The organism is Agrobacterium sp. SUL3 (genome assembly GCF_001263295.1).
GTDB classification, from domain to species: Bacteria; Pseudomonadota; Alphaproteobacteria; order Rhizobiales; family Rhizobiaceae; genus Agrobacterium; species Agrobacterium tomkonis.
Window position 1 is genome coordinate 293,483 of sequence record NZ_KQ414501.1, and the last position, 91,996, is coordinate 385,478.

The 91,996-nt window shown below is 58.7% G+C and carries 76 protein-coding genes and 1 riboswitch (1 of these 77 only partly in view); of the genes, 35 read left to right on the plus strand and 41 right to left on the minus strand.

Annotated elements, in window-relative coordinates:
- The 8 genes from AKG12_RS10740 to fdhD all read left to right on the plus strand — a co-directional run.
- Positions 1–694, plus strand: partial view of a primosomal protein N' gene (locus AKG12_RS10740; RefSeq protein ID WP_052818842.1) — the 3' end only. 1,523 nt of this gene lie to the left of the window's left edge; 694 of the gene's 2,217 nt are visible here — the last part of the coding sequence; the start codon falls outside the window, past its left edge; it ends in the stop codon at positions 692–694.
- 80 nt (positions 695–774) lie between these two features.
- A complete protein-coding gene (locus AKG12_RS10745) occupies positions 775–1,161 on the plus strand; it encodes an AGROH133_08824 family phage infection protein (RefSeq protein WP_046799530.1) in 387 nt (128 codons plus the stop codon).
- Positions 1,162–1,422: 261 nt separating this feature from the next.
- Positions 1,423–1,989: a F0F1 ATP synthase subunit delta gene (locus AKG12_RS10750; protein WP_170979849.1), complete on the plus strand. Its 567-nt coding sequence runs from the start codon at positions 1,423–1,425 to the stop codon at positions 1,987–1,989.
- Positions 1,989–3,518, plus strand: coding sequence for a F0F1 ATP synthase subunit alpha (atpA, locus tag AKG12_RS10755; RefSeq protein ID WP_046799528.1), 1,530 nt, complete (start codon positions 1,989–1,991; stop codon positions 3,516–3,518). Before AKG12_RS10750 ends, atpA begins: the two co-directional genes overlap by 1 nt.
- 30 nt (positions 3,519–3,548) lie before the next feature.
- Positions 3,549–4,427, plus strand: a complete 879-nt coding sequence (locus tag AKG12_RS10760) for a F0F1 ATP synthase subunit gamma (RefSeq protein WP_046799527.1) — start codon at positions 3,549–3,551, stop codon at positions 4,425–4,427.
- A 23-nt stretch (positions 4,428–4,450) separates the two neighbouring features.
- Positions 4,451–5,905 carry a F0F1 ATP synthase subunit beta gene (atpD, locus tag AKG12_RS10765; protein ID WP_046799526.1) on the plus strand — a complete coding sequence of 485 codons (1,455 nt, stop codon included), beginning with the start codon at positions 4,451–4,453 and terminating at the stop codon, positions 5,903–5,905.
- Between the two features lie 129 nt (positions 5,906–6,034).
- Entirely contained in the window at positions 6,035–6,445 is a 411-nt protein-coding gene (locus AKG12_RS10770) for a F0F1 ATP synthase subunit epsilon (RefSeq protein ID WP_003492358.1), read from the plus strand.
- A gap of 351 nt (positions 6,446–6,796) precedes the next feature.
- Positions 6,797–7,612, plus strand: coding sequence for a formate dehydrogenase accessory sulfurtransferase FdhD (fdhD, locus tag AKG12_RS10775; protein WP_082178794.1), 816 nt, complete (start codon positions 6,797–6,799; stop codon positions 7,610–7,612).
- A gap of 45 nt (positions 7,613–7,657) precedes the next feature.
- On the opposite strand, the gene AKG12_RS10780 is transcribed toward fdhD, so the two are convergent.
- The 5 genes from AKG12_RS10780 to AKG12_RS10800 all read right to left on the minus strand — a co-directional run bounded on the left by AKG12_RS10780 (position 7,658) and on the right by AKG12_RS10800 (position 17,108).
- Positions 7,658–9,433, minus strand: a complete 1,776-nt coding sequence (locus AKG12_RS10780; protein WP_082178808.1) for a methyl-accepting chemotaxis protein — start codon at positions 9,431–9,433, stop codon at positions 7,658–7,660.
- Between the two features lie 374 nt (positions 9,434–9,807).
- Positions 9,808–10,284 carry a chemotaxis protein CheW gene (locus AKG12_RS10785; RefSeq protein WP_003504949.1) on the minus strand — a complete coding sequence of 159 codons (477 nt, stop codon included), beginning with the start codon at positions 10,282–10,284 and terminating at the stop codon, positions 9,808–9,810.
- 265 nt (positions 10,285–10,549) lie between these two features.
- Entirely contained in the window at positions 10,550–14,710 is a 4,161-nt protein-coding gene (locus AKG12_RS10790; protein WP_052818762.1) for a translocation/assembly module TamB domain-containing protein, read from the minus strand.
- A 45-nt stretch (positions 14,711–14,755) separates the two neighbouring features.
- Positions 14,756–16,681, minus strand: a complete 1,926-nt coding sequence (locus AKG12_RS10795; RefSeq protein WP_052818763.1) for an autotransporter assembly complex protein TamA — start codon at positions 16,679–16,681, stop codon at positions 14,756–14,758.
- Positions 16,682–16,856: 175 nt separating this feature from the next.
- Positions 16,857–17,108: a YMGG-like glycine zipper-containing protein gene (locus AKG12_RS10800; protein WP_003492347.1), complete on the minus strand. Its 252-nt coding sequence runs from the start codon at positions 17,106–17,108 to the stop codon at positions 16,857–16,859.
- 371 nt (positions 17,109–17,479) lie between these two features.
- Here AKG12_RS10800 and hemA point away from each other — a divergent pair, with 371 nt between their 5' ends.
- Positions 17,480–18,697 carry a 5-aminolevulinate synthase gene (gene hemA, locus AKG12_RS10805; RefSeq protein ID WP_052818764.1) on the plus strand — a complete coding sequence of 406 codons (1,218 nt, stop codon included), beginning with the start codon at positions 17,480–17,482 and terminating at the stop codon, positions 18,695–18,697.
- A 35-nt stretch (positions 18,698–18,732) separates the two neighbouring features.
- Here hemA and AKG12_RS10810 read toward each other — a convergent pair whose 3' ends face one another.
- Complete coding sequence (locus tag AKG12_RS10810) at positions 18,733–19,926, minus strand: 1-deoxy-D-xylulose-5-phosphate reductoisomerase (RefSeq protein WP_052818765.1); 1,194 nt, start codon at positions 19,924–19,926, stop codon at positions 18,733–18,735.
- 186 nt (positions 19,927–20,112) lie between these two features.
- Here AKG12_RS10810 and AKG12_RS10815 point away from each other — a divergent pair, with 186 nt between their 5' ends.
- Together AKG12_RS10815 and AKG12_RS10820 are read left to right on the plus strand one after the other, a co-directional pair.
- Complete coding sequence (locus AKG12_RS10815; RefSeq protein ID WP_046799520.1) at positions 20,113–20,814, plus strand: phosphatase PAP2 family protein; 702 nt, start codon at positions 20,113–20,115, stop codon at positions 20,812–20,814.
- A gap of 33 nt (positions 20,815–20,847) precedes the next feature.
- Entirely contained in the window at positions 20,848–22,101 is a 1,254-nt protein-coding gene (locus AKG12_RS10820) for an FAD-dependent oxidoreductase (protein WP_052818766.1), read from the plus strand.
- 6 nt (positions 22,102–22,107) lie between these two features.
- Here the strand turns inward: AKG12_RS10820 and AKG12_RS10825 are convergent, their stop codons facing one another.
- The 4 genes from AKG12_RS10825 to AKG12_RS10840 are packed head-to-tail and all read right to left on the minus strand — an operon-like array spanning position 22,108 to position 26,005.
- Complete coding sequence (locus tag AKG12_RS10825) at positions 22,108–23,034, minus strand: ROK family protein (RefSeq protein WP_052818767.1); 927 nt, start codon at positions 23,032–23,034, stop codon at positions 22,108–22,110.
- A gap of 3 nt (positions 23,035–23,037) precedes the next feature.
- On the minus strand, positions 23,038–24,204 hold the full coding sequence (gene nagA, locus AKG12_RS10830; RefSeq protein WP_052818768.1) for an N-acetylglucosamine-6-phosphate deacetylase: 1,167 nt from the start codon (positions 24,202–24,204) through the stop codon (positions 23,038–23,040).
- Positions 24,201–25,223: an SIS domain-containing protein gene (locus AKG12_RS10835; protein ID WP_052818769.1), complete on the minus strand. Its 1,023-nt coding sequence runs from the start codon at positions 25,221–25,223 to the stop codon at positions 24,201–24,203. The genes nagA and AKG12_RS10835 overlap by 4 nt, the downstream gene beginning before the upstream one ends.
- Positions 25,224–25,249: 26 nt before the next feature.
- The gene (locus AKG12_RS10840) at positions 25,250–26,005 is read right to left on the minus strand and encodes a GntR family transcriptional regulator (RefSeq protein ID WP_046799515.1); all 756 of its coding nucleotides are present in this window, start codon (positions 26,003–26,005) and stop codon (positions 25,250–25,252) included.
- 439 nt (positions 26,006–26,444) lie between these two features.
- Between AKG12_RS10840 and AKG12_RS10845 the strand changes: the two genes are divergently transcribed.
- The 5 genes from AKG12_RS10845 to AKG12_RS10865 all read left to right on the plus strand — a co-directional run bounded on the left by AKG12_RS10845 (position 26,445) and on the right by AKG12_RS10865 (position 31,949).
- Positions 26,445–27,626, plus strand: coding sequence for a Gfo/Idh/MocA family protein (locus AKG12_RS10845; protein ID WP_052818770.1), 1,182 nt, complete (start codon positions 26,445–26,447; stop codon positions 27,624–27,626).
- A 12-nt stretch (positions 27,627–27,638) separates the two neighbouring features.
- Complete coding sequence (locus AKG12_RS10850; RefSeq protein ID WP_052818771.1) at positions 27,639–28,523, plus strand: carbohydrate ABC transporter permease; 885 nt, start codon at positions 27,639–27,641, stop codon at positions 28,521–28,523.
- Complete coding sequence (locus AKG12_RS10855) at positions 28,520–29,377, plus strand: carbohydrate ABC transporter permease (protein ID WP_052818772.1); 858 nt, start codon at positions 28,520–28,522, stop codon at positions 29,375–29,377. The genes AKG12_RS10850 and AKG12_RS10855 overlap by 4 nt, the downstream gene beginning before the upstream one ends.
- 38 nt (positions 29,378–29,415) lie before the next feature.
- On the plus strand, positions 29,416–30,648 hold the full coding sequence (locus AKG12_RS10860) for an ABC transporter substrate-binding protein (protein WP_046799511.1): 1,233 nt from the start codon (positions 29,416–29,418) through the stop codon (positions 30,646–30,648).
- Positions 30,649–30,836: 188 nt separating this feature from the next.
- A complete protein-coding gene (locus AKG12_RS10865; protein ID WP_052818773.1) occupies positions 30,837–31,949 on the plus strand; it encodes an ABC transporter ATP-binding protein in 1,113 nt (370 codons plus the stop codon).
- Between the two features lie 152 nt (positions 31,950–32,101).
- On the opposite strand, the gene AKG12_RS10870 is transcribed toward AKG12_RS10865, so the two are convergent.
- Positions 32,102–32,587 (minus strand): hypothetical protein, encoded by a 486-nt coding sequence (locus AKG12_RS10870; protein ID WP_052818774.1) that lies wholly within the window; start codon positions 32,585–32,587, stop codon positions 32,102–32,104.
- Positions 32,588–32,830: 243 nt separating this feature from the next.
- Here AKG12_RS10870 and AKG12_RS10875 point away from each other — a divergent pair, with 243 nt between their 5' ends.
- From AKG12_RS10875 to AKG12_RS10900, 6 genes are all read left to right on the plus strand, one after another.
- Entirely contained in the window at positions 32,831–33,694 is an 864-nt protein-coding gene (locus AKG12_RS10875) for a MurR/RpiR family transcriptional regulator (protein ID WP_046799507.1), read from the plus strand.
- 84 nt (positions 33,695–33,778) lie between these two features.
- Positions 33,779–34,561 (plus strand): SDR family oxidoreductase, encoded by a 783-nt coding sequence (locus AKG12_RS10880; protein ID WP_052818775.1) that lies wholly within the window; start codon positions 33,779–33,781, stop codon positions 34,559–34,561.
- Positions 34,562–34,605: 44 nt separating this feature from the next.
- Positions 34,606–36,525: a beta-N-acetylhexosaminidase gene (locus AKG12_RS10885; protein WP_052818844.1), complete on the plus strand. Its 1,920-nt coding sequence runs from the start codon at positions 34,606–34,608 to the stop codon at positions 36,523–36,525.
- 13 nt (positions 36,526–36,538) lie between these two features.
- Complete coding sequence (locus AKG12_RS10890) at positions 36,539–37,972, plus strand: M81 family metallopeptidase (protein WP_052818776.1); 1,434 nt, start codon at positions 36,539–36,541, stop codon at positions 37,970–37,972.
- A 62-nt stretch (positions 37,973–38,034) separates the two neighbouring features.
- Entirely contained in the window at positions 38,035–39,240 is a 1,206-nt protein-coding gene (locus tag AKG12_RS10895; protein WP_052818777.1) for an MFS transporter, read from the plus strand.
- A gap of 79 nt (positions 39,241–39,319) precedes the next feature.
- Positions 39,320–40,060, plus strand: coding sequence for a copper homeostasis protein CutC (locus AKG12_RS10900; RefSeq protein WP_046799503.1), 741 nt, complete (start codon positions 39,320–39,322; stop codon positions 40,058–40,060).
- Here AKG12_RS10900 and AKG12_RS10905 read toward each other — a convergent pair.
- The 7 genes from AKG12_RS10905 to AKG12_RS10935 form a co-directional block, all read right to left on the minus strand.
- Positions 40,026–41,177, minus strand: coding sequence for a glycosyltransferase family protein (locus AKG12_RS10905; RefSeq protein ID WP_052818778.1), 1,152 nt, complete (start codon positions 41,175–41,177; stop codon positions 40,026–40,028). The genes AKG12_RS10900 and AKG12_RS10905 overlap by 35 nt on opposite strands.
- Positions 41,174–42,421, minus strand: a complete 1,248-nt coding sequence (locus tag AKG12_RS10910) for a glycosyltransferase (RefSeq protein WP_046799501.1) — start codon at positions 42,419–42,421, stop codon at positions 41,174–41,176. Before AKG12_RS10910 ends, AKG12_RS10905 begins: the two co-directional genes overlap by 4 nt.
- A 43-nt stretch (positions 42,422–42,464) precedes the next feature.
- The gene (locus AKG12_RS10915) at positions 42,465–43,673 is read right to left on the minus strand and encodes a glycosyltransferase family protein (RefSeq protein ID WP_046799500.1); all 1,209 of its coding nucleotides are present in this window, start codon (positions 43,671–43,673) and stop codon (positions 42,465–42,467) included.
- Positions 43,674–43,745: 72 nt separating this feature from the next.
- On the minus strand, positions 43,746–44,921 hold the full coding sequence (locus tag AKG12_RS10920) for an ABC transporter permease (protein WP_052818779.1): 1,176 nt from the start codon (positions 44,919–44,921) through the stop codon (positions 43,746–43,748).
- A complete protein-coding gene (locus AKG12_RS10925; protein ID WP_046799498.1) occupies positions 44,918–45,916 on the minus strand; it encodes an ABC transporter permease in 999 nt (332 codons plus the stop codon). Before AKG12_RS10925 ends, AKG12_RS10920 begins: the two co-directional genes overlap by 4 nt.
- 1 nt (position 45,917) lies before the next feature.
- Entirely contained in the window at positions 45,918–47,819 is a 1,902-nt protein-coding gene (locus AKG12_RS10930; RefSeq protein ID WP_046799497.1) for an ABC transporter substrate-binding protein, read from the minus strand.
- Complete coding sequence (locus AKG12_RS10935; RefSeq protein WP_046799496.1) at positions 47,816–49,708, minus strand: ABC transporter ATP-binding protein; 1,893 nt, start codon at positions 49,706–49,708, stop codon at positions 47,816–47,818. Before AKG12_RS10935 ends, AKG12_RS10930 begins: the two co-directional genes overlap by 4 nt.
- Positions 49,709–49,919: 211 nt before the next feature.
- On the opposite strand from AKG12_RS10935, the gene AKG12_RS10940 reads away from it, so the two are divergent.
- Entirely contained in the window at positions 49,920–50,879 is a 960-nt protein-coding gene (locus tag AKG12_RS10940; protein WP_052818780.1) for a glycosyltransferase family 32 protein, read from the plus strand.
- On the opposite strand, the gene AKG12_RS10945 is transcribed toward AKG12_RS10940, so the two are convergent.
- Positions 50,871–51,614: a polysaccharide deacetylase family protein gene (locus AKG12_RS10945; RefSeq protein WP_052818781.1), complete on the minus strand. Its 744-nt coding sequence runs from the start codon at positions 51,612–51,614 to the stop codon at positions 50,871–50,873. The two genes, AKG12_RS10940 and AKG12_RS10945, sit on opposite strands and share 9 nt — an antisense overlap.
- Complete coding sequence (locus AKG12_RS10950) at positions 51,611–52,708, minus strand: glycosyltransferase family 4 protein (protein ID WP_052818782.1); 1,098 nt, start codon at positions 52,706–52,708, stop codon at positions 51,611–51,613. Before AKG12_RS10950 ends, AKG12_RS10945 begins: the two co-directional genes overlap by 4 nt.
- Positions 52,709–52,835: 127 nt before the next feature.
- Here AKG12_RS10950 and AKG12_RS10955 point away from each other — a divergent pair, with 127 nt between their 5' ends.
- Both AKG12_RS10955 and AKG12_RS10960 read left to right on the plus strand, forming a co-directional pair.
- Complete coding sequence (locus AKG12_RS10955; protein WP_052818783.1) at positions 52,836–54,176, plus strand: nucleotide sugar dehydrogenase; 1,341 nt, start codon at positions 52,836–52,838, stop codon at positions 54,174–54,176.
- A gap of 12 nt (positions 54,177–54,188) precedes the next feature.
- Positions 54,189–54,671, plus strand: a complete 483-nt coding sequence (locus AKG12_RS10960; RefSeq protein ID WP_046799491.1) for a class I SAM-dependent methyltransferase — start codon at positions 54,189–54,191, stop codon at positions 54,669–54,671.
- Positions 54,672–54,708: 37 nt separating this feature from the next.
- Here AKG12_RS10960 and AKG12_RS10965 read toward each other — a convergent pair whose 3' ends face one another.
- From AKG12_RS10965 to AKG12_RS10980, 4 genes are all read right to left on the minus strand, one after another.
- Positions 54,709–56,403 carry an adenylate/guanylate cyclase domain-containing protein gene (locus AKG12_RS10965; protein ID WP_052818784.1) on the minus strand — a complete coding sequence of 565 codons (1,695 nt, stop codon included), beginning with the start codon at positions 56,401–56,403 and terminating at the stop codon, positions 54,709–54,711.
- 325 nt (positions 56,404–56,728) lie between these two features.
- On the minus strand, positions 56,729–57,589 hold the full coding sequence (locus tag AKG12_RS10970; RefSeq protein WP_080841843.1) for an MBL fold metallo-hydrolase: 861 nt from the start codon (positions 57,587–57,589) through the stop codon (positions 56,729–56,731).
- Positions 57,590–57,777: 188 nt separating this feature from the next.
- Entirely contained in the window at positions 57,778–58,233 is a 456-nt protein-coding gene (locus AKG12_RS10975; RefSeq protein WP_046799488.1) for a cyclic nucleotide-binding domain-containing protein, read from the minus strand.
- A gap of 43 nt (positions 58,234–58,276) precedes the next feature.
- On the minus strand, positions 58,277–60,994 hold the full coding sequence (locus AKG12_RS10980; protein ID WP_052818785.1) for an ABC transporter ATP-binding protein: 2,718 nt from the start codon (positions 60,992–60,994) through the stop codon (positions 58,277–58,279).
- A gap of 346 nt (positions 60,995–61,340) precedes the next feature.
- On the opposite strand from AKG12_RS10980, the gene AKG12_RS10985 reads away from it, so the two are divergent.
- Positions 61,341–63,161: a serine aminopeptidase domain-containing protein gene (locus tag AKG12_RS10985; RefSeq protein ID WP_197283315.1), complete on the plus strand. Its 1,821-nt coding sequence runs from the start codon at positions 61,341–61,343 to the stop codon at positions 63,159–63,161.
- Here the strand turns inward: AKG12_RS10985 and AKG12_RS10990 are convergent.
- From AKG12_RS10990 to AKG12_RS11010, 5 genes are read right to left on the minus strand one after another with little or no spacing between them, the layout of a single operon-like run.
- A complete protein-coding gene (locus AKG12_RS10990) occupies positions 63,129–65,585 on the minus strand; it encodes a glycosyl hydrolase 2 galactose-binding domain-containing protein (protein WP_052818787.1) in 2,457 nt (818 codons plus the stop codon). The two genes, AKG12_RS10985 and AKG12_RS10990, sit on opposite strands and share 33 nt — an antisense overlap.
- Positions 65,582–66,565, minus strand: a complete 984-nt coding sequence (locus tag AKG12_RS10995) for a DUF1839 family protein (protein ID WP_052818788.1) — start codon at positions 66,563–66,565, stop codon at positions 65,582–65,584. The genes AKG12_RS10990 and AKG12_RS10995 overlap by 4 nt, the downstream gene beginning before the upstream one ends.
- A gap of 6 nt (positions 66,566–66,571) precedes the next feature.
- Positions 66,572–67,480 carry an amino acid--[acyl-carrier-protein] ligase gene (locus tag AKG12_RS11000; protein WP_052818789.1) on the minus strand — a complete coding sequence of 303 codons (909 nt, stop codon included), beginning with the start codon at positions 67,478–67,480 and terminating at the stop codon, positions 66,572–66,574.
- 4 nt (positions 67,481–67,484) lie between these two features.
- Positions 67,485–68,666 carry an acyl-CoA dehydrogenase family protein gene (locus tag AKG12_RS11005; RefSeq protein ID WP_052818790.1) on the minus strand — a complete coding sequence of 394 codons (1,182 nt, stop codon included), beginning with the start codon at positions 68,664–68,666 and terminating at the stop codon, positions 67,485–67,487.
- Positions 68,666–68,917 carry an acyl carrier protein gene (locus AKG12_RS11010; RefSeq protein ID WP_003504852.1) on the minus strand — a complete coding sequence of 84 codons (252 nt, stop codon included), beginning with the start codon at positions 68,915–68,917 and terminating at the stop codon, positions 68,666–68,668. The genes AKG12_RS11005 and AKG12_RS11010 overlap by 1 nt, the downstream gene beginning before the upstream one ends.
- A 182-nt stretch (positions 68,918–69,099) precedes the next feature.
- A riboswitch (TPP riboswitch) is annotated at positions 69,100–69,211 on the plus strand.
- Between the two features lie 95 nt (positions 69,212–69,306).
- Between AKG12_RS11010 and thiC the strand changes: the two genes are divergently transcribed.
- The 6 genes from thiC to AKG12_RS11045 all read left to right on the plus strand — a co-directional run bounded on the left by thiC (position 69,307) and on the right by AKG12_RS11045 (position 74,572).
- Positions 69,307–71,130 (plus strand): phosphomethylpyrimidine synthase ThiC, encoded by a 1,824-nt coding sequence (gene thiC, locus AKG12_RS11020; protein ID WP_052818793.1) that lies wholly within the window; start codon positions 69,307–69,309, stop codon positions 71,128–71,130.
- Position 71,131: 1 nt separating this feature from the next.
- The gene (gene thiO / locus AKG12_RS11025) at positions 71,132–72,091 is read left to right on the plus strand and encodes a glycine oxidase ThiO (protein ID WP_052818794.1); all 960 of its coding nucleotides are present in this window, start codon (positions 71,132–71,134) and stop codon (positions 72,089–72,091) included.
- 13 nt (positions 72,092–72,104) lie between these two features.
- The gene (thiS, locus tag AKG12_RS11030; protein WP_052818796.1) at positions 72,105–72,302 is read left to right on the plus strand and encodes a sulfur carrier protein ThiS; all 198 of its coding nucleotides are present in this window, start codon (positions 72,105–72,107) and stop codon (positions 72,300–72,302) included.
- A gap of 4 nt (positions 72,303–72,306) precedes the next feature.
- Positions 72,307–73,080 carry a thiazole synthase gene (locus AKG12_RS11035; protein WP_052818798.1) on the plus strand — a complete coding sequence of 258 codons (774 nt, stop codon included), beginning with the start codon at positions 72,307–72,309 and terminating at the stop codon, positions 73,078–73,080.
- An 88-nt stretch (positions 73,081–73,168) separates the two neighbouring features.
- Positions 73,169–74,173 (plus strand): P1 family peptidase, encoded by a 1,005-nt coding sequence (locus AKG12_RS11040; protein ID WP_052818800.1) that lies wholly within the window; start codon positions 73,169–73,171, stop codon positions 74,171–74,173.
- Positions 74,174–74,176: 3 nt separating this feature from the next.
- Positions 74,177–74,572: a winged helix-turn-helix domain-containing protein gene (locus AKG12_RS11045; RefSeq protein WP_046799477.1), complete on the plus strand. Its 396-nt coding sequence runs from the start codon at positions 74,177–74,179 to the stop codon at positions 74,570–74,572.
- On the opposite strand, the gene modC is transcribed toward AKG12_RS11045, so the two are convergent.
- From modC to AKG12_RS11065, 4 genes are all read right to left on the minus strand, one after another.
- Positions 74,541–75,617, minus strand: a complete 1,077-nt coding sequence (modC, locus tag AKG12_RS11050; RefSeq protein WP_052818802.1) for a molybdenum ABC transporter ATP-binding protein — start codon at positions 75,615–75,617, stop codon at positions 74,541–74,543. The genes AKG12_RS11045 and modC overlap by 32 nt on opposite strands.
- On the minus strand, positions 75,614–76,321 hold the full coding sequence (modB, locus tag AKG12_RS11055; RefSeq protein ID WP_046799475.1) for a molybdate ABC transporter permease subunit: 708 nt from the start codon (positions 76,319–76,321) through the stop codon (positions 75,614–75,616). The genes modC and modB overlap by 4 nt, the downstream gene beginning before the upstream one ends.
- 53 nt (positions 76,322–76,374) lie before the next feature.
- Positions 76,375–77,166, minus strand: coding sequence for a molybdate ABC transporter substrate-binding protein (modA, locus tag AKG12_RS11060; protein ID WP_052818804.1), 792 nt, complete (start codon positions 77,164–77,166; stop codon positions 76,375–76,377).
- A 206-nt stretch (positions 77,167–77,372) separates the two neighbouring features.
- The gene (locus AKG12_RS11065; protein ID WP_052818806.1) at positions 77,373–78,656 is read right to left on the minus strand and encodes an NAD(P)/FAD-dependent oxidoreductase; all 1,284 of its coding nucleotides are present in this window, start codon (positions 78,654–78,656) and stop codon (positions 77,373–77,375) included.
- A gap of 130 nt (positions 78,657–78,786) precedes the next feature.
- On the opposite strand from AKG12_RS11065, the gene AKG12_RS11070 reads away from it, so the two are divergent.
- Complete coding sequence (locus tag AKG12_RS11070) at positions 78,787–79,701, plus strand: LysR family transcriptional regulator (RefSeq protein WP_052818807.1); 915 nt, start codon at positions 78,787–78,789, stop codon at positions 79,699–79,701.
- 103 nt (positions 79,702–79,804) lie between these two features.
- Positions 79,805–80,041 carry an Lrp/AsnC ligand binding domain-containing protein gene (locus tag AKG12_RS11075; protein WP_003521320.1) on the plus strand — a complete coding sequence of 79 codons (237 nt, stop codon included), beginning with the start codon at positions 79,805–79,807 and terminating at the stop codon, positions 80,039–80,041.
- A gap of 295 nt (positions 80,042–80,336) precedes the next feature.
- On the opposite strand, the gene AKG12_RS11080 is transcribed toward AKG12_RS11075, so the two are convergent.
- The 3 genes from AKG12_RS11080 to epmA form a co-directional block, all read right to left on the minus strand.
- A complete protein-coding gene (locus AKG12_RS11080) occupies positions 80,337–80,525 on the minus strand; it encodes a hypothetical protein (RefSeq protein WP_045019798.1) in 189 nt (62 codons plus the stop codon).
- 377 nt (positions 80,526–80,902) lie between these two features.
- On the minus strand, positions 80,903–81,967 hold the full coding sequence (locus tag AKG12_RS11085) for a lysine-2,3-aminomutase-like protein (RefSeq protein WP_052818809.1): 1,065 nt from the start codon (positions 81,965–81,967) through the stop codon (positions 80,903–80,905).
- The gene (gene epmA, locus AKG12_RS11090) at positions 81,964–83,028 is read right to left on the minus strand and encodes an EF-P lysine aminoacylase EpmA (protein WP_052818810.1); all 1,065 of its coding nucleotides are present in this window, start codon (positions 83,026–83,028) and stop codon (positions 81,964–81,966) included. The genes AKG12_RS11085 and epmA overlap by 4 nt, the downstream gene beginning before the upstream one ends.
- A gap of 251 nt (positions 83,029–83,279) precedes the next feature.
- On the opposite strand from epmA, the gene efp reads away from it, so the two are divergent.
- A complete protein-coding gene (gene efp / locus AKG12_RS11095) occupies positions 83,280–83,849 on the plus strand; it encodes an elongation factor P (RefSeq protein WP_046799469.1) in 570 nt (189 codons plus the stop codon).
- 114 nt (positions 83,850–83,963) lie between these two features.
- Here the strand turns inward: efp and AKG12_RS11100 are convergent, their stop codons facing one another.
- The 5 genes from AKG12_RS11100 to AKG12_RS11120 all read right to left on the minus strand — a co-directional run bounded on the left by AKG12_RS11100 (position 83,964) and on the right by AKG12_RS11120 (position 91,716).
- Positions 83,964–85,406, minus strand: coding sequence for an efflux transporter outer membrane subunit (locus tag AKG12_RS11100; protein WP_052818812.1), 1,443 nt, complete (start codon positions 85,404–85,406; stop codon positions 83,964–83,966).
- Between the two features lie 149 nt (positions 85,407–85,555).
- Positions 85,556–88,645, minus strand: coding sequence for an efflux RND transporter permease subunit (locus tag AKG12_RS11105; RefSeq protein WP_052818814.1), 3,090 nt, complete (start codon positions 88,643–88,645; stop codon positions 85,556–85,558).
- Between the two features lie 53 nt (positions 88,646–88,698).
- Positions 88,699–89,901 carry an efflux RND transporter periplasmic adaptor subunit gene (locus AKG12_RS11110; RefSeq protein ID WP_052818816.1) on the minus strand — a complete coding sequence of 401 codons (1,203 nt, stop codon included), beginning with the start codon at positions 89,899–89,901 and terminating at the stop codon, positions 88,699–88,701.
- A 202-nt stretch (positions 89,902–90,103) separates the two neighbouring features.
- Positions 90,104–90,763, minus strand: coding sequence for a TetR/AcrR family transcriptional regulator (locus AKG12_RS11115; protein WP_046799465.1), 660 nt, complete (start codon positions 90,761–90,763; stop codon positions 90,104–90,106).
- 2 nt (positions 90,764–90,765) lie between these two features.
- Positions 90,766–91,716, minus strand: a complete 951-nt coding sequence (locus AKG12_RS11120) for a phosphoribosylaminoimidazolesuccinocarboxamide synthase (protein ID WP_052818817.1) — start codon at positions 91,714–91,716, stop codon at positions 90,766–90,768.
- Positions 91,717–91,996: the final 280 nt, after the last annotated feature.

Below are 91,996 nucleotides of genomic sequence, written 5' to 3' on the forward strand. Positions count from 1 at the left end.
AGAGGTGGAGAAACATTTCCCCGAAGCCCGCACCATCGTGCTCTCCTCCGATCTCATGGGCGTCAAGCGCCTGCGGCTGGAGCTGGAGGCGATCGTCAAGGGTGAGGCGGATATCGTCATCGGCACGCAGCTCGTTGCCAAGGGGCATAACTTTCCCCTGATGACGCTTGTCGGCATCGTTGATGCCGATCTCGGCCTTGCCAATGGCGATCCGCGTGCGGCGGAGCGAACGTTCCAGCTGCTCTCGCAGGTGACGGGCCGCGCCGGGCGCACAGGCTTGAAGAGCCATGGTCTCCTGCAAACCTACCAGCCGCAGCATCCGGTCATGCAGGCAATCGTTTCGGGCGATGCCTCGGCGTTTTACGAAAGAGAGATCGTCGAGCGGGAAAAGGCCGTTCTGCCGCCCTTCGGTCGCCTTGCCTCGATCATCGTTTCCGCCGATACGCGCGCGGAAGCGGAAACCCATGCGCGAGGTTTAAGGGCCGCCGCCCCGCAGGTTACGGGCATCATGCTGCTCGGCCCGGCGGAAGCGCCGCTTGCCCTGATCCGCGGCCGCCATCGTTTCCGTCTCCTGGTGCATGGGCGACGCAATTCCGACATGCAGTCTTTTCTCCGGACGCTGCTGGCCAACGGACCCAAAGAACGGGGCAGCGTGCATGTGCAGCTCGACATCGATCCGCAAAGTTTCCTTTGAACTTTGCCAATCAAGGCGTTTTCCCGCTGTCATGACCGTGTCATAACGCAGCAGGCGAAAAGAATGATTTGGGGAACGAGATGGAGTTTTATTTTCCTGCCGAATTCGGCGAGCAGCTGGCCTTCGGTGCGGCAGCGGTGTCGGCCGTGATCGGCCTTTTTTTTATGTTCGCGCCCGGTATTACGCTGCGCGCTTTCGGTCTGCAGCCGGCTGGTGAGCGCAGGGACGGCTACGCGCTCGTGCGTTCATCGCTTGCCGGGTTCTATCTTGGTCTTGGCGCCGCCGCCCTGCTTCTGGCGCAGCCCATGGTCTATCTCGCTTTCGGCGCGGCTTTCGGTCTCAGCGTGTTCGGCGGCATTCTCTCCATTCTCTCGGATGGAGGCGCAACCATGCGGAATTTCATACTCCTGGTTGTGCACTTTCTGCTGTCCGCACTGTCGTTGAGCTACGTCTTCGGGCTGGTCTGAGGCGGGCTTTTGGGCTTTTGTGCCGCACCAAACCCGCATCCTGGGCGAAAACGGAAAATTTAAACGCATTCCCCCTTGCCCAAACGGCGCTTTCCGCTATTACGCGTGTTGCGAGTCCCGGCGTCCTATGCTAGACGGACCGCGAAATTGGGAAAAGGCAGGGGGGAATTCCGGTCTTTTTCGGGGAAATTGAAACGATTTCAAGAATTTGATGCGGTGGAGCCCCATCGCTGACAATCTTGGATGATTAGCAGGGAAAAAGTGCCCGTGGCAGACACCTCCCAGGGAACATCCGGTGTAGCGGAAAGGTATGCGTCGTCGCTTTTCGAGCTTGCTTTGGAAGCGGGTGCGGTTGAAGCGGTTGGAGCCGATCTGGACAAGTTCGGCGCACTTCTCGACGAAAGCGACGATTTGAAGCGTCTGGTTGCGAGCCCGGTGTTTTCCGCCGAGGATCAGTTCAAGGCAATCACCGCGATCTGCGAGAAGGCCGGCATTGCCGGTCTTGCTGTTAATTTCCTCAAGGTCGTTGCCAATAACCGCCGTCTCTTTGCCGTTCCCGGCATGATCCGCGCCTACCGCACCATTGCCGCCGCCCACCGCGGCGAAATCACCGCCGAGGTCACCTCGGCACATGCGCTCGACGAGGCGCAGGAAACTGAACTGAAAGCGGCGCTGAAGAGCGTTACCGGCAAGGATGTGACGATTTCCGTTACCGTCGATCCGTCGATCCTCGGTGGTCTGATCGTCAAGGTCGGTTCCCGCCAGATCGATACGTCTCTTCGCACCAAACTTTCCACCCTTAAGCTTGCACTGAAAGAGGTTGGCTGATGGATATCCGCGCCGCGGAAATTTCCGCAATTCTGAAAGATCAAATCAAAAATTTCGGCAACGAGGCTGAAGTCTCGGAAGTCGGGCAGGTGCTTTCCGTCGGTGACGGTATCGCCCGCGTTTATGGCCTCGACAATGTTCAGGCCGGCGAAATGGTCGAGTTCCCCGGCGGCATCCGCGGCATGGCGCTCAACCTTGAAGCCGACAATGTCGGTGTGGTTATCTTCGGTTCGGACCGTGACATCAAGGAAGGCGACACCGTAAAGCGGACTGGCGCTATCGTTGACGTTCCCGTCGGCCCGGAACTGCTCGGCCGCGTCGTTGACGCGCTCGGCAACCCGATCGACGGCAAGGGCCCGATCAATGCCGCCAAGCGTTCGCGCGTTGACGTCAAGGCTCCCGGCATCATTCCGCGCAAGTCGGTTCATGAGCCGATGTCGACCGGCCTCAAGGCCATCGACGCCCTCATCCCGGTTGGCCGCGGCCAGCGCGAGCTCGTCATCGGCGACCGCCAGACCGGCAAGACCGCTATCATTCTCGACACGATCCTGAACCAGAAGGCCATTCACGACAATGGTCCTGACGGCGACAAGCTTTATTGCGTCTACGTCGCTATCGGTCAGAAGCGTTCGACCGTTGCCCAGTTCGTAAAGGTTCTGGAAGAGCGCGGCGCGCTGCAGTATTCGATCATCGTTGCTGCAACGGCTTCCGATCCGGCTCCGATGCAGTACCTCGCACCGTTTGCCGGTTGCGCCATGGGCGAATATTTCCGTGACAACGGCAAGCACGCTCTCATCGGCTACGACGACCTTTCCAAGCAGGCTGTTGCCTATCGTCAGATGTCGCTTCTGCTGCGCCGTCCTCCGGGCCGCGAAGCTTATCCGGGCGACGTTTTCTACCTTCACTCCCGTCTTCTCGAGCGCGCTGCAAAGCTCTCCGACGAAATGGGCGCTGGTTCGCTGACGGCTCTGCCCGTTATCGAAACCCAGGGTAACGACGTTTCTGCCTTCATTCCGACCAACGTGATCTCGATCACCGACGGCCAGATCTTCCTTGAAACCGACCTGTTCTATCAGGGTATCCGCCCGGCTGTTAACGTCGGTCTGTCGGTTTCGCGCGTTGGCTCCGCCGCTCAGATCAAGGCGATGAAGCAGGTTGCCGGTTCGATCAAGGGTGAGCTTGCCCAGTATCGCGAAATGGCTGCCTTTGCGCAGTTCGGTTCGGATCTCGATGCTTCCACGCAGCGCCTGCTTAACCGCGGCGCCCGCCTGACAGAGCTTCTGAAGCAGCCGCAGTTCTCGCCGCTCAAGACGGAAGAACAGGTTGCGGTGATCTTCGCCGGTGTCAACGGCTACCTCGACAAGATTCCGGTCGCACAGGTCGGCAAGTTCGAGCAGGGTTTCCTCTCCTACCTCCGCTCGGAAGGCAAGGCGATCCTCGACACCATCCGCACGGAAAAGGCTATCAGCGACGATACCAAGGGCAAGCTCAAGGGCGCTCTTGATAACTTCGCCAAGTCTTTCTCGTAATCAGGGCTCTTTTACTCGGACGGATAACGGATGCCTTCACTAAAGGATCTGAAAAACCGCATTGCCTCCGTGAAGGCGACGCAGAAGATTACCAAGGCGATGAAAATGGTCGCCGCGGCGAAGCTTCGGCGCGCCCAGGAAGCTGCGGAGGCCGCCCGGCCTTACTCTCAGCGCATGAGCGCCGTTCTCGCCAACATCGCCAATGCGGTCGAGGCGGACGTTGCTCCGGCACTGATGACCGGCACCGGCAAGGACGACGTGCATCTGCTCGTCGTCTGCACGGCCGAACGTGGTCTTTGCGGCGGTTTCAACTCGCAAATTTCCCGTTTTGCCCGCGATCAGGCCCGCAAGCTGATTTCGGAAGGCAAGACGGTCAAGATCATCACGGTCGGCAAGAAGGGTTATGACAGCCTTCGCCGCGAATTTGCAGCGAACATCATCGAGCGCATCGAACTGCGCGAAGTGAAGAAGGTCGGTTTTGAAAATGCTGACCAGATCGCCAAGAAGGTGATCTCGCTCTTCAACGCCGGTGAGTTTGATGTCTGCACGCTGATCTATTCGGAATTCAAGTCCGTCATCAGCCAGATCCCTACCGGCCTGCAGCTCATTCCGGCCGCAACGCCTGTTGTGGAAGAGGATGCCGCGACGCAGAACGCCGTCTACGAATATGAGCCGGATGCGGCTTCTATTCTGGAAGACCTTATTCCGCGCAACATTTCGGTTCAGGTTTTCCGGGCTCTGCTCGAAAACGTTGCCGGTGAAATGGGCGCCAAGATGAGCGCGATGGATAATGCAACGCGCAATGCCGGTGAGATGATCAACAAGCTGACGCTTTCCTACAACCGTCAGCGTCAGGCTCAGATCACCAAGGAACTCATTGAAATCATTTCGGGCGCGGAAGCGCTCTGAGGTAAGGAAAGAGGGTAAGGATAATGGCTAAGGCAGCTACCCCCAAGAAAACCGCAGCGGTGAACGGCGCGGGCAAGGTTACCCAGGTTATCGGCGCTGTTGTCGACGTGGCGTTCGAAGGCGAACTGCCTCCGATCCTGAACGCGCTCGAAACCGAGAACAACGGCAACCGCCTCGTTCTGGAAGTCGCGCAGCATCTCGGCGAAAACGTCGTCCGCACGATCGCCATGGACTCGACCGAAGGTCTGGTTCGTGGTCAGGCCGTCGCCAACACCGGCGCGCCGATCGAAGTTCCGGTTGGTCCGGAAACGCTCGGCCGCATCATGAACGTCATCGGCGAGCCGGTTGACGAAGCAGGCCCGATCGTTACGGCCAAGAAGCGCGCCATCCACCAGGATGCACCGTCTTACGTCGAGCAGTCGACCGAAGCGCAGATCCTCGTCACCGGCATCAAGGTCGTCGACCTTCTGGCTCCTTATGCCAAGGGCGGCAAGATCGGCCTGTTCGGCGGCGCCGGCGTTGGCAAGACGGTTCTCATCATGGAACTGATCAACAACGTCGCCAAGGCGCACGGTGGTTACTCGGTATTCGCCGGCGTGGGTGAACGTACCCGCGAAGGCAATGACCTTTACCACGAAATGATCGAATCCAACGTCAACAAGCTCGGCGGCGGCGAAGGCTCCAAGGCTGCGCTCGTCTATGGCCAGATGAACGAACCGCCGGGTGCGCGCGCCCGCGTCGCTCTGACCGGTCTGACGATCGCTGAAAACTTCCGTGATGAAGGCCAGGACGTTCTGTTCTTCGTGGACAACATCTTCCGCTTCACGCAGGCTGGTTCGGAAGTGTCGGCTCTGCTCGGCCGTATTCCTTCGGCCGTGGGCTACCAGCCGACGCTGGCAACCGACATGGGCCAGATGCAGGAACGCATCACCACCACGACCAAGGGTTCCATCACCTCGGTTCAGGCAATTTACGTTCCCGCCGACGACTTGACCGACCCGGCGCCGGCTACTTCGTTCGCGCACCTTGACGCAACGACGGTTCTGTCGCGTTCGATCGCCGAAAAGGGTATTTACCCGGCTGTTGACCCGCTCGACTCCACCTCGCGCATGCTCGACCCGATGATCGTTGGCGAAGAGCATTACGAAGTTGCCCGTAAGGTTCAGTCGACCCTGCAGCGTTACAAGTCGCTTCAGGACATCATCGCCATCCTGGGCATGGACGAACTGTCGGAAGAAGACAAGCTGACGGTTGCCCGCGCCCGCAAGATCGAGCGCTTCCTGTCGCAGCCGTTCTTCGTTGCTGAAGTCTTCACCGGTTCTCCGGGCAAGCTCGTCGCGCTCGAAGACACGATCAAGGGCTTCAAGGGCCTGGTCAATGGCGAATACGACAACCTGCCGGAAGCTGCTTTCTACATGGTCGGTTCGATGGAAGAAGCCATCGAAAAGGCAAAGAAGCTGGCTGGCGAAGCTGCCTGATTATGAATTGGCGGGCGCGTGGTTCAACCGCGCGCCTTGCCGGCAATGACGGCGAAACCGAAATGGTGAGGCCGGCGTTGTAAAAGACAAGTCCGTGACGCCCGCGTAATTGAAAAGAAGTGAATAGCCATGGCTGACAGTTTCAAATTCGATCTCGTTTCCCCGGAACGTCTGCTCGTTTCCGAAACGGTTACGGAAGTCGTCATCCCGGCAACGCTGGGTGAGATGACGGTTCTGGCCAATCATGCTCCGACGATGACGACGATCAAGCCGGGTCTGGTGACGGTGAAGTTCGCCTCCGGTGAGACGCATAAATACGTCGTTTTCGGCGGTTTTGCCGATATTCTCCCGACTGGTTGCACGCTTCTGGCGGAATCTGCGGTTTCGGCCGATGATATGTCCCCCGACACGCTGCAGAAGCGCATCGATGCGGCCAAGGCCGAAATCGAAGAGGGTAATCACCACCACGAGCATCTGACCAAGCTTGAAAAGCACCTTTACGAACTGACGAACCTGCATGAGGTTCTCGTCGCTGCTTGAAAGCACCGGGCGGGTTCGAAAGAATGACTGCCCACAAAAAAACTAAAACAGAAAGCGGCCACTTCGGTCGCTTTTTTTGTTTTGGGCTGTCGCCTCCCCATGTCAGGCGAAACATGGCTGCTTTCGCATAAAAGCCGCCCAGTTGGCCTGGTCTAAGCTTCTGACCGGCGTTGGCGGGATTGCATTAGCGATTGCCTGCGGAGAATGGGTAAGGCGAGGAGCGCCTTCAACGGTTCCGTTTCAACGGGTAAACCGATTCCGATTTTCAGGACTTTCGGCTAGATGTATTACCGGGAAGAAATGCTGTTTTGGGATCGTGAGCGAGACGAGGCAGATTTTCGTCATGGAGGAGTGATCGGCGTGTCGGCAAAGGCAAGTTACCGAAGGGTCGCAAGAACCGCTTTGCGCGAAGGGGCCATAACCGAGGGTGAGCGGGCGGTGCCCGAGGAGGTGCCGGTTGCCTTTTCTTATGGTGGCAGCACCCATGCCGTGATGATGGCCAGCCCCGCCGATCTCGTCGATTTCGCGGTCGGGTTCAGTCTTACGGAAGGCATCATATCCACAAGGGCGGAAATCCGGTCCATTGAGGTGATCGAGGCCGGGGCGGGCTTCGATGTTCAGTTGGATTTGCTGGATGCCAATGCGGATGCGCTAAGGGCAAGACGGCGGCATATGGCAGGCCCTGTCGGCTGCGGTCTTTGTGGCATCGAGTCCATAGAACAGGCGGTCCGGGTGGTGCCGGAGTTGAGCGGCGTGGAAGTCGCCGTTGAGGGTGATGACATCATCGCCGCGATGAAAGCGCTGAATGAAGCGCAAAGCCTCAATCGCGAAACGCGGGCGGTTCACGGCGCGGGTTTCTACAATCCTCAAAAAGGGCTGCTTGCTGTCCGGGAAGATGTCGGCCGCCATAATGCGCTCGATAAGCTTGCAGGTGCGGTCGTCAATGCGGACCTATCGCCCGATACGGGCATTGTGGTGGTCACCAGCCGACTGTCGGTGGAAATGGTCCAGAAGACGGCCATTCTTGGGAGCCCCATTCTGGCGGCGATCTCCGCGCCCACTGCGCTTGCCATCGAAACAGCCGAGAGTTCGGGTGTCACACTTGTGGCGCTGGTGCGGGGTGAAGATTTTGAAATCTTTACCCGGGCGGATCGTATCATTCTATAACGATGAGGCCGCCGTTTCCCGGCGGCCCTTGGCTTCAGAGCCGGCCTAGAACTCCGCCCATTCGGCTGCTGCGTTTCCGTGAGATCTTGGCGCGGCGGCATATCGCGGTTGCGATGTCGGTAGCCGGGTGACGATGGCTGACTTTTTGTCGGCCGGGCGGGCAGGTGATGCCGATGCCTCATGTGATATTCTGAATTGCCGCAGCAATTCGTGCAGATTTTCTGCCTCATTGGCGAGGCCGTGGCTGGCGGCGGTGGTTTCCTCCACCATGGCGGCGTTTTTCTGGGTTGCCTGATCCATGACGTTGACGGCCTGATTGATTTCCTTCAGCCCGTTGGCCTGTTCGCGCGATGCCTCGACGATGGCCGAAACATTGACGTCGATTTCGCCCATCTGCAATTGAATATCCTTGAGGGCGCCACCGGTTCTTCCCACCAGATCCACACCATTGGCGACCTGTTCGCGGGAGGTGTTGATGAGGGATTTGATTTCCTTTGCCGCAACGGCGGATCGCTGTGCGAGTTCGCGGACCTCCTGCGCCACGACGGCGAAACCCTTGCCCGCCTCCCCGGCCCGGGCGGCTTCAACGCCCGCATTCAGCGCGAGAAGATTGGTCTGGAAGGCAATATCATCGATGACACCGATAATGTTGGTGATTTCGCCTGACGAACGCGAAATGGCGTCCATTGCGGAAATCGCCTGCTGAACGATTTCGCCCGAATGTTCGGCATGGTCTTTCGTTCGCAGCACCAGCTTGCCGGCTTCGCCGGCACGTTGGCTGGCATCGCTTACTGTTGTGGTGATTTCCTCCAGCGCGGCTGCCGTCTCTTCCAGCGAGGCGGCCTGTTGTTCGGTGCGCTGCGAGAGTTGATCGGCAGCAATGCGGATTTCGCCCGAGCCTGATGCGATGGTGGAGGCATTGTGGGCGATTGTCTGCATGGTGACCTGAAGCTTGCCGACAACTTCGTTGAAGTCCTGGCGCAATTTCTCCATGCTGGGCACGAAACTATTGTCCAGGCGCTGCACGAGGTCGCCAGCCGCCAGCGCCCGCAGGGCACCGGCAAGCACGCTGATGGCGCTCATGCGCGGCGTGACGTCGGTGGCGAATTTCACCACTTTCACCACTTTGCCGGCGTCATCCAGCACAGGATTATAGGCGGCCTGGATCCATATTTCCTTGCCGTTCTTGCCATAGCGAACAAATTCATCCGAGATGAATTCTCCCGCTGCCAGCCGCTGCCAGAAACTGGCATAGGCGGGAGAGGCGGCATAGGCCGCATCACAGAACATGCGATGGTGCCTGCCCTCGATTTCCTTGAGTTCGTAATTTACGGTGGTGCAGAAATTTGGATTGGCGGTGATGATCGTGCCGTCGGGGAAAAACTCGATGGTGGCCTGCGAGCGGGAAAGTGCCTCCAGTTTGCCGGCGTCTTCCGCGGCCTTGATCTTCTTGGCGGTGATATCGGTGGCGATCTTGATCACCTTGTAGGGCTTACCCGAACGAAAAACAGGGTTGTAGGAAGCCTCGATCCAGATAACCGCGCCATCCTTGCGAATACGCCGATATTCCTTGGCCTGAAACTCGCCACGGGCGAGAGATTGCCAGAACTCCTGATAGGCACGCGATGCGGCGAAATCGCCGTCGCAGAAGATTCGGTGGTGCTTGCCGGTGATTTCGGCGAGATCGTAACCCAGCGCGGCACAGAAATTGCGGTTTGCCGTGAGAATATTACCTTTAAGATCGAATTCTATGACCGCCTGCGATCTGGAGATCGCATCGAGCATGTTTCGGTTATCTGCGCTTTTCCCTAACCCCAGCATTGGACGTCCCCCGAATATCGGCCACAGCGCGGCCAGCCCCATAAGAGGATGCGGTTCGCGCCGTATCATGTTGAACAACGAACAGGTTTGCCGCCGAAAGCGGCAATGCAGGCACTTGCGTCTTTTCGGCCTAGGTCAGGTATCGGACCCGCGAGATGGCGTGTCGGTGCGGTACTGATTTTCAGCTTTTAATATTAGATATCTATAATATTAAAATGTTCTTATTTACAAAATGCAGGAATAGAAAAAACAAAACCGCCGGGCGATGCTCCGGCGGTCTGGCGTGATTGTCGATACTGGGAGCGAAACGGACTCGTCTCTTTTGTCTGCGTCAGAATGCAAACCGCTGAGGGGAAGCCCGCCAATAGGCGGGCTTAAGCCGCGAGATCTTCCGCTTCAGTGCCCTTGAACATCTTTGCGAGGTTCAGGAAGCAGATCATGCCATGTTCGTTGGCGATGATGCCTTCGGAATAGGACTTGTCGAAGGAGGCCGAGATTTCCGGAACCGGCTGAACCTGGTTTGCCGGGATCGTCAGAATGTCGGAAACGCGGTCAACCAGCATGCCGATGACCATGTTGTGTACTTCGGCCACCACGATGGCGCTTCTCTCATTGGCGACGGTGCTTTTCATGCCGAGCTTGTGAGCCAGATCGATGATCGGAATGACCGAGCCGCGCAGGTTCATGACGCCGATAACGTCTTTCGGTGCGTGGGGAATAGGCGTGGAAGGCGCCCAGCCGCGAATTTCGCGGATAGTCGTCGTCTTCACGCAGAATTCCTGATCGTGCAGGCGGAACGCGATGATTTCCAGCGTCTCACCGCCAAAATTGGTAGAGTTTATCATTGCCATCAGAATTCTTCCCAATGCTCGCTGTGGAGGCCGGCGCAAGTGCACCGACACTTGCATATGCGGATTTGGCGTTCTGCCTGGTGCCTGAACAGCCGGAAATACAATTTCCGTCTTCAATGGAGGATTCGTAACATGAGATGGTTTCGCAAACCTAAATGCGGACGGCTCTGGAGTGTTTTCGTTTTCTTCGAAGCGCGAAAACACTCTCTTCTTTGATTTACGCATTGTCCGGACGTAAACCCGCTACGCATTTTTTCTGGAGTGCTTAGTATTCTTTCTCGTAAAATATACCGGCTGCACCTTCGCCATCGCCGCCCGCCTCACCGCGCAGTTTCACACCGCGCCCGACATCGAGGTTGATGATGGCTTTGGCACCGGATTCACCGCTCTGCTGCAGCTCGAGATAGGTTCTCTCATTGAGATATTTGCCGGCGGAAACGCGGGCCTGACCCTCTGAATCGGTGGAAATATCCAGATCATCGACGCCGAGATTGCTTCTGAGCTTGTCGAACAGCGAGGTTGAGCGACCGCCGGCCAGTTGGGCGGCGGCATCTGCCAGCCGGGCGATCTGCAGAGCGGAGAGTTTCGACATGGACTGGCCAAAGATCAGCTGTGCCATGACCTCATCCTGTGGCAGGGCTGGGGCCGAGGAGAAGGCGAATGTCGGGTCGTTGGCATTGCCGGAAACCGCAACCGTGACGGTGGTTGAACCGACCGTTGAGTCCGCCTTCATATCGAGAACCGGGATAAGGCCGCCGCCGAAGCTGATGTTGCCGGTGGTGAAATCAAGACGACGGGTGAGGATTTCCAACCGGCCGCGGCGCATTTCAAAGCCACCGGAAATGACCGGAACCGCCGCCGTGCCGCGAATCGTCAGATTGCCGGTCAGTTCTGCGTCGATGCCACGTCCACGCACGAAGATGCCACTCGGTGCATTCACCTGCAGATCGAGATTGATGGTGGAAGAGCTGCCGCTGCCGCCCTGATCGCCACCGAGTGCTTTTGCCTGCGCACGTACCTTTGGCGGGGCGTTCTTGTGCTTGACGTCGATTTCCGTCAGCGAGGCCGGGAGTTTCTCCGGAATGGTGATGGCGCTTCTGTCCAGCGTCAGGTTGCCGCCCAGAACTGGCGAGTTCAGCAGCGGACCTTTCAACGTCAACGTTCCGCTCACCACCGTGGTAACCAATGTTCCGTCATTATAGCCGGCGCGATCCAGCGTGATTGAAATATCGGCTGGGAAGCCCGATCCGCCAGCAATGCCGATACTGCCTGTTCCTGAAATCGTTCCGCCGCCTGCCAGTTTACCCGTCAATCGGGAGATGACAGCGCGGTCGCGATCGAAGGTGATGGTTGCACCCAGTCCGTTGACGGTCAGGTTCCGGCGCACGTCGGTCAGGCGTGTGCCATCGGTGGTGATGCTGCCGGTAACAACAGGTGCTGTGGCGCTGCCGGAAATTTTCACGTCGATGGCAGCCGTGCCATCCACATCGAGACCCTGGGCGGCAGTCTGCGCCGCAACGGCGGAAAAGGGCAACCTGCCGGTAAAAGCCATCGAGAGCGGGCGATTGCCGGCGATGCCGAGAGACCCGCCGCCCGAGAGCGCCATACCGCCTTGGCCGGTTACATTCGTATCGATCTGCAGTGTGCCGCCGGCAAAACGGCCGTTCGCCTTGATGCCAAGCGCCGCAAGCCCTGCGGCGCGGGTCTGCGAGACCTCGGCGTTCGACCAGTTCAGATTATAATCGACCGAGGGATCGGATGCCGCGCCCTTGGCGCTGACGGTGCCGGATATGTTGCCCGCGGCGTCCAGCCCGGTAGCGAAGGCGTTGGCGAGACTGGCGGGAAGCGAACGGATATCGGCATTGATGTCGAGCGCCGATCCGGCGGTGCCGTTGACCTCAATGCGGCCATCGCCGGTGATGATGGTCAGATCGGAGATGCGCGCCGTGCCATTCTGGATGGCAATGGTGCTTGGTTTTTCAAGCCGCACGGCTATGCCCTTCGGGGCGGCGGAAAAAGTGTCGAGCCTTACCGTCATCGGTGTTCCGCCGGTATCGGCGCTGCCCTTCACCACCAGCGGTGCATTGTCGTAACGGCCGTTGACGTCGAATTGCGTTTTCGTGCCGGAATGGCCGATTGTGGCATTCAGGCCGGAAATCGATGCGGCGCCGGCGTTGACGCTGTCGGCACTGACCTTGCCGTTAATGGCCAGCGCCTGCAGGTCATCGATGGAGACATCGGCGGCGAGCTTGGAGATTGTCGTCGTGCCCTGACGGATGCTGCCGCCATTCGCCTTTATCGTTGCGGCAATCCGGCCATTGGCGTTGCTCAGGGCGATATCGCCGGCAATATCCCCATCCGCCTGCTGCGCAGCAAGTGCGGCCAGCAGGGCAAGATCGGGAAAATTGAACGAAAGATTACCCGTCGGCAGGAATTGCTGCGAGAATTGCAGCTGCCCGTTCAGCAGGTTGCGGCCCACGGCCACGTGCAGTTCAGGTATCGCCGTACCGTTTTCCGTTTGCACCACGTTGGCGTTGGCGTCGATTTTCTGCCGGTCGAGGCTGCCGCTGGCGGTGAGTTTCGCCTGCGGTGCTGTGGGATCAGCCTTGCCTGTGGCGTTGATTTTCAGTGCTTCGAGGGTTCGTCCGGCGAGAACCGCGCTTTCAGAACTGAGGGTGACGTTGAAATCCGGTGCGGAAATTGCGCCGCTGGCATCGATTGCAAACTCGGCGACACCCTTTGCCTGCGGTGTCAGCTTTTCGAGAGCTGGGAATTTGCCGGTCAGGCTGGCGTTTAACGCATCGTTTTCCAGGCTGACATTGCCTGCCGCCTCGATCGTTCCGGATTTGACGGTGAGGTTCTCAACGCTGGTGCGCCCGCCAATGGTCAGGTCGATATCGCCCTGCAGGGCGATTGTGGTGTCGAATTTTTCCGCCAGCGCCGGCGGCAGGGTGGCCGGCAGGGCGAAGAGCTGCACGTTGGAGGTCAGGCGATTATTGGCGAAATCGAAACTGCCGTTCAGGGTTCCGCCGACGCTGGCGCTTTCGAGCGTCGCACCGTCAAAGCCGATGGCGGAAGAGGTGAGGCTGAGTGGCGCCTTGATGGTGAGCGGCGCACGCGCCAGCCGGTCGATATCAGGGCTGACGAAGGATGATTGCGCAACCGACAGGACGGTGGCGATGGTGCCGCTACGGCTGGCAATGTTGAGATCGGTGCTTTCGGCCGTCAGTTTGACATCGTCAAGCCGGCCCTGGGGCAGGGCAAGGCTGCGCAATGATGCCGTGGTCTTCAAATGTGCGGCATCCGCGTCGCCTTTCAGGGAAAGGTCGAGGCCGTTGATGAGGGCCTGAACTTCGCCATTGCTGAGAGGCCAGCGAAAATCGACGGGACCGGCGGTGCCGATGAGGTTGGCGGCAAGATCGTTTTGGCCGTTCGGATCGATGGTGCCGGAAGCAGTCAGCAACAATGTGCCGGTCTCCAGCGTGCTGCTGCCGATTTCGATGCGGCCCTGCTGTGAGAGCGTGGCGTTTGCATCAAGCTTCGTCTCGCCGGCAAAAAGCTGGCGGAAGGCGGGGGGGAGGAGCAGATCCGGCTGACCGCCGCCCGCGATCTCGATACGGCGCGTGCCGTCATCGCCAAGAATATGGCGGCCGCTAACATTGACGACGGGGTTACCGGCGACATTGCCGCGCAGCGTACCGGTCCAGTTGGAAAGCGGTCCTTCGCCGTTCACGTCGATCGCCACGGCGGGCGTACCAGGCAGCGAAAGCAGCGTGGCGAGAAGCCCGCCTTCCGGCTCCTTCATTTCCGCTTTCAGCTTCAGCACATTTTCATTTGGCAAAAAGGCGATGTCGGCATTCACGGCGGCATCCACCGCATTCATCCGATGGGCCGTAAGTGACAGCCTGATATCGTCACGGGCGGCCTTGAGATTGCCTTCGGCCGTCAACTCGAAAGGGCTGCCGAGAAGTGATTGCCCAAGGCTGATATCTGGAAAGCTGAAATTATCGATACCGACTTCAATCGGCAGCGAAGAACTGCCGGAGCTTTTGGTGCTCGTCTGCTCGGAGGCTAGCGGTTTGCGCTCGACATCGATCGATCCGGCCGAGACCCGGTCGGCATGAAAGGTTCCGGCAAGAAGCGAGAGCGGCGACCAGTCGACGGCGATCTGGTTCACGCGGGCATAGGGTCCCTGCCGGTCCGAAAGGGTGACGTTGTCGAGCCGCAGGCGGCCTGTCAAAAGGCCGCTCGGGGGAGAAATATCGATCGCCTGATCGGGCGTCGATACAAGTGCTGAAATCTGCTTTGCGGCAATTCTGGCGCCCATCGGCGTAAACCCGACGAACAGAACCGCAAGCAGCACCAGCACCACGCCGCACAAGGCAACGTAGCCCAGCCATTTCAGCAATCGAATCAACGTTTTCATCAAAGGTAATCTACACTCTGTTTTAAGGGTGTTCGATGGCGGCGTTTAAAAAGACTGGCCGATGCCAGCATAAATGCCGAAACTGTTACCACCATCATATTTATCAAGCGGCATGGCGACGTCGAGACGCAGAGGCCCGAAGGGCGTCGCGTAACGCAGGCCGATGCCGGCGCCCGCCCGGATATCGGAAAAATCGGGTGTCACTTCATCCGAAACCACACCCGCATCGATGAAGGGCACGATGCCGATCGTATCGGTGACCTTGATGCGGGCCTCAACGGAGCCGACCACATAGGAGCGGCCGCCGGTCGCGTCGCCGGCGGCATTATAGGGCGATATTTCCTGATAGCTGTAGCCGCGTACCGATCCACCGCCGCCGGCATAAAAGCGCCTGGTGGTGGGTATGTCCTGCAGATCGCTGCCGCCGACCAGCACACCGCCGGAAAGCTTTCCGGCCATGATCAGCCGGTCCTCGGCACCAAGCCCCTTGTAGCCCGAAATAGAGCCTTCGAAAGAGGAAAAGAAGGTGCCGTTCAGCGCTTCATAGCTCGGCTTGGCGGCCAGCGATGCGCGAAAGCCTTCGGTCGGATTGAGCTTGTCGTCGCGTGTGTCGCGAACGAATTCCAGCGGAATGGAGGTGGTGAGATATTCGTTCTTGCCGAATGCGTCTTCCGTATCGGCCCATTGCACCTCAAGGCCGGCTGCGGCGGTATCGGTATCGTTCAGCTCGTAGGCGAAACCGGCCGTGCCCGTCACGGTCTTGGCGTCGTATGTATCGGGATGTTCGGTCTTGGCAATCAGGCTGGTCTTGAACGTGGTGCGCGGATTGAACATGCCGGGCTTGGTGAAGGTGATGCCCGCCGAATAATCCATGCCTTCGACGCTTGATGCCTCGGCGATGCGCGAGACCGATCCTTCGATACGCAGCGATTCCGCCTGCCCGAACAGGTTTCTGTGGCCCCAATAACCCTGAAGGCCGATGCCTTCCGTGGTGGAATATTGGGCGCCGACACCGAAATAACGGTGCTTGCCTTCAGACACTTCGATGGTGAGCGGAATGGTGCCGTCGCGCGCCAGCGTGCCGGCTTCCTTGATCGTCAGGCTGGAAAAGACGCCCAGCTGGCGCAGCCGGTCCGCGGCCTTGCGCAGCTTTTCCGGCGAATAGGGTTCGCCGCCATTGAGGCGCGAATAACGGCGGATGAAATCGCCATCGACGGTTTTTTCGCCTGTTACGGTAACCGTGCCCAGTGGGGCAACCGGCCCGCCTTCCGCTGCCATGGTAATGTCAACCGTATTTGTCGCGTGGTTTGCCACCGCCTCGCGTTTCGTCAGCTTGGCAAGCGGACGGCCTTCGGCCTTCAGATCGTCGATCAGCTTGTTGCCGGCGCGGATGATTGCCAGAGACCCGGCCTCGCCGCCGGTGGTCAGGCCGTATTCCTCTAGGTCGCGGCCCGTCACATCGCCTTCAAGCCGAACGCTGCCCAGCGTGAATTTCGGACCCGGCGTCACCGTTATGACCACCGGTACAGGCGCGCTGTGATCAAAGACGGGATTGGGCGGCAGGGCATCCACATCCTTGCCGGCGACGGTGACCTTGACGATGCCGCCGTAACGGGCGTTTTCGTAAAGTGCTGCAATCAGTCTGTCCCTGTCGTCTCTTGCCTTTATCAGAAGGCCGAGATCGCCGGAGGCGGGCTTGTCCTTGTCGGCGAGAAGAAGTGAGCTGTTTTGGAGGCTGCCTTTAAGGGACTTATCGGCATCGGGAGCGTCAAGCGTGATGGCGTATTTGACGGGATTGATAACCTCGACCTCAGGTTCTTCCGAACCCCAAAGGCGCATACCGAACAGTTTGAAGGCAAAGGCGTCACGGGTAAACGCCGGATACAGGGCGAACGTGAAAGCAACCGCAAGTGCGGTGCCAGCTTTCCGATACGCAATACCTGTCTTCGGGTTAGTTCGTGTTCTTCGCATAAGCTGCTTTATGGTTGAGCATTTATTTTGGCTCCAACCCGTTTCCTGTCCGTTAACATTGCAATTTAATCATAAATAAACGGCGTTGAGGACCCTTTGGCTTGCGTTTTGCCCGCCTTAACGCAAAAAGCCCCGGGTGACCGGGGCTTCTGTGCAACGGTATTCCGCGGTGCGATTAACGGCAACGCGCCGTGTAACGCTGACCGTACTGGTCGCGATAATAGCAATAACCCGGCTCGGAAGCATTGCCGATCAAGGCACCGCCCACGCCGCCGATGGCCGCACCCACTGCCGCGCCACGAACATTGCCCGTGATAGCGCCGCCAAGGACCGCACCGGAAACGGCACCGATCGAAGCACCCTTTTCGGTCTGCGTGCAGCTTGCAAGCGACAGGCCGACCAGCGCAAATATGATTGCCTTTTTCATGAAACTCTCTCCAACGTTACAATGAGCTCTTCGGCTCGGTAGGCGTCCCATATTTATCTGCGGCGACTGCTACCTCCGACCGCCACAGATAACTAACAATTCGATGCCGTTAAGGGAAGCCTCATGTTTCGGGGATTCCTCCGCGCGTAAATCGATTGCGTGCCAGACAACGGAGCTACGCGAAAAAGGTTCCAAAATTCGTGGTTTTTTGATGTGAATCAATTTTGTACTTTTCATCGGCGGCTATAAACGGTTTATTGGAATGGTTCAAAACAACGGCGAATTGACGCAGACGCGGTTAAAGTGGCCCGAAAGGGTTGACGGTCCCGGTGTCGGAGCGGAAAACGGTCTGGTCAATTCTGGAGCATGGCATGGACTTCGAGGCATTTTTCACGACGGAACTGCAAAGCCTGCATTCTGAGGGACGTTATCGCGTTTTTGCGGATATCGAACGCCAGCAGGGCAATTTTCCCCGCGCGACACGGTATAACGCCAATGGCGAGCGCAAGGACGTAACGGTCTGGTGCTCCAACGACTATCTCGGCATGGGCCAGAACCCGAAAGTCATCGAAGCCATGAAAGCGGCGATCGATCACTGTGGCGCGGGTGCGGGAGGCACCCGGAATATTTCTGGTACCAACCATTATCATGTGCTTCTTGAACAGGAACTTGCCGATCTGCACGGCAAGGAATCGGCGCTGATCTTCACCTCGGGTTATGTGTCCAACTGGGCCACCCTCGGCACACTCGGTCAGAAGATTCCGGGCCTCATCATTTTCTCCGATGCGCTCAACCATGCATCGATGATCGAAGGTATCCGTTACGGTCGTTGCGAACGGGTGATCTGGAAGCACAACGATCTCGAAGATCTCGAGGCAAAGCTCAAGGCCGCTGATCCAAATGCGCCGAAACTCATCGCCTTTGAATCGGTCTATTCGATGGATGGCGATATCGCGCCTATCAAGGAAATCTGTGATCTGGCCGACCGTTATGGCGCCATGACCTATCTCGACGAGGTTCACGCCGTTGGCATGTATGGCCCGCGCGGTGGCGGCATTGCCGAGCGCGAAGGCCTGATGGATCGCCTGACGATCATCGAAGGAACGCTTGGCAAGGCCTTCGGCGTGATGGGTGGTTATATTACCGGCTCCACTGCGGTCTGCGACTTCATCCGCTCTTTCGCCTCCGGTTTCATCTTCACGACGGCCCTGCCGCCGTCGCTCGCTGCCGGCGCCATTGCCTCGATCCAGCATCTGAAGGCCAGCCCCTTCGAGCGCGCCCGCCATCAGGACCGGGTTCGCAAGCTGCGCGGCCTTCTGGACGCGCGCGGCATTCCGCATATGGACAATCCGAGCCACATCGTACCGGTCATGGTCGGCGATGCCGCCAAGTGCAAGTGGATTTCGGATATCCTGCTCGACAATCACGGCGTCTATGTGCAGCCGATCAATTATCCGACCGTGCCGCGCAAGACCGAGCGCCTGCGCATCACCCCGACACCGCTGCATAGCGATGCCGATATTGAGCAGCTGGTTGGTGCGCTGCATCAGCTCTGGTCGCATTGCGCGTTGGCGCGGGCGGTGGCGTGAAGCCGTAGCTCAAATAAAAACAGACAGGGCCGCGTTTACGCGGCCTTTTCTTTGGTGGAGATCAACTCGCGGGCGTGGCGGCGGGCTTCTTCGTCCGCCGCAAACACATCTTCAATCGTGGAGGCGGAGCGGCCGTCATGCATGCGGTCCATGACCGTTTCGACGATTTCGGCCATGTCGAGGAAGCCGATGCTGCCCGCGACGAAGGCGTGAAAGGCGGTCTCTTCGGCTGCGTTCAAGGCCGCGCCCTGCAAACCACCACGCTCCAGCGCCATACGGGCGAGCCGCAACGCGGGGAAGCGGGCTTCATCCGGTGCCTCGAAATCGAGCCGCGCCAGTTTTGCGAAATCCAGTCGTTCCACGCTGAGATTACCGCGCTCAGGATAGGTAAGGGCATAGGAGATGGCGGTGCGCATGTCTGGCGAACCGAGCTGGGCGATATAGGAGCCGTCGCTGTAACCGACCATCGAATGTATGATCGACTGTGGGTGGACGATCACCTCCACCTGATCGGGCCGGAGATCGAAGAGATATTTTGCCTCGATCATTTCCAGCCCCTTGTTGAACATGGAGGCGCTGCCGATGGATACCTTCAGCCCCATCGACCAGTTGGGATGGGCGCGGGCGATATCGGCTGTGACATTGGCCATCTCGTCGCGCGACCAGGTGCGGAACGGACCGCCGGAGGCCGTCAGCACGATACGCTCCACCGCCTGTTTGTGGTCGCCCGTCAGGCACTGGAAGATCGCGCTGTGTTCGCTGTCGACCGGGATCAGCCTGCCGCCGCCCTGTTTGACCGTGCGCAGAAAAACATCACCGGCTGAAACGAGGCATTCCTTGTTGGCAAGGGCGATATCGGCGCCGCGCCGGGCGGCTGTCAGCGTCGGGGCAAGGCCGGGCGTCCCGGCAATCGCCGCCATCACCCAGCCGGCATCCATCGACGCCGCTTCTTCAAGGCCTGATTTGCCAGCCGCAACTTTTATGCCGGTGCCGGCAAGGGCGGATTTCAATGCTTCATATTTGTCATCTTCGGCCGTTACCACCATCTGTGCGCCGAATTGACGCGCCTGCTCTGCCAGAAGTGCGATGTTTCCCGCGCCGGTCAGCGCCATGATCTGGAATTGGTCGCGGCCGCCGAGCTGACGCACGACATCCAGCGTGTTGGTGCCGATCGAACCGGTCGAACCCAATATCGTCAGTTTGCGTGGCATTTCACTGGCATTCGTCATCTTCGGTCCGTTGGTATTGTGCGGTTCGCACCTTTTAAAGCATGCCATTCTTGCGAAACCGCTGCACAGTTTCGGTGACATGCACTAGCCTCTACTCGCGAAAATCAGCCATAACAAGGATAAAGCCCGGCTATTGTTTTTGCGGATGGCAAAGCCATATGCAAGAAAAACGATGAGAGGACTTAGATGCGACGTTTCCTGGTTTCCAGCGGATGGATTTTTGCAGCAAGCCTTGTGCTGGTGCTGGTCTTTATTCCTCTCGATCCACGTCTTTCCGAAAGCGCGCAGGCCCTGCCCGGAACGATCGTCTCCTTCAATCGCGCCATCACCGATTTCGGAACCTTCAGCTGGATGCTTTATTCCACGGGCGCCCTTGCCATTCTTGCCTATGTCGGCGCACGGGTTTTGCAGGCGCAGACCTATGCCGGTCGCTTGAGAACCGCATGGCGGCTTCTCGCCTATTTTTTCCTGACGATCGGAACGGCGAGCATTCTCGTCCACACGCTGAAATTCCTGATCGGGCGGGCGCGGCCGGAGCTTTTCCTGGAAATGGGGGCCTATAGCCTCACGCCGTTTACCGGGGATAATCTCTATGAAAGCTTTCCCTCCGGTCATTCGACCGCTGCCGGTGCGTTTTTCGGCGTTTTCGCCATGCTGATGCCGCGCTTCCGCTGGGCGTTTCTCTTGCTCGCCCTTGTCATCGGCGTTTCGCGTGTCATCGTTGGCGCGCATTATCCAAGTGATGTCGCCGTGGGGCTGCTGCTCGGTATGTGGACGGCGATGGCCTTCGCTTTTATCTTTGCTCGGTCCGAAATGCTGTTTCGGTTCGATGCCTATGGTTGGCCGCAGCCGAAAAATGCAAATCTTCCGGTGGCGGATCCACGATAGGGACGTTTAACGGGGCGGAAACGGAGAGATGTGATGGAAGAAGCGAAGGTCGTGCCGGAAAATGACGGTAAGGCGGTTCAGTACATCCATACCTCCGTTGCCATTGCCGGCGGTGGGCCGGCGGGTGTGATGCTTGGCCTGCTGCTTGCGCGCAGCGGTATCGATGTAACGGTGGTCGAGAAACACGGGGATTTCCTGCGCGATTTTCGCGGCGACACCATCCACCCCTCCACACTTGAACTGATGGAGCAGCTGGGTTTCATCGAGGAGTTCCTGAGCCTGCCGCATACGCGCGCGCCACGGCTGAACGCGGTTATCGGCGGCGAGCGTATCACGATTGCGGATTTTTCCCGGCTGCCGGTCCGCCATCGTTTCATCGCCTTCATGCCGCAATGGGATTTTCTCAATTTCATCGTCGGCAAGGCCGGGCAATATGAGAACTTCCGGCTGCTTATGAATGCGCCGGTCACCGGCCTGATCGAGCGCGCCGGGCGTGTCGGCGGTCTCATCGTCAATACACCTGATGGTGTGATCGAGATTGCCGCTGATCTGGTGGTGGGTGCGGATGGCCGCACTTCCATAGTCCGGGAGGCGGCGGGGCTCGAAATCCAGCGGTTCGGTATTCCGACCGAGGTGCTGTGGATGCGCCTTTCGAAGCAGCCGGGTGATTCGACCGAAACCATGGGTCATGTCGGCTCGCGACAGGGTTTCGTGATGATCAACCGGGGCGATTACTGGCAATGCGGTTATGTGGTGCGCAAAGGCTTTTTCGCGGACATAAAGCTGCAGGGACTTGAAGCGTTCAGGGACAGGGTGGCGGAAATTTGCCCTTTCCCGCGCGAGAGGCTTGACGAGCTTAAGAGCTGGGATGACGTGCATCTCCTGACCGTTCGCATCGACCGGCTGAAGCGTTGGTGGAAACCCGGTCTGATCTGCATTGGGGACGCGGCCCATGCCATGTCGCCGGTTGGCGGTGTCGGCGTCAATCTGGCCGTTCAGGATGCCGTTGCCGCTGCCAACGTGCTCGTGCCGGTATTTTTGTCCGGCCGGCCCGTTGGTGACGATGATCTCGCCGCAATCGAAAAACGGCGATCCTTCCCAACCAAGGCCACGCAATTTCTGCAGCGGATGATGCGTATCGGTCGCAAGAAGGGGCAGGCGGAGGAGTCGGAAAAGCCGAAAGGTCCGCCGGCCCTCGTGCTGGCGCTCATGCGATTTCCGCTTCTTGCCCATTTGACCGGGCGGCTGGTCGGGCTGGGCTTCCGCCGGGAAAAGATCGAGACATAAGACCGCTCAGGCAGGGACGGCGATTTCCTTCTCATATTTCAGTCCGATGACGGCGGAACCGATCAGCCCCGGCTCGATCCGGCAAATGGCAGGCACGACCAGCGGGCGATTGAAACGCCGGAGAACGCGGCCCCTGACCGTTTCGTCCAGAGCGATCAGAAGCTCTCGTGAATTCGAAAGCCCACCGCCGACAGGCACGATGGTTGCGCCGGTGACGTTGATCACCATCGCCAATGGTGAGGCGAGAATATCAATGAGAACATCGATGGTTCTCGCGGCCTGCGCATCGCCCGCCTGCCAGGCGGAGATGATGTCCTCGCTGGTCATCTCCTGCCGGTGAAGATGCAAATGCAGTTTTTCCATGCCGCGGGCGCTGCCGATCGCATCGACGCAACCGGTGAGGCCACAGCCGCACTCAAAACGCGGTAGCGCTACCGGCGGGTTGCCCGCCAATGTGGCAGCCACCGGCCCATGGCCCCATTCACCGGCGAAACCGCCATCGCTGTTGATGAGCCTGCCATCGATGACCAGCCCGCCGCCGACACCCGTTCCGAGGATGACGCCGAAGACGACACGATGGCCCTGTCCGGAACCGATTTCCGATTCGGCGATCACGAAACAATCGGCATCGTTTGAAACGATGACAGGAAGGTTGAGCGCTTTTTCCAACTCGTCCTTCAGCACCCTGCCATGGATACTCTGAATATTGGCAACGGTGGCCTTGCCGGTTTCGGGATCGATGACGCCGGCAATCGACAGTGACACGCAGGCGGGCGAACCGCCGCTCTCGTCGATGACGGACTTCAGGCCGGCTGCGAAATCCTCGAAACTGGTTTTCGGTGTCGGTATGCGCGGCACGGGGCGAATATCATCGGGGGCATAAGCAATGGCCCCCTTGATGGTCGTTCCGCCAATATCGAAACAAACGATCATTGTTCAGGCTCCGGAGCGCGCTGCATCGTGGATTTTTTCTCCGCCGATCCATGTGGAGTGCATTTGAAGGTCAGGTGTCAGCACGACGAAATCCGCATCGGAACCGGTCTGGAGTTTTCCCTTAGCCGTCGCACCGATGGCTTCTGCCGGATAAGCGGAGGCCATTCTCAAGGCTTCCTCCAGCGGCAGGTCCATCTTCTCATGCATGAAACGGATGCAGGAGAGCATGTCGATATCCGCCCCCGCCAGCGTGCCATCGGCGAGTGTAAGGCGTCCGCCATTGCGGTAGACGCGCCGGCCGTTCAGTTCGAAGCCGTCATCATCCGTGCCGATGGTGGACATGGCATCGGTGACGAGGAAGATGCGGGCGGGGCCATTCTTGGCGCGCAGCGCGATGCCGATTGCGGCCGGATCGACATGGAAACCATCGGCGATCAGCCCGCAATCCAGTTTTCCGTTCGAGAGTGCGGCTCCCACCAGACCGGGTTCGCGATGGCCAAGCGGGCTCATGGCGTTGAAGAGATGAGTTACCATGGAAGCGCCGGCATCAGCATAGGCCGTCGCCACATCGAGACCTGTGTCGGTGTGGCCGAGGCTGACGACGATGCCGGCTTTTCGGAGCGCTGCAACCTGCTCCTTGGTCACGTTTTCCGGGGCAATTGTAGTCAGCACGAAGGAAAGTTCGGCCTTGCAACGGGTCAGAACCTCAAGATCGGCTGCTTCCATCTTTCGGATAAGCGCCGGATCATGGGTGCCCTTGCGTGCGACCGAAAGATGTGGCCCCTCGAAATGCAGACCGAGGAAACCCGGCACATTTGCCGCACTGGCGGCGATGCCCGCCTGTGCCGCTTTGGAAGTCACATCCGGCTGGTCGGTGATGAGCGTGACCATCAGCGCCGTGGTTCCGAATTTTGCGTGGGCGGAGCAGATGCGCGCGATGCCGGCCACATCCGGCTGGTTGTTGAACATGACCCCGCCGCCGCCATTGACCTGAAGGTCTATGAAGCCCGGCGCGATGAGCAACCCGTTCGCATCAATCACTTCGGCTTCGGCAGGCACGTTGTGTGAGATGGCGGTAACATGTCCGTCGCTGGTCAGCAGTACCTTGCCATCATGCCAGGCGGCGCCATCGAAAATACGGGCGCCGACAAATGCCTTTATGCCGCTCATTGGGTTTCCGTTACCTTCTTCAATGCCGCCGGCGCATCCGGGTTGAAGCCGCGTGCGCGCGACAATTGCTCGATGAAGCCGTAAAACGGCGCGATGAGCAACAGGGCATCGGTCAGCGGATGGTTGGTCTCGACGAAGGGCAGGGGCTTGGCCGGGCTGCCTTTTGAAGATGTGACGAAAACATTTGCGCCCTTATGGGCAAGATTTGCGGCGATATCCGTCACCGAAGTCTCGGCGCGGTCGCGTGCGGCAAAGGCGATGACCGGGAATTTCGGTGCGACCAGCGAAACGGGGCCATGCATGACTTCCGCCGAGGAGTAGGCTTCCGCGTGCAGTTCGCAGGTTTCCTTGCATTTCAGCGCGGCTTCTGCGGCAATGGCAAGGGCAGGGCCTCGGCCCAGCATATAAAGCGATTCTTCGCCCTTCACCGCCTCGGCAATCTGGCTCCAGTCAAGCGCAACGGCTCTTGCGAAATTCTGCGGCAGGTCGCTGACGGCTTTGGCGAGCAGGCTGTCTTCCGTCCATTCAGCAAGGATCGCGAGGCCGGCAACGATGGAGTTGACGAAGGATTTGGTGGCGGCGACCGCTTTTTCCGGTCCCGCCTGAATGTCGATGGCCTGATTGGCCGCATTGCCAAGCGGAGAGGGCAGGGTGTTGACGAGAGAGAAGGTGAGCGCGCCGCCCTTGCGGGCACTTTCCGCCAGCGCAACGATATCAGGGCTTTTGCCCGATTGCGACACGGCGAAGGCCGCCGCCCGTTCCAGCCGCAGTTTCGTCTGGTAGATCGAGGCGAGCGAGGGCCCGAGCGACGCGACCGGCAGTCCGGTCTGCAATTCGATCGCATATTTCAGGAAATGCGCGGCGTGATCTGAGGATCCGCGCGCAATCGTGACGATAACGGCTGGATCGCGGGCCTTCAGCTGGCTGCCGGCTTCCTGAAAATCATTTTTCGCATTGTCCAGCAGACGGGCGACGGCATCGGGAATCTCGTTGATTTCCTGGCGCATCAGGGTTGTCATCGTTTCGTGTCCTTGGTCGGTGTGTTTCACTCTGAGGTCATCGTCAATTCGGCGACGAGGTCATAGGCGTCGCTGCGGTAAAGGGCGCGTGATATTTCCATGAGCCGTCCGCTTTCCAGATAGGCCATACGCTGAACGGACAGCGCTGCCGAGCCCGGCGGAACGCCCAGCAGCAGCGTTTCCTCATCCGTCAGATTGCGGGCGGAAATGCGCTGAATGGCACGGACGGGGCGAATGCCGTTTTTCTCAAGCTCCAGATAAAGCGAGTTCTCGACCAGCTGCGGGTCGGGCAGAAGATCACCGGGCAGGCTCGTCACTTCGAGCGCAATCGGCTGGTCATTGGCAAGGCGTAGGCGGGTAAGCCGCGCCACCATGGCGGATTGGGAAAGGCCGAGCGCCATCATCTCGTCGCCGGTCGGATAGAACAAACCCCTGTCCAGCCAGCGCGTGCTTGCGGCCATGCCGCGGCGGCGCATATCTTCCGTAAACGAGGTAAGCTTGGTCAGTGGCTGCTGCATGCGGGTGATGGGTTTGACGACAAAGGTGCCGGAACCGTGCCTGCGGACCAGAAGACCGTCGCGCACCAGATCATCCACCGCCTTGCGCACCGTCACGCGGCTGACGCAGGCGCTTTCGGCAATGTCACGCTCGGGCGGCAGGGCGTCACCATGCTTCAGCCGACCGCCATTGATGGCGTCTTCAATCGTCTGACGCAGTTTCAGATAGAGCGGGCCGCCGCCTCCCGATTGCAGGTCATCCAGATTAAGCACTGCCCCGTTCATCCATAACCTCTGTCACAATTAATGTGGCTAATTCTGGCTATACCATACGCGCCATAATCAGCAATACCAAAATAAAACCATTAACGAATTTGTACGATTAATAGGGGATTTATTCGGTAGTTTGCCGAATAATAAGGCTTTATGCTTGAAATTCGTCCATTAACCAAAAAAATTTTCCGGTTGCAGATATTGCTCTAGACGATTGGCATTTTTTTGGTATTGTTTTCGCAGCGGTGGTCGACGGCGCTCTGTTGCGCACTCGTATCGCTGGGAAAAATCGGTTTCCGGTCCTGAGTTGGACGTGCGAAATCGAATTTAACTTGACCGTCTTGAAAATTAATTTCATCGTGGCAGGAAATTATCGCAGATAACTGAATGGCCAACGTAGAAATGGTCGCTTCTGCGAAAATGAATTACGAATGAACAGGGAACAAAGTTCATGAAGGTGGGAATTATCGGACTCGGATTCCGTCTCGGTTATCTGGGCTACGTTTTTCATGAAATCGACAAGGATTTCGAGATCGTCGGTTATGTCGATCCCGCTCCGGCTGGCCTGCCGGGTCTGCAGGAAAAGGGCATTTCGGTCGGCAAGGCGTATGACAGCCCCGAGGCGCTGATCGCCAACGAAAAATTCGATCTTCTGATGATCGGCTCGCCGAACCATATGCACCTGGAGCATATCCGCCTCGGGCTCGAAGCCGGTTGCACCATCTTCAGTGAAAAGCCGATCGTCGTCAGCATCGAGGAAAGCCTTGAGCTTGCCCGACTGCTCAACAAGCACGGTCATGAGCGGCTGCTGGTGGGTCTTGTGCTGCGTTATTCGCCGCTTTACCGCGATCTGCGCGCCGCTCAGGCCGAAGGCAAGCTCGGCGATGTTGTTTCCATCGAGGCCTCGGAACATATTCCGCCTTATCACGGCGCGTTCTTCATGCGCGACTGGCGGCGTTACGAGCATTATTCCGGCTCCTTCATGCTGGAAAAATGCTGCCACGATCTCGATCTTTATAATGGCGTCGTCGGTGCGCGGCCGCGGTTCGTATCGAGCTTCGGTGGTCGCAAGAGCTTCACGCTTGCCAATGCCCCGCAAAATGACGGCATTAACGACATGGAAGTCTATCACCGCAAGCCAAGCGGCTGGATGGGTTCCGAAAAGGTTTTCGACAGTGACGGCGACATCATCGATTACCAGACGGCGATCGTTGAATATGAAAATGGCGCGTCGCTTGCTTTCCATACCAATCTCAACGTTCCCGATGATTTCCGCCGCTTCTGCGTGATCGGCGCCAAGGGCATGGCGGAGGGCGACTTCGTGCGCGGCTTCCTCAACGTGCATAATGCCCGGACAAACGAAAAGACCGTGGCCAAGACCTATTCGGCGGCCACCACGCTCTCGCAGCATTATGGTGCCGACGAGCAGATGGCAGAGGATGTGATCGCCCATATCGTCAAGGGTGAGCCCTTGCCGGTTTCCGCACTCGATGCGATCGAGGCCGGCATTCTGGCGCTTGCCATGGATGAGGCGCGCCACGGCCGCAAGGTGGTGGACCTCAAGCCGGTCTGGGATGAATATGACTTGGCGCTCCATGGGCAGCCAAAATCCTCCGCCGTGAAATCGGCTTAAGGGGGCGCTGCGATGGATGCGAAACGCAGCGCGGTCATCTTTGCCTGGCTTCTTCTTCTGCCGGCACTTTTATACATCACAGTTATCGTTGCTTATCCGCTCGTCGATACCTTCATCCTGTCGTTTACCGATGCGTCGCTCAGAAAAACGACGAATTGGGTGGGTTTCATCAATTACGAGAAGATCTTCAACGCGACTTTTGCCGATGTCATCACACGGACCTTTGTCTGGACGTTCTTTTCCGTCTCGATAAAGATGATCATTGGCACATTTGGTGCGGTTCTTCTGAATTCGGCCGTGCCTGGCCGGGCGCTGTTCCGTATCCTGACGATGCCGCCATGGATTGTGCCGATGGCTATCGGCATCTTCATGTGGGGCTGGATGTATAACGGCCAGTTCGGCATGATTTCCGGCGTGCTGCAGAATCTCGGTCTGGTAAACGGCCCGGTCGCGTTCCTTGCCTATGGCAACACGGCCTTCTGGGCGACGATCATCACCGATGTGTGGATCGGCGTGCCGATGGTGACGCTTTATCTGCTGGCTGCCATTCAGGCCATCCCGCAGGACCTCTATGAGGCGGCGTGGACGGACGGCGCCAGCCGCGCTTACCGCTTCCGCCGCATCACGCTGCCGCTGATGTTGCCTGCCATGATCACCATGTCGATGATCTCGCTGATTTCGACCTTCAACTCGTTCGACATCATCTGGATCCTGACGCAGGGTGGCCCGACCGGCCAAACGACGACCATGATCATCGACACATACAAGACGGCGATCGGCTCTTACAAATACGGTGAAGGTGCGGCCCGCGCCGTGCTGATCTGCATCTTCCTGTCGATCTTCACCTATTTCTACTTCCGCATCACCAGCCGTATCTCGCAGGAGGCCAGCCGATGACCGACAAAAATGCGATGATCAACCGCTACAGGTGGTATGAAATGGTCGGGATTTATTGCGGCATCGCCGTATTCCTGACCTTCGTGCTGGCGCCTTTCGTGGAAGGCTTTCTGGTTTCGCTGAAACCGCTCAGCCTGCTTTTCTCCTCGCCTTACAAGTTCTGGCCGCAAAACGGCTCCTTCGAGGCCTATCGGACCATGTGGGTCAGCGTTCCGGGCTTTGCCCGTTACGTTTTCAATTCCTTCTTCATCTCGACGATCTCAACCATCATCGTCCTCCTGCTGGTGGTGCCGGCATCCTATGCCTTTGCCCGGTTCCAGTTTCGTGGGCGTGGACAGCTGCTGGGTGCGTTTCTGGCGATCAACATGTTCTCCGGCGCGGTGCTTTTGATCCCGCTTTACCGGCTGATGCGCAATATGGGTGTGCTGAACACCTATCTGGCGATGATCATTCCCGGCGCCGCTTTCCTGATCCCCACCGCCATCTGGCTGCTGCGTACCTATATGCTGCGCATTCCGCGGGAGCTGGAAGAGGCGGCCTATGTGGATGGCGCGAGCTATTTCTATACATTCCGCCGGGTGATCCTGCCGCTGGCGATGCCTGGCATCGCCGTCGTCTCCATCACCACCTTCATCGGCGCTTATGCCCAGCAGTTCATCTTCGCGCTCACCTTCAATTCCAAGACCGAATATATGCCGCTGCCCATCGGCCTGTTTGCCTATTTCGGTCGTCAGGAAGTCATCTGGAATGAGTTGATGGCGGCCAGCTTCGTCGGCATCGCGCCGGCCATGGTCGTGATCTTCTTCATGCAACGATATCTCGTCAGCGGGCTTACCGCCGGCGCGGTGAAATAAACAACAACCGGAACGACCACCAAAACGGGAGACTAATTATGGCACTGAAACATTACGGATTGGCGCTTTGCGCATTCGCATTTGCCGGTTCCACTGCCCTTACCACGGTGACGGCACATGCCGCCGACAAGGAGATCAGCTGGATCTATTGCGGCGACAAGATGGACCCCATCCATGAAAAATACATCAAGGAATGGGAAGGCAAGAATGCCGGCTTCAAGGTTGTTCCGGAAGTCGTTGGCTGGGCGCAGTGCCAGGACAAGGCAACGACGCTTGCTGCCGCCGGCACCCCGGTCGCCATGGCCTATGTCGGTTCGCGCACGCTGAAGCAGTTCGCGCAGAACGATCTCATCGTTCCGGTGCCGATGACGGAAGACGAAAAGAAGACCTATTATCCCAACATCGTCGACACTGTAACCTTCGAGGACACACAGTGGGGTGTACCGGTCGCCTTCTCGACCAAGGCGCTCTATTGGAACAAGGACCTGTTCAAGCAGGCGGGTCTCGACCCCGAAGTGCCGCCGAAGACCTGGGCTGAAGAAATCGCCTTCGCCAAGCAGATCAAGGAAAAGACCGGCATTGCCGGTTATGGCCTGCCCGCCAAGACCTTCGACAACACCATGCACCAGTTCATGCATTGGGTTTACACCAATAACGGCAAGGTCATCGACGGCGACAAGATCACCGTCGACAGCCCGCAGGTCGTTGCAGCCCTCACGGCTTACAAGGACATCACGCCTTATTCCGTCGAAGGTCCGACGGCCTATGAGCAGAACGAAATCCGCGCCATCTTCCTTGATGGCAAGGTCGGCATGATCCAGGCCGGTTCGGGTGCTGCAACCCGCCTGCAGGAAACCAAGATCAACTGGGGCATTGCCACGCTGCCACTCGGCCCCGAAGCCAAGGGTCCCGGCACGCTGCTCATCACCGACAGCCTTGCGATCTTCAAGGGAACCGGCGTCGAAGAAAAGGCGACAGAATTCGCCAAATTCATCACCTCGCCCGGCCCGCAGGGCGAATACGAATTGCAGGGCGGCGCTGGCCTCACCCCGCTGCGTCCGTCGCCGAAGGTCGATGAATTCATCGCCAAGGATCCCTTCTGGAAGCCGCTGATCGACGGTATCGCCTATGGTGGTCCCGAGCCGCTCTTCACCGACTACAAGGGTTTCCAGGACACGATGATCGAGATGGTGCAGTCTGTCGTCACCGGCAAGGCGACGCCGGAGGATGCCGCGAAGAAGGCCTCCACCGCTCTCGAGCAGTATAAATAATCCACAATGCGACGGTTGCGGGCGCAGGTCGCCCGCAACCTCATGAATTCGCCGCGAGAATGCCTGCCGCTGTGACGGAAGGGGCTTCTCGTGTTTTTCAACGGTTCCGGTAAGGCGCGGTTTTCCCCCGTGTTGCGGAACGTCTCTGAACGCAGCCTGATGTCGGCTGGTGACGGGAGAGGCAAGTTTTGGGTCAGCTTTATCTCAACAACGTCCGCAAGAACTATGGACATTTCGAAGTCATCAAGGGCGTTCAGCTCGACATCAGGGATGGCGAGTTCGTCGTTTTTGTCGGCCCTTCGGGATGCGGCAAATCCACATTGCTGCGCATGATCGCCGGCCTTGAGGATATTACCGCCGGTGACGTCGTCATTAACGGCGTGAAGGTCAATGAATTGCCGCCGGTCAAACGCGGCATCGCCATGGTCTTCCAGTCCTATGCGCTCTATCCGCATATGACGGTTTTCGAAAACATCGCTTTTCCGCTCCGCGTCGAAAAGATGGAAGAGAGCAAGATCAAGGAAAAGGTCGAAGGGGTTGCCAAGATCCTGCAACTCGACCAGCGTCTGCAGCAGCGCCCCGGCATGTTGTCCGGCGGCCAGCGCCAGCGCGTGGCGATCGGCCGCGCCATCGTTCGCGAGCCGAAGATATTCCTGTTCGATGAGCCGCTTTCCAACCTCGATGCGGCACTTCGCGCCGATATGCGCATCGAGCTTACCAATCTTCACCGGACGCTGCAGGCGACGATGATCTATGTCACCCACGATCAAGTCGAGGCCATGACCATGGCCGACCGCATCGTGGTGCTGAATGCCGGCGAAATCGCCCAGGTCGGCGCGCCCCTCGAGCTCTATCACAAGCCCGCCAACCTGTTCGTCGCCGGTTTCATCGGAAATCCGAAAATGAATTTCCTGAAGGTCATTTGCAAATCCGTCGGCGCCGAAGGCGTGACTGTGGAATATGAGGGCCAGACGGTAACGGTGCCGGTGGAGCCTCGCGCCGGCCTTGAAGGCAGGCACCTGACGCTTGGCATTCGCCCGGAACACACCGGTCTTGAAACGGCTGACCTCAATGTGAAGGTGTCGCCCAGCGTCATCGAGCGGCTGGGGGTGAACACTATCGCTTATGGCGTAGCCCCGACGGGCGAGAACTATTGCGCGCTGCTTTCCGGTTCCGCGCCTGTCGTCGTTGATGAACCGATCATCACCGGCATCAAAGCATCGGATTGCCACCTGTTCGATGAAAGTGGCATTGCGCTGGAACGGCGCGTTGACCTTTCAGTCCTCAAGCTTATCCAATAACGGGCAGGAACCGGGCCATGAAATCTGTTTTCCCGTGCCCGGCTGTTTCTGACGCGATGCATTTCCGGCGGTCTTCCGTCGTCGCCGCCAGACGAAAAAACAACGCCGGGCTTTCGGCCCGGCGTTCGCAACGTTCCCGCATGCCTGCTCTATCATGGCATGGGATTGGGCATGTAACCGGTGAAACCGCTGATCTTCCAGCGTCCTTCGTGCAGCCGGCAATAATAGAGCGTCTGCCATTTCATGACGTCGAAGCCACCATCGGCTTTGCGAAGCCCGCCGTCGAATTTCTTGCGAACCAGCGCAGTTTCGCCTTCCACTTCGATTTTTTCCAGCGTGGTGGTGGCAAAGATGGCGCCCCTTGGGTCTTCGGCAAATTGCTGGGTTTGAAAATCCTTGGCCTGTTTCAGCCACTCGTCGCGATAGGCGGCGAGCGACGGGAAGGACAGGCGCCAATTGTCCGGGTTAGCCTCACGATTGGCGTTAATGCCGAGAAAGCCGTCCTCGACGAAATCGTCTGCGACCTGCGACCAGTCGGCGGCGAGGAACGCATCGATGTCCCGCGTCACCAGCATCTCCCAGATCGAATGGCGGGCGGTGTCTGTTTCGGCAAAGGGGTTCTTGAATGGATCGCGCATGGTTATGGTCCGTTGTTGAAATTATTTTCAGGATTTGGAGATTTCTCTGGCGAAGATTGTTGGCATATGCTCATCTCGCAATCAACAGAGAAAATGATTTTCAAATCAAGGATGTGCGGCGTGTCGTCATCGGGACGAAAGATGATCGATTCAGGGGTATGTACGGTTGACGGGCGTCTCGGATTAGGATGCATCGGTAACGGGGCCAAGCCTTAAGTTTTGGCGGAACGGAGACCGGTGAACATGGATATTTTCGCAAGAATACAGGAAGACAGGGGGCAGTTCTCGCAATCGGAACGGCGGATCGCCGATATTCTGGTTTCGGACTTCGAATTTGCCGTCAATGCCTCGATCATCGAGCTTGCGGCCCGCGCCGAGGTTTCTCCGCCGACGGTGACGCGTTTCTGCCGTCGTGTGGGTTGTCTGAGCTTTTCAGATTTCAAGGTCAGCCTCGCCAAGACCGCTTATGTGGGCATTCGTTATCTCACCTCGGAACCATCAAGCACGGGCCCGTCGGATGTTGCCGAGGAGGTGCTCGCCAAGGCGCAGGAGGCGCTTTTCCTGCTGCACAAGACGCTTGACCCCGCCCTTGCCGAAAAGGCGGCGATCAAGATTGCCAATGGCGGCATGATCTACGCCTTCGGTGCCGGCGGCAATTCCTCGATGATCGCCTCGGAAATCCAGAACCGGCTGTTCCGCCTTGGCCTGCGTGTCTCCACCAGTGCCGATCACAGCATGCAACTGATGATGACGGCCGCCGCGCGCAAGGAAGACGTGATTATCGGTTCGTCCTTTTCCGGTCGCAATATGGAACTGGTGAAGTGTTTCAGGCTGGCGCGGGAAATGGGGGTGACCACCATCGCGCTGACCCAGAGTGACACGCCGCTGGCCGTGGCTGCCGATATCGTCGTGGCCGTCAATGTGCCCGAGGGAAACAACATCTTCCGCCCGACCTCGTCGCGTTACGCCTATCTGGCAGCCGTCGATATTCTGGCGACACTTGCCGCTTATCACCATCGGCAAAGGTCGATGGTGACGTTGCGTCACATCAAGCAGCAGCTCGTGGAACATCGCGATTCGGATGACAAGCAATTGCTCGGTGACTGAGCAAGGACAATGAAAAAACAGGGGCTGCATTGCCTGATATCCCGCACCGTGGCGGGTTGGAAAGCTTCAAGGGAGTGGTAGGAGATGAAGGACAGGAAAGACCAGCTCGCCGTCGTTACCGGCGCGGCAGGTGACATTGGTCGGGCGATTGCGGCGGCGCTTTCTGAAAGCCACGCGAAGGTGGTGTTGGTCGATATCGATGGCGGCGCCCTGTCCAATGCGCTTTCGCAGCTTTCCGGTCCCGGCTTCGTTACGAAAACCTGTGATGTCACCGATCCGCAGGACCTTGCGCGGCTGGCCGCTGAGGTTGCGGAACTGGGCGACGTTGCGACCCTCGTCAACAATGCGGGTGCCGCAAGGGCCGTGAGCCTGCACGACACGACCGCTGACATATGGCGCAAGGACAATGCCCTCAATCTCGAAGCGCCGTTTCTCTGCTTCAGGGCTTTTGAGGATGCGCTGAAGCGGACAGAGGGGTCGGTGGTCAACATTACCTCCGTCAACGGCATGGCCGTATTCGGCCATCCGGCCTATAGCGCGGCAAAGGCCGGATTGATCCATCTGACGAAGCTGATCGCTGTCGAATACGGCAAATTCGGTATTCGCGCTAACGCCGTTGCGCCCGGAACCGTGCGCACACAGGCATGGGAAGCACGGGCGGCCAGCAATCCGCAGGTCTTCGAGGAGGCGAAGCACTGGTATCCGCTGCAGCGGATCGTGCGGCCCGAAGATGTGGCCAGCGCGGTAGCCTTTCTGGCCGGTCCACAGGCGCAGGCCATCAGCGGCGTGTGCCTGCCGGTCGATTGCGGGCTGACGGCGGGGCAGGCGCCGCTGGCCCGGACTTTTTCGCAATCCGAACACTACTGATCGAAGCCCTTTCACGGGCTCAAAACGCAATGAAGGGGAGCATCATGGCGCTCGCAAATTACCGTCTCGAAAATTCATGGCACCCGCTCGCAGAGTCCGCATCCGGCGGCTTTACGTTCACGCTCGTCAATCTTTCCCGCGAACCGCTGAAGGATTTTCGCATCGTCTACACCTCGCTGACGCGGACGGTGGACAAGCCGGCTTGCGGCAATGCCGTTTATCTGCGCCGCAATGCCAATTTCCATGAGTTTGCGCCGCCAGCCGGTTTCGTGCTTGAAGCGGGGAAATCCTGGCGCTTCACCGTCGACGGTCTCCTGAGGCCTGCCCGGCATCGCACCGATGGGGCGAAATCCGCCTATGTCAGCCTTGCTGATGGGACACATCATGCAGTTGATGTCGGCGATCTGATGCTGGATGGGCGGCACAGCGAGCCGGCGCCCGTGCTGCTTCCGGAAGGCGAGCTCGAACTGCCTTTCGCCATCCAGCCGTGGCCTGCTGAAATCAATGCCGAACCGGGTGAGGGCTTTCCTGTCGCGCTTTTCCCGACGGAAGACGCTAGTACGGAAGAAGTTTTTGCGGTGGAAACCGTGCTGTCGCTGTTCCGTAGGCTTTTTGCCGTTGGCCATGTGCCGTTCAGCCTTGCGCCGACTCATGAGGGTAAACCGCTCCATTTCAAGCAGCATAGCGGGCTGGAAGCCGAGGGTTATCGTCTCACCTTTTCCGGAGAAGCGGTGGTTGTGGAATATTCGGCCGCTGCCGGTCTGCAATATGGCCTGACCGTTCTGGCGCAATTGCTGCATGGCGCGCGTATTGATCCCAAATTCCGCTTCCCGGCGTCGGGCAGCATCAGCGATGCGCCACGTTACAGCTGGCGCGGCTGCCATCTGGATGTTTCGCGGCAATTTTATCCGACCGGCGATGTCGTGCGGCTTATCGATATTCTCGCATGGCTGCGCATGAACCGTTTCCATTGGCATCTGACGGATGACGAAGCGTGGCGTCTCGAAATCAAGGCCTATCCGCTACTGACCACCGTTGGCGCGACACGTGGTCCGGATGCGCCGCTTCTGCCGCAGCTCGGCAACGGGGCTGAACCGGTTTCGGGCTATTACACCCAGGACGACGTGCGCAGGGTCGTCGCCCATGCGGCGGCATTGAATATCGAAATTGTGCCAGAGGTCGATATTCCCGGCCATAGCACCGCGGCTCTCACCGCCTATCCGGATCTGACGGACGGGCAGGAAGCGCCGGACAGCTATCGTTCAGTGCAGGGATATCCGAACAATGCGCTCAACCCCGCCATCGAACCGACCTATGAGTTCCTCGGCAAGATATTCGACGAGATGGTGGAGCTGTTCCCGTCGCGGCTGATCCATATCGGCGGCGATGAGGTTGCGGATGGTTCATGGTTGGCCTCGCCGCTTGCCAAGGCACTGATGGAAAAGGAGGGGCTCGACGGCACCTTCGGCATCCAGTCCTATTTCATGAAGCGCATTCAGGCGATGCTGCATGAGCGCGGTCGCCAGCTTGCCGGTTGGGACGAGGTTTCGCACGGCGGCGGTGTCGATCCGGCGGGAACATTGCTGATGGCGTGGCAGAAGCCGGAAGTGGGTCTTGAGCTTGCAAAACAGGGTTATGACGTGGTGATGACGCCGGGTCAGGCCTATTATCTCGACATGGTGCAGGACGAGGCCTGGCAGGAGCCGGGTGCGAGCTGGGCCGGCACCGTTCCGCCTTCGCATACCTATGCCTATGAGGCAGTCGGTGAATTTCCAGAGGAATTGAAGGAGCGGATGAAAGGTGTTCAGGCCTGCATCTGGTCCGAACATTTCCTCAACCGCGCCTATTTCAACCATCTGGTTTTCCCGCGGCTACCGGCCATTGCCGAGGCGGCATGGACACCGAAGGCGCAGAAGGACTGGCTGCGGTTCTCCGCCATCGTTCCCTTGAGCCCGGTTTATTAAGGGGGAAGGTGCCATGCGTATTGCCGTTGGTGGAATCCATACCGAATGCAGCACCTATTCGCCGGTGCTGATGGGCGAACAGGATTTTCGCGTCTTTCGCGGCGCGGAGCTTCTGGAGGCGGAATACTTCAATTTTCTCGGTGAAGGCGGGGCGGACGTGCTGCCGCTTTTGCACGCTCGTGCCGTGCCGGGTGGCCCGGTGTCGCGTGCGGCTTATGATGCGTTCAAGGCGGAGTTTCTTGACCGTCTCAAGGCTTGCCTGCCACTCGACGGGCTTTATCTCGCTATGCATGGCGCAATGAATGTCGAAGGCATGGATGATGCAGAGGGGGACTGGATTTCCAGCGCCCGCGCTGTCGTTGGGCCGGATGTGATCATTTCCGCGAGCTACGACCTGCATGGCAATGTCAGCCAGACCATCATCGATCAGTTGGATATATTCGCCGGCTACCGAACTGCGCCACATATCGACGTGCGCGAGACGATGGTGCGGGCCTGGACGATGTTGCTCAAAGCCCTGAAAACGGGTGAAAAGCCCGGCGTGGCTTGGGCGAAAATTCCCGTTCTCCTGCCCGGTGAAAAGACGTCCACCGAAGATGAACCGGCCAAAAGCCTTTATGCGGTTCTGCCGGGTTATGACGCACGGCCCGGTATATGGGATGCGAATTTTATGATCGGTTACGTCTGGGCCGATGAGCCACGGGCGACGGCCTGCGCGGTGGTGACGGGATCGGATCGAGAGGCTGCACAGGCCGTTGCGGCCGAAATCGCGCAATCTTACTGGGATGCCCGGCAGAATTTTCGTTTCGGTCCTGTGACGGAACCGCTTGAAGCCATTCTGGATATTGCGGAAAAGACGGCTACCGGGCCGATCATTCTCGCTGACTCAGGCGACAATCCAACGGGTGGCGGGGTGGGCGATCGTGCCGATGTTCTGGCGGCGCTGATTGCGCACAACTGGCAGGGTGCTCTCTTAGGCGGCATAACCGACCGACCGGCGGTTGAAGCCTGCTTTGCGGCTGGCGAGGGGGCAAGCCTTTCCCTAACGATTGGCGGCAGCCTCGACCCGCAGAGCCCGTCGGTCACCGTCGAAGCCAAGGTCCTGAAATTGGACGGTTCCGGCGCTGCGGATCAGCGACAGGCGGTGGTGGGCATCGGTGGTATCACCGTCATTCTGGCGGCGCGGCGCAGGCCCTATCACATGATTTCGGATTTCACCCGTCTCGGTTTCGATCCGAAGGCGGTGAAGCTGCTGGTCGTCAAGTCAGGTTATCTTTCGCCGGAACTTGCGCCGATCGCCAATCCCAACCTGATGGCGCTGACGGAAGGCGTTATCAATCAGGATATCGAAAACCTTCCCAACCGCCGCCGGGATGGGGATTTTTACCCATGGAAGCCGCATTTCGATTATATGCCCAAACCCATTCTTTCGGCCCGCTGGCGATGACAGCGGTCCGGTAGCTTTTATCCAGCGATCCGGCGGGGCCGGATCATCTCAGGCGAATATCCATGCCGTCGGCTCTTTCCATCGTCATCAACAATCCGTCGATCCGCATCGGGGCGCTCGCCATCCTGTTTTTCGGATTTTCGAATGCGGCGACCGCACCTTATCAGGCGGTCATCGGCATTCGCGAAATCGGACTCAGCAACACCGTCTATTCCCTGCTGATGCTGTTTGCCGCCATCATCAATGTCAGCGCCAGCGTACTGATGGGCATCGTCGCCGACAGGCTGGGCGAATATCGCAAGCCCATGCTGTTCATCGCGCTCTTCGGTGTCAGCGGCTATATGCTGGTTTATCTGGCGGGTAACGCCACGGCCTTTGTGAGCGCGAAGCTCATTCTCCTGCCGATTTTCGGGGCGATGAACTCGCTGATCTTCGCGCATGTGCGCGCCGATGCCCGCAACCTTTCGACGGGCGACATGATTGCCGTAAACTCGATCATGCGGGCCACCATCTCGCTGTCATGGGTGCTGGTGCCGGGCATCGTCGGCATTTTTCTCATCAGTTCCGGCAATATGCTGACGGCGTTCCTGTTTTCGGGCCTGTGCGCACTCGTCTGCTTTCTGCTCGTGGCCTTCTGCCTGCCTCGGGCCGCCACGCCGGCGGTGGTGAATACGGAAGCGCGCTTCGGCCTGCGCGCCTCGCTTGCGGAAATCGGATCGCGGCGAGTATTGCTGCGGATCATCGCCATCGCGCTGATCTGCTCGATGCTGCATCTCAATGATTCGATACGTTCGCTCATCATAACGGGGCAGGCCAAGGGTACGGTTGCGGATATCGGCATCGTGGCGGGCATCGTCGCCGCACTGGAAATCGTTTTCATTCTCCTATGGGGCTGGATCGAGAAGAAGGTGCCGCAGACACTGACCTTGGCGTCTGGAGCGGTGCTTTATGCGCTTTACCTCATTCTGCAGGGGCTTGCGACGGAACCCTGGCATATCTACGCGCAGACTTTCATCAGCGCGCTGGGGGCTGCTGCCATCATCAGCATCCCCATCACTTATCTGCAGGAATTGATCGCAGACCGGCCGGGGCTTGGAAGCTCGCTGATCGCGGTCAATATCTTCCTCGGCGCCGGTCTTGGCGCGTTGATTTTTGCCTTGGGAACGATGGTTTCCACCTATTCGGGAACCTCCATATTGGGGGCGATCGTGGGTCTTGGCGGCGTTTATATGCTCTACACGCTTGATGGGACGGGTCGCCGCAGGTAGAGCGTCGGACCGAAAAGTGCGGGCGGGTTTCGGATGGTCCGGTGCGTAAACAGGGCACGTTCAAATGAAAGAGGTTAGGATGATTCTCGAGATTTGCGTGGACGATGTGGCCGGTCTGGAAGCGGCGGTTCGGGGCGGAGCCGATCGGATCGAGTTATGCGCTGCGCTCTCCGGCGGCGGCGTCACGCCGTCTGCCGGCTTCATGCAACGGGCGGCGTCCTGTGGATTGCCCGTTAGCGTGATGATCAGGCCACGCGCCGGTGACTTCGTGTTCACGCGCGACGAAGCCGATGTGATGAAACGCGATATCGATGCGGCACGTGCGGCGGGCCTTTCCGGCCTGGTGCTTGGCGCATCGCTTGGCGACGGCTCGCTTGATATTGCCCTGCTCGAAGAACTGTGCCGTCACGCCGATGGGCTGGATATGACGCTGCACCGCGCCTTTGATGTCGTTCCCGACATGGATGAGGCCCTTGAGGCCGCTATTGCGCTGGGCTTCCCGAGAATTCTCACTTCCGGCGGCGCACGTTCAGCGCTTGAGGGGATCGAGGCTCTGGCGCATCTATCGGAGATCGCCGCAGGCCGGATCGTCATCATGCCGGGTGCCGGCGTGCGTCCGCAGAGCGTGCAGGCATTGCTGGATCGCTTTCCGATCACGGAAATCCACGCATCCTGTTCCGCCGTCCCGCCTTATGATCCGGAAAGCCGGGTAGCGAAGCTCGGTTTCACCGGCGATGGCCGCAAGGGCACGGATGAGGCGGCGGTTCGCGAATTAAGGGCGATCCTCACCGCTCATCATAAAGGCGGCGCAAAGCTCTAGCCGTACCGGCCGCGCCATCGAGATCAAGGTGGATCGTGTTCGGTCCGGGCAGGGCCAATGCCGCGGTGATCGCGTCGGCCATGGATTGCGCGGAGATATCCTTTTCCTCCAGCACATGTGCCAACCCCAGCCGCACGAGCCGCTCGGCACGGGCGCTCTGTTCGGTTTCGCCACCCGCCGCGAAGGGGATGAGGAGAGAACGGCATTTGGCCTGAAGAATATCGCAGACGGTATTGTAACCGGCCTGCGAAACCGAAAGGCGCGCGCCGGCGAGCAGACTCGCGAAATCCTTGCGGAAACGGAAGACAGAGACATTGTCCGGTGCCTCAGCCGAAATTGCATCGAAATCCACCTGGGGCATGTTGGGGCCGGTGACGAGGCACCAGTTTTTGATGCCGTCCAGCAGCGGTGCGGCCTCAAGGGCGGCCCGAACAAGTGCTGCACCGACTGCGCCACCGCCGGCGGATACTACGATATCGAATTTCTCCGCCGGTTGCGGCGGTGGGTTCGGGGCGACAAGGCCAGTATAGACGATGCGCTGACTGATCTCGCCGGCGAGGGGAAAGGTGTCTTCCAGCCGGGCGAAATCCGGATCACCATGCACCAGCACGGCATCGAAATGTTTTTTCACCAGCGACACGGTTTCTTCGTCCCGGCCCGGCTTGGTTTTTTCCTGTAAAATGTCGCGCAGCGATGTCATGACCAGCGGGCGCAGTTCGCTGTCCTCGATCTCGTCCAGCAGCGGCAGCAATTCGAACCGCACCTGCCTGCGGCCGAAGGGGAAAGCTTCGATGATGACGATATCGGGTTTTGCACCGTGATAGGCGCCGATCAGCATATCGGTTCGAAGCTTCCTGAAGGCGTCGTCCACTGGTTTCCCGGAACTGTCGACAAGACCGGAAAAGCTGCCATCGCTGACGGCGATCGGCGGCAATTCGACATGGCGGATTCCCTCTCCCGGAAAGCCCGGAACCGGGGTGCCGCCTGTGACCAGAACAACATCGAAACCATCCGCCTGAAGGGCATTGGCAATGCGGCTGGCGCGGGCGATGTGGCCGATACCCAGAAGGTGCTGGACATAAAAAAAGACGGAAGGGCGCTTTTCCGGATCACTCATGGTGCTTTTTCCCATTCGGTCTCAAACAGGGCTTTCAGCTCGTTAATGCTGGTGCGGTGATCGAAGGCGGTTCGCACGCGGTTCTCGGCGGCAGCGCCCAGACGCTGACGCAATTGCGGATCGGTGATCGCGGCGCGCAACGCCTCGGCGAAGGCGGCGGGATTTTCCGACTCGGTCAGCAGGCCGTTTTCGCCAGAGACGAAAAACTCCGGAATGCCGGAAATATTGGTGGAAATGCAGGTCAGCGCCTGGCTGGCCGCTTCGACCAGCACATTGGGAAGGCCGTCGCGGTCGCCATCGCTGGTGATGCGGCAGGCAAGCGCGAAGAGATCGGCTTCGCGGTAATTCTCCAGCACCTGCTTCTGGTCCATGGCGCCGGTCCAGACGATCCTGTCGGCGATGCCAAGCTCATCGGCGAGTTTCTTCAGCACGGCAAGTTCGTCGCCGCCACCGATATGGGTGAAACGCCAATGGACCTCTTGCGGCAGCGAGGCAAGCGCCTGTAGCAGAATATCGATGCCTTTTTTCTTGACTGCCCGGCCGACGCTTAAAATCCGGACCGGATCATCTGCGTCCGATCCATCTCGTACTGGTCGCGATGTTTCGAAATGCGGGAAGCGGGTGAGATCGAGCCCGTGATAGCTGAGATGCACATTCCGTTTTGCCCCGGCAAGGGTCTGCAGGTGCTGAAAACCGCCGGCGGTGCAGGTCACTGCCCAACGGGCGCTCTGCAGCTTGGCGGCAAGGTCGCGATCGTCCGAGGTCCAGATATCCTTGGCGTGAGCGGAAATCGTCCAGGGCGTTCCGGTGATCAGATGAGTATAGGCGGCGACCGAGGCGGGCGTGTGAATGAAGTGAACATGCAGCCACTCGGCATCCACAGGCCATTCATGCGCCAGCACGGCGGCCTGCCCGAAACGGCGGAAACGGTTGCGGCTGAGATCATGCGGCAGATCGCTGAAAAACCGGCGGAGCGCCTTGGTGAAGCCCGGCTTTTTTCGGCAGGCCCAGAGCGCTTTCAGAACACGCAGGGGTTCCTCATGCAGATATTCCGGCAGGTATGTGACGGGCGCGCGGATTTCGTCATGAACGGGATGACGCTTTTTGTCTGTCGGCCGGCGCATGGACATGAGCTCGAGTTTCAGTCCGGCCTTTTCAAGTCCGAGAAGTTCCTGGGCGATGAAAGTCTCGGACAGGCGCGGATAGCCCTTGAGGAGCACCACGATTTTTTTTGTATCGGTCACGTTGCGCGTGTCTCTTTTGAAGCGGTGATTATCAGGGAGCCGGTCACGCGGTGAGCGTGATTGGCATCCGCTCGCCCTCGGGCGGCAGCCATTCGGCGATCCGTTTCGATATGTTTTCCAGGCCGTCGAGCTTCAGCTCCCGCGAATTGACGGAGGGCGGTGCACGGTTCGGCAGGGCTTTGAGAGCTTCCGCCATTTTTGCGGGGTTTTCGGCGTCCTCCGGCAAAAGCATGTCGAAAAGGCCGAGTTCCGAGGCGCGGCTGGCGCGGATCAGCTGCTCTTCCCGCGGCACGGTGCGCGGCACGACGAGGGCGGGCTTGTCGAAGGACAAAATCTCGCAGACGGTGTTATAGCCGCCCATCGACACGACGGCCTGGGCGCCGGCGACAAGATCTTCCATGCGGTTGTCGAATTCGATGATCTCGATATGGGGAATATCGGCAACGCTGCTCATGAAGCGCTGGCGCTGATCGGCCGGCATATAGGGGCCGAGCACCACAAGTGCCTTATGTGTCAGTTCGCTGTCATGGCGGTAGGCGTTGATGACATCGTCGATCAATTCGCTGCCATCGCCGCCGCCGCCGGTGGTGATGAGAAGGTAATCGCCTACCGGCCGGTGCGCCACGGTTTCTGCCTGCGTTTTCGACCTTTGCAGGAAGCCGACGAAATCCATCTTGTCACGAACGTTTTCGGGGACATCCAGCCCCGTCAGCGGGTCGTGGAAATCCGGCGGGCCATAGACCCAGACATGGTCATAGAACTGGCCGATCTTGGTCATGACGTTGTTGCGCTTCCACTCGGCTTCGAGCAGTTGCGGCGCATCCATGACATCGCGCAGGCCGATGACGAGCTTGGTTCCCTGTCCCTTGAGATAGGCGAGGGTTTCCTCCACTTCACCGCGAAGACCCATGGGTTCCTTGTCGACGATGAAGATGTCAGGCTTAAAGCTTTCGGCCGTATGATAGATGATGGAGCGGCGCATCTTCAGGGTTTCCTGAAGATCGATGTGCCTGTCCATCGAAGTATATTCGCCGTTGCGCAGCTTGATGACGCTCGGGATTTTCACGAAATCGACGCGGGCGCGATAATCGAAAGCGCCGGCAATGGTGGCACCGGAAATGATGAGGACGTTGAGGCCGCGATAATCTTCCACCAGCGCATGGGCGATCGTGCGACAACGCCGCAGATGCCCGAGGCCGAAAGAATCGTGGCTGTACATGAGAATACGCGCGTCGTTCAAACGGGAGGTCATGGGCCACACCTCTTATTGCCTTTCACGTTAAAGGCGATGGCGGAAAGGCAGTTCATCAAGGCGTATTCCATTTTATCTGAAAGGGTCCGCAGCATCACGTAGTCCGTCACCGAAGAAATTAAAGGCCAGAATGACGAGAACGACCGGGATCGTCGGTATGAGAAGCCATGGATATAGCGCAATGACGCTGACGCTGCGCGCCTCCGTGAGCAGAATTCCCCAACTTGTGATCGGCGGGCGCAGACCTAGACCGAGAAAGCTCAGCGCGGTTTCGCCGAGGATCATGCCCGGTATCGTCAATGTGGCCGAAGCGATGAGGTGTGACATGAAGCCGGGAATAAGATGTCTGCCGATGATGCGCGGTGTGCCCGCACCCATCAATTGTGCAGCCAAAACATAGTCTTCCTCGCGAAGCGCCAGCAATTTCGAGCGCACGGCACGCGCCAGTCCTGTCCAGTCCAGCATGCCGAGAATGATGGTGATGCCGAGATAGACAAGGATCGGGCTCCAGGTCACCGGCATGATTGCCGCGAGCGCCAACCATAGCGGAATGCTTGGAATGGATTGCAGGACCTCAATGATGCGCTGGACAATCAGATCGAAGGTGCCGCCGCGATAACCGGCGAGACCGCCGATCACAATGCCGAGAACGAAGCTCATGGCGACGCCGAGAAGGCCGATGGTAAGCGAGATGCGCGCACCGTAGATGATCCGCGACAGCACATCGCGTCCGAGGCGATCGGTGCCGAGCAGGAACATTTCACCGCCTTCGGCGGGGCAGACGAGGTGGGTTCTGCCCTCGAACATGCCCCAGAAACGGTAGGCATCGCCCTTGCAGAAGAAACGTAGCGGCTGAACATCCGTCGGCACGTCGCGATAGACACGCCTCAGATTGTCCATGTCGAGCGTCATTTCCCGACCGTAAACGAAAGGCCCGACAAATTTTCCGTTATCGAACAAATGAATGGCCTGTGGCGGGGCGTAGATATGTTCAATATTGCGGGTATGGAGATTGTAGGGCGCGAGGAACTCGCTGATCAGGATCGAAAGATAAAGCACCACCAGAAAGGCGCCGGACCACACCGCGATCCTGTGTTGGCGGAACTGCCACCACATGAGCTTCAGCTGCGATGCCTTGCTGAAGGCTGCCATTCCGGATGTGTTCGGTTCGATCAGCGAAGGATCGAAAGGCGCGGTCGAGACGTAATGGGGCAGCGCTTCGCCTGAATTCGGGATGGATGAAGTCATTTGACGTTACCACCTCCGAAGCGGATTCGCGGGTCGAGTATGGCAAGGGCGATATCCGACACCAGAACGCCGATCACCGTCAGGAAAGCGAGGAACATCAGGAACGAACCGGCCAGATACATATCCTGGCTTTGCAGGGCCCGGATGAGCATGGGGCCGGTGGTCTCGAGCGACAGGACGACGGCGGTGATTTCCGCACCTGATATGATGGCGGGCAGGATCGAGCCGATATCCGAGATGAAGAAATTCAGCGCCATGCGCAAGGGGTATTTGGTCAGCACCTTGAAGGGGTGCAGGCCCTTGGCCCGGGCGGTGACGACATATTGTTTCTGCAATTCGTCCAGAAGATTGGCGCGCAGGCGGCGAATCATGCCGGCTGTGCCAGCCGTTCCGATGATGAGGACGGGTATCCAGATATGTTCGAGGATCGATCTGAACTTCGCCCAGCTCATCGCCTGGTTCAGATATTCCCGATCCATCAGATGGCCGATGGAGATGCCGAACCAGATATTGGCAAAATACATCAGGATCAGCGCCAGCATGAAGTTGGGGATGGCGATGCCGAGCAGGCCGAGAAAGGTCAGGCCATAATCGCCCCAGCTATATTTATGCGTGGCAGAGTAGATGCCGATTGGAAAGGCGATCAGCCAGGTGACGATGATGGTGAGGAACGACACCAGAACCGTGAGCCAGAGGCGATCTCCGACGACATCGCTAACGGGCAGCTGATATTCGAAGGAATAACCGAAATCGCCGACCAGCATGCCCGTCGCCCAGCGGAAGTAGCGGATCGGGGCAGGCTGGTCGAAGCCGTAGCGGACGCGCAGCTCTTCGATTTCGGCAAGGTTGGCCGTCTCGCCCATGGCACGCAGTTCGGCGACATAGCTTTCGAAATAATCGCCCGGCGGCAGTTCGATGATGGTGAAAACCAGCATCGAAATCAGGATCAGCGTGGGGATCATGACGAGGATGCGCTTGAGAATATATCGCAGCATATCAGGCGTCCCCGTCGTACCAGAAGGCATCCGGCAGGTAGACGCCGAGATACGATGTGGGCTCATAACCAAAAAGCGCCTTTTCCGGCACGTTTCGCATCCGTTTGACATGGACGACAGGTTGAAGCGCGCCGTTGACGATGCCGATGGAAAATACCTGCTGCGTATAGATGCCCAGCATTTCCAGCCAGATGGCCTCGCGCTCTTCCTCGGTGACGCTTCGGCGCCATTTTTTCAGCAGGCCGAGCAGATGTGCGGCCTCCGGCAAATCGGGCTCCTTGCCTTCGCGGCCGCCGGAAAGATAATGGATGCCCCAGACCGGCCATTGCAACTGGTCGTCACCGGTGGGCGCAAGGCCGGAAGGCAGCATGTCCGGGGTCGGCACACCATTGTCCATGCCCATCCATACCGACATCATCACCTCACCGCCCATGGCGCGCTTGCGGAAGACATCGCGCTGGGTGGGGCGGACCGAAACTGCAACGCCGATATGCCGCCAATGATCCGTCACCAGCTCCATGACGTCTGTCTCGAGCGTGCTTTCGCCTGTCGTCTCAACGATGATATAGGCCGGGCGGCCATCGGGCAGGAGCCTTATGCCGGCATTGTCGCGCTTGTCGAGACCCACTTCATCGAGCAGCCTGTTGGCTGCCGCGCGGTCGAAGGCGCTCCAGGCTTCGGCAAATTCCGGCCGGTAGAGCGGGCTTTCCGGCAGAACCGTGTCGGCGCTTTCCTTCGCCAGCCCGTAAAAACAGACCATGTTGATTTCGTGCCGGTTGATCGCAAGGGACAGTGCACGGCGCACCCGCACATCCTGGAAATAACCCCGCCATGCCGGGTCGGCGCAATTGAGGTTCGGCAGAAGCGCAACGCGCGATCCTTGCGAGCGCTTGTAAAGGTTGACCTTCAGGGGGAAGCGCTTTTCGGCATCCTTCAGGAAGGTGTAGTCGGCGAAATCGAGGCCGAAATATTGCAGATCGCTGTCGCCGGATGCCGTTTTGGCCGAGATGATGTCGGATGAGGTGACGTTCAGCAGGAAGCGATCGAGATAGGGCAACTGCAGGCCGTTTTCATCGACGCGATGGTAATAGGGGTTGCGCTCGAACACGAACTGTTCGGCCGGTGGCGAGGTCGTGTTGCGCCATGCGTCCAGCGTTGGCAAAGCGGGGTTTTCCGGACGCACCTGCCGCGACATCTTGATATGCAGACCGCTCCAGTCATCCGCCTTGTTCTTCTTGATGAGTTTGGCGAGATTTTCGGCAGTCTGATATTTGATGTGGAACTGCTTCATATAAGCGGCGGGCAGGAACAGTCTCGCCGGCGAGGCAGCTGCAAGTTTCGCCAGAAAATCCGGGTTCGGACCTTCCCAGGTGTAACGCACGGTCATCTGGTCGACGACTTCGATCAGGGGCGGATTGTTGTTGACCAGAAGTTCGATCGGCGGACCGCCCTTATGGATTTCCTTATTGAGAGCGACATCCTCCCAGAAATAGCGGAAATCCTCCGAGGTAAAGTCGCTGCCATCGGACCATTTGTGGCCCTCGCGCAGCTTGAAGGTGAAGATGCGTTCTTCCTGAACGTCGTAGCTTTCCAGAATGTCCGGGTGCAGCTCGAATTTTTCGTCATAACCGACCAGCCGGGCATAATTGCTGATAGGCATCAGCCTGATATCGCGTTGGCCGCCGATGAGCATGCGCACGGAGCCGCCATGTTTTCCCGGCTCGCGGCCGAGCGATTTCATATTCATGACGCGGGGGTTTTTCGGCAGGCGTTCCGCAACGTCGGGCAACTCGCCCTTTTCCCGCTTTTCTTTGAAATAATCGGGGTCGGTATAGGCGGCGCGCGCATAGGCCGGCAGGAAGACGGAGGCCAGCAGGGCGAGAGTGGTGCGGCGCGTGATCAAGGGCGAAGCTCCCGGATATCAACGTTGCCGTTTGCGAGAACGAAGTGGCCGTCGCCCAGATCGGCGGAAATCATGTCGCCATCACCCTCGTCACGGAACTGTTTGCCCCAGTCGAATTTGCCCGTCGCGCTGATTTTCCCAATGGTACGGAAATCGAGCGGACGGTCGAGGTCGGGAAAGGGAACGGCCGCCAGCAGCGATTTCGTGTAGGGATGCACGGGGGAGCGCATCATGATTTCCCGTGGTGCCAACTCAACGATGCGGCCTTCGCACATCACGGCCACGCGGTCGGCCATATAATCCACCACCGCCAGATTGTGCGAGATGAAGAGGTAGGTGAGGCCGAGGTCTTTCTGCAAATCCTTGAGCAGGTTGAGGATCTGTGCCTGAACCGAGACATCGAGTGCGGAAACGGGTTCGTCACAGATCAGCAGTTCGGGCCCGAGCGCCAGTGCTCTCGCAATGCCAATGCGCTGCCTCTGGCCGCCGGAGAAGCTGTGGGGATAGCGGTTCAGCGCGCTTTCTCCAAGGCCGATGGCCTTGACGAGATTGCGGACTTTTTCGGCGCGGTATTTCGCATCACCCCGCCCGTGGATTTCCAGCGGCTCGCTTAAGATGTTGCCGACCGTCATGCGCGGAGACAGTGAGGAGATGGGGTCCTGAAAGACCATCTGTATTTTCGAGCGCAGCTCCTTGAGGTCGCCGTCCCTGGCATTGAGGACGTCGATATCGCCCTGCGGACGGTGGAAGGTGACGGAGCCTTCATCCGGACGGACGGCGCGCATGAGGATCTTGCTGACGGTGGTCTTGCCGCTGCCGCTCTCGCCCACCAGCCCGAGGCATTCGCCACGGCGGATTTCGAAACTGACGCTGTTGACGGCTTTGGTGGCGTTGGCGTCGCCTTTGCGGAACCAGCTGGACTTGCGGGTCGTGAAGGTCTTGCTGATGTTATCAACAGTCAAAAGCGGGCCGGGGGTCTTGTTCACCGCAGCGGTTTTTTTGCCGACAAGGCTTTCGTGATCAACCTTGATTTCACGCAGCGCCTTCAGCCTCTCACCGGGCTTCATGTCAAAATGCGGCACGGCGGCCATCAGGCCCTTGAGATAGGGATGGCTTGGCGACTTGAAAATCTCGTCGACCGTTCCGGCTTCCATGATCTCGCCCTGATAGATCACGGCAACTTCGTCGGCGATGTTTGCCACCACGCCGAGATCGTGGGTGATGAGCAACATGCTCATGTTCAGCCGGCTCTGGAGATCACGCAGCAGCTTGAGGATTTGCGCCTGGATGGTCACGTCGAGCGCCGTCGTCGGCTCATCGGCGATCAGCAGCGCCGGACGACAGATCAGCGCCATGGCGATCATGGCGCGCTGGCGCATGCCGCCGGATAATTCGAAGGGATACATGTTTACGACCTTCTTGGGTTTGGAAAACCCTACGAGGTCGAGCGTTTCATACATTTTTTCCGCGCGTTCCGCCGGTGACAGAATGCTGTGGATGCGCAGCGCCTCATCGATCTGATTACCGACCGTGTGCAGCGGCGAAAAGGAGGTCATGGGCTCCTGAAAAATCAGCCCGATGCGGTTTCCGCGTATCGAGCGGATTTCCCGGCCGTCTTTCGGCAATTGCAGCAGATCGACGGGGCCGGCCGCAGCATTTTCCGGATCGGTGAAGAGCACCCGGCCGTTCACCCGCGCCGTTTTGGGATGGATGCCCATGATGGTCTGGCCGATGACGGATTTGCCCGAGCCGGATTCTCCCACAAGTGCCGTGACTTTTCCGGGAAGGATACGAAGGCTGGTGCCCCTCACGGCATCAATGGTGCCGCCCATAAGAGAAAACGAGACCCGCAGATTTTCAATACGGAGCAAATCTGCGCCTGCGCTCATGCCAAAGGGTTCCTTGCCGTCTCTTTATCGTTGCCTTGTGACAATTTGCTCAGGAGGGCTTAAAGGCACGTTATCGCAGGGTTTGTTGTCTGTCTATGCTTCTGAAACATCGAATTGTGCAGCAAATTCAAAGCCGGCTTCTGAAACGCAATGGCTTGCCTGACGGCTCTTGTTTGGCGATATGTTAACGAGTGTTTCTGGATGAGGATCCATGTCCGACAAGAAATATTATGACGCGCAGCTGGAGAAAGCCCGGCAGTTGCAAAATGACGGCCAATATGCGGAAGCGCACGTGCTTCTCCTATCTCTGGTTGCAAAAAAAGATGGGCACCTGATGGGCGAGCGGACGGTGCTTGGCCTGCCACGCCGGCTGCACGCGGCGCGATTGCGCCTAGCCAAGGCGGAAGGCGATATGGTTGCCAAAATCGGTTACCAATATACGCTGGTGCCGCCGCCTCATGTGCTGGCAAAATATGCACAGTTTTCGCCGGAAGAGCGCCACACGCTCAATCTCAAAAGCAGGGAAAATGTGCCTCGGTTCATCCACCAGATATGGATCGGGCAAAAAGCCCCGCCGGTATCGGTGGAAGCCTGGGCCGCTCATGCCGCAAGGCACGGCTATGGCTACCGTCTCTGGCGGGAGGCCGATCTTGAGCGGGAAGGCGTGTTTGCAGACGCCGTCTTCAAGACCATGCTGGATCAGGGAGATTATCCGGGCGCGGTGGATGTGGCCCGTTATATTGTACTGGAACGGTTTGGCGGCATCTATCTAGACTGCGACTGGTATCCGGCGCGGGAGGACGTGAGTTTCGATGCATTCCTGCCTCTGGTGGGGCTGACGGCATTCGACGAAAAAACGCCGCGTGATACGGGGCAGGGCAGCATGTTGCTTGCCAATTCCTTTATCGCCGCCCCGGCGCGTCATCCCGTTTTTCGCAGGATGCTGGAGGCGTTTCCCGGTATCGTCAAGGAGATGCCACGTGCGCCGGCCTGGTGGTCCACCGGACCGCTGATTTTTACTGTCATCGCCCGCGAGGGGAGTATCAGCCTCGCACCGGCGGCGTTCGTTGCTGCGTCTCTTGCCGATCGCACGCCATTTGCGGCGGTCGAAGCGCTTCGGCAGGAGCTCACCGAGGCGAATGGTCTGCTGATCGCCTGGAAATCATGGTGAGATTTCGTCAACGAGGTCTCTGGAAGAGCGCCATCGAGCAGCGGGATGATTTTTGGTTGCTTCGAAAAGCCGACGAAGAAAACGCCAGACATTCTCGTCGTGCACGAGATGATGGGTGAGGATGCCGGTGGTGCCGCCGTCTTCGGCAGTCTTCAGGATGCGGGCAGCGGTTTCGGCGAAAAGGATGTCGTCGTCGCGGCCGCCTCGGCTGCCGTGCCAGTCGATCACGTCGACATGGGTGTTCAGACGCGGCGGCAGGGTGTTTTTCTCCGGGCCGAAAACGGACAGGGCGCGATATCCGAGACCCGCCAATCCCTCGATGACAATGCCATCCACGCGGTTCCATGGCGGCACGAGCATCGGCACGAAACGTGTGCCATGCAGGTCGTGGAGTTTATCTAGTCCGGATTGCAATTCGTCGAGAACAAGGGAAAGCTCCCGGTGCGCGCCAAGTTCCTGTTTCTTCTCACCGTTCCCGGCATAATTTGTGTGCGACCAGCCATGCACGGCCACATGGGCAATATCTGACGCATCCAGATATTGCGCGAGCCTGTCCGTCGTCATTTCGGGAATGACCGCGAGGGTGACCGGCACGGAAAAGCCGCGGCAAAGATCAAGCAGCGTATCGAGCGCGGATGTCGGCTCCACGGCATCGTCGTCCCGGAGCCAGAGATCGGCGGTCATGCCGCGCCGGCTGCATTCATCCAGTGCTGCAACCAGTTTTTCTACACTCATGATCTTCGCGCCTTTGCTTGCAGCAGGATATGGTCCAGCGTTGTTGCGGCGTTTTCCAGAGATCGTTCATTGACGACGAAATGGCGGGCCGCTTTTGCCAGTTCTTCGCGCTGCCTGTCATTGCCCAGCAGGGTTTTGATTGCGTCGGCATAGGCGGCTGTATCATTTTCCGGTGTCAGTAATCCTGTGATGCCGGATTTTACCACTTCGGGAACACCGGCCACTTTTTCGGCCACCACCGGCAGGCCGGCGGCCTGTGCCTCAAGATAGGCAAGACCATAAGCCTCGCCATGGCCGGGCCAGACATAGAGGGATGCTTTGGAAAGAAGCGCGGCGATCTCGGTTGCGGTTGTTTCTCCGTGCCAGACAAGACGGTTGTCGGGAAATGCGCTGAACATGGCCTCTACAGCGCCGCGTTCCGGCCCGTCACCGATGATATCCAGCGTCCAGTCGAGATTCTTCGGTAACAAAGCGAGTGCTTCAGAAAGCGCGCGATAGCTGTTCAGCTTGTCGCCCGCCCGCATCATGGCGACGGTGATGAGCTTTGCCGGTGTCGGGTCTGGGGCATTCGCAAGAAACTTTTCGGTATCGATAAAGGGCGGCAACATTGCAGAGTGCAGGGTTGGGGAAGCGCGCAAAAGCCCTTCGCGATCCCGTGCGGTGAAGCAGATATTGACCGCGGCCGCGTTCAATGCGGCCAGCAATTCATCCTGTATCGCCTGCCAGCCCATGGCATTGCGCTTTGGCGAATAGGAGGCCTCGGCGGTGACGTAGGCAATATCGAAACGGCTGGTGAGTTCCGGCCCGAGTAAATCCGGGGCCTTGTAATAAGGGTGGTAACAGAACCAGAGGTCCGGCGCGCCTTCCTGTTCCCAGCGCTTGGTCATCGTCTCGATTTCACGCTCGGCCGCATCGGCAAGCGAGGTTCGTGCCGGATCACCCGCCTGTTTCAAAAAGCTGCGCAGTTCGGAAGCAACGAAGACCGTGTGGCCGCCCATCATCATCGCCTGCATCAGCAGGCGCCCCATCAACCGGTCTCCGGAAGGAACGGGATGGTTGGGCGATTTGAGCGGCGAATAAAAAGCGATCTTCATGCCGATGGTTGTGCGTTGGCGGCGGTTCCTGCGTCAACCGGAATTTGAAAGGGCCGAGCCTTGACAGCCCGGCCATTCTTGCCCAACTGAAAGGCATCTTTTGCACATGCGCGGAGCGTGACACGCTTTGAATTCTTCTGACGTTTCCCAGAACCTGCTTTCCAGCATCGAAAACAAAACCGCCAAGGCGGGCGTGATCGGCCTCGGCTATGTCGGCTTGCCGCTGGCCATGACGGTTGCCAAGGCCGGGTTCAGGGTCGTCGGCTTCGATATCGACCCCGGTAAAATTACCGCGATCGATGCGGGCCGCAGCTATATCGAGGCGGTATCCGATGAGGTGCTGGCAAGTGTCAGGCAGGACGACGGTTTCGTCGCGACCGCAGATTTCACCCGACTGGCCGAATGTGATGTGATTGCCATCTGCGTGCCGACGCCGCTTACGAAATATCGCGAGCCTGACCTTTCCTATGTCGAAAAGACCTGTCGGGATATTGCCGCGCATCTGCGCAAGGGGCAGCTCGTGGTTCTGGAATCGACCACCTATCCCGGCACGACCGACGGGGTGGTGAAGACCATTCTGGAGAGCAGCGGGCTTGTTTCCGGCGTTGATTTCTTCATCGGCTTTTCGCCCGAGCGGGAAGATCCCGGCAATCGCGATTTCGAGACTTCGACCATTCCGAAGGTCGTTGCCGGCGATGGCGAAGCGGCTGGAAAACTGATGGCCGCGTTTTATGGTTCGGTTGTCAAAAAGATCGTGCCCGTTTCGACAAACGCTACGGCTGAGGCGGTGAAAATCACCGAAAACGTCTTCCGTGCCGTCAATATCGCGCTCGTCAATGAACTCAAGGTCGTCTACGAGGCCATGGGCATCGACATATGGGAAGTGATCGACGCGGCGAAAACCAAGCCTTTCGGTTTCATGCCGTTTTATCCTGGTCCGGGCCTCGGCGGCCACTGCATACCGATCGATCCGTTCTACCTCACCTGGAAATCACGCGAATATGAATTGCCGACGCGGTTCATCGAGCTTGCCGGGGAAATCAACACCGGCATGCCACGCCACGTCGTCGGGCGGGTTGCGGAAGCGCTCGATATTCACTCCGGCAAGGCGCTCAGCCGTTCGAAGGTTCTGGTCGTCGGCCTCGCCTACAAAAAGAATGTTCCCGATATTCGCGAAAGCCCCTCGCTGAAGCTCATCGAACTTATCCAAGAGCGCGGTGGTGAAGCGGCCTATTATGATCCGCATGTGGCGGAAATTCCGAAAACCCGCGAATACAGCCATCTGATGGGCATGAAATCGGTGTCATGGGACAGGCAGACGATCGGCGCTTTCGACGCCGTTCTCGTGGCCACCGACCATGACAATGTTGATTATGCCGCACTCGGCGAATGGGCGCCGCTGATCATCGACACGCGAAATGTCTTTGCGCGGCGAGATATTGCCGCAAAACACATCATCAAGGCCTGATACGGACGGACCATGAGCAGACTGGACAGTTTTATTCGCCGGTTGACCGCGCAGCGGGATATTCTCAACCATCTCGCAGCCGATCTCGACCTGCCGGAAGAGGGTGCGCTGATGGAAATTGGCCTGGGAAACGGACGCACTTTCAATCACCTGCGCGAACTGTTTCCCAGCCGTCGTATCATCGCCTTCGACAGGGCCATGGGTGCTCATGCCTCCTCCGTTCCGGCGGCGGAGGATCTTGTTATTGGTGAAATTTCTGAGACCGCGCCCGCCTTCATCGGTGCGGATGCGGCGATGGTTCATGCCGATATCGGCACGGGTTATCCGGAAAAGGATGCGGTTACACTGACGTGGTTGCCGGATCTTGCCGCCGGCGTGCTGGCGAAAGGCGGCATCGCCGTCAGCGGTCTGCCGCTGGATCATCCCCTGCTCAATCCGCTGCCGGTGCCGAAAAGCGTGCCGACGGACCGCTATTTTCTCTATCGCAAGATTTGAACCCGCGCAGGTAAACAGCAAGGGCCCCGGCCTTGTCCTATAGATAACGTTCGCTCTCTTCCTTCGAAAGCAGGAAAACTTTCATCTGCGAGTTCCGTCCGCGGATGGTGATCTGCTCACTGCGAAGGTCGGCGGTATCCTGCCCTGCCTGCGTTAGCGCTGGTTCGGAAACAACGATGGCTGCGCCGAATTCCTTGGCCTTGGATTCGAGCCGGCTTGCCACATTGACGGTGTCGCCGATAGCCGTCAGGGTTTTTGCGGCGCCGTATCCCATGACGCCGACGATGCTCGGGCCGGCGTGAATGCCGACCACGACTTCCAGGCGGACGGCGAATTGTTTCTCCAACCCCTCGTTTAAGATTGCGATATCGCGCAATATGGTGGCAGCCGCCTTCATGGCACTGCGGCAGGCGTGTTCCTCATCCTCTCCAAGTCCAAAAAGGGCCATGGCGCCATCGCCGATGAACTTGTCGAGATGCCCGCCCGCGTGCTCGACGGCCTGACCGACTATGGTGAAATAACGGTTGAGGAGGAAGACGACATCATAAGGCAGCTTCGCCTCGGACAGCGTGGTGAAGTTACGCAGATCGCAAAAGAGGATGGCGATTTCCTCTTCCCGGCCGGGGCGGGCCAGCTGCGCATCAACCGGCAGGTCGCTCTGCTGAGGCGGCGAAACGAGAAGCGCGATACCAAGATCGCTTGTGGGGCGCAGCTGACAGCCGAGCCGCACATCCGAATCGGCATGGATGCGCCGCAATGTGGTTTGCTCTATGTCTCCGGGCGGCGGAAGTGGGCCTTTGCTATTCAGAATCTTGACCCGACAGGTTGAGCAGCGCCCTTTGCCGCCGCAGACGGAATAATGTGGTATGCCCGCAAGCCGGCTGGCCTCCAGAATGCTGAGGCCGGCCGGCACACGCGCCTGCGCGCCATGTTCGTAACGGATTTCGATGGCCGTCAACCGTTGCCGCCAGCTGCGCACGCCGCGCAGGACGAAAACCAGCATTACCGCGCCGATAAACGACGTTTCCACCGTCCCGGTGATGAGCCGGATCTGCGTCTCCATTTCCCGTTGCAGCGGTAATTCATCTTTTTGAATGGTATTGTCGACGAGTCCCGGAGGAAGCGCGTATTTTTCGTCGATCTCCGCCAGCCATCGACCGGCATCGCTGAAGCCCAGCAGCGCCAGAAGCGGCAGCATCACCACCACCGTCATGAATAACCCGGCTATTCGCGGATACCAGTCGCGGTAACGCAGCCAGAAATACAGGCCGATGCATCCGTGGACCCAGATCACCACCAAGGCGAGGCTTTGCCATGCGCCCTGTATCGGATTGTTGATCCACAGCCTGCGGATGACAGAGTAGTAGCCAACATCGATGCCATACAGCATGTGCGACACGCGGATATTGACGGCGTGGCCGATGATCAGAAACGGGATCGACAGGCCGAAAATGACCTGAAGCGCTTCGCGCAACGGCATGCGCAATGTTCTGCGCAGATAAAGCGAGCGCAGAACAAGACAGACATGCACCAGAACCGAACCATAAAAAAGCAGGCTGCTGATGGGGTTGAGCCAGATCAGGCTGAACCATTTGCGCGCCCGTTCGGCGGTGTCGATTGAGATGAGTGCAAGGGAGTGATTGAAAAGATGGGAAAATACAAAAGCAAATATGATGAGACCGGATAAAATCCGGGCCTGCCTCAAGTTGGTCTCCGAAAAGAAACGGATCATGCAAATCCCATCATATGGTCGCTCAGAGCAGAATCATCATTTAATAAGCCGTGACGTTCTTAGTGCAGGGAATCTCGTGGCAATATCGTGGAGCAAAAGGCTGGTAACGGTCAATTGTGCGTGTTCGAATGTCGCCAGCGCACGGCCTGTTTAAAAGGAATCGCCCGGTGTGCTCTCGCTCTTTGTTTTTACGCATTTTCCGGACATAAAACTGCTGCGCATTTTTACTGGAAATTTTCTGGAGGCACGATCGCAATCGCGACTTGGGGACGTTGCCAGGCACCCCAAAACCGTCGCCGCGACCAAGAGGTTGCGGTGACCGCGATCAGAGTTCGATTATCTGGCCGTCCATGGCAGCGAATGCGCCGCCGAACTCGGCTTTTGCCTGTTTTTCGATACTGTCCAGTTCTTCGTCGCTGCGGCTTGGGGCATGGTGGATGAAGCCGACATTTTTTGCGTCGGCCAGCTTGGCGAGACGAATCGCCTGTTGCCAGGACGAATGGCCATAACCGCGATAAAGGCCCATTTCGTCGTCGGTGAACATGGCGTCGTAGAGGAAAAGATCGACGTCCCTGATCAGATCGAGCACGGTTTCGTCGATGCTGCCCGGCTCATGTTCGGTATCGGTGATGATGGCGAGGGACTTTCCTTCCCAGTCCAGCCTGTATCCGATGGCATTACCGGGATGATTGAGCATTCCTGTTCTGATTGAAAGGCCGGGGCGCGGGTTGAGCGTGTCGCCGGGCATGAAGTCCCGCGTCGCCATCCTTGCGCAGCAAACCTCCAGCGGCACGGGGAACCAGGGTGGGCTCATGAAATCCTTGAGCATTTCCCGCGTTGTCATAATGCCGGCCAGGTGACCAGACCAAATAGCGACGTCGTTGCAGCTGTTGTAAAATGGCTTGAAGTAGGGGAAGCCGACAATGTGATCGTAATGGCAGTGCGAGAAGAACAGATCAACGTCGGTAATGCCTTCCGCCCGCAATGCAAGACCGGCGGGATGAAGCCCGGACCCTGCATCGAACAAAAGAACATGATCTCCGCATCGTACCTCGATGCAGATGGTATTGCCGCCATATTTTCGGAAGTTTTCACCTGAAACAGGAAGCGTTCCCCGCGCGCCCCAGATCTTTACCCGAAAATTTCTATTACTTTCCCGACTTGCTGTGTCGGAATCGAACGCCATGACACACCCCAATAACAACGGAATCTTGCACGCTTTCCTCCCATGAAGCCCGTTGTCTCTACAGATTTTATATCCGCCTTTTTTGGCGGATGCCTTTACCTCTTATTCAGTCAGCATTTCATTTATATTGCAATGGTGCGACATTTATTTTTCTAATATCGCCCGTTGGGGTAGCAAGGAATTGCCGCTCATGTTCTGGCGCTTGCGCGCGCCTTGCTGAGTTCCGTCGTCGTCTGGGTGAGGCGTTCGGCAAGAACGCGCATGACTTTTATGGTGATGTCAGGGAAATCGGACATGAGCTTGAAGAACTGTTCCTTGCCGATCCGCAGGGCTTCGACATTGGTGGAGGCGCGCACGGTCGCGGTTCTGACGCTGTCACAGAGGATGGCGATTTCGCCGACAATGGCGTTGCCGGTCATTTCCGCCACCTTCAATGTGCCTGACGGGGAGTCGACCAGAACATCCACTTTGCCGGTCAGAACCACATAGGCCGCATCGCCGACATCCCCCTGCCGGAATAGCACGTCACCCGTATGATAGGACACCCGGTCCGATGCAAAAGCGAGTAGTTTGAGCTTCGACGGTTCCATTTCCGAAAAAAACGGGACGCGTTTCAGCATTTGAATTTCGTCTTTGAAGAGCATTGCCTTACCCTATTCTTGTTCCACCTCGGCCACGTTCTTGGACTTATGTTGCGACCATGTCCTTGAATGTACCGTTTTCCTGCGCCAGAGTCTCGTAACTTCCGTCGGCGGTGATTAGTCCCTGATGGACGAATATGACCCGGCCGAACATGCGCGAGAGCGTTGCATTCGACAGAACCCATATGATTGACGGGTTATTGTTGTTCTGTTTCAGGAGTGTGATGACCCGTTCGACAATTTCCTCCTGTTGTCGGGGGTCAAGGCCGGGAAGGGGGCGATTAAAGACGTAATAATCGGATTTGCGGATCAGCGCGCGGGCAAGATTGAGCTTCTGGCGCTGGAGCGGGCCAAGCCGCTTGCCACCGGCACCAAGGTTGAAATCGAGGCCGACTGCCAGAACACGCTCGTAGACGCCCTGCTTGCGCATGACATCGGCGACGATGCGGGTGATGCGCCGCGAGGCATCGGTATAACGATGGCTGACCTTGCCGAAGAGGATATTATCCAGCAGGCTGGTGGCGCTCATATATTTCGTCGGATCATATATTTCGATGACGTTTTTCAGGCTGTCGGGCAGGTTTTCATGGAACATGTGCCGGACCTCGACGATCCGGTTCATGATTTCCGGCGACAACAGGCCGAAACGCTGCCGGGGCTCGATGTAAAAGAAGCTCAGCCGCAGCATCGCGCGTTTTTCGCTCTCATTGGCATCATCGAAACCGCGGCCCTGCAGGCGCTGCAACATCTGCTGATAGACCGGAATGTCATCGGGCGTCATGAATGTCAGCTGCTGGAAGAATGGGTGGTCTCCCGGCAGGTCGGCGAAGATTTCGACGATGTTTTCGGCAATCGTGTAACCCATTTCAAACAGGGTTTTGACAAGACCGGTCTCGCGCATCAGCGAGCGGAAATAATCGCTTTCGATGATGGTCCGGATCGTCTGGGAAGAGTCCCGCATGGTGCCGAACAGCAGGTTTTCGCCGACCGTCGCTTCGCTGTTGTAGCTCTCAAGCTCGAAGGGCGCGATGAGGCCGCTCAGGTTCTCCTTTTCCAGTTCAGCGCGCAGGACATGCCGCAGTTCAACGATGCGGGCGGCAAGATGCAGGTCGGTCAGAGGGTCGATCGACGAGCGCAGTGCAAATTCGAGGATATCCTGCGACAGTTCCACGCTGTCGAGGACGGCCAGGATTGCCCGAATGAGATTTTCCGGTTTGCCGTCACCGGCCGGGCTGGAAGCGTAGTCGATCCATTCGCTGTTTATGTCGATCAGCGGATTGCCCGCCATCTTGGCTTCGCGAATTTCCCATTTGCGGTGTTCCAGAGCCGCACCCTCGTAGTTCTTATCTGCGAGCGGGGCGTGTTTCAGGCCATAAAGCAGATTGTCCATCAGGCTGGCGTGGAAAAAATAGCTGTCCGACGAGACATAGGAGATGCGCCGTCCCGTCAGTGATTCAGGCAATTCCAATATGTCGACATCGTTGATGCTGATCTTGCCGGAGGCCGGCCAGAGTGTACGGCCGATCGCATCCGCAAGCGCCTCGCCTCCCGCACCGCCGACGATGGCGATGACTTCACCCGGCTCGATCTTCAGCGATGCCTGCTCCAGAAGCCGGCTGCCACTATCGTCTTCCAGCGTCAGATTGGTGATGACGATCGGTGCGGTGATGGCTGCGACGGTTCCCGGCGACAGTTTCTGCACGTTCTCTTCAATCATGTTCGGGGCATTGAACTGTTCGAAGACCTGCTCGTATTTCACCTGGACATCCTGACGTGCCTGATCCCAATCGATCAGCTCCTTCAGCGGTCCGGGCAATTCCTTATAAGCGTTGATGACGGCGACGAGCTGGCCAACATCAAGGCTGCCCTTGAGGGTGAGATAACCGCCAAGCGCATAAAAGAAGAAGGGCGTGAGCTGCGCGAGAAAGTTATTGATGAATTTGACCAGAAACTTCCACTGATAGAGATCATAACGGATCTTGAAGATGTCGCCGAGCCGGTGGGAGGCATCGGCACGCTCGAAATTGGACGTATCATAAGCGTGGATGGTGCCTATGCCGTCGACCATTTCGCCAATACGTCCGGCAAGCTGGCGGGCGCTCAGCTGCCGCTGGCGACCGAGTTCAATGAGGCGGCGGCGCATCTTGGGGATGATGCCGACCTGAATGGCGGCCATGAAAGCAGCGATCAGTCCCAGCCAGAAATTCTGCACGAGGATGAAGAAGAGAGCGGAGAGCGCCTGACCGCCGAGAAGCGCCGGCTGCACGAAGGCGTCGCCGGTAAAACCGCCCAGCGGCTCGACCTCGTCCTTCACCATGCTGGATATCTCAGCGCCTTTGACCCGCTTGAAATGGCTGGGTGGGAACCGCAGGATCCTGTCGATCAGTTCAAAGCGGACACGCCGGAGAAGCCGTTCGCCAAGGCGGCCTTTGAACGTATTGATGTAATATTTGAAAAGCCCGTTGATGACGACAAGCGCAAGGAATGTGAGGCTGAGCGCCATCAGCATCGACATGCGGTTGAGTTCAAGCCCGGGGAACAAAGTCACGGTGCCCCAATAGGGAATATCGACCGTGAGATGCATGAAAAGCTGCGTTGCATTCGCCCCTTCGAAACCGTCTCCCTGAATGGGGCCGTTGACGATCTGCTTGGGCAGATCGAAGGCGAGGAAGTAGGGGATCATGGACAGGGCCACGATCAGCAGAATGAAAAGCTGCTGCCGCCTCGTGTGCGACCAGATATAACGCGTAAGGCTTTGTTCCATATAAAACTTCTATGACCTGTCGGGGCAAGCCCCGGGGTGTTGGTTTGCGCGGTGTCTAGATGATCCGGTGGCCGGGTGGCGCAAGCTCCTCCTGCAAATAGGTACGTGACTCGCTATTTATCAGTATATTCAAGCGGTTTCGAGCAAAATAGCATCCGCACCGAGGCTTACCCGCCACACTGAAAGATTGCTTTTGCAACCCGTGTGTCGCAATCGATATAAATGCGACAGTATTTTTAGAATTCTCTAATATTATTGTTTTTAGTGTAGAACAGGCGTTAAGACACTTGGGTATAGTGATCCCGTAGTGGTTGAGCCAGACGCTGGCGCAATAGTGGCAAGGTCGATGGCGATAGATATTTCAGAGCGTGCAGGCGGCGAACCTCCCCTTGAGTCACGGCAGCTTTTCGACATTGCAGCGGATGGGACGATCGCGCATCCTGTTTCTTTTGAAGGGCTTGCCGGTATTTTTCATCCGGCGCGCAAAGATGTGCAACGGGATCATGCGGTTCTTTTCGTCAGCCCGTGGGGAATGGAAGAGCTATGCAGCCGTAAGTTCCAGCGCGTTCTGGCCGAGCGGCTGGCCGCTTCCGGCGTCGCCAGCCTGCGTTTTGACTATCTTGGCTCAGGCGACGCGCTCGATCCGGAAGATGTCGGTCGGGCGGCGGACTGGCTTTCCGACACGCGCGCGGCGTTTGAGTATCTGAAGCGTCTTTCCGGCTGTTCGGGGGTTGTCGTCGTCGCGCAGGGTCTTGGTTGTGCGATTGCAGTTCAGGCACTTGCCGGCGCTTCCGCCATCGGTTCCATGGCTCTTCTGGCGCCGGTCGTCTCCGGTCGCGCCTATCTGCGTGAATTGGCGATGTGGTCTTCCATGATTGATGATGGTCTTGGTCTGTTGCCGGGGCAACGTTCGGCACAGCCCGGTGCGATCGCCGGAATGACCATGCCGGCAGGTGTTGCGGATACGATCAAGAAGATCAATCTCTCCAGTCTCGAAACTGTTCCAACCCGCAATGTCCTTGTGCTTGCGAGAGCCGGTCGGGTGACCGACAGTGATCTCGCCAGACATCTTGCGGCGATTGGCGGTGAGGTGAAGGAGGCGGCGTTTTCGGGTTATGACGATCTCGTTTCCAGCCCGACGCTTTCGAAAATATCAAGCGATGTCGTGAACCGACTGGTGGATTGGGTCTTGTCACAGACCCATGTCGGGAACCCCGCGGCACTCCCGGAAGATTTCACCATCAACGCTCCGCAGCGCGGCCAGGGTTTTCTCGAACAGCCGGTGCAATTTGGCGAGGGCGGACGGCTTTTCGGCATCTTTTGCGAGCCGGATCATCGGCAAGCCGTTTCTTCTGTCCTTCTGCTTGGTGCCGCCTATGACCGGCATGCGGGCTGGGGCAGGCTTTCCGTGCAGACCGCCCGTTCACTTGCGCGTGCCGGCGTCGCTTCGCTGCGCTTCGATGCGGCCAATATTGCCGACAGCCCGCCGGTCAAAAACGTTCCGGATCAGGTTCTTTACGATGTCTCGCAGAATGACGATGTCTCTGCCGCCCTCGATTTTCTCGAGCGGCGCGGCAAAGGTCCCTTCATCGCGGCCGGCCGGTGCAGCGGCGCCTATCTCGCTTTTAACGGCGCGCTTGCGGATGCTCGGATCAGCGCAGTAGCTGCGGTCAATCCGGTCGTCTTCCACTGGCAGAAAGGCCGCTCGGTGGATGAAGCCTTGCACAAGCGGCCGCGCTCGTTTGGGGAGTACAGCCAGCGTTTTCGCCAGGGGGCGACATTCAAACGTCTCTTCAGCGGCGATGTGGATGTTGTCAGTGCCGGGCTGAACATCGTCAAGGCGACGATGAAGAAGCTCTCGACAAAAACGGCAAGGCTGTTCCGCCGGGGCAGTGAAGAAGGGCGCGCCGTATACGGAGCTTTCGATTCACTCAAGGCAAAGGGCACCGCCGTCAGCCTGCTCTACAGCGACAATGACGACGGGCTTGAGCATTTCCGCTATTATTTCGATGCCGATGGTCGCGGGCTTTCTGCCTATCACAACGTATCGCTGACAATTATTGCCGATGCCGACCACAATCTTTCGACACCGGAAGCAAAAACGATCTTTATCGATGCGGTGACACGGCTGGCTCTAAAAGGAGAAGCGTCGGCCGGAACCCAGTGATACCACCTCTCCGGAAGGTGGCGTTTCGATTGTTCCGGCCTCCGGCATAAGATTGATTGTCTTGCTCTCGCCGGGGGCGAGGTGGAACCAGTTTTCCGAAGCACCATAGCCTTCCGCCGATACGTGGACGGATTGCGCGAGACGATCTGTACCGATTTCGAGCGACCAGTTGCCGTTGGTTTCGCTGAGATCCAGATCCAGATTGGCGGCATGCAGCGCCTTTTTCCGGCCGAGCGGGAAATTGAAGGCGTCGGCGATGACGAGCCCGGTTGCGACATCACGAAGCCGGGCGACCGTGACATCATGGGATGGCGGGCCGAAACGATAGGCATAGGTCGTATCGAAAAAAGCGCCGAACAAATCTGTTGCGGCAATTATATGGCTCTGCCGCGGTGAAAGCGTCAGCGGGCGTTTGGCGTGCACGACCGGCTGCATGCCGTCGCGCAGGCAGGTCAGCTCCAGCATGGCTTCAAAGCCGTTGCCGGTTTCGTTGATGAGATGGATATCCAGCCCGTTGGTGCCTTCATCGGAAAGGCTGAGCTGGATGGGGCGGAACGCTCTTTTCAGCGCGTGCCAGACGGATTTGGGCCGGCCGGTGGCGTCGATGATACCCCAGCCAGCGCCGGGAACGAGATCCTGCAGGGTCCAGACCAGCGCACCCCGGCAAGAGGAACCGCTGCGCCGCCATTCGGCGAAGGTCGTTTCCATGACCTCGGCAGTTGCTGCGCGTGACATGTCGAGATAAAGCCCGCCGTCCTCGCGTCGCAGAACGTCCGGCTCAACGTCGTAAAGCAGCTTCAGATAATGATCGCGAACATCTTCGAAATCCCAGGACGCGCCGCGATCGCGCGGCGTGCGAGCTTTCCAGCGTGGATCATGCACGGCCACGCCGGGAAGATATTTGTCCAGCGTTTCCTGTTCGGGAATATTGGAAAAGGCCAGGCACTCGGCAGCAAAGCGCACATCGGCGCGGCGGGCATCTTCCAGCGGACGGCAATAGGCGCCCACACCATAATAGTGACCAACCCCGGCATTGGGGAAAAATGGCAGCGCGCCGCCGGAGGGGGAGTTGGTGACATAGGCCGCATCCGGCCGTTTCTCAGCCATCACATCCGGAATAATCTCCTCGGTGAGCGTCGCCTTCCATATCTGTTCCGGCAGGCCGAGCATGGCGCCCTGCTGGTACATCTCGCTGCCGCCGCAGAAAACGGTGAGTGATGGAGAAAGCGCTGTCGCCTCGAGGAATTGCGAGATTTCCGTAACGATATGCTGGCGCAGGCCGTCATCCTTTGCCGGGTAGTCGAAGTTGGCAAGCATGGCGTCTTGCCAGACCATGATGCCGAGTTCATCGCAAAGCCCGAAGAATTCCGGCGTCTCATAGGCCATGGTGCCGCCAATACGGATCATGTTCATGCCGGCTTCGGCAGCTTTTTTGAGCCATGGCTCGTAATTCGGTCGTGTTCCCGGCAGGCGCACGATGTCGGCCGTCGTCCAGACCGCGCCGCGGCAGAAGACGGGTTCCCCGTTCACCTTGAGCCCGAAACCGTTGCCGTCCTCGCCGTGATCGATCTCCACCTGGCGGAAACCGGTGCGCCCAAGCCTGTGTTGCTTGCCATCCAGCTCCAGAATGATGTCGTGCAGTGCGGGCCTGCCATGGGTGTGCGGCCACCAGATTTCGACCCCGGGTATAAGCAGTTCGCCGAGGAGTTTGCCGTCTTCGCCCTTCGAAAGATTGATGCTGTAACCAGCGCAGATCACCCGTGCGGACTGGATATCGCGGTTCGCTTCGAGAACGATGCTGACCTTCCCCCTGCCGGTATCGTCAAGTGAAGATCGCAGGGTGCAAAGCACGCTTTCCTGTCTGATGAGGCTGATGGGCCGCCATGGGCCTGCGGCATGGATTTCCGGGCACCAGCCGGGCATATAGCCGAGTGCGGTGGTGCGGATCAGCCGCAACCCTTGCGTATTCATCATCTGCGGACGCCAGCGGGCGCGCGGACCGGTCTTTTCGAGCCGTGGTGCAAGTGCTCGGAAGCAGATCGAAAGTTCGTCCGCGCCAGTGAGCGCGACTGGCACTTCCAGCCTTTCGAACATGCTTTGGCTGGCGGCGATCAGCTCACCGTTGAAGAAGATTTCGGCAATGGTGGAAAGGCCGTCGAAGCGCAGCGTGGCCCGTTCCCGCGCATCGGAAATCATTGTCAGCCGATACCATGCATCCTTGTCGTTGAGCGCGACAGGGGCAAACCGATCGAATTTCCCGGCTTCCTCCAGGGCCTGTGCCACCGTGCCGGGCACGGAGACGTGCAGGCTTTCAAGCGCTGCCGGAATGTCGGACGGGGTTTCGCAGGCATTGGCGGGCGTTAGTGTCAGCGTCCAGCCTTCACTCAGCAATTCCTCGCTTTCGCCCGGAAAATAGGTCCTCACGCGGCCTCGCTGGCATCAGATAGTTTCGCCGCAAGGCTTTCCATCAAACCATCCCATGCGTCCGCTGCCGGATCGAGCACGGATGCCAGCGCATCGAACTTGCGGCGGGTGACGGCGCGGGCAAGCTGGAATTGCACAGTCTTGGCGACCTCCGAGATACGCAGCGCATGCTCTCTTGCTTCGGAAAAACCTTGCCTGTCCAGCCATTCGAGGTGGCTTGCCGCCAGTTCGAAATTGGCGCCGAGCTGGCGCAGCGTGTTGAAGGCATATTTGTGGAAAAAGCCGAAGGGCCTGTCCGCAACCTTTTCCACCTGCGCCGGAAACACGGCTGAAAAAGCCCTGACCGGATTGGCGGATGGCCGGCGCGAAAAATGAAATCTCAGCAACCGCTCGGCTGTCTTGCGAATATGGGCCGGTGACGGATCGCTGTCTGCGAATTTCGCAAATTCGGTGTAGGGCAGGAAGGGCGGATCGGTCTCGGCCAGATGGTGCTGGAACAATCCGTCGAAATCCTCGCCCGACAGATGGAAAAAGCCGGCATTGTGGAAATAGTCGAGTTCCCGGTTCGCCAGGTCGAGCCTGTTGATGGCGACGGTGGTCTTGCCGTGTTCCTTCTGATAGCCCACCCCATGGGTGTCGGGCATATAGAAACTGTCCATCTCGATCAGGCAGATGCGGCCGCGCTCCAGCTGCGCCTCAATGTGGTTTTCCACCCGGTCGAAGATCGCCAGTTCGGTGGCGCGAATGCCATAAAGCGCTTCGAGATCTTCCAGCGGCACCTTGAAGAAGGTGAACTGGTCACCCTCAAAGTCCTGCGTGAGGGTGAAGCCGAACATGGCTTCCGGGGCTAAGCCTTTCGAGGCCAGAACCTCGATCCACAAATCAATGTAGCAATTGGTTTCCGGCCACATTCTTTCGGAGGAATGGAGCGGGTGCTGCACGTAGTTTTTGGGATCGAGACCGGGAAAAATCTGCCGCATGGATAATCAGCCCCAGAGGGTTTCCACGACCTTTGCAGGCCATTTCTTCACATCCAGACCATGATGGGCAAACAGCGCCAGCGCAATGCGCTCAAGGCCGAAACCGACACAGGCGGTATGGGCGACATCGCCGTTGGCGAGGTTGAGGCCCCATTTCTGGCCGAAGGCATCTTGATGGTAGTTGAAACTCATGCAGGCCGTCGGGCTGGTCGTGGATGTGACCGGGATCAGCAGTTCGAATTTCAGGTTCTGATCGCGCTGGTTGTTGGCGAGCATCTTGCCGGCGCGGCCGAAGAAAGGATCGTTGGCAACATCGATGGTGACGTCAAGCCCGACCGCCTTCATCATTTCGACGCCGCGATCCATCCAGGTCTGGCGGAATTCGGTGACGTCGGACTCGGTGCCCATGCAAACATATTCGCGCATGCGGAAAAGCTGCTGGCGCGCCGGATCCTTGGAGGGTTCATGGCGGAAGCAATAGGACTGGATGTCATAGAGACCGCCGCCGGCAGGTAGCGCGCCGCGCTTGGCGATCGTCGGATAAAGGGGGTAGCAGGCCGCCGGCGTCAGCACGATGTCGGTGGCTTTCTGGTCCCTGGTCCAGTCTTCACCCTCATCCATGCATTTGAGAAGGCTGACATGGTCAAGCTCGCAGCCGCAGAAGGAATGGACCGTGCCGGCCAGCTGCGGGAAGCTCTTCATGTAGCCGCTTTTTTCGAAATAGGCGCGGTTGATGCCAGGCGGAAAACGGATCGCTTCGGCACCATCGGCAGCGCCCGTGCGGTCAATCAGCCGCTCGAATGCGGCAATGACGTCCTCAAACTGGCCGCTGCGTCCATAAAGACCGTCCACACCCGTTTCAATCAGCAGGCCTTCTTCGAACAGTCGATCGAGGAACGATGTTTGCATGTCCATGGTCTTATCCCAAGAGGCTGGTGTCCTGCTTGTGAACCAGCAGGAGATTGGCGGAATTGCCGAGAATACGGTCGTTGGAAATCATCAGGCGCGCGGAGTGCGCGTCGCGCAGGTGGCGGCCGAGGCTATAGGGCGTGCCGTTCTTGTAACCCATGATGCCGCAGACCAGCATGGCGTGATCGATAATCTCGAGAATGGTTTCCGAAGAGCAGATCTTCACATTGTTCATGGCAACAGCAAAGGCCATGGACATCAGTTTTTCGGCATCGCTCTTGGTGTCCTCGTAAGCCTTGATGCCGGCGATGATGTTGGATTTCACAACCTGCAGCTTGGTGGAAACCTCGGCAAGCCGGATCGCGCCGGGAGGGGCGGTGCCGGGTGATTTGCGTGCCGCCGCTCTGACGAAAGACTGGGCGCGCAGCACGGCATCCGAGGCGATGCCATACCAGACGGCGCTCCACAGGAGATGCGAGCTTGCAAGCATGGATTGCGCGGCGATTTCCGCGAACGGCTTCGGGAAAATTTGCGCCGCCGGCGCTTCGCCTCGGAACAGAAAGCCGTCTGAACAGGTGCCGCGCATGCCGAGTGTATCCCAGACATGGGTCTTTTCGAGCGTGTACTGGTTTTTCAGGAAAACGGTCATCACCTGATCGGCCGGCGCGGCATCCTTGTGGGCGCGCGAGGTGATGAGGATCGCATCGGCATTGCTGCCATAGGAAATGACGGTGGCATCCTTTTCCAGCCGGCAAAAGTCGCCTTCGACCTCGATCGCGCAGATGGAGTTGCGCAGATTGCCGCCAATGCCGCCTTCGGTGGTGGCCGAGCCGAGCAGAAGCTGTTCGCTGGCGATGCGTTGCATGAACTCCGCATGCCACGCGCTTGCCTCGCCGTGTTCCACCAGGCTGGACAGCTTGATATGATGCATGGCGAAAATCATTGCAGTTGCCGAACAGGCCTGGCCGAGCCGGGCGCAGATATCGGCGATTTGCTGCAGGGATGCGCCTTCGCCGCCGAGGCAGGAGGGGACCTGGATACCCAGCAGGCGTTCCTGCCGCAATGCATCGACAGCTTCCTGCGGGAAGCGGCCGGTGACATCCACTTCGTCTGCATGTTTGGCGGAAATGGTCGCTACACGGCCCGCGCGCGCGGACAGCGTTTCATCCTGCGGCGCTACGGTCACGTTCATCAGGCAGCCTCTTTACCATCCAGAATGAGCTTAACGGTGTCTTCAATGGCCTTGATGCTGGCGAAGGACTTGCGGTTCAGCAGATTGTCGGGAAACTCGATATCGAATGCTTCTTCGATACCCAGCATCAATTGCACCGATGCAAAGGAAGAAAGGCCTGCCGCATAAAGATCTGCTTCATCTGCAATCGTATCGACGGGGGTGGGAAGCTGGCCGAATTTTGCCAGTATTTCACGAATAGTCGCATTCATTCCGACGTATCTCCAATGAAATTAACATTAGGAAGGTTTGTGCTTATCGTTATGTCGCAAACGATAATATTCACCTAAACCGTTAGGTTAATTACAACTAACGGCAGCATGCGCCATTCCCGCACCTTTGCCAAGCGTTGATCGGCGGCCTTGACAAAAGGCGGCTGGTGTTTTTTCCTGTGGTCATTCACCAGGGGTGTCCCGTCAAGGGGCTGAGATTCTGCTTTCATGCGCAGTGACCCGTTGAACCTGATCCAGTTCATACTGGCGTAGGGACGGTGCAAAGACCGAAGGTCGGGCGGGCGTATGACGTCGCGTTCCGGCAATTCGGTATTTTCCATCATTCCGGCTCGAACTGGGTCTCCACTGTCAAACTTTGGAGCCTCAAGATGAATATCGCTGCCAAGAATCTTCCGCTTTCGGTCACCACCGGACCGCATGCTGCTTCCACGAAAATCCACAAGCCAGGGATCCTGCATCCGCACATCCGTGTGCCGATGCGCGAGATCGCCGTGCACCCGACAGCCGGCGAACCGCCAGTGACGGTTTACGATTCCTCCGGCCCCTATACCGATCCCACACATCCCGTTCTGATTGAAAAGGGTCTGCCGCGACTGCGCCACGACTGGGTCATGGCGCGCGGCGATGTCGAGACTTATGAAGGGCGGCACGTCAAGCCGGAGGATAACGGCTTTGCCACCGGCGAGCGCCTGACGCCCGAATTTACCGTGCGCCACCAGCCACTCAGGGCGACGGCCGGCAAGGCGGTGACACAGCTTGCTTATGCGCGGGCCGGCATCATTACGCCGGAAATGGAATTCATCGCCATCCGCGAAAATCTCGGGCGCGAGGCGGCAAAGGAGAAGTTGGTCCGCGATGGCGAAAGCTTTGGTGCGCATATACCTGACTACGTGACGGCGGAATTCGTTCGGCAGGAAGTGGCATCAGGCCGCGCCATCATCCCCGCCAATATCAATCATTCGGAACTTGAGCCGATGATCATCGGCCGCAATTTTCTGGTGAAGATCAACGCCAATATCGGCAATTCCGCCGTCACCTCCTCCATGGCGGAAGAGGTGGAGAAGATGGTCTGGGCGATCCGCTGGGGTGCGGATACCGTCATGGACCTTTCCACCGGGCGCAACATCCACAATATCCGCGAATGGATCATCCGCAATTCGCCGGTGCCGATCGGCACAGTGCCGCTTTATCAGGCGCTGGAGAAGGTCAACGGCATTGCCGAGGATCTGAATTGGGAGGTGTTTCGCGACACCCTGATCGAACAGGCGGAGCAGGGCGTGGATTATTTCACCATCCATGCCGGCGTGCGGCTGCATTACATTCCGCTCACCGTCAACCGCGTCACCGGCATCGTCTCGCGTGGTGGCTCGATCATGGCCAAGTGGTGTCTGCATCATCATCGTGAAAGCTTCCTTTATGAGCATTTCGACGAGATTTGCGATATCTGCCGGGCTTACGATGTCTCCTTCTCGCTGGGCGATGGCCTGCGTCCCGGCTCGATTGCCGATGCCAATGACGCCGCACAGTTCGCGGAGCTGGAGACGCTCGGCGAGCTGACACAGATCGCCTGGGCGAAAGATTGCCAGGTGATGATCGAAGGCCCCGGCCATGTGCCGATGCACAAGATCAAGGAGAATATGGATAAGCAGCTGAAGACCTGCGGCGAGGCGCCCTTCTATACGCTTGGCCCGCTGACCACCGATATCGCGCCCGGTTACGACCATATCACCTCCGGTATCGGTGCGGCGATGATCGGCTGGTTTGGCACGGCGATGCTTTGCTACGTTACGCCGAAGGAACACCTCGGCCTGCCGGATCGTAACGATGTGAAGGTCGGTGTCATCACCTACAAGATCGCTGCCCACGCCGCCGATCTCGCTAAGGGTCATCCGGCGGCACAGGTGCGGGACGATGCGCTGTCACGCGCAAGGTTCGAGTTCCGCTGGGAGGATCAGTTCAATCTGTCGCTGGACCCGGATACGGCGCGCTCCTTCCATGACGAGACCTTGCCGAAGGAAGCGCACAAGGTCGCGCATTTCTGCTCCATGTGCGGACCGAAATTCTGCTCGATGCGGATTTCCCACGATATCCGCGCCGAGGCGCAGAAAGAGGGGCTGGAAGCGATGGCCGCCCGCTTCAAGGAGGGCGGCGAGCTTTATATGCCGCTTCCGACGCCAGCAAATGCCGAATAAAATGCGCGTCCTTGTCAAGGGAACGGGGGTCGCCGGACTGACGGCGGCCTTCGAACTGGCGCGGAGCGGCGTTACTGTCGAGGTGTCGGAGCGCAATGCCGAGCCTTCTCGCGGGGCGTCGTTCTACGCGGGCGGCATGCTGGCGCCCTGGTGCGAGCGTGAAAGTGCTGAAGAGGTGGTTCTGACGCTTGGTCAGGCGGCGCTCGACTGGTGGGACGAGGCGGCCCCCGGCCTGGTGGTCCGCAACGGCACGCTGGTCGTCGCACCCGTCCGTGACAAGGCGGAGCTATCGCGCTTTGCATCGCGGACCAGTGGCTATCGCTGGGTGGATGAAGGCGAAATCGCCGATCTGGAGCCCGATCTTGCCGGCCGGTTCCGGTCCGGACTTTATTTCCCGGGCGAGGGGCATCTCGATCCGCGCCTTGCTCTGAAATCGCTGCATGAGCGGCTTTGCGCGATGGGTGTGCCGTTTCATATGGGCGTTTCGGTGGATGAACAGCGGTTCGACCGGGTGGTGGATTGCACCGGATCTGCGGCGGTGGGGGAGATTTGCAACCTTCGCGGCGTGCGGGGAGAGATGCTTTGTCTCGCCACCCGTGACATTTCTTTCTTCCGTCCCGTCCGGTTGCTGCATCCACGCATACCGCTTTACATCGTGCCGCGCGAGCCTGGCCGCTTCATGGTGGGCGCGACGATGATCGAGACGGAGGATACCGGGGCGATTTCCGCCCGTTCGATGATGGAATTCCTTAATGCCGCCTATGCCGTGCATCCGGCCTTTGCGGAGGCGCAAATCATCGAGACCGGCGCGGGCGTGCGCCCGGCCTATCCCGACAATCTGCCTGATGTCACGCAAAACGGCGGGACCATCTTCATCAACGGCGCGTACCGGCACGGCTTTCTGCTCTCGCCGGCGATGGCGCGCAAGGCGGCTGAGATCGTCTGCCAAACTCTTTTTTAAAAGGAAAAGGACCATGAAACTTCTGGTGAATGGCGACGAGCTTGATCTTGCCGCCGAGACGCTGGCCGGGTTGCTCGCCAACCTTGAATATGAAGGCGAGTGGCTGGCGACGGCAGTGAATGGCGAGCTGGTGCATTCGGAAGAGCGCGCCGATTATCAACTGAAGGCGTTCGACCGTGTCGAAATCCTTTCGCCAATGCAGGGAGGTTGAGGCCATGCTGACGCTTTATGGCCGTGAGGTCGCGTCCCGCCTTCTCCTTGGCACGGCGCGTTATCCGTCTCCCGCTGTGCTTGCCGATGCGGTGCGGGTCAGCAATACGGATATTCTGACGATTTCGCTGCGCCGGGAAATGGCGGGGGGCAAGAAAGGCGGTCAGTTTTTCGAGCTGATCCGCGAATTGGATCGCCATATCCTGCCCAATACCGCCGGTTGCCACACCGTGAAGGAAGCGGTGCTGACGGCGAAGATGGCCCGTGAGGTGTTTCGCACCAACTGGATCAAGCTCGAAGTCATCGGTCATCACGACACCTTGCAGCCCGATGTCTTTGCGCTGGTGGAGGCGGCGAAAATCCTCTGCGACGATGGTTTTGAGGTCTTTCCCTATACGACTGATGATCTTGTCGTGGGCGAAAAGCTGCTGGAGGCCGGCTGCAGGGTGCTGATGCCATGGTGTGCGCCGATCGGCAGCGCCATGGGGCCGCTCAATCTGACGGCGCTGAAATCGATGCGGGCGCGGTTTCCCGATGTGCCGCTGATCGTCGATGCCGGTATTGGCCGGCCGTCACATGCGGTGACGGTTATGGAACTTGGTTACGATGCCGTCCTCCTCAACACGGCGGTTGCCGGGGCGGGTAACCCGGTCGGCATGGCGGAGGCTTTTGCCCGTGCAATCGAGGCTGGCCATCAGGCATTTCTTTCCGGGCTGTTGGAACCGAGGGATATGGCTGTTCCTTCGACGCCGGTTATCGGGACGGCGGTTTTCTCCTGATCACGGTTTTCCGCCAAGGTCGGGCACGTCACCTTTTGCGTTGACAGTGTCCTGCGGCGGCGGGATACCGGGAGGAAAGGGGAACGGCATGGCGACACGCAACAATCTTCTCACGGATATCGACGGTGTTTCGGTCGGCAATGTCACCGATCTTTCCCTCGGCTCCGGCGTCACGGCGATTGTTTTCGAAAAGCCCGCCATCGCCTCCGGCTCGGTTCTCGGCGGTGCGCCCGGCGGGCGAGATACCGGCCTGCTCGACCCGGCGATGACGGTTGAAACTGTGGATGCCCTGGTGCTTTCCGGCGGTTCGGCCTTCGGGCTGGATGCGGCGGGCGGGGTTCAGGCCGGGTTGCGTGAGATCGGTCGTGGGTTGCAGGTGGGTTCCACCCGTGTGCCCATCGTGCCCCAGGCGATCCTGATGGATCTGCTGAATGGCGGCGACAAGGGCTGGGGCCTGCATTCGCCCTATCGCGAGATGGGATATGCGGCCTTCAAGGCGGCAGGCCGCGAGGCGTTCGAACTTGGAACGGTGGGTGCAGGAACGGGTGCGACGACCGCCACCTTCAAGGGTGGTCTGGGTTCGGCCAGTGCCATCAGTTCCGGCGGCTATAAGGTGGCGGCCATCGTCGCGGTCAATGCGCTTGGTTCCGCGACGGTCGGCACAAGCCGCCATTTCTGGTCCGCTCCTTTTGAAATGCAGGGTGAATTCGGCGATTGCGGTTTTCCGGAGCGTTTCCAACCGGACCATACCGCACTGCGGCTCAAGGGGATCAATCTCACGGCGACAACCATCGGCGCGGTGCTGACCGATGCGACGCTTACAAAAGCGCAGGCGCACCGCCTGTCCATCATGGCGCATGACGGGCTGGCGCGTGCGGTTCTCCCTGCCCATTTGCCGAGCGATGGCGACACCATGTTCGCGGCTGCGACCGGCGACAAGCCGCTTGAAGGTGGCGTTCATTTCGCCGAGCTCTGCCATCTCGCCACGATCGTGATGGCGCGAGCGGTGGCGCGCGGCGTCTATGAGGCGACGGCGCTGCCGGTTGCGGGCGCTCAAAAGGCCTATCGCGATCTTCATGGGCAGGACCGTTGAGCGATGAACGAAACGAGAGCACCGCTGAAACCCGTCCTCCGCATCGACTTCCCCCCCGGCGAGCGCCTGGGCCATGGCAAAATCGAGTTGATGGAGTTGATCGTCGAGACCGGCTCGATTTCGGCCGCCGGGCGGGCGATGGATATGTCCTATCGCCGCGCATGGCTGCTGGTCGATGCGCTGAACCATATGTTCAGGCAGCCGGTGATCGAATCCCAGCGCGGCGGCAAGCAGGGAGGCGGCGCGGCATTGACCGCCTTCGGCACTGAATTGCTTGAGCGCTATCGCGGCATGGAAAGGCGGATGATCGAGGTCTTGCGTCAGGATATTGAGTGGCTGGAGGCCAACCGCAATCCGGAGGACGCGGTCAATACGGATCGAGAGCCGCCGATTTTATGATCGCATGAACCGGTTTCCCGGACTGCAGTTGCAGGCGTTCTCGCGAGAGGTCGGTGATGCGCGACTGGATGATATCGCCACCGCAATCCACCTGAACCGTCACCATGCCGTCCTCGCTGACCGAGATATCTGCGACACGGCCTTCGAGAATGTTGAGTGCGCTGAGGCCCTCGGGCTTCACCAAAGCCAGCATCACATCGCGAGCCGGTATCAGCACCCGCGCAGGGCTGCCGGATGCTCCCTTTTTTGCCGGAACCTGAAGCAGCGCTGTGCTTAGTCTGACGGCGGCAAGCCCGTGCCGTTCATCAAAGCTTTCGATACGCCCTGACAGGATGCTGCCCGCTTCCCGCCGCTCCAGATGGCTGCTGAAATCGGGTCTCCCGAGCACATCGGCCGCATTTCCCTGCGCCTCCACCTTACCGTCTTTCATCACTACGATGCGGTCGGCAAGGCGTGCGACTTCCTGGATGGAATGGCTGACATAAACAATCGGAATTTTTGTCTCGTCGCGCAGCCGCTCGAGATAGGGAATGATCTCGGCCTTGCGCTGTTCGTCCAGCGAGGCGAGCGGTTCGTCCATCAACAGCAGTCTGGGGGAAGAAAGCAATGCGCGGCCGATGGCAACGCGCTGTTTTTCGCCGCCCGAGAGTTTGTTCGGACGGCGCTGCAAGAGATGGCCGATGCCGAGCATGTCGACGATACGGTCTTCTTGTACAGCCTTGGTTTTGTCTGAGGTGAACCATCTGCCATAATTCAGGTTCTGCGCCACGCTGAGGTGCGGGAAGAGCCGCGCCTCCTGAAAGACATAACCGAAACGGCGTTTATGGGCCGGCAGGAACAGCCGGTTTCCGCTATCGGCCAGCATTTCGCCGTCGAGCGAGACCTTTCCTTCATCCGGCCTCAGCAGGCCGGCGATGATGCGGATCATCGATGTCTTGCCGGAGCCGGAGCGTCCGAACAGTGCGGTCACGCCGCCTTCGGAGGCAAATGACGCGTCGAGTTCGAAAGAGCCGAGGCGATGGCGGGTGGAGACCGAAAGCGTCATTCCATGCTCACCCGTTTGCCGATGATGCGGGCCAGAAACTCCGAGACGAGCAAGGCGAGCATGGAAATCACGACGGAAACGATGGTCAGCCGCAATGCACCTGCATCGCCACCGGGCACCTGGGTGAAGGTGTAGATGGCGGCGGACAGGGTCTGAGTCTCTCCGGGAATATTGGACACGAAGGTGATGGTCGCGCCGAATTCGCCCATGGCTTTGGCAAAAGCGAGGATCATGCCGGCGATGATGCCGGGGAGCGTCAGCGGCAGGGTGACGGTGAGGAATACCCAGAACGGGCTTGCCCCCAAGGTACCCGCTGCCTCTTCCAGCTTGCGGTCCACCGCCTCGATGGAGAGGCGGATGGAGCGCACCATCAGCGGGAAAGCCATGACGGCGCAGGCGAGTGCCGCCCCCGTCCAGCGGAAGGAAAAGACGATGCCGAACCAGCTATCGAGAAATTGCCCAATGGCGCCCCTGCGGCCGAAGAGAACGAGCAACAAAAAGCCGGTGACGACGGGCGGCAGAATGAGCGGCAGGTGGACGATGCCGTTCAGTAGCGATTTGCCCCAGAAGCGGCCGCGGGCAAGTGCCACGGCCACCGCAATGCCGAAGGGCAGGCTGGCAAGCATGGCGATGGAGGACACCCACAGGCTAAGCCTGATCGCCGTCCATTCTTCGGGGCTGAGTGTCCACCAATGCAATGCCATATCCTGCAATCGTCAAGTTTCATGGCCCACCGGGAGGTGGACCTGACGCAAGCTTACTTCAAAACGGTAAAGCCTTGCTTTTCGAAGAAGGGCGTTGCCTTGGCCGACTTCAGGAAATCCAGATAGGCTTTTGCTGCCGGCGATTTTGCTTCCGAAAGAATGGCGACCGGGTAGATGATCGGCGGGTGGCTGTCTTCCGGGAAGGTACCAACAATCTTCACGCCCGGATCGGCGGCGGCGTCGGTCTGGTAAACGATGCCATAGGGCGCTTCGCCGCGCGAGACGAGCAGCAGGGCGGCACGCACGCTTTCCGCGCCGGCGACTTTCTTTTCGACCGAAGACCAGGCGCCGAGCTTTTCCAGAGCGGCCTTGCCGTATTTGCCGGCGGGAACGGAATCGACCGCGCCCATGGCCAGACGGCCATCGCCCACGAGAGCAGCAAGATCAAAACCCTGCTTGATATCGACTGGCTTTGCCTTGTCTGCGGGAGCGACGAGAACGATGCGATTGCCGAGAAGATTGGAGCGGCTGTCAGCGTTGATCAGCTTCTTTTCGGCAACATAATCCATCCATGCAAGGTCAGCGGAAATGAAGATATCCGCCGGCGCGCCCTGCTCGATCTGCTTGGCAAGCGCGGAGCTTGCGGCGTAAGAAACGGTCGCTTCGTTGCCGCTCTCCTTTGCCCATTCGGCATTGATGGCGTCGAGCGCGTTTTTCATGCTCGCGGCGGCAAAGACCGTAACCTTTTCGGCGGCATGGGCCGGAACACCCACAAAGGAAGCTGCCACCCAGAAGGAGGTGGCGGCGGCAATGGTTTTGAAGAAGCTGCGACGCAAAAGTCTCATGATCTGTTACCCCCGGTTCGAGATATTCTTTTGAATATATCGATAGGCCTATAGGGCAATCATTATATTTTCAAGAATATATCGATGGGCCGGGGAAAAGGCCGCAGCTTTGGCGGGTGCGGGGCAGTGAAAAAGTTCGAAAACCTTGCATTCGTCATGTTCGGGTCTGCGCCCAACATTGCAAGCATAACTGCCCGCCTGTCCGATTAGAAACGCTCGCCGGCGAAATGGGCGATCTGTGCGCCAGCTTCGTAGTAAGCTTCCTTCACCGCACGGAAAGCCTGTGCCTTGGGTTCAGTTATCGGCAGAGGCAGGTCGCTTTCGGCTATGTCACCCAGAATATGGTGCGCAATTATCTTACCGAAGGCGGTGCCTGGTGCGATACCGCGGCCGTTATATCCTGAAAAGCCGACGACATTGTCTGCGAATTTGTGAAAGCGCGGCACGGCGTTGTCGGTCATGCCGATCTGACCATACCATTCACATTCGAATTCCGTATCTCCGAGCTGGGGGAAAAGCCGCTTCAGCGAGCGCTTCGCCCAAGCCCGGTGAATGGCGGCGCCGGTGCCACGCAGGGCGCCGACACTGCCGAACACCAGTCGGCCGGCCTTGTCCATGCGGAAAGATGAGAGGATTTCCTTCGTATCCCAACAGCCCTCACGGCCCGGCAAAATGCTTTTTTTAAGGTTGTCGCCGAGCGGCTTTGTGGCGAAATTGAAATAGGGCAGGTAGGTCTGTTCGTCGCGGACAATCTGCCATGGGCCGGTGCTGTAGGCTTCGGTGGCCACGACGATCCAGTTGGCGGTTACCGCTCCCTGCTGCGTCTTCACCACCCATTGTCCACCGCTGCGTTCGGTCGCCACCACGGGGCTTGCAGTGTGCAGTCGTGCGCCTGCCTTTTGTGCGGAGGCCGCGAGACCACGAACATAGGCAAGCGGCTGGATCGTGCCGGCGCGGGTGTCCAGAAGAGAGCCGGAATAAGCCGTGCTGCCGGTGCGCCTTGCCGTTTCATCGGCATCGAGAAGGCGGACGGGTGCGCCCCTCGCAGCCCATTGTTCACAGCGCTCGCGAATTTCGGTGAGGCCCTTCTCGCCGACGGCGCAATGTAAAGTGCCGTTTTTTTCGATCTCGCAGGGAATCTCGTGTTTCTCCACCAATGCGCGCACGAGCAGCGGCGCATCACCCAAAAGGCCGAGAAGGCGTTCCCCATAAACCTCGCCCAATACGCCCGGCAATTCCTTTGGCATGACCCACATACCACCATTGATGAGGCCGACATTACGGCCTGCGCCGCCGAAGCCGATCGCCTTTCCTTCGAGAAGGACGACGTCTACGCCTCTTTCAGCAAGATGCAGGGCAGCGGATTGCCCGGTGAAGCCGCCACCGACGACCACGACATCGGCAACCGCCGAGCCCTGCAAAGCGGACGTTACGGGCGGCTGCGGCGCGGTCTTTTCCCAGAGGCCGTGCGAGCGGGGGTCGTTATACATCGTTCCACCATATTCCGGGCCAGTTCATTTGTTTTTCGTATGAGTGGCAAGCCCTTGTTTATGAGACTTTACAAGCGGTCGTGCCTGTTGAATATCGACATATCGTCAAGAGTTCATTCCGTGAGGGAATATGGTTCTGCCACCGCGCCGTTTTCTGCCGTCGCTTTCGCTGCTGGCGGCCTTCGAAGCCGCTTCGCGCGCGGGCAGCGTCACCGCCGCGGCGAGGGAACTGGGCCTGACGCAGGGCGCGGTCAGCCGGCAAATCCTGGCGCTGGAAGAACAGCTTGGTGTGGCGCTGTTTCTCCGCGAGCGGCAGACGATCCGGCTGACAAGGGCGGGGGAGGGTTATGCGCGGGAAATTCGCGAAGCGCTGCGGCGCATATCGACCGCTTCGCTCAATCTGCGTGCCAATCCGGATGGGGGCACGCTCAATCTCGGTGTGCTGCCCAGCTTCGGCACGCGCTGGCTCGTGCCGCGCCTTCCCGATTTCATCGCCCGGCATCCGGGTGTTTCGGTCAATCTTTTAACGCGGTCGTCACTGTTCGATTTCCGGACCGATACCGTTGATGCGGCGATCCATTTCGGCTTACCGCACTGGCCGGGCACCGAGCTGGTTTTCCTGATGCATGAAAAGGTCGTTCCGGTATGCAGCCCGGCCTTCAGGGAGCGCCATGGACTTTCAAGGCCGGGCGATCTGTTACAGGTGCCGCTGCTGCATATGACGACCCGGCCGGATGCCTGGGAACAATGGTTTCGCAGCCATGATGTGCGTTTCGACAATGTGCACGGCATGCTCTTCGATCAGTTCACCACCATTGCCGAAGCCGCAGGTGCGGGGCTGGGCGTATCGCTCATTCCTTCCTTCATGATCGAGGAAGAGTTGCGAAGCGGGCGTCTGGTTGCGGCTGTTGCGGGGGAAGTGCAAAGCGAAGAGGCCTATTATCTTGCCTGTATGCCTGATCGCGCCGGTTATGCGCCGCTCGAGAGCTTCCGGCGCTGGATCGTTTCCGAGGCGGCAGGTGGGGCGGGGGCGTTTTCGGCGTAAACTGGCGGGCGGTCTTGCAAGTCTGCTGCGGCTCAGCCAATAGTGCGCCATGACGTGTGGCGCCAGACGCCACACACCGAAAGTTCCAATACGGGAGATGTCCGTGAAGCCCATTTTTGTTCAGCTTCAATGTGAGCCCGGCAAGACTTATGATGTCGCCGACGCCATCTATAAAACCGAACTGGTTTCCGAGCTTTATTCCACCAGCGGCGAATATGATCTGCTGCTGAAAATCTATCTTCCGCAGGAAGAGGATATCGGCAAGTTCATCAACCAGAACATCGTCAATATTCCGGGGATCGTCCGCTCGCTGACGACGCTGACCTTCACCGCGTTCTGACGCGGATAAGCCTTCATGCACATATCGATATCATCGCTGTGAAGGCGGTGGTCGGGCTCCCTGAGGCGCCACGCCGCTTCATCGGATCGAGATGTGTATCTTTGGGGAGGAGGCCTTGTCCGGGCTTTCAGATCAGCGGATCGGAGTGTTTTGATACACCCTGAATGGGCTGCGTCACACCGACAGACGAATTGTCATGCAAAATAAAAGCGCGCCATCGGCCCGCAATTTGAGGTCCGATATTTGGCGCGCTCTGGTTTTGACGGTTCTGTGAGCGGGCGATAGTTTTCCCGCATCAGGCCGCGGCCAGATTCCGGTTGCGCACGAGATCACGGATTGCGATCCGCACGTCATCGGCGCTGTCGAACTTCTGTTCGTCCAGATCGTGAACGTGGAACTTCACCGCGATGAACTTCAACCGGTCGTTGTCCGGTATGACGATGCCGACGGGTTCGCCAGCGAATTCAATGACTTGCTTTTGCATAGATATACTCCCGCTGTGGCTACTTCACAGCATGTTGTCGAACTGAATTTCAGGAAATCGAGACCGTTAAGTCACATTCGACAGCAGCGGGAACACGTGGATTTAAATCCAGCATTCCAGGACACAAGACCAAGGACTGCGTTAATGTTGATATATTTTGACATGACACACTCCCTGTAATTGGTGTTGGCCCGGAATCAGGAGACTCGTTCTCCAGTTACACACTGATAATCCAGACCTGCACTAAAATCAATGCTGATTGTTATAGGTAGAATATTTTTCTTTATGATGACAGGAGAGGGGCGGAATTGTGAAATTTTTGTTTTCGTTGATGGCCGCTCGCAAAAGCCCGGCACAGCGGGCTTTTTATGTTTTTTTTAATTGCTGCCGGCTGTCTGCGGCGGATAAATATGATCGTTTCCGTTGAAATCGGATATGGAATAACAGCCCTCGCGGGTTTTTTCGGCCGCATTTCTGCCAATTGCCGCCTTGCCGTGGCCGCCGGGTATGTCGAGAACATAGGTCGGCTGGCAGAGACCGGAGAGATTTCCCCGCAAGGCGGAAACGATTCGCTGGCCCTCTTCGATCGTCAGCCGGAAATGGCTGGTGCCGGGGGCAAGATCGGGATGGTGCAGATAATAGGGCTTGATGCGCGTCTCAACAAAGGCGCGCATCAGCTCCGCTAGAATTGCTGGGTCGTCATTGACGCCCTTAAGAAGCACCGTCTGGCTGACCATGGCTATGCCGGCATCAATCAGCCGCGCGCAGGCACTTCTGGCTTCGTCGCCGAGTTCGCGCGCGTGATTGGCGTGCAGGGCAACATAGGTGGTCTTGCCGCTCGCCTTCAGCGCATCGATCAGCGCCGCGTCGATGCGGTCGGGATCGACCACCGGCACGCGGGTATGGAAGCGAACGATCTTCACATGCGGTATGTCTTTTAACCGCTTCATCAGGTCGGACAGGCGCCGCGCCGAGAGCACCAGCGGATCGCCGCCGGTAAGGATGACTTCCCAGATGGCCGGGTTGGTCTTTATGTAGTCAAATGCGGCGTCCAGCTCCTCCGGGCTCATCATGCCGTTGCCCTGCGGGCCGACCATTTCGCGACGGAAACAGAAACGGCAATAGACGGGGCAGACATGCACCGCCTTCAATAGAACCCGGTCGGGATAACGATGAACGATGCCATGCACCGGGCTGTGGGCGTCGTCGCCGATCGGATCGTCCCGCTCTTCCGGAAGGTGGACGAGTTCGGCTGGATCCGGGACGAATTGCCGGGCGATCGGATCGTTCGGATCGCCGCTATCCACCAGCCCGGCAATGGCCGGCGTGATCGCCAGCGCGTAACGCTGGGTCACGACGCGCAGGCTCTCCAGCGCGCTGGCCTCGACCAGCCCCGCTTCGACGAGTGCTTCGGGTGTCTTGATGGTTTCAAGCCTTGTCATCGTCCATATTCCGCAACGGGCGCCCACATGACGAGATCGATACGGGGAGCGCCGGTTGCCAGCATTACCAGCCGGTCAAAACCGAGCGCGATGCCGCTGGCTTGCGGCATGATGGCAAGAGCCGCCAGAAAATCCTCGTCCAGCGGATAGGTCTCGCCATAGACCCGCTGCTTCTCGGTCATTTCCATTTCGAAGCGCCGCCGCTGCTCGGCAGCGTCGGTCAATTCACCGAAGGCGTTGGCCAGTTCCACGCCGCAGGCATAAAGCTCGAAACGCTCCGCAACGCGCGCATCTTTCGCAGACTTGCGGGCAAGGGCTGCTTCACTGGTCGGGTATTCATCCAGAATGGTGGCGCGGCCGAAACCCAGTTCAGGCTCCACCCGCTCGACGATGACGCGGCTGAACATATCCGCCCAGGTGTCATCGTCGGCGGCGCGGATGCCGGCATTGGTGAGGCTGGCGGCAAGGTGGCGCGCGTCCGTCTCGCCGTTTCGGCTGATGGTGGCCAGAAGGTCAATTCCCGCATATCGCTCGAAGGCTTCGGCGACGCTCAGACGCTCCGGCTCCAGGAAAGGATCGACGCTGCGGCCGCGAAAGGTGAAGTTTTTTGTGCCCGTGGTTTCGGCGGCCAGCGCCAGAAGATCGGCGCTGTCCTTCATCAGGCTCTCGTAGGTTTCGCCGACCCGATACCATTCCAGCATGGTGAATTCCGGATGGTGCAGGGGGCCTCTTTCGCGGTTCCTGTAAACATGGGCGAAACAGGAAATCCGTTTTTCACCGGCGGCCAGCAGTTTCTTGCAGGCGAATTCCGGCGAAGTGTGAAGATAGAGCGATACGGTCTGGCCAGCCGGGGTGAGGCCCTCAGTGGCGAAAGCGTGCAGATGGGCTTCGTTGCCGGGAGAAATCTGCAATGTGGCGGTATCGACTTCGAGAAAATCGGCGCGGGCGAAATAGCTGCGAAATGCTGACTGGATCGCATTGCGGCCAATGAGAAAAGCGCGGCGGTCGGCGTGGACGTCCGGCGTCCACCATGGCGACATTGTCTCGTTGCTTGCGCGCATCTTTTCTTCGTTTCCGTCTTCTCTGCGGCGTCCGATTGCGGCTAAACAGTCCGCAAAACGCCTGATCGCGTCATTTAAAGCAATTCCGGGCGGAAAACCGCTAGGCACTCTTCCGCGAATTGCTGTAGAAGGCTGGCAATTCGCGCGGATTTAAGGTAGTTGCGCCCCAGAAAAAAGACAAAATGTCTGCCGGGGCCGGTGCTGCCGCGCAGTCCTTTACGACGCATTTCATCGAGTTACAAGGAAGTCATATGGTCAAGGTTATCGCCTCATCCGTCCGCAAGGGCAATGTTCTCGACGTGGACGGCAAGCTTTACGTCGTTCTTACCGCGCAGAACTTCCACCCAGGCAAGGGCACGCCGGTTACGCAGGTGGACATGCGCCGCATCGTTGACGGCGTGAAGGTCTCCGAGCGCTGGCGCACCACCGAGCAGGTCGAGCGCGCTTTCGTTGAAGACCTGAACTTCCAGTTCCTTTATGAAGACGGCGAAGGCTTCCACTTCATGAACCCGGAAAACTACGATCAGGTCGTTGTCGACGTGGATACGATGGGTGATCAGAAGGCCTACCTGCAGGAAGGCATGACCTGCGTTCTTTCCATTCACGAAGGCAATCCGCTGTCCGTCGAACTGCCGCGCCACGTCACGCTGGAAATCATGGAAACGGAACCGGTCGTGAAGGGCCAGACGGCGTCCTCTTCCTACAAGCCGGCAATTCTCTCCAACGGTATCCGCACCATGGTGCCGCCGCATATCGATGCCGGTATCCGCGTGGTCATCGCGACGGAAGACAATTCCTACGTCGAGCGCGCCAAGAACTGAGCCTGACGGCCGGTTAAACAAAAGCACCGGGCGACCGGTGCTTTTTTATTTATGTCCTGAACAACAAAAAGCCCGCGTCTCGACGCGGGCTTTTTGTTTGCCTTGCGGCTTTTCTTACATGGACTTTGCGGCGGTCCGGGTTGGGCCAGCCGGCTTCTTCGGGGCAGGCTGGCCAACGGCATAACCGCCACCGAGAGCCACGTTGAGCGAGACATAATCCTGCGCCGTCGTCTGGATCGCCGTGGCAAGATTTGCCTGCGCATCCGAGACCGAACGCTGTGCATCCAGAACATCGAGCAGAGACGATGCACCATCGCGATAGCTGGCGGTGGAGAGCTGCAGCGCTTCCTGGTAGGAGGCGACGGTCTTTCTCAGCGCGTCCACGGTACGCTGGTCGCGATTGATGGCGGCCAGAGCATTTTCAACTTCTTCCACGGCGGTGAGAACGGTCGCCTTCCAGACGAGATATTGCTCGCGTGCCTGTGAGTTGGCGATGTCGACATTGGCGCGGAGCCTGCCGCCATCAAGGATCGGAAGAGTGAGGCTTGGACCGAAGGACCAGCTGTTGGCCGTTCCTCTCGAGCCGCCACTCAGGAAATTGTAGCTCGGGGTGATCGCGCCACCAAGCTCGATGCTCGGATAAAGTTGAGCCTCGCTTACACCGATCGTGGCGACCGCAGCGGCAAGATTGCGTTCGGCGACGCGGATATCAGGACGGTTGCGGATCAGGTCGGCCGGGATACCGGTGCGGGGAACTGCGCGCGCAACAGGCTGGCGTGCGCCCTTCTGCAGTTCGGTAATGAGCGACGAGGCCGGCATGCCGAGCAGGGTCGCGATGCGATGTGCTGCCCTGCGGAAGCTGGTTTCGAGGCCGGGTATCTGCGACAGCGTGGAATTGACCAGACCTTCGGACTGGACGACATCGAGGCGCGAGGCCGCACCCGCTTCCAGCTGCAACTTGGTCAGATCAAGCGTTTCGCGGCGCGAACCCAGGTTCTGGCGAGCGATCTCCAGACGTTCCTGATAGTAGCGCACGTCGATATAGGCGGCGGCGACGGCCGAAATCAGCGTCAGGCGCTGAACGTCGACCGTGGAGTAGGCGGCATCCAGCGATGCATTGGCGCTTTCGGTTGCGCGGCGGTAGCGGCCGAAGAGGTCAAGGAACCAGGAAACGCTGAGGCCTCCGGAAGACACGTTGGTGACGGGAGTGTCACGGTAGCTGCCCTTGGTCTCGCTGATCTGGTGTTGACCCTGCGCCGTGAGGCTCGGCAGGCCGCCGGCGCCCTCCGCGATCACCTGGGCCTGCGCCTGATTGATGCGCTCGATCGCCTGCATCACGGTGAGGTTCTGCGCCAGGCCGGTGGAAACGTAACCGTTCAGGCGGTTGTCGTTAAAGGCCGTCCACCATGCAACGTTGCTGATGTCGCCATTACTGGTTTTTCCGGCTTCCGCAAACTTTCCCGGCAATTGGATTTCCGGCGTCTTGTGGTCGGGTCCGACGACGCAGCCTGAAAGCAGCAGCATTGTCAGGGGAAGAGTAGCGCGAATAGACAGCATGTAATTTTCCCAATTCTCTGGTTGGCTTACCGAGCGCGGCTTGCTGGCAAATGGGCTGCGCGGTCGATATGCCGTAGAAACGTGCATTAGCCAAATCGGCAACATTTCTAGCAGCGTATTAACGGTTGGCACAGCCCATTTTTGTTTTGTTAACGCCTTGAAAGGCGACGAATGATGACGAAAAAGGACGGAACGAAGAAAATTCCGAGGAGTGTTGCAGAAAGCATACCACCCAGCACCCCGATGCCGATTGCATTTTGCGCGGCGGAACCCGCTCCGGTTGCGATTGCGAGAGGCACGACACCGAGGATGAAGGCGAGCGATGTCATGATGATCGGACGCAGGCGAAGTTTCGCTGCCTCCAGCGTTGCTTCCAGCAGAGTTAGCCCGTGTTCCTGCCTTTCCTTGGCGAATTCGACGATCAGAATCGCGTTTTTCGCCGCAAGGCCGATGGTCGTCAGCAGGCCCACCTTGAAGTAGACGTCGTTCGACTGGCCGAAGAAATGGGCCGCGGTCAATGCGCCGAGGACGCCCACCGGCACGGCCATGATGACCGAGAAGGGGATCGACCAGCTTTCATAAAGGGCGGCAAGGCAAAGGAACACGATCAGCACCGACAGCGCGTAGAGCATCGGCGCCTGCGAGCCGGAAAGGCGTTCCTGGTAGGAAATGCCCTGCCACGCCACGGTGTAACCGCCCGGCAGGCTTGCCGTCAGCCGTTCCATTTCGTCCATGGCGTCACCGGATGCAACGCCGGCGCCGGCGGTGCCTTCGAGCGAAATCGCGCCCGTGCCGTTGAAACGGGCGAGAGACGGCGGAGCGTTGATCCATTTCACCTCGCTGAAGGAGGAGAAAGGCACCATCTCGCCGCTGGTGTTGCGGGCATACCAGAATTTGAGATCATCCGGCTGCATGCGGTAGGGCGCATCGCCCTGCACATAAACGGGCTTGAGTTCGCCGTTCAGGGTGAAGTCATTGACATCCCGGCCCGCAAAGATCGTCGACAGCATGAGGTTCACGGAGGAGAGATCGACGCCCATGGCCCCCATCTTTTCCTGGTCGAGAATGATCTTCATCTGCGTTTCATTGTCCTGACTGTCGCTTCGAAGCGAGCTGATCTTCGGATTGCCGGTGGCAAGCGCGATCAGTTCCTTGGAAGAAGCGGTCAGTGCCTCGGTGCCGTTGCGGCCGCTATCCACGAGATACATCGAGAAACCGCTCGATGTGCCCATGCCCTGAATTGCCGGCGGCAGAAGCGGGAACACCTGCGCATCGCGGAAACCGAAGAAAGTGCCCATCGCGCGCTGCACGATGGCGCCGGCGTGCTGATCGGGTGCGGTTCTCTCGGCGAAATCCTTGAGCTTGGTGAAGACGATGGCGTTGTTCTGGCCCGAACCGCCGAAGCTGAAGCCGAGCACGCCGAAAACAGATTCGACATTGTTGGCTTCTTTTTCGCGGAAGTAGCTTTCGACCTGCTTCACCACCTCGTTGGTCCGCTCGATGTTGGAACCGGTCGGCGTCTGGATGATCGTCAGAAGCACGCCCTGGTCTTCCTGCGGCAGGAACGAGCTGGGCAATTTGGAAAAGAACCAGGCGCAGCCGCCGATCACGATCGCGAAGAGGATCATGACACGCAGCGGCCGCTTCAGCAGGTAACCGATGGAGGAAACATAGCCGTCTGTCGTCTTGCCGAAGCCGCGGTTGAACCACGCTCCCGGTCCGCGCTGCTTCTTGTGATGGTCGATCGGCTTCAGCATCGTAGCGCAGAGCGCCGGCGTCAGAACGATGGCGACCACTGCCGAAAGCAGCATGGCCGAGACGATGGTGATCGAGAACTGGCGGTAGATGATGCCCGTCGATCCGCCGAAGAAGGCCATCGGGATGAAAACGGCAGTCAGGACGAGCGCGATGCCGATGATCGCACCGGTAATTTCGCCCATCGACTTTTCGGTTGCTTCGACCGGCGACAGTCCCTCTTCCGACATGATGCGTTCGACGTTTTCGACGACGACGATGGCGTCATCGACGAGAAGGCCGATTGCCAGAACCATGGCGAACATGGTGAGCGTATTAATCGAATATCCTGTCAACGCGAGCACGCCGAACGTGCCGAGAAGCACGACGGGCACCGCAATCATCGGAATGAAGGTGGCTCTGAGGTTCTGCAGGAACACCAGAAGCACGACGAAGACGAGGATGATCGCCTCGATCAGCGTGTGCACCACTTTCTCGATCGACAGCTTTACGAAGGGTGTCGTGTCGTAGGGATATTCGATCGCGACGCCTTCCGGCAGCGAGCCTTCGACGGCGGAAAGTGCAGACTTCACGCGTGCTGCCGTGTCGAGCGCGTTGGCGCCCGTGGCGAGGTTGACCGCGAAACCGGCAGACGGGCGACCATTGGAGCGGGAATCGCCGCCATAGGTTTCCTGGCCGATTTCGATGCGGGCGACGTCGCTGAGGCGAACGGTTGCGCCGTCCTTCTCGACTTTCAGTATGACCGATTCGAAATCGGCAACCGTGGTCAGCTGGCTCTGCGCCGTCACAGTCACATTGAGCTGCTGGCCCTTGACGGCGGGTACGGCGCCAAGCGAACCGACGGAAACCTGGGTGTTCTGGCTCTCGATGGCGCTGGTCACGTCAGCCGTGGTCAGCTGGTATTTGTTGAGCTTGAAGGGATCCAGCCAGATACGCATCGCATATTCGGAGCCGAAGACGTTGATGCTGCCCACGCCTTCAAGGCGCTTGATCTGGTCTTCGACGCGCGAGGAGAACACGTCGCCGAGATCGGCGGAGTTGCGCTTGCCGTCGGTTGAGATCAGCGCGCCAACCATCAGAATGCTCGATGTGGAGCGGCTGACCTGAAGACCTTGTTGCTGCACGGTGTCGGGCAGTTGCGACTGGACGAGCTGCAGCTTGTTCTGAACCTGAACCTGCGCGATGTCCGGCAGGATGGTATTGCCGAAGGTCAGCGTCACTTCGGCGCTGCCGGTGGAGGACGACGAGGTCATATAGGTGAGGTCGTCGAGGCCGGTCATGCCGTCCTCGATGATGGTCGTCACCGATTTCTCGACGGTTTCGGCGCTGGCGCCGTTATAGGTCGCGCTGACGCGTACCGTCGTCGGCGCAATATCGGGATATTGCGAGATGGAGAGGGTCGCAATTGCCAATGCGCCGCCCAGCATGATGACGATGGCGATAACCCATGCAAAAACGGGGCGCCTGATGAAGAAATGGGCCATGGCAGTCCTGCCTTACCTTTTACGAGCTTCGACCTGGGGTTTCGTGCTCATGTTTATTTCGAGGGGGCGGCGGCAGGCTGAGCTTGCTGCGGCATAACGACGATACCGCGATCGTCGATGGTCACTTCAACCGGTGCGACCGTCGCACCATCGGCAATCCACTGGAAGCCGTCGACGATGAGCTTGTCGCCATCCTTGACGTTTTCCGTCACCAGCCAGGCGTTGCCCGACTGCTGGCTGGAGGGGAAGGTGCGGGTTTCCACCTTGTTTTCCGCCGTCACGAACTTTGCCGTCAGCTCGCCATTGGCGTTGCGGCTTGCGGCGCGCTGCGGAATGCGGAAACCCTTTTCCTTGCCGATGGTCAGCGTGGCGCGGACATAGGTGCCGGGAAGCAGCAGATCGTCCGGGTTCTCGAAGAGGGCGCGAATGGAGAAGGTGCCCGTGGTTTCGCTCACCGCCATGTCCGACATGTCGATCTTGCCGTCGTGCTTGTATTCTGTGCCGTCTTCCAGCGTCAGGTGAATACCCGTTTCCTTCGTATCGCCGCCGAGCTGGCCCGACGAGATCGCTTTTTTCAGGCGCAGGAGATTGATGCTCGATTCCATCAGGTCGATATAGATGGGATCGATGCGGCGCAGCGTCGTCAAAGCCGTTGTCTGGTTCGCCGTGACCACGTTGCCAATGCTGAAAGCAGTCGCGCTGGTAATGCCGTCGAAGGGCGCGCGGACCTTGGTGAGATCGAGGTTGATTTCAGCTGTTTCCAGCGCCGCCTTGGTCTGGGCCACATCGGCCTGGGCCTGCAACAGCGTCACCTTGGCGTTTTCATATTCGATCTGGGTTGCGCCGCTGTTGACCAGCCGCTCGTAACGGGCAAGGTTTGCCTCGGCGCTCGGAACGCTTGCTTCGGCCTTCGCCACGCTAGCCTTGGCCTGCGCCACCTCCGCCATATAGGTGTTGTCCTCGATCTGGTAGAGAACATCGCCCTGCTTGACTTCGCTGCCTTCCTTGAAGGGAATTTCGCGGATGATGCCGGTAACGCGCGGGCGGATTTCCGCCGTCTGGAACGCGCTGGCGCGGCCGGGAAGAACGGTGGTCAAGGGATATTCGCTGGTCTTCATCACGATGATGCTGACCGGCGACGGTGGGCGCTCGGCACCCTGGCCGGCGGTCTGGCTGTTCTCGCCGCCATCGCTGCATCCCGCAAGAACCGCGGTTACACACAGAGAAGCAAATAGGGGTAAAATACGTCGGCTCATTGTTCTTCCCTGCGTATCGATCGCATTCAACTATAAGCGCAATGTCGCTCGGCGGATGCGCGTCCGGGAGGAGCAGGTATGACAGGAAAGGCCTTATTGGGGGCCTTCGTCATCACATTCATTCCGGACCGCCACGCGCATAGAAGCGCAGGCTTAGGCGCTTCGCAAGCAATTGCGAGAAGGTGACGTAAATAGGGAATCGTCACTTAGCAAGCGGATTGCGCAATCCGGCGTCGATTAAATCGACGAGTTGATCACAACGTGTTGCCAAATTGCCGATATCTTCCCGTGCAAGGAGGACGGGATGGATAACGCTTGTCAGCGCGTGGAGCACGGTTTCCGCGAGCGGCGGAATATCCGCCGGCGCATAGACCTTCGCGTCGATACCGTCGCTGATAATGTCGGCTAACAGGTTTGCGATGACGGATTTATAATAGTCGCCGCACTTCATGTCCTGCTTGGCCGTCATCAGGATCATTTCGAATATATAGGGATTGTCATTGAGGTCCTGGTGGTGCTGTTCCATCAGGGTACGGGCGAGGTGGCGCAATCTGGCAAGCGGCGGGTGGCCATCGTCGAGCGGCCGAATCTCTCTTTCGAAGATTCCGATCTGCTCGAAAGCTATGGCGTCGACGAGTGCGTTCTTCGAACTGAAATTCTTGAAGACATTGGCGGGCGACATGCCGAGTGCTGCGGCGATATCGGCAATCGCCACCGCATTGAAGCCACGCTCGCGAAAAAGCTCTTCGGCTTTGGTGAGAATGTCCCGCCGCGTTTCTTCGGCGGAACGGCGAGGTCGGCGTTTGACGGGACGATCATTCTTCCTGTCCACCTTTCTCGCCTGTTCTATTGTTTTGCTCACGGTCAGACTCCGGGGAAAAAGGGCTCCAGATTCCGGCGTATTCTTGCAAGCGGCGTCTCACCGCTATCGTCGGGAACGAAACTCTGTCCGGTGATGCGTTCGTAAGCATCAATATAGACCTTCGAGGTCTGCAAGACGAGGTCCTGCGGAATTTCGGGAACCTCGTCCTTATAGGGGTCGCAACGTTCGGCAACCCAGGCTCTGACGAAATCCTTGTCGAAGCTCGCCGGCCGCGTGCCGTTGCGGAAGCTTTCCTCATAGCTGTCAGCCATCCAGTAACGGCTGCTATCCGGCGTGTGGATTTCGTCAGCCAGAATGATCGTGCCGTTTTCATCCGTGCCGAATTCATATTTCGTGTCGACGAGAATGAGGCCCTGCTTTGCGGCAATCTGCTGTCCGCGCTTGAACAGTGCCAGTGCGTAACGAGACAGCGTGTCCCATTGCTCCTGCGTCAGAAGTTTCTTCTCGACGATCTCTGCAGGTGTTAGCGGTTCGTCATGGCCGCCATCGAAGGCCTTGCTCGTTGGCGTGATGACCGGTTCGGGCAAAATCTGGTTGTCCTTCATCCCGTCCGGCAGGCTCATGCCGTACATCTGCCGCTCACCCTTCTTATAAAGGGTAAGGATCGATGTGCCGGTGGTGCCGGCCAGATAACCGCGAACCACCACCTCGACCGGCAATATGTCCAGCCTCTTGCCAATGACGACATTCGGATCGGGATAGCTGACCACATGGTTGGGGCAGATGTCCTTTGTCTGTTCGAACCAGTAGCGCGCCGTCTGGGTCAATACCTGTCCCTTATAAGGGATGGAGGTGAGGATGCGGTCGAATGCGCTGAGGCGGTCGGTGGATATGATGATGCGGTTGCCGTCAGGCAGATCGTAGTTTTCCCGCACCTTGCCACGGTAGTAATTCGGCAGCTCGGGAATGACGGCTTCATCGAGAATGCGCACGGGTTCTCCAATTCTAGGCTCTATAAAGGGCGCTGGACGCCCCAATCTGGCTGAAACTCTTGTCCGTTCCTATTGCATGTTTCCTGGAACAGGGCCAGCCGGGAGATAAAGGAGGCCCATTCTGGCCCTTCGACTCCATTTTTGTTAAAGTCTGTTGTAATATCAATTAGTTACCAAAAATGTCAGTTTTTTGACGATGGGTGTGTTGACTTGTTTGAGGGTGATCTCTTATAAGTCCGCTCACTGAACGAGGGCGGCGGCGCTGCTGGCGACGAAGTCT

Coding starts and splice junctions, on each gene's coding strand:
- AKG12_RS10920 (WP_052818779.1), bottom strand. CDS start 44,921: ATGACTTCATCCATCCCGAATTCAGGCGAAGCGCTGCCCCATTACGTC.
- thiS (WP_052818796.1), top strand. CDS start 72,105: ATGAAACTTCTGGTGAATGGCGACGAGCTTGATCTTGCCGCCGAGACG.
- AKG12_RS11000 (WP_052818789.1), bottom strand. CDS start 67,480: ATGGACATGCAAACATCGTTCCTCGATCGACTGTTCGAAGAAGGCCTG.
- AKG12_RS10815 (WP_046799520.1), top strand. CDS start 20,113: ATGCGACGTTTCCTGGTTTCCAGCGGATGGATTTTTGCAGCAAGCCTT.
- modB (WP_046799475.1), bottom strand. CDS start 76,321: ATGGCATTGCATTGGTGGACACTCAGCCCCGAAGAATGGACGGCGATC.
- modA (WP_052818804.1), bottom strand. CDS start 77,166: ATGAGACTTTTGCGTCGCAGCTTCTTCAAAACCATTGCCGCCGCCACC.
- AKG12_RS10850 (WP_052818771.1), top strand. CDS start 27,639: ATGGATGCGAAACGCAGCGCGGTCATCTTTGCCTGGCTTCTTCTTCTG.
- AKG12_RS11100 (WP_052818812.1), bottom strand. CDS start 85,406: ATGCTGTCTATTCGCGCTACTCTTCCCCTGACAATGCTGCTGCTTTCA.
- AKG12_RS10965 (WP_052818784.1), bottom strand. CDS start 56,403: ATGATCCGTTTCTTTTCGGAGACCAACTTGAGGCAGGCCCGGATTTTA.
- AKG12_RS10915 (WP_046799500.1), bottom strand. CDS start 43,673: ATGACCTCCCGTTTGAACGACGCGCGTATTCTCATGTACAGCCACGAT.
- AKG12_RS10860 (WP_046799511.1), top strand. CDS start 29,416: ATGGCACTGAAACATTACGGATTGGCGCTTTGCGCATTCGCATTTGCC.
- AKG12_RS10875 (WP_046799507.1), top strand. CDS start 32,831: ATGGATATTTTCGCAAGAATACAGGAAGACAGGGGGCAGTTCTCGCAA.
- AKG12_RS11010 (WP_003504852.1), bottom strand. CDS start 68,917: ATGAATGCGACTATTCGTGAAATACTGGCAAAATTCGGCCAGCTTCCC.
- AKG12_RS11110 (WP_052818816.1), bottom strand. CDS start 89,901: ATGAGCCGACGTATTTTACCCCTATTTGCTTCTCTGTGTGTAACCGCG.
- AKG12_RS11065 (WP_052818806.1), bottom strand. CDS start 78,656: ATGTATAACGACCCCCGCTCGCACGGCCTCTGGGAAAAGACCGCGCCG.
- atpA (WP_046799528.1), top strand. CDS start 1,989: ATGGATATCCGCGCCGCGGAAATTTCCGCAATTCTGAAAGATCAAATC.
- AKG12_RS10905 (WP_052818778.1), bottom strand. CDS start 41,177: ATGAGTGATCCGGAAAAGCGCCCTTCCGTCTTTTTTTATGTCCAGCAC.
- AKG12_RS11005 (WP_052818790.1), bottom strand. CDS start 68,666: ATGAACGTGACCGTAGCGCCGCAGGATGAAACGCTGTCCGCGCGCGCG.
- AKG12_RS10970 (WP_080841843.1), bottom strand. CDS start 57,589: ATGGCGTTCGATTCCGACACAGCAAGTCGGGAAAGTAATAGAAATTTT.
- AKG12_RS11045 (WP_046799477.1), top strand. CDS start 74,177: ATGAACGAAACGAGAGCACCGCTGAAACCCGTCCTCCGCATCGACTTC.
- AKG12_RS10995 (WP_052818788.1), bottom strand. CDS start 66,565: ATGCGGCAGATTTTTCCCGGTCTCGATCCCAAAAACTACGTGCAGCAC.
- AKG12_RS11105 (WP_052818814.1), bottom strand. CDS start 88,645: ATGGCCCATTTCTTCATCAGGCGCCCCGTTTTTGCATGGGTTATCGCC.
- AKG12_RS10845 (WP_052818770.1), top strand. CDS start 26,445: ATGAAGGTGGGAATTATCGGACTCGGATTCCGTCTCGGTTATCTGGGC.
- AKG12_RS10760 (WP_046799527.1), top strand. CDS start 3,549: ATGCCTTCACTAAAGGATCTGAAAAACCGCATTGCCTCCGTGAAGGCG.
- AKG12_RS10800 (WP_003492347.1), bottom strand. CDS start 17,108: ATGAAAAAGGCAATCATATTTGCGCTGGTCGGCCTGTCGCTTGCAAGC.
- AKG12_RS10960 (WP_046799491.1), top strand. CDS start 54,189: ATGAGCAGACTGGACAGTTTTATTCGCCGGTTGACCGCGCAGCGGGAT.
- AKG12_RS10890 (WP_052818776.1), top strand. CDS start 36,539: ATGCGTATTGCCGTTGGTGGAATCCATACCGAATGCAGCACCTATTCG.
- AKG12_RS10810 (WP_052818765.1), bottom strand. CDS start 19,926: ATGACGAATGCCAGTGAAATGCCACGCAAACTGACGATATTGGGTTCG.
- AKG12_RS10835 (WP_052818769.1), bottom strand. CDS start 25,223: ATGACAACCCTGATGCGCCAGGAAATCAACGAGATTCCCGATGCCGTC.
- modC (WP_052818802.1), bottom strand. CDS start 75,617: ATGACGCTTTCGGTCTCCACCCGCCATCGCCTCGGCTCTTTCGAACTC.
- AKG12_RS10895 (WP_052818777.1), top strand. CDS start 38,035: ATGCCGTCGGCTCTTTCCATCGTCATCAACAATCCGTCGATCCGCATC.
- AKG12_RS10885 (WP_052818844.1), top strand. CDS start 34,606: ATGGCGCTCGCAAATTACCGTCTCGAAAATTCATGGCACCCGCTCGCA.
- AKG12_RS10795 (WP_052818763.1), bottom strand. CDS start 16,681: ATGCGAAGAACACGAACTAACCCGAAGACAGGTATTGCGTATCGGAAA.
- AKG12_RS11035 (WP_052818798.1), top strand. CDS start 72,307: ATGCTGACGCTTTATGGCCGTGAGGTCGCGTCCCGCCTTCTCCTTGGC.
- thiO (WP_052818794.1), top strand. CDS start 71,132: ATGCGCGTCCTTGTCAAGGGAACGGGGGTCGCCGGACTGACGGCGGCC.
- AKG12_RS10925 (WP_046799498.1), bottom strand. CDS start 45,916: ATGCTGCGATATATTCTCAAGCGCATCCTCGTCATGATCCCCACGCTG.
- AKG12_RS10945 (WP_052818781.1), bottom strand. CDS start 51,614: ATGAGTGTAGAAAAACTGGTTGCAGCACTGGATGAATGCAGCCGGCGC.
- efp (WP_046799469.1), top strand. CDS start 83,280: ATGGTCAAGGTTATCGCCTCATCCGTCCGCAAGGGCAATGTTCTCGAC.
- AKG12_RS10745 (WP_046799530.1), top strand. CDS start 775: ATGGAGTTTTATTTTCCTGCCGAATTCGGCGAGCAGCTGGCCTTCGGT.
- hemA (WP_052818764.1), top strand. CDS start 17,480: ATGGACTTCGAGGCATTTTTCACGACGGAACTGCAAAGCCTGCATTCT.
- AKG12_RS10820 (WP_052818766.1), top strand. CDS start 20,848: ATGGAAGAAGCGAAGGTCGTGCCGGAAAATGACGGTAAGGCGGTTCAG.
- epmA (WP_052818810.1), bottom strand. CDS start 83,028: ATGCGCGCAAGCAACGAGACAATGTCGCCATGGTGGACGCCGGACGTC.
- AKG12_RS10790 (WP_052818762.1), bottom strand. CDS start 14,710: ATGAAAACGTTGATTCGATTGCTGAAATGGCTGGGCTACGTTGCCTTG.
- AKG12_RS10940 (WP_052818780.1), top strand. CDS start 49,920: ATGTCCGACAAGAAATATTATGACGCGCAGCTGGAGAAAGCCCGGCAG.
- thiC (WP_052818793.1), top strand. CDS start 69,307: ATGAATATCGCTGCCAAGAATCTTCCGCTTTCGGTCACCACCGGACCG.
- AKG12_RS10825 (WP_052818767.1), bottom strand. CDS start 23,034: ATGATCGTTTGTTTCGATATTGGCGGAACGACCATCAAGGGGGCCATT.
- AKG12_RS11085 (WP_052818809.1), bottom strand. CDS start 81,967: ATGACAAGGCTTGAAACCATCAAGACACCCGAAGCACTCGTCGAAGCG.
- AKG12_RS10840 (WP_046799515.1), bottom strand. CDS start 26,005: ATGAACGGGGCAGTGCTTAATCTGGATGACCTGCAATCGGGAGGCGGC.
- AKG12_RS10980 (WP_052818785.1), bottom strand. CDS start 60,994: ATGGAACAAAGCCTTACGCGTTATATCTGGTCGCACACGAGGCGGCAG.
- nagA (WP_052818768.1), bottom strand. CDS start 24,204: ATGAGCGGCATAAAGGCATTTGTCGGCGCCCGTATTTTCGATGGCGCC.
- AKG12_RS11070 (WP_052818807.1), top strand. CDS start 78,787: ATGGTTCTGCCACCGCGCCGTTTTCTGCCGTCGCTTTCGCTGCTGGCG.
- AKG12_RS11040 (WP_052818800.1), top strand. CDS start 73,169: ATGGCGACACGCAACAATCTTCTCACGGATATCGACGGTGTTTCGGTC.
- AKG12_RS10785 (WP_003504949.1), bottom strand. CDS start 10,284: ATGGCAATGATAAACTCTACCAATTTTGGCGGTGAGACGCTGGAAATC.
- AKG12_RS10770 (WP_003492358.1), top strand. CDS start 6,035: ATGGCTGACAGTTTCAAATTCGATCTCGTTTCCCCGGAACGTCTGCTC.
- atpD (WP_046799526.1), top strand. CDS start 4,451: ATGGCTAAGGCAGCTACCCCCAAGAAAACCGCAGCGGTGAACGGCGCG.
- AKG12_RS10950 (WP_052818782.1), bottom strand. CDS start 52,708: ATGAAGATCGCTTTTTATTCGCCGCTCAAATCGCCCAACCATCCCGTT.
- AKG12_RS10880 (WP_052818775.1), top strand. CDS start 33,779: ATGAAGGACAGGAAAGACCAGCTCGCCGTCGTTACCGGCGCGGCAGGT.
- AKG12_RS11080 (WP_045019798.1), bottom strand. CDS start 80,525: ATGCAAAAGCAAGTCATTGAATTCGCTGGCGAACCCGTCGGCATCGTC.
- AKG12_RS10975 (WP_046799488.1), bottom strand. CDS start 58,233: ATGCTCTTCAAAGACGAAATTCAAATGCTGAAACGCGTCCCGTTTTTT.
- AKG12_RS10870 (WP_052818774.1), bottom strand. CDS start 32,587: ATGCGCGATCCATTCAAGAACCCCTTTGCCGAAACAGACACCGCCCGC.
- AKG12_RS10935 (WP_046799496.1), bottom strand. CDS start 49,708: ATGAGCGCAGGCGCAGATTTGCTCCGTATTGAAAATCTGCGGGTCTCG.
- AKG12_RS10855 (WP_052818772.1), top strand. CDS start 28,520: ATGACCGACAAAAATGCGATGATCAACCGCTACAGGTGGTATGAAATG.
- AKG12_RS10780 (WP_082178808.1), bottom strand. CDS start 9,433: ATGCTGGGGTTAGGGAAAAGCGCAGATAACCGAAACATGCTCGATGCG.
- AKG12_RS10900 (WP_046799503.1), top strand. CDS start 39,320: ATGATTCTCGAGATTTGCGTGGACGATGTGGCCGGTCTGGAAGCGGCG.
- AKG12_RS10985 (WP_197283315.1), top strand. CDS start 61,341: ATGGCGATAGATATTTCAGAGCGTGCAGGCGGCGAACCTCCCCTTGAG.